General features: G+C 36.2%; 113 protein-coding genes (2 of these 113 cut by a window edge). 45 read left to right on the top strand and 68 right to left on the bottom strand.

From position 1 onward, the window contains the following. Positions 1-394, top strand: the end of a protein-coding gene (locus ACHZAX_RS16285) for a hypothetical protein (RefSeq protein WP_101308222.1). The gene continues 653 nt to the left of window position 1, outside the view; 394 of the gene's 1,047 nt are visible here — the last part of the coding sequence; its start codon lies beyond the left edge, outside the window; it ends in the stop codon at positions 392-394. Between the two features lie 165 nt (positions 395-559). On the opposite strand, the gene ACHZAX_RS16290 is transcribed toward ACHZAX_RS16285, so the two are convergent. Genes ACHZAX_RS16290 through ACHZAX_RS16300 form a run of 3 tightly spaced genes read right to left on the bottom strand, consistent with a single transcriptional unit; the run spans position 560 to position 3,843 of the window. Beyond that, positions 560-1,993: a nucleoside recognition domain-containing protein gene (locus tag ACHZAX_RS16290; RefSeq protein WP_320019864.1), complete on the bottom strand. Its 1,434-nt coding sequence runs from the start codon at positions 1,991-1,993 to the stop codon at positions 560-562. Between the two features lie 13 nt (positions 1,994-2,006). Further along, positions 2,007-2,798 carry a FeoB small GTPase domain-containing protein gene (locus tag ACHZAX_RS16295; protein WP_197092596.1) on the bottom strand — a complete coding sequence of 264 codons (792 nt, stop codon included), beginning with the start codon at positions 2,796-2,798 and terminating at the stop codon, positions 2,007-2,009. After that, complete coding sequence (locus tag ACHZAX_RS16300) at positions 2,791-3,843, bottom strand: iron dependent repressor, metal binding and dimerization domain protein (RefSeq protein ID WP_101308219.1); 1,053 nt, start codon at positions 3,841-3,843, stop codon at positions 2,791-2,793. Before ACHZAX_RS16300 ends, ACHZAX_RS16295 begins: the two co-directional genes overlap by 8 nt. A 664-nt stretch (positions 3,844-4,507) precedes the next feature. Here ACHZAX_RS16300 and ACHZAX_RS16305 point away from each other — a divergent pair. Next, entirely contained in the window at positions 4,508-7,303 is a 2,796-nt protein-coding gene (locus ACHZAX_RS16305; RefSeq protein WP_320019865.1) for a hybrid sensor histidine kinase/response regulator transcription factor, read from the top strand. A gap of 181 nt (positions 7,304-7,484) precedes the next feature. Here the strand turns inward: ACHZAX_RS16305 and tnpC are convergent, their stop codons facing one another. From tnpC to ACHZAX_RS16350, 9 genes are all read right to left on the bottom strand, one after another. Beyond that, complete coding sequence (gene tnpC, locus ACHZAX_RS16310) at positions 7,485-8,954, bottom strand: IS66 family transposase (RefSeq protein ID WP_320019866.1); 1,470 nt, start codon at positions 8,952-8,954, stop codon at positions 7,485-7,487. A gap of 74 nt (positions 8,955-9,028) precedes the next feature. Further along, on the bottom strand, positions 9,029-9,391 hold the full coding sequence (gene tnpB, locus ACHZAX_RS16315) for an IS66 family insertion sequence element accessory protein TnpB (protein WP_320019332.1): 363 nt from the start codon (positions 9,389-9,391) through the stop codon (positions 9,029-9,031). A gap of 168 nt (positions 9,392-9,559) precedes the next feature. Continuing rightward, entirely contained in the window at positions 9,560-11,122 is a 1,563-nt protein-coding gene (locus tag ACHZAX_RS16320; RefSeq protein ID WP_320019867.1) for a glycoside hydrolase family 32 protein, read from the bottom strand. A gap of 138 nt (positions 11,123-11,260) precedes the next feature. Next, positions 11,261-12,433 (bottom strand): DUF4960 domain-containing protein, encoded by a 1,173-nt coding sequence (locus tag ACHZAX_RS16325; RefSeq protein ID WP_320019868.1) that lies wholly within the window; start codon positions 12,431-12,433, stop codon positions 11,261-11,263. A gap of 15 nt (positions 12,434-12,448) precedes the next feature. Further along, on the bottom strand, positions 12,449-13,891 hold the full coding sequence (locus tag ACHZAX_RS16330; RefSeq protein ID WP_320019869.1) for a GH32 C-terminal domain-containing protein: 1,443 nt from the start codon (positions 13,889-13,891) through the stop codon (positions 12,449-12,451). A gap of 105 nt (positions 13,892-13,996) precedes the next feature. Next, on the bottom strand, positions 13,997-15,691 hold the full coding sequence (locus tag ACHZAX_RS16335) for a RagB/SusD family nutrient uptake outer membrane protein (protein WP_320019870.1): 1,695 nt from the start codon (positions 15,689-15,691) through the stop codon (positions 13,997-13,999). A 28-nt stretch (positions 15,692-15,719) separates the two neighbouring features. Beyond that, positions 15,720-18,854, bottom strand: coding sequence for a SusC/RagA family TonB-linked outer membrane protein (locus ACHZAX_RS16340; RefSeq protein ID WP_320019871.1), 3,135 nt, complete (start codon positions 18,852-18,854; stop codon positions 15,720-15,722). 11 nt (positions 18,855-18,865) lie between these two features. Continuing rightward, positions 18,866-19,762, bottom strand: coding sequence for a carbohydrate kinase family protein (locus tag ACHZAX_RS16345; protein WP_101308211.1), 897 nt, complete (start codon positions 19,760-19,762; stop codon positions 18,866-18,868). A 30-nt stretch (positions 19,763-19,792) separates the two neighbouring features. Continuing rightward, positions 19,793-21,133 carry a sugar porter family MFS transporter gene (locus ACHZAX_RS16350; RefSeq protein WP_320019872.1) on the bottom strand — a complete coding sequence of 447 codons (1,341 nt, stop codon included), beginning with the start codon at positions 21,131-21,133 and terminating at the stop codon, positions 19,793-19,795. A gap of 308 nt (positions 21,134-21,441) precedes the next feature. Here ACHZAX_RS16350 and ACHZAX_RS16355 point away from each other — a divergent pair, with 308 nt between their 5' ends. The 4 genes from ACHZAX_RS16355 (at position 21,442) to ACHZAX_RS16370 (ending at position 23,486) form a co-directional block, all read left to right on the top strand. Next, a complete protein-coding gene (locus tag ACHZAX_RS16355; protein ID WP_101308209.1) occupies positions 21,442-22,011 on the top strand; it encodes a hypothetical protein in 570 nt (189 codons plus the stop codon). 26 nt (positions 22,012-22,037) lie between these two features. After that, entirely contained in the window at positions 22,038-22,442 is a 405-nt protein-coding gene (locus ACHZAX_RS16360; protein WP_101308208.1) for a nucleoside 2-deoxyribosyltransferase, read from the top strand. Next, positions 22,443-23,003, top strand: a complete 561-nt coding sequence (locus ACHZAX_RS16365) for a DUF4269 domain-containing protein (protein ID WP_101308207.1) — start codon at positions 22,443-22,445, stop codon at positions 23,001-23,003. It begins immediately after the preceding gene. A gap of 183 nt (positions 23,004-23,186) precedes the next feature. Beyond that, positions 23,187-23,486, top strand: coding sequence for a two-CW domain-containing protein (locus ACHZAX_RS16370; protein ID WP_320019873.1), 300 nt, complete (start codon positions 23,187-23,189; stop codon positions 23,484-23,486). Positions 23,487-23,549: 63 nt separating this feature from the next. Here ACHZAX_RS16370 and ACHZAX_RS16375 read toward each other — a convergent pair whose 3' ends face one another. The 4 genes from ACHZAX_RS16375 to ACHZAX_RS16390 all read right to left on the bottom strand — a co-directional run bounded on the left by ACHZAX_RS16375 (position 23,550) and on the right by ACHZAX_RS16390 (position 30,039). Then, on the bottom strand, positions 23,550-24,797 hold the full coding sequence (locus ACHZAX_RS16375) for an MFS transporter (protein ID WP_101308205.1): 1,248 nt from the start codon (positions 24,795-24,797) through the stop codon (positions 23,550-23,552). Between the two features lie 34 nt (positions 24,798-24,831). Then, positions 24,832-26,544, bottom strand: coding sequence for an alpha-amylase family protein (locus ACHZAX_RS16380; protein ID WP_320019874.1), 1,713 nt, complete (start codon positions 26,542-26,544; stop codon positions 24,832-24,834). Positions 26,545-26,625: 81 nt separating this feature from the next. Further along, a complete protein-coding gene (locus ACHZAX_RS16385; RefSeq protein WP_101308204.1) occupies positions 26,626-27,276 on the bottom strand; it encodes a uridine kinase family protein in 651 nt (216 codons plus the stop codon). A gap of 102 nt (positions 27,277-27,378) precedes the next feature. Continuing rightward, the gene (locus tag ACHZAX_RS16390) at positions 27,379-30,039 is read right to left on the bottom strand and encodes a TonB-dependent receptor (protein ID WP_320019875.1); all 2,661 of its coding nucleotides are present in this window, start codon (positions 30,037-30,039) and stop codon (positions 27,379-27,381) included. A 303-nt stretch (positions 30,040-30,342) separates the two neighbouring features. Between ACHZAX_RS16390 and ACHZAX_RS16395 the strand changes: the two genes are divergently transcribed. Beyond that, positions 30,343-31,356, top strand: a complete 1,014-nt coding sequence (locus ACHZAX_RS16395) for a LacI family DNA-binding transcriptional regulator (protein ID WP_320019876.1) — start codon at positions 30,343-30,345, stop codon at positions 31,354-31,356. Between the two features lie 144 nt (positions 31,357-31,500). Then, positions 31,501-32,595, top strand: a complete 1,095-nt coding sequence (locus ACHZAX_RS16400) for a PAS domain-containing sensor histidine kinase (RefSeq protein WP_320019877.1) — start codon at positions 31,501-31,503, stop codon at positions 32,593-32,595. Between the two features lie 59 nt (positions 32,596-32,654). Here the strand turns inward: ACHZAX_RS16400 and ACHZAX_RS16405 are convergent, their stop codons facing one another. The 4 genes from ACHZAX_RS16405 to ACHZAX_RS16420 all read right to left on the bottom strand — a co-directional run bounded on the left by ACHZAX_RS16405 (position 32,655) and on the right by ACHZAX_RS16420 (position 38,459). Continuing rightward, a complete protein-coding gene (locus tag ACHZAX_RS16405; RefSeq protein ID WP_320019878.1) occupies positions 32,655-34,046 on the bottom strand; it encodes an NAD(P)/FAD-dependent oxidoreductase in 1,392 nt (463 codons plus the stop codon). Between the two features lie 214 nt (positions 34,047-34,260). Beyond that, a complete protein-coding gene (locus tag ACHZAX_RS16410) occupies positions 34,261-36,252 on the bottom strand; it encodes a protein-disulfide reductase DsbD family protein (protein WP_320019879.1) in 1,992 nt (663 codons plus the stop codon). Between the two features lie 120 nt (positions 36,253-36,372). Next, the gene (locus ACHZAX_RS16415; protein ID WP_101308198.1) at positions 36,373-37,929 is read right to left on the bottom strand and encodes an Rne/Rng family ribonuclease; all 1,557 of its coding nucleotides are present in this window, start codon (positions 37,927-37,929) and stop codon (positions 36,373-36,375) included. Positions 37,930-38,174: 245 nt separating this feature from the next. Further along, positions 38,175-38,459, bottom strand: coding sequence for an HU family DNA-binding protein (locus ACHZAX_RS16420; RefSeq protein WP_101259605.1), 285 nt, complete (start codon positions 38,457-38,459; stop codon positions 38,175-38,177). Positions 38,460-38,610: 151 nt separating this feature from the next. Here ACHZAX_RS16420 and mutY point away from each other — a divergent pair, with 151 nt between their 5' ends. The 5 genes from mutY (at position 38,611) to ACHZAX_RS16445 (ending at position 42,833) form a co-directional block, all read left to right on the top strand. Beyond that, on the top strand, positions 38,611-39,669 hold the full coding sequence (mutY, locus tag ACHZAX_RS16425) for an A/G-specific adenine glycosylase (protein ID WP_101308197.1): 1,059 nt from the start codon (positions 38,611-38,613) through the stop codon (positions 39,667-39,669). Positions 39,670-39,732: 63 nt separating this feature from the next. Continuing rightward, positions 39,733-40,167 carry a single-stranded DNA-binding protein gene (locus ACHZAX_RS16430; RefSeq protein WP_320019880.1) on the top strand — a complete coding sequence of 145 codons (435 nt, stop codon included), beginning with the start codon at positions 39,733-39,735 and terminating at the stop codon, positions 40,165-40,167. A gap of 124 nt (positions 40,168-40,291) precedes the next feature. Beyond that, a complete protein-coding gene (gene gldE / locus ACHZAX_RS16435) occupies positions 40,292-41,530 on the top strand; it encodes a gliding motility-associated protein GldE (protein WP_394698289.1) in 1,239 nt (412 codons plus the stop codon). A gap of 60 nt (positions 41,531-41,590) precedes the next feature. Then, a complete protein-coding gene (gene gldD / locus ACHZAX_RS16440) occupies positions 41,591-42,172 on the top strand; it encodes a gliding motility lipoprotein GldD (RefSeq protein ID WP_320019882.1) in 582 nt (193 codons plus the stop codon). A gap of 16 nt (positions 42,173-42,188) precedes the next feature. Next, positions 42,189-42,833: a 4'-phosphopantetheinyl transferase family protein gene (locus tag ACHZAX_RS16445; protein ID WP_101308194.1), complete on the top strand. Its 645-nt coding sequence runs from the start codon at positions 42,189-42,191 to the stop codon at positions 42,831-42,833. A gap of 41 nt (positions 42,834-42,874) precedes the next feature. Here the strand turns inward: ACHZAX_RS16445 and ACHZAX_RS16450 are convergent, their stop codons facing one another. The 4 genes from ACHZAX_RS16450 to ychF all read right to left on the bottom strand — a co-directional run bounded on the left by ACHZAX_RS16450 (position 42,875) and on the right by ychF (position 46,615). After that, positions 42,875-44,500, bottom strand: a complete 1,626-nt coding sequence (locus tag ACHZAX_RS16450) for an alkaline phosphatase family protein (protein WP_320019883.1) — start codon at positions 44,498-44,500, stop codon at positions 42,875-42,877. A gap of 122 nt (positions 44,501-44,622) precedes the next feature. After that, complete coding sequence (locus tag ACHZAX_RS16455; RefSeq protein ID WP_101308192.1) at positions 44,623-44,973, bottom strand: DUF190 domain-containing protein; 351 nt, start codon at positions 44,971-44,973, stop codon at positions 44,623-44,625. Between the two features lie 12 nt (positions 44,974-44,985). Further along, complete coding sequence (crcB, locus tag ACHZAX_RS16460; RefSeq protein ID WP_124992422.1) at positions 44,986-45,363, bottom strand: fluoride efflux transporter CrcB; 378 nt, start codon at positions 45,361-45,363, stop codon at positions 44,986-44,988. Positions 45,364-45,514: 151 nt separating this feature from the next. Beyond that, positions 45,515-46,615 (bottom strand): redox-regulated ATPase YchF, encoded by a 1,101-nt coding sequence (gene ychF / locus ACHZAX_RS16465; RefSeq protein ID WP_101308190.1) that lies wholly within the window; start codon positions 46,613-46,615, stop codon positions 45,515-45,517. 179 nt (positions 46,616-46,794) lie between these two features. On the opposite strand from ychF, the gene ACHZAX_RS16470 reads away from it, so the two are divergent. The 6 genes from ACHZAX_RS16470 (at position 46,795) to ACHZAX_RS16495 (ending at position 53,240) form a co-directional block, all read left to right on the top strand. After that, positions 46,795-47,838: a transglutaminase domain-containing protein gene (locus ACHZAX_RS16470; protein ID WP_320019884.1), complete on the top strand. Its 1,044-nt coding sequence runs from the start codon at positions 46,795-46,797 to the stop codon at positions 47,836-47,838. Positions 47,839-48,060: 222 nt separating this feature from the next. Continuing rightward, a complete protein-coding gene (locus ACHZAX_RS16475) occupies positions 48,061-49,392 on the top strand; it encodes a vWA domain-containing protein (protein ID WP_320020428.1) in 1,332 nt (443 codons plus the stop codon). A 155-nt stretch (positions 49,393-49,547) separates the two neighbouring features. Further along, positions 49,548-51,608, top strand: a complete 2,061-nt coding sequence (locus tag ACHZAX_RS16480; protein WP_320019885.1) for a transketolase family protein — start codon at positions 49,548-49,550, stop codon at positions 51,606-51,608. A 149-nt stretch (positions 51,609-51,757) separates the two neighbouring features. Then, positions 51,758-52,315: an RNA polymerase sigma factor gene (locus ACHZAX_RS16485; protein WP_101308187.1), complete on the top strand. Its 558-nt coding sequence runs from the start codon at positions 51,758-51,760 to the stop codon at positions 52,313-52,315. Between the two features lie 63 nt (positions 52,316-52,378). Beyond that, positions 52,379-52,753, top strand: a complete 375-nt coding sequence (locus ACHZAX_RS16490) for a hypothetical protein (protein WP_320019886.1) — start codon at positions 52,379-52,381, stop codon at positions 52,751-52,753. Positions 52,754-52,763: 10 nt separating this feature from the next. Next, positions 52,764-53,240, top strand: coding sequence for a hypothetical protein (locus ACHZAX_RS16495; protein WP_320019887.1), 477 nt, complete (start codon positions 52,764-52,766; stop codon positions 53,238-53,240). Positions 53,241-53,303: 63 nt separating this feature from the next. Here ACHZAX_RS16495 and hisS read toward each other — a convergent pair whose 3' ends face one another. The 5 genes from hisS to ACHZAX_RS16520 all read right to left on the bottom strand — a co-directional run bounded on the left by hisS (position 53,304) and on the right by ACHZAX_RS16520 (position 58,619). Next, positions 53,304-54,665 (bottom strand): histidine--tRNA ligase, encoded by a 1,362-nt coding sequence (gene hisS / locus ACHZAX_RS16500; protein WP_101308184.1) that lies wholly within the window; start codon positions 54,663-54,665, stop codon positions 53,304-53,306. A 119-nt stretch (positions 54,666-54,784) separates the two neighbouring features. Further along, positions 54,785-55,120 (bottom strand): hypothetical protein, encoded by a 336-nt coding sequence (locus ACHZAX_RS16505; RefSeq protein ID WP_320019888.1) that lies wholly within the window; start codon positions 55,118-55,120, stop codon positions 54,785-54,787. Between the two features lie 4 nt (positions 55,121-55,124). After that, positions 55,125-55,478: a DUF4870 domain-containing protein gene (locus ACHZAX_RS16510; RefSeq protein WP_101308282.1), complete on the bottom strand. Its 354-nt coding sequence runs from the start codon at positions 55,476-55,478 to the stop codon at positions 55,125-55,127. Between the two features lie 122 nt (positions 55,479-55,600). Beyond that, positions 55,601-57,235, bottom strand: coding sequence for a DUF3843 family protein (locus ACHZAX_RS16515; protein WP_320019889.1), 1,635 nt, complete (start codon positions 57,233-57,235; stop codon positions 55,601-55,603). A gap of 103 nt (positions 57,236-57,338) precedes the next feature. Continuing rightward, a complete protein-coding gene (locus tag ACHZAX_RS16520; protein WP_320019890.1) occupies positions 57,339-58,619 on the bottom strand; it encodes a hypothetical protein in 1,281 nt (426 codons plus the stop codon). 545 nt (positions 58,620-59,164) lie between these two features. Between ACHZAX_RS16520 and ACHZAX_RS16525 the strand changes: the two genes are divergently transcribed. After that, the gene (locus tag ACHZAX_RS16525) at positions 59,165-59,890 is read left to right on the top strand and encodes a DUF6261 family protein (RefSeq protein WP_320019891.1); all 726 of its coding nucleotides are present in this window, start codon (positions 59,165-59,167) and stop codon (positions 59,888-59,890) included. Between the two features lie 86 nt (positions 59,891-59,976). On the opposite strand, the gene ettA is transcribed toward ACHZAX_RS16525, so the two are convergent. Next, positions 59,977-61,665 carry an energy-dependent translational throttle protein EttA gene (gene ettA / locus ACHZAX_RS16530; RefSeq protein WP_320019892.1) on the bottom strand — a complete coding sequence of 563 codons (1,689 nt, stop codon included), beginning with the start codon at positions 61,663-61,665 and terminating at the stop codon, positions 59,977-59,979. Positions 61,666-61,870: 205 nt separating this feature from the next. On the opposite strand from ettA, the gene ACHZAX_RS16535 reads away from it, so the two are divergent. After that, positions 61,871-62,380 (top strand): response regulator, encoded by a 510-nt coding sequence (locus tag ACHZAX_RS16535; RefSeq protein WP_101308178.1) that lies wholly within the window; start codon positions 61,871-61,873, stop codon positions 62,378-62,380. Between the two features lie 83 nt (positions 62,381-62,463). Here ACHZAX_RS16535 and eno read toward each other — a convergent pair whose 3' ends face one another. From eno to rpsL, 34 genes are all read right to left on the bottom strand, one after another. Further along, complete coding sequence (gene eno, locus ACHZAX_RS16540) at positions 62,464-63,747, bottom strand: phosphopyruvate hydratase (RefSeq protein WP_124992434.1); 1,284 nt, start codon at positions 63,745-63,747, stop codon at positions 62,464-62,466. Between the two features lie 129 nt (positions 63,748-63,876). Then, positions 63,877-64,419, bottom strand: coding sequence for a 50S ribosomal protein L17 (gene rplQ, locus ACHZAX_RS16545; RefSeq protein ID WP_101308176.1), 543 nt, complete (start codon positions 64,417-64,419; stop codon positions 63,877-63,879). A 6-nt stretch (positions 64,420-64,425) separates the two neighbouring features. Further along, complete coding sequence (locus tag ACHZAX_RS16550; RefSeq protein ID WP_101308175.1) at positions 64,426-65,418, bottom strand: DNA-directed RNA polymerase subunit alpha; 993 nt, start codon at positions 65,416-65,418, stop codon at positions 64,426-64,428. Positions 65,419-65,439: 21 nt separating this feature from the next. Further along, positions 65,440-66,048, bottom strand: coding sequence for a 30S ribosomal protein S4 (gene rpsD / locus ACHZAX_RS16555; protein ID WP_101308174.1), 609 nt, complete (start codon positions 66,046-66,048; stop codon positions 65,440-65,442). Between the two features lie 124 nt (positions 66,049-66,172). Next, positions 66,173-66,562 (bottom strand): 30S ribosomal protein S11, encoded by a 390-nt coding sequence (gene rpsK / locus ACHZAX_RS16560; protein ID WP_096428425.1) that lies wholly within the window; start codon positions 66,560-66,562, stop codon positions 66,173-66,175. A 10-nt stretch (positions 66,563-66,572) separates the two neighbouring features. Then, positions 66,573-66,950 (bottom strand): 30S ribosomal protein S13, encoded by a 378-nt coding sequence (rpsM, locus tag ACHZAX_RS16565; protein WP_101308173.1) that lies wholly within the window; start codon positions 66,948-66,950, stop codon positions 66,573-66,575. A 36-nt stretch (positions 66,951-66,986) separates the two neighbouring features. Beyond that, positions 66,987-67,103: a type B 50S ribosomal protein L36 gene (ykgO, locus tag ACHZAX_RS16570; protein WP_101259629.1), complete on the bottom strand. Its 117-nt coding sequence runs from the start codon at positions 67,101-67,103 to the stop codon at positions 66,987-66,989. Positions 67,104-67,114: 11 nt separating this feature from the next. Then, a complete protein-coding gene (gene infA, locus ACHZAX_RS16575; RefSeq protein ID WP_054714084.1) occupies positions 67,115-67,336 on the bottom strand; it encodes a translation initiation factor IF-1 in 222 nt (73 codons plus the stop codon). 17 nt (positions 67,337-67,353) lie between these two features. Further along, positions 67,354-68,121: a type I methionyl aminopeptidase gene (gene map, locus ACHZAX_RS16580; RefSeq protein WP_320019893.1), complete on the bottom strand. Its 768-nt coding sequence runs from the start codon at positions 68,119-68,121 to the stop codon at positions 67,354-67,356. Positions 68,122-68,142: 21 nt separating this feature from the next. Continuing rightward, positions 68,143-69,486, bottom strand: a complete 1,344-nt coding sequence (gene secY / locus ACHZAX_RS16585; RefSeq protein WP_101308171.1) for a preprotein translocase subunit SecY — start codon at positions 69,484-69,486, stop codon at positions 68,143-68,145. An 8-nt stretch (positions 69,487-69,494) separates the two neighbouring features. After that, a complete protein-coding gene (gene rplO, locus ACHZAX_RS16590; RefSeq protein ID WP_101308170.1) occupies positions 69,495-69,941 on the bottom strand; it encodes a 50S ribosomal protein L15 in 447 nt (148 codons plus the stop codon). A gap of 29 nt (positions 69,942-69,970) precedes the next feature. Next, positions 69,971-70,147, bottom strand: coding sequence for a 50S ribosomal protein L30 (gene rpmD / locus ACHZAX_RS16595; protein WP_096428430.1), 177 nt, complete (start codon positions 70,145-70,147; stop codon positions 69,971-69,973). 11 nt (positions 70,148-70,158) lie between these two features. Then, on the bottom strand, positions 70,159-70,671 hold the full coding sequence (gene rpsE / locus ACHZAX_RS16600) for a 30S ribosomal protein S5 (RefSeq protein WP_101259634.1): 513 nt from the start codon (positions 70,669-70,671) through the stop codon (positions 70,159-70,161). Positions 70,672-70,676: 5 nt separating this feature from the next. Continuing rightward, positions 70,677-71,033 carry a 50S ribosomal protein L18 gene (gene rplR, locus ACHZAX_RS16605; RefSeq protein ID WP_101308169.1) on the bottom strand — a complete coding sequence of 119 codons (357 nt, stop codon included), beginning with the start codon at positions 71,031-71,033 and terminating at the stop codon, positions 70,677-70,679. Positions 71,034-71,052: 19 nt separating this feature from the next. Beyond that, positions 71,053-71,607: a 50S ribosomal protein L6 gene (gene rplF / locus ACHZAX_RS16610; protein WP_101308168.1), complete on the bottom strand. Its 555-nt coding sequence runs from the start codon at positions 71,605-71,607 to the stop codon at positions 71,053-71,055. A 15-nt stretch (positions 71,608-71,622) separates the two neighbouring features. Further along, positions 71,623-72,018 carry a 30S ribosomal protein S8 gene (gene rpsH, locus ACHZAX_RS16615; protein WP_101308167.1) on the bottom strand — a complete coding sequence of 132 codons (396 nt, stop codon included), beginning with the start codon at positions 72,016-72,018 and terminating at the stop codon, positions 71,623-71,625. A 72-nt stretch (positions 72,019-72,090) separates the two neighbouring features. Then, entirely contained in the window at positions 72,091-72,360 is a 270-nt protein-coding gene (gene rpsN / locus ACHZAX_RS16620; protein WP_101308166.1) for a 30S ribosomal protein S14, read from the bottom strand. A 4-nt stretch (positions 72,361-72,364) separates the two neighbouring features. Then, positions 72,365-72,919 carry a 50S ribosomal protein L5 gene (gene rplE / locus ACHZAX_RS16625; protein ID WP_101308165.1) on the bottom strand — a complete coding sequence of 185 codons (555 nt, stop codon included), beginning with the start codon at positions 72,917-72,919 and terminating at the stop codon, positions 72,365-72,367. Further along, positions 72,919-73,242: a 50S ribosomal protein L24 gene (gene rplX, locus ACHZAX_RS16630; protein WP_101308164.1), complete on the bottom strand. Its 324-nt coding sequence runs from the start codon at positions 73,240-73,242 to the stop codon at positions 72,919-72,921. Before rplX ends, rplE begins: the two co-directional genes overlap by 1 nt. Positions 73,243-73,261: 19 nt before the next feature. Then, positions 73,262-73,627, bottom strand: coding sequence for a 50S ribosomal protein L14 (gene rplN / locus ACHZAX_RS16635; protein ID WP_101308163.1), 366 nt, complete (start codon positions 73,625-73,627; stop codon positions 73,262-73,264). A gap of 2 nt (positions 73,628-73,629) precedes the next feature. After that, positions 73,630-73,884, bottom strand: a complete 255-nt coding sequence (gene rpsQ / locus ACHZAX_RS16640; protein WP_101259642.1) for a 30S ribosomal protein S17 — start codon at positions 73,882-73,884, stop codon at positions 73,630-73,632. Between the two features lie 6 nt (positions 73,885-73,890). After that, a complete protein-coding gene (gene rpmC / locus ACHZAX_RS16645) occupies positions 73,891-74,088 on the bottom strand; it encodes a 50S ribosomal protein L29 (protein ID WP_101308162.1) in 198 nt (65 codons plus the stop codon). A 2-nt stretch (positions 74,089-74,090) separates the two neighbouring features. Then, positions 74,091-74,522 carry a 50S ribosomal protein L16 gene (gene rplP, locus ACHZAX_RS16650; RefSeq protein WP_101308161.1) on the bottom strand — a complete coding sequence of 144 codons (432 nt, stop codon included), beginning with the start codon at positions 74,520-74,522 and terminating at the stop codon, positions 74,091-74,093. A gap of 26 nt (positions 74,523-74,548) precedes the next feature. Then, on the bottom strand, positions 74,549-75,259 hold the full coding sequence (gene rpsC, locus ACHZAX_RS16655) for a 30S ribosomal protein S3 (protein WP_101308160.1): 711 nt from the start codon (positions 75,257-75,259) through the stop codon (positions 74,549-74,551). Between the two features lie 5 nt (positions 75,260-75,264). Beyond that, positions 75,265-75,684 carry a 50S ribosomal protein L22 gene (gene rplV, locus ACHZAX_RS16660; RefSeq protein WP_101259646.1) on the bottom strand — a complete coding sequence of 140 codons (420 nt, stop codon included), beginning with the start codon at positions 75,682-75,684 and terminating at the stop codon, positions 75,265-75,267. Between the two features lie 40 nt (positions 75,685-75,724). Continuing rightward, the gene (gene rpsS / locus ACHZAX_RS16665; RefSeq protein WP_101308159.1) at positions 75,725-75,994 is read right to left on the bottom strand and encodes a 30S ribosomal protein S19; all 270 of its coding nucleotides are present in this window, start codon (positions 75,992-75,994) and stop codon (positions 75,725-75,727) included. Between the two features lie 18 nt (positions 75,995-76,012). Then, the gene (rplB, locus tag ACHZAX_RS16670) at positions 76,013-76,837 is read right to left on the bottom strand and encodes a 50S ribosomal protein L2 (protein ID WP_101308158.1); all 825 of its coding nucleotides are present in this window, start codon (positions 76,835-76,837) and stop codon (positions 76,013-76,015) included. Between the two features lie 7 nt (positions 76,838-76,844). Further along, positions 76,845-77,135 (bottom strand): 50S ribosomal protein L23, encoded by a 291-nt coding sequence (gene rplW, locus ACHZAX_RS16675; protein ID WP_101308157.1) that lies wholly within the window; start codon positions 77,133-77,135, stop codon positions 76,845-76,847. A 9-nt stretch (positions 77,136-77,144) separates the two neighbouring features. Next, positions 77,145-77,777: a 50S ribosomal protein L4 gene (rplD, locus tag ACHZAX_RS16680; RefSeq protein ID WP_101308156.1), complete on the bottom strand. Its 633-nt coding sequence runs from the start codon at positions 77,775-77,777 to the stop codon at positions 77,145-77,147. Continuing rightward, positions 77,777-78,394, bottom strand: a complete 618-nt coding sequence (gene rplC / locus ACHZAX_RS16685; RefSeq protein ID WP_320019894.1) for a 50S ribosomal protein L3 — start codon at positions 78,392-78,394, stop codon at positions 77,777-77,779. Before rplC ends, rplD begins: the two co-directional genes overlap by 1 nt. 37 nt (positions 78,395-78,431) lie before the next feature. After that, positions 78,432-78,737, bottom strand: coding sequence for a 30S ribosomal protein S10 (gene rpsJ / locus ACHZAX_RS16690; RefSeq protein WP_096428449.1), 306 nt, complete (start codon positions 78,735-78,737; stop codon positions 78,432-78,434). 24 nt (positions 78,738-78,761) lie between these two features. Then, positions 78,762-80,876, bottom strand: coding sequence for an elongation factor G (gene fusA / locus ACHZAX_RS16695; protein WP_320019895.1), 2,115 nt, complete (start codon positions 80,874-80,876; stop codon positions 78,762-78,764). A gap of 26 nt (positions 80,877-80,902) precedes the next feature. After that, positions 80,903-81,379, bottom strand: coding sequence for a 30S ribosomal protein S7 (gene rpsG / locus ACHZAX_RS16700; protein WP_101308153.1), 477 nt, complete (start codon positions 81,377-81,379; stop codon positions 80,903-80,905). 129 nt (positions 81,380-81,508) lie between these two features. Beyond that, entirely contained in the window at positions 81,509-81,889 is a 381-nt protein-coding gene (rpsL, locus tag ACHZAX_RS16705; RefSeq protein WP_101259654.1) for a 30S ribosomal protein S12, read from the bottom strand. Between the two features lie 410 nt (positions 81,890-82,299). On the opposite strand from rpsL, the gene ACHZAX_RS16710 reads away from it, so the two are divergent. Then, positions 82,300-84,456 carry an elongation factor G gene (locus ACHZAX_RS16710; RefSeq protein WP_101308152.1) on the top strand — a complete coding sequence of 719 codons (2,157 nt, stop codon included), beginning with the start codon at positions 82,300-82,302 and terminating at the stop codon, positions 84,454-84,456. 57 nt (positions 84,457-84,513) lie between these two features. Here the strand turns inward: ACHZAX_RS16710 and ACHZAX_RS16715 are convergent, their stop codons facing one another. Then, positions 84,514-85,842, bottom strand: coding sequence for a gliding motility-associated C-terminal domain-containing protein (locus ACHZAX_RS16715; protein ID WP_320019896.1), 1,329 nt, complete (start codon positions 85,840-85,842; stop codon positions 84,514-84,516). Positions 85,843-86,165: 323 nt separating this feature from the next. On the opposite strand from ACHZAX_RS16715, the gene ACHZAX_RS16720 reads away from it, so the two are divergent. From ACHZAX_RS16720 to ACHZAX_RS16735, 4 genes are all read left to right on the top strand, one after another. Continuing rightward, positions 86,166-88,484, top strand: coding sequence for an ATP-dependent helicase (locus ACHZAX_RS16720; RefSeq protein ID WP_320019897.1), 2,319 nt, complete (start codon positions 86,166-86,168; stop codon positions 88,482-88,484). Between the two features lie 267 nt (positions 88,485-88,751). Then, on the top strand, positions 88,752-89,396 hold the full coding sequence (locus tag ACHZAX_RS16725; protein ID WP_320019898.1) for a DUF4290 domain-containing protein: 645 nt from the start codon (positions 88,752-88,754) through the stop codon (positions 89,394-89,396). A 114-nt stretch (positions 89,397-89,510) separates the two neighbouring features. Further along, on the top strand, positions 89,511-90,821 hold the full coding sequence (murA, locus tag ACHZAX_RS16730) for a UDP-N-acetylglucosamine 1-carboxyvinyltransferase (protein ID WP_320019899.1): 1,311 nt from the start codon (positions 89,511-89,513) through the stop codon (positions 90,819-90,821). Between the two features lie 81 nt (positions 90,822-90,902). Beyond that, positions 90,903-91,451 (top strand): peroxiredoxin family protein, encoded by a 549-nt coding sequence (locus tag ACHZAX_RS16735; protein WP_320019900.1) that lies wholly within the window; start codon positions 90,903-90,905, stop codon positions 91,449-91,451. Positions 91,452-91,615: 164 nt separating this feature from the next. Here ACHZAX_RS16735 and ACHZAX_RS16740 read toward each other — a convergent pair whose 3' ends face one another. Beyond that, a complete protein-coding gene (locus tag ACHZAX_RS16740; protein WP_320019901.1) occupies positions 91,616-92,059 on the bottom strand; it encodes a hypothetical protein in 444 nt (147 codons plus the stop codon). Positions 92,060-92,378: 319 nt separating this feature from the next. Between ACHZAX_RS16740 and ACHZAX_RS16745 the strand changes: the two genes are divergently transcribed. The 13 genes from ACHZAX_RS16745 to ACHZAX_RS16805 all read left to right on the top strand — a co-directional run bounded on the left by ACHZAX_RS16745 (position 92,379) and on the right by ACHZAX_RS16805 (position 107,474). Beyond that, positions 92,379-92,993 carry a nucleotide exchange factor GrpE gene (locus tag ACHZAX_RS16745; RefSeq protein ID WP_101308145.1) on the top strand — a complete coding sequence of 205 codons (615 nt, stop codon included), beginning with the start codon at positions 92,379-92,381 and terminating at the stop codon, positions 92,991-92,993. A 29-nt stretch (positions 92,994-93,022) separates the two neighbouring features. After that, entirely contained in the window at positions 93,023-94,180 is a 1,158-nt protein-coding gene (dnaJ, locus tag ACHZAX_RS16750; protein WP_101308144.1) for a molecular chaperone DnaJ, read from the top strand. Between the two features lie 587 nt (positions 94,181-94,767). Then, positions 94,768-95,691, top strand: a complete 924-nt coding sequence (locus ACHZAX_RS16755; protein ID WP_320019902.1) for an ABC transporter ATP-binding protein — start codon at positions 94,768-94,770, stop codon at positions 95,689-95,691. 18 nt (positions 95,692-95,709) lie between these two features. Then, entirely contained in the window at positions 95,710-97,050 is a 1,341-nt protein-coding gene (locus tag ACHZAX_RS16760) for an ABC transporter permease (protein ID WP_101308142.1), read from the top strand. A 251-nt stretch (positions 97,051-97,301) separates the two neighbouring features. Next, positions 97,302-98,270: a Ppx/GppA phosphatase family protein gene (locus ACHZAX_RS16765; protein ID WP_101308141.1), complete on the top strand. Its 969-nt coding sequence runs from the start codon at positions 97,302-97,304 to the stop codon at positions 98,268-98,270. A gap of 2 nt (positions 98,271-98,272) precedes the next feature. Further along, entirely contained in the window at positions 98,273-99,436 is a 1,164-nt protein-coding gene (locus ACHZAX_RS16770; protein ID WP_101308140.1) for a sigma-54-dependent transcriptional regulator, read from the top strand. 2 nt (positions 99,437-99,438) lie between these two features. Continuing rightward, entirely contained in the window at positions 99,439-100,884 is a 1,446-nt protein-coding gene (locus ACHZAX_RS16775; RefSeq protein WP_320019903.1) for a lyase family protein, read from the top strand. A gap of 23 nt (positions 100,885-100,907) precedes the next feature. After that, positions 100,908-102,128 (top strand): [FeFe] hydrogenase H-cluster maturation GTPase HydF, encoded by a 1,221-nt coding sequence (hydF, locus tag ACHZAX_RS16780; RefSeq protein ID WP_320019904.1) that lies wholly within the window; start codon positions 100,908-100,910, stop codon positions 102,126-102,128. 26 nt (positions 102,129-102,154) lie between these two features. Continuing rightward, positions 102,155-103,291 (top strand): DUF4369 domain-containing protein, encoded by a 1,137-nt coding sequence (locus tag ACHZAX_RS16785; RefSeq protein ID WP_320019905.1) that lies wholly within the window; start codon positions 102,155-102,157, stop codon positions 103,289-103,291. Between the two features lie 272 nt (positions 103,292-103,563). Then, complete coding sequence (locus ACHZAX_RS16790) at positions 103,564-104,364, top strand: ABC transporter substrate-binding protein (protein ID WP_320019906.1); 801 nt, start codon at positions 103,564-103,566, stop codon at positions 104,362-104,364. Between the two features lie 61 nt (positions 104,365-104,425). Then, complete coding sequence (coaD, locus tag ACHZAX_RS16795) at positions 104,426-104,905, top strand: pantetheine-phosphate adenylyltransferase (RefSeq protein ID WP_101308136.1); 480 nt, start codon at positions 104,426-104,428, stop codon at positions 104,903-104,905. A gap of 4 nt (positions 104,906-104,909) precedes the next feature. Further along, on the top strand, positions 104,910-106,046 hold the full coding sequence (locus ACHZAX_RS16800) for a serine hydrolase domain-containing protein (protein ID WP_320019907.1): 1,137 nt from the start codon (positions 104,910-104,912) through the stop codon (positions 106,044-106,046). A 24-nt stretch (positions 106,047-106,070) separates the two neighbouring features. After that, positions 106,071-107,474 carry a TlpA family protein disulfide reductase gene (locus ACHZAX_RS16805; RefSeq protein WP_320019908.1) on the top strand — a complete coding sequence of 468 codons (1,404 nt, stop codon included), beginning with the start codon at positions 106,071-106,073 and terminating at the stop codon, positions 107,472-107,474. A gap of 14 nt (positions 107,475-107,488) precedes the next feature. Here the strand turns inward: ACHZAX_RS16805 and ACHZAX_RS16810 are convergent, their stop codons facing one another. Next, positions 107,489-108,088: an NUDIX domain-containing protein gene (locus tag ACHZAX_RS16810; RefSeq protein WP_320019909.1), complete on the bottom strand. Its 600-nt coding sequence runs from the start codon at positions 108,086-108,088 to the stop codon at positions 107,489-107,491. Positions 108,089-108,181: 93 nt separating this feature from the next. On the opposite strand from ACHZAX_RS16810, the gene pyrE reads away from it, so the two are divergent. From pyrE to ACHZAX_RS16830, 4 genes are all read left to right on the top strand, one after another. Then, positions 108,182-108,814, top strand: a complete 633-nt coding sequence (pyrE, locus tag ACHZAX_RS16815) for an orotate phosphoribosyltransferase (RefSeq protein WP_320019910.1) — start codon at positions 108,182-108,184, stop codon at positions 108,812-108,814. 89 nt (positions 108,815-108,903) lie between these two features. Then, complete coding sequence (locus tag ACHZAX_RS16820; RefSeq protein WP_101308131.1) at positions 108,904-109,401, top strand: hypothetical protein; 498 nt, start codon at positions 108,904-108,906, stop codon at positions 109,399-109,401. An 83-nt stretch (positions 109,402-109,484) separates the two neighbouring features. After that, the gene (locus ACHZAX_RS16825) at positions 109,485-109,808 is read left to right on the top strand and encodes a hypothetical protein (protein WP_101308130.1); all 324 of its coding nucleotides are present in this window, start codon (positions 109,485-109,487) and stop codon (positions 109,806-109,808) included. Between the two features lie 120 nt (positions 109,809-109,928). Further along, the gene (locus tag ACHZAX_RS16830) at positions 109,929-112,199 is read left to right on the top strand and encodes a TonB-dependent receptor (protein ID WP_320019911.1); all 2,271 of its coding nucleotides are present in this window, start codon (positions 109,929-109,931) and stop codon (positions 112,197-112,199) included. Positions 112,200-112,218: 19 nt separating this feature from the next. On the opposite strand, the gene ACHZAX_RS16835 is transcribed toward ACHZAX_RS16830, so the two are convergent. After that, the gene (locus ACHZAX_RS16835) at positions 112,219-112,968 is read right to left on the bottom strand and encodes a biotin--[acetyl-CoA-carboxylase] ligase (RefSeq protein WP_320019912.1); all 750 of its coding nucleotides are present in this window, start codon (positions 112,966-112,968) and stop codon (positions 112,219-112,221) included. 336 nt (positions 112,969-113,304) lie between these two features. Here ACHZAX_RS16835 and rsfS point away from each other — a divergent pair, with 336 nt between their 5' ends. Continuing rightward, positions 113,305-113,676 (top strand): ribosome silencing factor, encoded by a 372-nt coding sequence (gene rsfS, locus ACHZAX_RS16840; RefSeq protein ID WP_101308127.1) that lies wholly within the window; start codon positions 113,305-113,307, stop codon positions 113,674-113,676. Positions 113,677-113,704: 28 nt separating this feature from the next. Further along, a protein-coding gene (gene ftsH, locus ACHZAX_RS16845) for an ATP-dependent zinc metalloprotease FtsH (protein WP_320019913.1) crosses the window boundary here: on the top strand, positions 113,705-115,343 show its 5' portion. Its footprint extends 398 nt past the window's final position; the window shows 1,639 of its 2,037 coding nt (coding positions 1-1,639); it begins with the start codon at positions 113,705-113,707; its stop codon lies off the right edge, out of view.

Below are 115,343 nucleotides of genomic sequence, written 5' to 3' on the forward strand. Positions count from 1 at the left end.
GACTTCTGCCCGCGATAAATTCGACATTAAAGAATTGGAGTACCTGTACGGATCATCAAACTTCAGCAAAATTGAAATTAGCCAATTGGGAGGTGAAGTTGACTACGATCAGAAATTTGGACACATCAATATCTTCAACATCAACAACATGTTTTCGTTCATAAAAATAGACTCGAAATACGGAGATGTTGGCCTTAGTTTTATGGAAGGTGCTCAGATTGATTATGAAATCAATCACAAGTCAGTAAAATTCGATAATTCGAAAGACTTCATCTTAGCGAACAAAGAAACTGCTGATAAAAAGACTTTTGTGGCAAAAGGCCGTGTTGGAGACAAAAAAGCATTCTCGAAACTGAATATCAGAGCAAATAACTGCAAGATTAGATTGCAGTAAATATCTCCTGAAAAGGAAAATCAGAAAACAAAAAAGAAAGACCAATTCATATGAATTGGTCTTTTGTATTTAGTTACTCTTGTTTTTAAAACTTTCATTTTCAGAAGCTTTTAAAAAAAAACCTAATTTCCTGCATACACTAAATAACAGGAATACAGTTTCGTTTTACACAAAAAATAAATACCAGATTTGTGTGGTGAAAAAACAAACCATAAAGCCTAACACAATAGGCAGAAAGGTTGAAACCACTGTCCATTTCACACTTCTTGTTTCCTTAAAAATGGTATAAATTGTTGTTGAACATGGGTTATGCAACAAACTAAAAAGCATCAAGTTCAATCCGGTAAGTAAAGTCCATCCTCCTGCATGAAGAATGTTTGCAGTATCGCCTACAGAGTTGAGTTCAAATATTACACCTGTTCCTGCTCCCACACCGCTGGCTCCGGTAATAAGAACTGTTAACATCAGTATTGTAGGAATTACAATTTCATTAGCAGGTATAGCAATGATATAAGCGAGCAAAATAACGCCGTTAAGGCCAAAAACAAATGCAAATGGATTGGACCACTGAATAAAATATTCTGCCAGACTTAGTTCTCCAATATGTACATTAGCCACCAACCAAATTACAATTCCGGCAGGAACAGCAAAAATAACAGCACGCCAAAGAACAATAATGGTACGATCAATCAACGAGGTGTAGAGTGTTTGCCAAATTCTTGGCGGGCGGTATGGTGGTAATTCAAGGCTAAAAGCCGACGCTTCCCCCCTCAAAACTGATTTGCTTAATCCCCACGAAACAACCAAACTGAAAAAGATTCCCAAAACAGCGATACCAACCACTGCACCAGCAGAAACAACACTTGCCAGTTGGGCTGGCACAAGTCCACCAATAAAAATAGAAGCTATTAGTATTTGGGTAGGCCATCGTCCGTTGCATAAGGAAAAATTATTCGTAATAATGGCAATTAATCGTTCCCGGGGACTATCTATTACCCTTGCAGCAATTACCCCGGCAGCATTACAACCAAATCCCATACTCATGGTTAATGCCTGTTTGCCATGTGCACCAGCCTTGCGAAAAAGACTATCCATGTTAAATGCCACCCTTGGCAAATAACCAAGGTCTTCAAGCAAAGTAAAAAGTGGAAAAAATATCGCCATAGGAGGCAGCATCACAGCAATCACCCAAGCCATTGCAAGGTAAGCTCCGTCGATTAAAACACCATCGAGCCACCAAGGCATATGAATGGAAACTGCTGCGCCTTTTAAGATCGGGTGCATATAATCAATTAAGAATGAGGCTAACAAGCCGGAAGGGTAATTGGCTCCTGTTACAGTTAGCCAAAAAACCAAAGCCAACAACAAAAACATGATCGGAAAACCAAGCCATCTGCTTGTTACAATTTTATCAATTCTCAAATCCAGAGCATATGCTGCTTTTTCTCCTTTCTGCTTCACCGTTTTTCTGGCAATTCGGGAAGCATCTTCATAAATGGATTCAATAACGGTATCATGAAGATCAATCCCAAGATCCCATCGGGCTTTATTGGCCTCTGATAATATATTTTCTCTTTCTTTTAAATGAGTATCATTCATCGTTTTACTAAATTTAAAGTTGAACAGTTGAATCTCCGGCATTTATACTTCCCAGTTCGCCCGATTGAACTGCTTCAATAATACTATTATCACCTTCGAGTAATCGCAAAGCAACCCAATTCAAATTAGGAAGATTAGGAAACTGTTCTGCAAGTTTTGATGCTAAGCTTGAAATAGCATTATTAAGCTTAATTGAACGGCTTTTAATTTTATGCGGTTTGCAAACATACTTTCCTGCAGCCACTTCTTCGATAGCAGCAAGAAGTTCTTTCATACCCTCTTTTCTACGTGCAGACGCTGGAATAACAGGTATCCCCAATTCCTTTGATAAAGCTCTTTCATCTATTTCGATGTTATTGCGTTTGGCTTCGTCCATTAAGTTAAGGCAAAGCACTGCCCGATCTGTAATTTCGAGTATTTGCAATGCCAGATTCAAGTTACGTTCCAGCCGCGTTGCATCAACAACAATTACGGTTACATCAGGTTGCCCAAACAAAATAAAATTACGCGCCACCTCTTCATCTGTACTTGTTGAGAGCAGTGAATAGGTACCTGGCAAATCGACTACTTTGTAACGTTTCTCGTTGTATATAAAACCGCCCTCAGCCCGGCTTACCGTTTTTCCCGGCCAGTTGCCGGTATGCTGATGCAATCCTGTAAGGTTATTAAAAACAGTACTTTTCCCTGTATTTGGATTGCCTGCCATCGTTATTACATAATCAACCTGTTCCATATTTAACCCAAGTTTAATCAGGTTTTCTTTGTTGTGAACAGGGCAATTGTCACAATTATTTGAGTTACTCATTTGTGTCATTTTTTTTGTGGACAAAAATTAAATCAGCTTGTGTTTTTCTGATTCCAATTGTTGCTCCCATTACCCGGTATCCAATCGGATCACCGGAAGCGCTTTTCATTTCTGCTGATACCAAACTACCTGCAACCACTCCTAAATCCATCAGTCTTCTTCGCTGTTGTCCTCTGCAATTGGGCGAAATTCCGGCAATTTCAGCTTTTTCTCCTATGGCCAGAGATGACAACAATTCGTATTTTGGAGCTAAGGGCACAGTTCCGGACAGCAATTCAACAGTTATCTGGGAAGCAAAAAGTGGAGTTAAAGTGCATTCATCTCCATTGGCAATAAAAGTGGTTTTTCCTTTATCTACATCTGTTACATACACTTGCATGCCAGGATATAATCCTTCTACCACCAATTGCTCATAAATACTTCGTGGTTCATCTTCGATATGAATAATCCGGCCAGTCACACCTTTTTTTAGGTTACTTAGTAGTTTCCCTTTAGGTTCAGGCAACTCCCCGTCAATTGAAGGTATCGGATCTCCATGCGGATCAAATACAGGATTGCCCATTTGGGCAGCTAATTTTTCCGTATCTTCCTGTGTAACAAAATGCTCTATCCGATCAGCCTCGTTATGCCAATCAGCTTGAGCTACACTTGTTTCATCGGCAAGATACCTTTCCCATATACGATGTACCCGAATTACCCGAAGTGAATAAGATCTTCCGGTATCTGTTAAAGATATGGTGTTATCATCCATAGTTACCAAACCCAAAACAAGCAGACGTTCAATCAGTTGACTTGCGCTATCATCTGAAATATTCAGATTGCCCGCAATACTATTCATATTGCATAAATTCTTGTTGTACTCACAATCAAACAAGTACTTAAGGGCATCCTCCAATTGAACCCTTTGATTGTTCATTTTTATCTTTGAAAAAAGGGCTATCAATCCTTTTTTGGGCCAGAAAATCCAAAAAATGATTAATACAACCACAACTCCAAAGAAAAACAATATACCTGATTGTATACCTACTGTTAATAATGTAATCATCTATTCTTTCTTTAACTTTTTTACACTTAATGGTTGCTGGATATTCTTTATTCCAGCTTTGAAAAAAAACTCTCTCATTTTTAATAAAATGGTGGCTTTAAAATAAGCCCAAGATCTTTGTTTCCTCATCTAAAGTAATTCTCTTATGTGATTAGTCCAAGTTAAACTTTGAATTTATTAGCAGACAATTATGCCACTTTCAAAGAATCTTTAAACAATATATAAATATCACATTGAAATTAGTATCCAAAATTCAAGAAGATAATATCCTGCTAAAAAAGAACTCCTCTACTTGAATGGAAGTTAATTTCTTAAATTAAAAAACACCATACACTTGAGTAATAGTCTGTTTTTCAGAAATAAAATCATCTACACAATTGAAAATCAATTACATGTCAAAAAATAACGACTGATTTGCTTACAGAAATATCTCCGAATATAAGAAGTGTAAGGCTTCAATTTTTATTCCGTTGATTGTCAATAATTCCACCGCGCCTACTTACCATACAGAGATGATGAAAACAAGTTGAAATAAACTGCCGGTATCAACCAAAAGGATACCTAAAAAGCTTTTCTAATTTCTTTGGCTTGAAACAGTAAATATTCTTTTATTTTTCATGTTTCGTGCTACTACACAAAACCTTTTTTGAGTAAATTTGAAACTATGACTATTACAAGAAAAAAATACTCCCTATTACTCATTATTTTCATTTTAGTATTCTCCGAAAAGGGATTTGCAGAGGATCAATTCAAAATCGGTTTTTCGCAATGTACATCGGTAGACAGCTGGCGAAAAGCGATGCAAAGTGAAATGCAAAATGAATTGATTCTATTTCAAAATATGGAATTAGTAATAACTGATGCACATGACAATAATGAAAACCAAATTAGGGATATTAGGGAACTAGTTAAAAGCGGTATTGATTTACTAATCGTTTCTCCCAACGAGTCGGCCCCAATAACTCATATTGTTGAGGAAGTTTTTCGCAAGGGAATTCCAGTAATTGTTCTCGATCGAAAAATTGAAAGTGAAAACTATACAGCTCAAATTAGTGCCGACAATTATTTGATTGGGAGGGAGGCTGGAAAATATGCTGCCAGATTATTAAATGGCAAAGGTAACATTGCTGAAATTTGGGGACTAAAAGGTTCCAGTCCTGCCATTGAACGACACAAAGGATTCACTGAAGTCATCAGCAAATATCCTGGTATCAAAATTATTTTCTCAGAAACAGGAGAATGGTTCAAACAGGGTGGTGCCAAAATGATGAAGCTAGCCATTGAACAACATGATAATATCGATTTGGTTTTTGCTCATAATGACTACATGGCTATTGGTGCATATGAAGTACTGCAATCGAAATTTGGCGAACACAAACCCTTTTTACTTGGGATTGATGGTTTGCCAGGACCAAATGACGGCGTTAATGCTGTAATTCAGAAGAAAATTAATGCTACTTTTTTATACCCAACCGGTGGTGCGGAAGCGATACAGTTAGCCTTTAAAATTTTAAATAAAAAACCATTTAAGAAAAATATCATTCTAAAAACAGTTGTTATTGATTCTGACAACGCAGAAATCCAGAAACTACAAACCGATCAGATTCTTTCCCTTCAGGGAAAAATATCCACGGCAAAAACTATTCTTGACTCTCAAATTATTAAATACAAAAGTCAGAGAATGTGGCTGATTATTTCGCTTAGTTTTCTTCTTATTGTCATTCTTTTGGCCGTACTCTTGTTTCAAGCATTCAAAAATAAGATTAAAGCCAATCGAAAATTAGAGGAACAAAAAGAACAAATCGAAGATCAACATGAAAGGCTCATTTTGATTTCAGCTCAATTGGAAGAAGCAACTCAAACAAAACTAAGATTTTTTACCAATGTTTCGCATGAATTCAGAACTCCTTTAACTCTAATTCTTGGATCTATTGAGAATCTTTTAGATCAAAAAATTAAAGACAAAGAATCGTATCAACAGTTAAATGTAATGCACAGAAATGCCAATCGACTGCTTCGCTTAATCAATCAGCTGATGGATTTTCGAAAAATAGAGAATGAAAAAATGCAGATGAAGATTTCCAGGAATGATATCAATCAGTTCGTTAAGGAGATATCTGATTCGTTTCAAGAATTGGCAAATAAAAAGCATATTAACTATTCATATTTGTCGACCATTCAAAAAGAAGACTTGTATTTTGATACAGATAAACTTGATAAAATTCTATTCAATCTTTTATCGAATGCCTTTAAATTTACGCCCGAACAAGGTGAAATTGCTGTTCATTTGGAGAATTCAAGCCATGAATTTAATAAAGAGATGAAGGATTGTGTAAAGATTAGCGTTGTTGATTCTGGTTGTGGAATTTCAGAACCGGATCTTAAAAACGTCTTTCAACGATTCTATCAAGCCAAAACCAATGCTTCGTTTCCTGGAACCGGAGTTGGCTTGTCCTTAACCAAAGCTTTGGTTGAATTGCACTCAGGAATTATAAATGTTGAGAGTAGTTTGGGGAAAGGGACAGTATTAACAGTCTACTTGCAGAAGGGTAAATCACATTTTAATGATGCTGATTTAATTTTTGCCGACTCTAAAGAAAAAGATACTTCGAGGCAGATTCCATCAGAATTAGATGAAATGGACTTTATTCCCCAGCTTACTGAGTCAAACGAAGAAGAAAATCCTTCCTTCTTAACCAACAGAGAAATTCGGATTCTTATTGTTGAGGACAACCCGGACGTTTCGGAGCATATCGCAGAATCGCTAAAAGGAAACTATAAAATTTTGAGAGCCGAGAATGGAAAACAAGCTTTAAAAGTGATTGAAGCAGAGAATCCGGAATTGATCATTACCGACCTAATGATGCCTGTGATGGATGGATTGGAATTGACAAACATTGTAAAATCGGATTTAAAAACCTGTCACATTCCAATCATCATGCTCACCGCAAAAGCTTCACAAGAACATAAAATTGAAGGGCTGGAAGTTGGTGCTGATTCCTACATTCCAAAACCTTTTAACAGGAAACATTTGCAGGTTAGGGTGCGGAAATTAATCGAAAGCAAAAAAAGAGTTCGAATTCATTATCGCGAAAGCATCGATTTCACGGAACAAAACGATGGCATTAACAGATTGGATCAGCAGTTTTTGAAGAGAGCTTGCGAAGCCATTGAAACCAATTATCAGAATTACGATTACGGTGTTGAAGAATTGAGCAAGGATATTAATTTATCGAGAGTTCATCTGTACCGTAAAATAAAGAACTTAACCGATTTGTCGGCCAGTGAGTTTATCCGAAATGTAAAGTTGAAAAAAGCCTCATCGCTACTTTTGGAAGGAGACTTAAGTATTTCTCAAATTGCTTATCAAACAGGGTTTGCGAGTCCATCTTATTTTAGCAAATGTTTTAAAGAGAAATTTAAAATGTCTCCCAAAGAATACATTCAACAAAAAAAGTAAGGCAGAAGCTTACATAAAAAATCAAAATAAATTGATACCTGATAAAAATAACAGCACATCCCATTTTGGAGTAGTTGGCTTCGTTTTTTTCATTGTAAGCGTCTCCGCGTCGCCACTCCGTCAAAAAAAAACACCCCGTCAAATTTTGGTTCAAATTGACGGGGTATTAAAATATCAGATATTACTCAGCCCACTTATCAGGAAGCAAGTTTCTCATTTGTTCGTTGGTCATGGTTTGGTGTTCTGCCAGGTGCTGTATCACATCTTTGAAATAAGAAAAGGTATTCACATTGTTCAGTCTGCATGAAATAGCCAGAGAATATAGTTTCGCAGTTCTGGCAGCTCCAGCATTAGAGCCACAGAAAAGCGAATTGCGACGACTAATGCTAATGTAACGCATCGGTCGTTCAATCCTATTATTATCCAAATCGTAATCTGTAGATATTATAATATTGTAAATCGATTCCAGTTCGTTGAGACAGTATGCAGTGGCTTTATTTAAAATATGGTTGGGTAGTATTTCAGGGTCTCGATCAATAGTCCTGAGTTTTTTTTCTAAATCGGTGTAAACTTTCAAGGATTCTTCTTTCCATTTTTCTTTTGGTTTCTTTTTTCTGATCATGTAAAACTGGTTGTACAGGTCAATAATATTTTGTGCTTTTGGTTGTTCTTGAATCTCTATAAATTTTCGTTTGCAATGTTGAATACAACCTAATCGCATTGCTTTTGGATAATTCCACCCTTCAAGTACTTTGTACGAGCTGTAACCATCAGTCTGAACGGCTCCTTTATAATCTTCGGACAGGTAGTTTGTAAATACCTTTTTGGCTCTTGATCCATTTTCATAAATGAACTGAATCAAATTATTTTGATGGGACAAAGCACTCCAAAAGTAACCTTTGCGACTTCCTTTATCGCCGTCTAATACGGTATGATAGGTTTCATCGAAATGGATATAAGGATCTGCAAGAATAGCATCCTTAAGGTGTGGCATCAATCTATCGAGCAGGTCCGCTGATTTTTCGATTAAGCCATGAACAGTTGCTTTGGGGATATCAATGCCCATCTCGTTCAAGTATTTCATAATGCGTTCTACGGGCATGCCGTACACATATCTTTGTTGAATTAGGTGTGCCAGTATCGAGCTATCGAAGTTGGAGTTCTGAAATGGCGCCACTGGAGCTTTTCCTTCAAAAAAGTTATCACCCATCCGATATTTCCTGCAGCGATAAATATGTTTGATCAGTCGGGGTGGTATATATGTATACCTTATCACGTCACGGTGAAACAAGTAAACAGCAACTTTTTCATCAAAGCCGGCATCGCAAGGCAGTACATCTTCTACAAGCTCTTCAATATTATCGTAAACCTTTCGTTTAGCACCATTATTACCTCTTTCTTTTGGGGAAGGAGCTGGTTTTTTATCGTCTGCAACAGGAGCTGTATATTTACGTTTTTCGGTCTTTTTAGGAAGGTTCATATTCGCAAATCGCTTCAACTTCTGGGCATCTTTATCCTTCTCTAAAAGTACTGCCTTTAAAGCAGCTAACTCTTTAGCTTGTTCTTCTATGGTTTTAGTCAAAGATGCCAGTACAGCTGTTAATTCTGAAATTTGTTCCTGATAAAAAGCGCTTAACTCTCTGTTTGTCATGATATAAAGATACAAAAATAGTAGGGTTTCACCATGCAAAACACACACTATTTTTGCACCTTTTACGCTCTGTATCAAGCCGTTATCATGGCTTTTAAGCGAAGTTCGTTCGAATTGCTTTTGTGTTTTATTGAGTTGACGATTTGATCAAGAATAGTACTTTCTACCTCAAAGAAAGGTGCATCGCCAACTTGTTGTGGCAGAGTATAGCAGCCCAATTCAAGCTTCTTGTTGTAAAGAACAAATCCTTCTTTTTGCCATCGTAAAACCTTAATTGATTTACGCGTGCTACCAACAAAAACATAACCATCGCCATTTAGTGCATCCTTTTTACCTAAAGTCTTTACCAGATGATAAAGCGAATGGATTCCCTTACGCATATCAACTGGTTCGCGAAAAAAATAAAAACGTGTCGTTGCCGTGAAATTGAAAATCATAGTACATCCTTTTTATGTGAATTTTAAGAATGTAAAAATCTAAAATCTTATCGAAAATCCATATGCGCTATTGTGGAGACGGATACTTTTCATTAGTCTGATTGGGTAATCAAAAAAAATCCGGGTCATACAGACTCCGGATTTTTCCTTATTAATAACATCCTTTTTCTACCAAACTGATTTCAATTTGTAGAATTTGGTTTCTTTAAACGAAATGTTATCACCACTACTAACTACATCTATTTTATCAAACTTTTCAGCAGAAAAAAATTGATCTGTCATAACCAACTCTCCATCATTTACAAAAACCTCGATGGAAGATTCATCAATAAGTATCTGTAATTTTATTCCTGTTTTACAACTTATCTTTGCTTTATCAATGCTTGCGAAAACCTCTGAAAAGGAAATATTCTTAAGCTTCGTTCTATCAATAGCAAAGCTTTCATTTACTCCGGAATAAAAGGCTTCCAATTCTTCACCCGCCGAGTTGCTAAGCTTAACACCAAACTTTTGTGGTTGTTCATCCCATGCTATTTCCAAATCTATTTCCAATGGGATTGCCTTAAAAGGAATTGTATTGGTCACATCAAAATTTCCTTTTATATCCTGATTCGGAATGATATAACATTCCTCCCGAATTAATTCCAGCTCTTTAACCGGAACAGAATTTAAATGATAATTGTTATCCTCTTTTTTAAGTACCAATTCTCTTGGAAAGGTATTCGCACTTCTCCACTTGTAAGTAGGAACTACAGTGGCATATTGCCAGTTACTCATCCAACCTATAAACAGCACCCTTCCATCCTCTTCCGGCACATTCGACCAGGTTACTCCTGCATAATTATCTCTTCCATAATCGAGCCATTTGGTATCGTTTCCAATACTGACAAATTCTTTTCCATTAAAATCGCCGACAAAATACTGAGTAGTGCTGCCACCATTAGGTCCTCCGGCACCAATGCTGACAATTAAAATCCATTTCTCCTCATCGGTTCCTTCAACTTTTATTGGAAATAAATCAGGACATTCCCAAACACCGCCATGTGAACCAAGTTCTTTTCCAAAATCACTTTCAAAGGTCCAATCAATAAGGTTTGTGGAAGAGTAAAAACTTGTATGATCCTGTACTGCAAGAGTCATGATCCATTTCTTAGATTCTTTATGCCAAATTACTTTAGGATCTCTGAAATCTCTAATTCCAGGGTTTTTTAATACAGGGTTCTTTTCATACTTGGTCCATGTTCTCCCTTTGTCTAAGCTATAAGCAATTCCCTGCGATTGAAAATCATTCCGTCCGGCCTTTTCCCCCTCCATATTGTGGTAAGTATAAATAGCAACCATTGCCGGCTTATCTTTTGATCCAAATCCTGAAGTATTTTGATAATCCATCACTGCTGAACCAGAAAATATGTATCCCAAAGAATCAGGATACAATGCTATTGGCAAATGTTCCCAATGCACTAAATCCTTACTTACAGCATGCCCCCAATGCATTGGGCCCCACACCGAACTTTCGGGGTGATACTGATAAAACAAGTGATATTCGCCCTCATAATAAACCATTCCGTTTGGATCGTTCATCCAATGGGTTTCAGGTGTGAAATGAAACTGTGGACGGTATTTTTCGGAATATTCTTTGACTTGCGCAGAATCGCTTCCTTTGTCTCCTGATTTCCCACATGCAAATGCAATTGGAAGTATTAAGAATAGATAAATAATATATTTTTTCATATCGAGTTTTATTAAATTTCTCTTTGTTCGGAATATGAAATTAAGCGATAGCAGACTTTTGAATCCTGTCACCATCCTCTCTATAATTCATTCTGAATATATGAGCAGAGATAAAATTATCTCTGCTCAATTCTTCTTTTAGTTTTTAAGAGACAAGTAGTTTAATGCATTTTTAGAGAATAGCTCTATATATGATTGTTTGGTATTAAGGCCATCAGGATTTATATCTCCAGCTGCATTTTGGTTGAATTCAAAACCTCCAATTCCTTGATAAATTGCTTTTCCCTTATAGGTATCGTTTGGTAGAAATTCCAATACTCCAACCATCCAGTAATCTCTAATTCCAGACCAAGTTCCAAGCCATTCTACCTGATGCAATGATTTAAATGTTTCGTAAACTGCTTCGTCGGTATTCGATGTGATTCCAAGACTTGCAGGGATATCCAACATTACATGATTGTGGTCTTCTTTCCAACCGGGAGCAATAACCGGGAAGGTTTTGTATCCATCAGCTTCAACATTGAAACCAATTCCTTTGTAAACCGGATGATTACTCATATCATGAGTTCCAACTGTCACTCCAATTCCCCAAACATCAGGATTATCACCTCCTGCACCATTACCAATAGCCATCGGATAATCCACAGTCATTCGACCCAAAGTCCACAAATAAGCTGTGGCATGTGAATTCAGCAACAAATTACCACCCGCTTTGTAAAAATCATTTACTGAGTTCAACACCGTTGCGTCTTGAGCAATCGCAGGAATTTCACTGCTTTCGTCGTAGTACCACCATAAAACACGGAAGTCATTCAAATCAATCGAACCTTCTTTAATTTGATCGAAACTGATGTAAACTCCATTGTCGTAATTTGCAAAAAACCATTCTGCGGCAGCTTTTTCATCGTCATCTTCAATGGTCGACACCGAAGAATAGGTTCCTAAAAATCCGATATAAAATTGTTCTGAAACTGTAATTGTATAGTTGTTGTATACATTGCCATTTACCAAAACAACATCTATTGGAGTTGAAAAATCCATATTTGCAGTAATTGCCGGCGTAATTGAAGCTCCTTCCGAAAGAGTAATTGATGGGCTTAAATCTGTAACATCAGTTCCATCGGGCACTTTAAGTGTAATGCTGTTTTTGGTTTCGTCGATAATTGCCTGCAAGCCATCTACACTAAACTCAGTAATGTAAACATCACCTTCAATATCAAGAGATGGTGATTCTGTGTCATCACAAGCACTAGATGCCAACATGCATAAAACACACATTGCTGCGAATAATTTTTGATATATTTTTTTCATGAAATTAATTTTAGCTTAGTTTTGAAAATAAAAATACGATGCTTCAAGAATTTCTATATTTCCTTTCTCAGTGAAAAGAAATATCTGATCAAATTCACTCGAATCTGACACAAGACTTGACAAAACACGTTTTCCCGTTTCCGTATAAAATTCAATAATCCCAGAATCAATAAGAACATTTATTTCTAAAGTAGAATCTCGATGAATGCAAGGCATTTCAACTGCTCTTTTCTTTTCCTCATTTACTGTTGATAATAGAAAGTAATTTTTCCAGAAGTTTTCATATCCAAATACCACATGTTCTCCATCCTTATTCATAAACTCTATCCCCAATTTGCCTGGAAAGGAAATTCGAGTCATGTGTTCGGTTTTAAATTTCAATTTTAGATATAAAGGTTCTTTATTTTTAGGTAAATAACCGGATAAATTCATCCTTCCTGAGAGTTTAACTGAATCCAAAATCACCTTTTTATTCTGAGACTGATTATAGTCCAATTTGGGATACAACTCAATCATTAACTCGTTGTAGATTTCAGTAATACGAACGGTTCGAGGTACTGTATATTTGCTTTTAGACTTATTTTCTCCCTCAACAAATCCAATAAGAATTGGGGACTTATTTTCTTGAGAAAAAGCTACTGCTCCACAAACATTCTTTCCAAAATCAACAAAATGATGCTGAGTTGTTTCTTCTATAAAATTATTCTCCTCGAAACTTCCGATATAATATTGCATTTCTGGTTCCAATGTCACTTGTTTTCCTGACGAAAAAGTAATCAGGCAATAACTTGATCCATCACCCAAAGGAAATATCACATTATTATTCAGAACCGAATTTTTAGGAAAATGATCTGACCAAAATTCACTTGCATATTCCCAGGAAACAAAATCTTTTGATGAATAAAATTCAACATGATCTCTAACAGAAATACTCATCATCCATTTCTTTTCTGAATCAGACCAAAAAACAGAAGGGTCCTGAGGATTTTCCAACAATGAATTTGGAACCTCTGGTTTTCCCTTAAAAATTGTCCAATTCAGGCCATTATCAAGGCTATATTTCAGAATGGCATCCATTTGGTTGTTTTCATTGTTTTCAATCAACAAGGCAAGCAATGGAACTCCAGTCTTTGTTCCGATAGGAAGACAATGCTGTTTGTCCTGCACAATGGCGGCACCCAAAATATTCTCTCTTTTTGGAAATATAGAAGTTTCCTTTTTTTTCCAGATTAACAGATCCTTACTGAATGCATGTGCAATATTTACAGAAGCACCACTTGTCTCTTTGTTTTTGTAATAAAGGTGGTAGATTCCAGCTTCATAATATAACAATACCGGTGCATGCAAGATCCCAGATTCCAATCCAAAATGTATTGAATGCATGTTATTTTTCTTTTGTGAAGAAGAACACCCAACAAATAGAATAACAATCCAAATACTTAATATGATGTTTCTCATGATCATCTTGTGTTTCATGCAATAATTAATCTTTACCGAAAATGGTGAATTGATATTGTTGTTTAACCGAAAATTTCGGTTAAACAACAAGTAAATATATCCTGCTTAGTACCCAACATTTTGCTGATACAATCCCTTACTGAAATTGATCTGTTTTTGAGGAATTGGTAAGTATTCATCCCGGCCTTTTGTAACACTGCTGCCTTGGTAATAGCTGATTCGTTCTTTTTCCTCCATAAAATACTTATCCATGGTTTCTTTAGCAATACCCCAGCGTACAAGGTCGAAATAACGGCTTCCTTCCATCGCAAATTCCAAACGACGTTCCCATCGAAGAGCCTTTCTTGCAAAATCCTGAGTCCAGTTACAATTCACACCATCTACATAAATTTCAACTAGATAATTCCCCATATATGATCCATTAGCAAACTTCAACAGTTCAGTACTGGCCTGAGCACGTTCTCTAATTCTGTTAATCAATTCCAAGGCTTCAGCCTGTCTTCCCAATTCTATTAATGCCTCAGCTTTCCACAACATCACATCTGCATATCTAACCAGAATTCTGTTTTTTGAATTGCCATAAAACGGATCGATATTTACAAAACAAGGACAATCAGGAGAAACATTTTCCTTTAAGGATGCATGCACACCATACACATCAGGGGAACGATTCCAACTTTCTTCATAAAGAAGATTTTGATCATATTTCCACATGTGCCCGGGAGTTGCAATGGTATGGTCAATTCGAGGATCAACATTATTGGCTGCAAAATCGAGATTGCTTTGATTGTACGTATCAAACTCTGGCAAACCATCAGCAGAGGTTTTGTAAGCATTCACCAAATTCTGACTCGGCTTGTGAAAATCACAACATCCCAATCCCATTGGAACTGCCAACACATCACCAAAATTTAATCGTCCGTGCATAGTTCCATCATCTGTTGAGTACTGAACTGCAAAAATCGATTCCTTTCCATTTTCATAATCTCCAGGCAAAAAATTGTATGCAAAATCCGCTTCCAAATCATATGGTGAATTATTAAGCACCTCGTTTGCAAGAGAAATAACCTCCTCTAGTTTGCCAGTGTTGATATTGGTCACATTATTATCATCATCCTGCTCGTAAGCCTGATATAATCTTGTTTTGGCCAACAATGCTTGCGCGGCAAACTTGTCAGCTCGTCCAATATCTGTTTTCGATACAGGAAGGTTGTCAATTGCAAATTGAAAATCAGCAGCAATCTTTTCCCATAACTCATCGTTTGATAATGCAACATTTGAAATATTCTCATATTCTGAATCAGGAACTGTTTCGTCGATATAAGGAATATACTTAAACATTATTTTTAATTGAAAATATTGATAACCTCTTAGAAATCTCATTTCCCCTTCTCTGACTTTCTTCTCTGGATATTCTTCTTCGGAAAGCAGAGCCAATTGATTTAAAGCCTCGTTTGCACGTGAAATGGCAATGTAATAATTGTACCAAAGCGCATCAAGTTCACCAAAGTTTGCAGTAACATTGGAAAAAGTTTCTATGAAGTGAAAATCTTGAATATCAGCAGGACCTGAACCACCTTTGTAAGCATCATCAGACCTGACATTTCCAAAAGGCCAAAGACTAAAAGGGTGATCGTAATGGTCATTCCCCAGACTTGAATAAGCTGCAGTAACAAACCCATCAACATTGTCTGCTCCTCCAACCTGATCATCGCCTAACAATGCTTTAGGACCCAAGTCAAGTTCATTAGAACAAGAAAGCATTGTCATACAGATTAAAATATAAATTATTCTTTTCATCTTTTCTTATTTTTTGTGTTCACTTGACTTAAAATGCAACATTTACACCTGTAGTAATCATTACCGGGTTAGGGTAACCAAAAGAAGGACTTTCAGGATCCAGACCGGTAAATTTCTTACTTTTAATCGTCCATAAATTCTGACCGCTAACATACAATCTCAGTTTACTCAATTTCAATCTGTCAATAACTGATTTTGGAAATGAATACCCCAATTGAGCTGTGCGCAACTTCATGTAACCACCATTTTCTACATAGTAGGTTGAAAAACGACCTTCCCAATTTGCATCTGTATTTGTAAGTGCAGGTATCGAAGAGTTTGAATTTTCAGGAGTCCATGCATTTAACAACCGTGTTCCTTTGTTTGAACCAGCATCATCAACACTCCAAAAATCACCTTGCCTCTTCATATCATTAATAACATCAATTCCAGCAATTCCCTGAAAGAACATGGTTAAATCAAATCCTTTAAATTCTGCTGATATATTAAGACCGTAAGTAAAATCAGGATGTGGATTTCCAATCCAGGTTCTGTCGGCATCGTCAACTACTCCATTGTCATCCAAATCGGCAAAACGAATTCGACCTAAACCTTTTCCTGGTTGTTCTGCAGAAGCATCAAGCTCTTCCTGTGTTCTAAATAAACCATCAGCAACATAACCATACATTGAATTGATTGGTCGGTTTAAAATATTATCATCAGAACCGTTTCCTCCATAGTCATTCACAACTGCAAGCGGAAGTTTGGTGATTTTATTGCTGTAGGTTGCAAAATTGGCTGCGATCTCAAATTTAAATTCTTCTTTCAGGCTGCCACGGTACCCTACAAGTACTTCCAAACCTTCATTTTCCATTGAAGCTCCATTCACCCAACGACTACCACCTTCGCCAATTGCACCAATATATCCTGGCAGAATCAAGATATCCTTGGTTGATTTAAAGAAATAATCAACTCCACCAAACAGCTTTTGATCAAACAATCCGAAATCGATCCCCAAGTTGGTTTGGATGGTTGTTTCCCATTTTAAATCATCATTCCCTGTTTGAACTACACTGTAACCGGAAGGTAATGTTCCTGTTCCCTGACCATACATATCATATGCAGTTCCATTAGGCGATCTCCAGGTAGGATCTCCACCTCCGTAATTGGTCTGATACAATGAATAAGTTGCATTGTTATCAATTTCCTGATTACCAGTCTTTCCCCAACCAAACCGCAATTTAAGATTCGAGACTGACTTTAAATTATCTTTAATGAAATCTTCCTGATTAATTCTCCACCCAACAGAAAAAGCAGGAAAAAGACCGTATTGATTGTTGTTACCAAAGCGAGAAGAACCATCATAACGAAGGGTAGCCGAAGCAAGATATTTATCGTTATACACGTAGTTCATTTTTCCAAAGTAGGACATTAACGCATACTCTGCTGCAGAACCGCCATTATCTTTTTTCCCGGTAGCCGCATCCAAATACATATAATCTTCGTCTTCTACAGCAAAATCCTGAGCAGAAGCCCAAAAAGATTCATCTTTTTGTTTGTAGAATTCACTACCAGCCATTATATCAAAACGATGATTGTCAACCTCATACTCGTAAGAAAGAGTATTACTCCAAACTATTTTTTTATTGGAGGAATGGTTATTTGTTACCATGTTGGTTTCATTCTTCAAATAACCGGAAGAATAACTTAATTGACTGTTAAGAGCATCGTAAATGCCATAATCGATCCCCAGGCTTGAACGAAATTTTAAATTTTTCACAGGCTCAACGTCCACAAAGAAATTCCCAAACAATCTGATGTAGTCGTAATCATTTTGTTTGTTGTTTTGTAGGACACGAACAGGATTTTGTCGGTCATTCATTCCTCCAACCGGTCCCCCCCATCCAATACCATCAACAGTATGAACCGGAATTAGAGGAACTGCTCTAACCGCTCCGTCCATAACTCCATCAGGTATTCTAACCTCATTGGTTTGATTGAATGAGAAATTCTCTCCAATCACCACCTTACCATCGGCCAATTCATAATTAGAATTCATTCGAGCCGAAACTCTTGTGAACTCAGTAGTTTTTATAATCCCCTGATTATCAAGATAACCCAAAGAAAATAAGTAATTTCCTTTATCAGTTCCATTTGAAACAGACACATCATACGATTGCGAAACAGAGGTTTGAGAAACCTCATCAAACCAATCTGTATCCGAAGCTTTCATTGTTTGATTGGCATCTAAAAACTTGGGAACCATAATTTTATTCAGGCTAGGATTCGCCAAATCTCCATTCCAATCAAATTGATAAGAAAGATTATTTGAATTGGGGTCAGTTCCTGTATTCACAAGTGATCTCCATAATGCTGATCCATACTGTTCTGCATTCAGCACATCAATTTTGTTATCGTACCAGGAAATATTGGAGTAAGCATTTAAGTTCACCTGAATCTTTCCCTTTTTTCCTTTTTTTGTGGTCACAATAATAACTCCATTGGCAGCCCTCGATCCATAAATACTCGCTGAAGATGCATCTTTCAAAACCTGAATGGATTCAATATCATTAGGGTTTAATTCATGCATTCCCGCTTTTGTAGGAACCCCGTCAATCACATACAAAGGGTCGTTATTATTTAACGTACCAATTCCTCTTATGCGGATTGTAGTTCCTGAACCACTTGGCGATCCATCTGAGGTAACAAACATGCCAGGAACGTGCCCCTGCAATGATTTTATGGGATTAGCACTTGGAGTGCTAACAATTTCATCTACATCAATAACAGAAACCGCTCCGGTTAAATCTGCTTTCCTTTGCGATTGATACCCTGTAACAACAACCTGATCCAACTGCTGGAAATCTTCTTCCATGACAACGTTTACGGAACTAAGTCCGTTAACAGGAATTTCCTGCGTTTTGAATCCCACAAAAGAAAATTGAATTGTTCCAGTTGCTGATACTTCAAATGTGTACTGACCATTGATATCGGTTACAGTACCATTTGCAGAGCCCTTTTCGACCACTGAAACTCCTGGAATTCCCTCATCGGAATTGACCATCGTAACTTTTCCGCTAACATTGATTGTCTGAGCCAATGCACGTAACGGAACTGAAACCGCAAGAAAAATCAATAGAGCTGCCATTGATCTTTTTGTGATTTGTAAGAGTTGATTTTTCATAGAAATTTAAATTAGGATTGATTCATAATTCGTAAAACTTCACTCATATCGTACTTGGGTGTTGCTCCCTCTTTAGAGGCAACAAACGCCCCGGTTGCCGAGCCAAAATTCAATGCTTCTTCCGGTGATTTATTTTGTACCAAAGCTGATAAAAACCCAGCTAAAAATGCGTCACCAGCTCCCACAGCATCAACTGCAGCAACCTTATAACCTAAATGATTAAAAAATTGATTGTTTGTAAACAGAACAGCACCATTAGCTCCTTTGGTCACACAAACCATTGAACATTGGTACTGTTCTGAAAACCAACGAATCAAATCTTCTTCATTTTTAGAGGTCTTTCCGTACCATCCTGATATCTGGATCAATTCCTCATCATTCAGTTTTGCGACGTCGGCTTTACCAAGCAATATTTCGACATCTTCTTTCTGATCGAAAGGCGGACGGAGGTTTACATCAATTACTTTTAAACAATCAGAATCCAACACATTCAAGATTGTTTGTTTTGCTTTTTTGTTTCTGGAACCTAATGTCCCGAATACAACTATTCCTGATTCTTTTACTTTGTGAGACAATTGTTCGGTATATTCTAAATGATCCCATGCAACCGGCTCACAAATTTCATATTTCGCATTATTCTTATCATCCAAATGAACCAATACCTCACTGGTAGGTAATTCTAAGTCAAGCTGAATTAACTCTGTACTCATTCCTGATTCTTCTAAAAAACGTTTCAGTTTTAAACCTTGTTCATCATTCCCAATCCGACTTGCAAATTCAACATCAAGTCCAATATTGTTTAATTGCAAAGCCACATTCATAGGTGCTCCACCTGGCTTAGGACCATTGGGCATCATATCCCATAACATTTCACCAACACTTATTATTTTTTGATTTTTAATGTCCATCACAAATTATTTTCTCAATTTATATTTGACTTAAGCCTGTTTTAATTCCTTTTGGATTTGTTCCAACGATTTCCCTTTAGTTTCAGGGAAGAACTTGAATACAACAATCAACTGCACCAACATAGCCACAGAGAATATCATAAAAGCAACACCTCCGCCATTGGCACCACTTTCGACAATTGCAGGAAACATCCATGATACCATTGCTGCCATTATCCAATGCGTAAAACTTCCTAAAGCTTGTCCTTTTGCACGTATCTTATTAGGGAATATTTCTGAAATAAACACCCAGATTACAGCACCTTGAGAAAATGCAAAAAATGCTATAAACCCAACTAAATAAACTACAACCAAAATATTTCCCGTTGATCCCTCAAACAACGTTTTTGCCACCATTCCAAGAAATGCCATCATTCCTATTGAGCCAATTAAAAGCAATTTCTTACGGCCAAACTTATCGATTACTGTCATTGCCAACATGGTAAATATAAAATTGGTTGCTCCTATCGTTACAGATTGAAGCAGAGCGTCATCCTTACCAAAACCAGTCATTTCAAAAATTCGTGGTGCATAATACATAATTGCATTAATACCTGACATCTGATTAAAGACAGCAACCAATATGGCCAGAATCACCGGCAAACGATACTCTTTTGCAAATAGATTTGCACTGGATGATGCGTTATCCCCTTGTAATGATTCTTCGATCTCTTTTAATTCATTTTCAGGATCACGAGAAGCTAATTTTTTTAATAAGCCAAGAGCCTCTTTTGATCTTCCTTTCAAAACGAGTAACCGGGGAGTAGATGGAATATAAAATAACAGTGCGAAAAAAATAAAAGCAGGAAGTGCCTGTACTCCAAGCATCCATCTCCATGCATCAACCTCCACTACAGATGAAATTAAATAGTTGGAAAAGAAAGCCAATAGAATACCACTTACTACATTTAGCTGAAACATACCAACCAATCTTCCTCGAAGATGTGCCGGGGCTATTTCTGCAATATACATAGGACCAATAACCGATGATGCTCCAACGCCTATTCCTCCAACAAACCGAAAAGAAATAAAAACCAACCAATCATCTGCCACAGCTGTTGCCAATGCTGTCATTCCATAAATAACCGCAATAACAATCAATACACTTTTTCGTCCATATTTATCAGCAGGTTTACCTGCAGTCATTGCTCCGACAATTGTTCCTATCAACGCTATTGCAACTGTAAAACCATGCCAGAATCCATCCAATCCAAACATCTCCTGAATCGATTTTTCAGCACCCGATATTACTGCCGTATCGAAACCAAATAGTAATCCTCCCAAGGCTGCAATTAATGCACACGTAAATACATAGGTATTATTCTTCTTCATCACCGTTTTATTAAATCATTTAAATTTTATATGACGAATCTAGTATGTTCGCAATGAATCGTATCCTACATATGTTACCAACAATATCATTTATGTATCAAAGTGCGGAGATACAAACGTTTGTATGATATATGTTACCACTTTAGCATAAATGTTACATTTCCAAATTTGAATTAGAACACCGTACAAAAACCAGACAGCCATTTATATTAAGACTTAACGATCAAACACATTTGTATTTTAACATCTTTTTAATCATTGATATCATCCTTTTTCTTATCTTCCTAAGAATTTAAAAAAAAGAAGACATGAAGAGGATAGCCATACTGCTTGTACTAAGCTTTGCAATAACGACAGGATTTGCTCAAACACAACTGAAACAACATTTCGAAAAAGATCTGCGGAATTACACAACAGCTTTTAATAACAAACAATGGAATACGGTTACCGATATGATGTATCCTCCCATGTTTGAAATGATGAGCAAGGATAACATGCTGATGGTTTTGGAACAGATGGATAATTTGGGCGTTAAAATGACAACGGACTTTCATTCTATCGACAAAATATCGAAGGTAGTGGATTATGGGAAAGAGAAATATTGCAAAATTCAATATTACGGAATTATTAAAGTTAAACTTACTGGATTAATGTCGCAAGGCAGTTCGTTAATGCAGCCCCAGTTTGAACAGGAATTTGGCAAAGAAAATGTAAAATATCACGAGGCATCGAATTCATTTACCATTCAGGCACACCGATCGATGGTGGCAATTGCTGATCAAAAATCGGATAACTGGAAATATGTAGATGTGAATTCACCTCAGGCAAAAGGATTAAAAAAGTTGATCCCCGAAAAAGTACAGGAGCAACTAAACTAACTTACATCCCTAAAAACAAAAACAGTATGAAGATATATTTTTCAGGATCGATACGCGGAGGACAGCAAGACACAGATTTGTATGCGGAACTGATTCAGGAATTGAAACAATATGGAACTGTTTTAACCGAGCACATTGGATCAAAAATGATCGATACCACAATAACCGATAAGGAAATACACGATCGGGATGTGAAATGGGTAAAAGAATCGGATATAGTGATAGCAGAAGTAACTGTTCCTTCGCTTGGGGTCGGCTACGAAATTGGCCGGGCTATCGACATGAATAAACCCATAATATGTTTGTACAGAGTATTAAACGGCAAAAAGACCTCTGCAATGATTCGCGGGTGTTCCGATTTGCAGTGCTTTGAATACTCAAACATAGCAGAAGCTGCGGAGATTTTAAAGAAACAACTTAAAACTACATAGATGAACTGGCAAGATATTTCATACCTGAATTCGGGTTCGGCAATTCAGAAAAGAGCATTTAAATGTATAAATAAACTTCAGGTCTTTAATCTTCTGGCAGAGTATTCTCCTATTTTAACCGGAACCATTCCTATTGGAATTTCAATCGATTCAAGTGATTTAGACATTACCTGCCGATTTATGGATGCTGATAAATTTGAAAGAAAAATGGAAAATCTGTTTAGAGAGCAAACAGATTTTAAAATACAGCAAAAAGAAAAAAACGGATACTGGGTTGTAGTGGCAAGCTTTACTTACCAAGATTTCCCTTTTGAAATATTTGGTTCTCTTTTTCCTCCTACAGATCAAAATTCCTATCGTCATATGCTGATTGAGCATCGTATTCTGCAATTACTTGGCAAAGAATTCAGACTTAAAGTAATCCAATTAAAAAAAGAAGGTCTGAAAACAGAACCTGCATTTGCTCAATTATTAAAATTAGAGGGAGATCCATATCAGCAATTGCTAAATATGGAAGGTGTAACCGATTCCGAAATACTTCAGCATTGGAATAAGAGCTAAAAACACTGATCGTAATTCATAGTAAATCAGACAACAGAACAAATTAACATCACATTTAAGGAGACGAAATTTCAATGTTTACCATTGATAACAATTCGTTTGCCAAACAGCAAAAGTTATTGCACTATAAATTTTGATTACCAGCAGTTTATAATCTATTTTTGATCAATATTTTATTTTGATATGGAAGGATTAAACTGTTGGGAATATTATTTGTGTGGCAGAGAGGTAGGTGGAATAAACTCTGAGGAGCTGGGTACTTGTCCCGCAAGTACACTTCATCATAACAGTGGCATTAATGGCGGAACATTTTCCGGCAGGTATTGCTGGACAGTTGAAGGTACTCTTTGTGATTCGGAAATTCAAGGTGGACTGGAAGATAAGCTGCTAAATTGCATCAACTGCAGTTTCTTTAAATCAGTAAACGTCGAACAAGGACGTGAATTTATTCTCATGCCTCAAAAAATCCATCAAAACAAATAGGTTGTCGAATCATCAACAACCTATTCTTTTATAAAGCTCATTCCCTAAACTACATTAATAGTTCTAAGCCTTTTCAATCATATATTCACTTAAATCCAAGTCTTGTAACCTCTTTTTTGTCGGATCAACAATCAAATTATAAACTGTTCCTGCAAAAAGCATCACCGCAAAAACTGTTGCAAGCATAAATCCATACTTTGCATCGCTGCCAAAGGCATCGCTTATTGCTCCCATGGCCAATGGTCCAAGTGCAGCGCCGGCGGCTGTAAAAAACAGAATCACTCCCGCAACTGCTCCATGGCTGGATTTTGGAAAACAACTAATCCCTTTCGAATTGATGGTTGGATAAATAACCGACATAAACAATCCGGACAGTGGCAGTAAGAATACCGTTGCTTCCACTCCTAATAACATACTGCCAACAAAACAAACCAAAATAGCAAAACTAAACAGACTTAATACCACAGCCCAATTGAAACGGGACATCATCCACGCACCTAAAAATCTTCCACCAGCTCTCAAAATAAAGAAAATAGGCAAAGCATAAGTGGCTATAAACAACAAGCTGCCATCATATCCTTTAATCAAAGTAGGCATCCAAACATAAATGGCAGCTTCAACCGAAACATAAAGAAAAGCTCCCATTGAAAAACCAAAAGCATAAGGATCTTTAATCATTGCAAAGGTTCTTCTTATATTAATGGCTTCACCTGACTTTTTTTGAGTTTCGGGATATTTAACCTTAACGGCAATTAAAATCAAAACAACGCATAAACTTGCAGCTACAACATAAAGCCATTTCCAATCTACTCCTCGAGTTAAAAAATAACTTACAATAAATGGTCCGATAATAGCACCAACACCAAAGAATCCTTCAACCGCATTCATGGTAGATGTATGCTCTTTTGTCGATTTCGTAATATCACCTATTAGAGCCAGGGCTCCTGTTTTAAATATTCCTATGGCTGCTCCCGAAATTACCATCAGGGTTAAGAAAAATGCAAATGCATTTCCAATAATAAACAGATAAGAATTAACAACAAAAAGAAGCAAGCCAAGTATAATTGTTTTCTTTCGTCCTAATTTATCCGCTAAAAACCCCAGAAAAATTCCAGCTAAAGCAATTGCTGTCATCGGACCATAGTGTAACAATCCTGCAGCTGTCATGTTTAAATCGAAAGTCTTCATTACTTCCGGAATAATTACTCCAACTGCATCGGTTGTCATGGCAAACATCAAAAACATCATGTATGTCAGCCATTTAATCAGTTTTATATTTGTAATACCTTGTATATTATTAGTATTTCCCATCTTTTTATTTTTATGTAAGAATAAAATAATCCTACTAGAAATTATATACTACCTCTCCTTTTTCGTCGGTTGCAACAATATTGAAGGTATGAGTTTTTAAATTTGCATCAAAAGCCGCAATGCATCCATTATTTTCCCATTGCAATTTTAGCGATTCCGGTTTGGATTCCAGAATTTTCAGTTCAGCATCAAAACCAAAGGCCGGGAAATTATTTCTAAATTTCAATAAGGAGAGTTGCTTAAGTACTACATCTTTCCCCAATTCATTACATGCTTCCTCTAATTGCAAATTGGTTCTGTTGATTTCTTTATGACCGCCTGCCCCTGCATTTTTAACTGCTTCATGATCATTCTTTCCTGCAAGAAGATCGAGGTACCAAACCTGAGGTTTACCGGGCATAAAAATTTGAATAGCTCTTGCCAACAGAAGTTTTGCATCATCTTCGCCCAATGCGCTGTAATACGTTGCATTTACCTGATAATACAAGTTCTTTTCCCCATGCAGATCTTTCACAAATCCTCCTCGTTCAACAACAGTGTCAATCAAAACCTGAATCTGTTCTTCAGTCAGCAAACCTTTTAAATCCAGCAATGGAATTCCATCATGACACCCCAGCATATTTACAACTTTGATATCTTTTTCCAACATTTCCTTACTCCATCTGATCAAGACCTCATTTGTATTTCTTTCAAAAGCATCTATAATTAATCCCGGCAAGAAAAAATCATAAGTCAAATAGCCTTGGTCTGCTAATTTTTCGTGCATTTTATCTTCATACTTCGAATGTATTTCAGGCAAGAGCGTTAAATTATATTTATCAGCCAAATCTTTAACCTTCCCAAGTAAATTCCATGTTCCAGGATCATTCAAAAAATTTGGTAAACCAGGTTCTTTAGGAGCATACGCAAATGCATCCAACCTAATAATCTCAGCACCATAACCGGATAGCTTTTTCAAAGTATCTTCGTAAAATTCCCACACCAACGGAGACTTGATATTAAGATCCATTTGTCCAAGATATTTTCTTCTGGATTCCAATAAGTCAATTGTATCTTTACGGTACTCGTCAAATTTTCCAAATTCAATATCTGCAGGCTTTTTTCCTTCATTCATAGATGTGTTTACAATTTTCGCCAGTCTATCTGCCGAAACATATTGAATATCTGAAACCTTCATCAAGTCCTGAGCATCAATTTTCTCATATTTCACTTCCTGATAAAAAGTGTTCCAGTAAGGAACCTCCTTTCCATCGGGCATGCGAACCATTAAAATCGGCAGACCTGGTTTTCTGAAAAACATATCTTTGATGTATTCTGCATCAGGCTGTATATAACCTTCTTCCGTTATCTCTCCACATCCATCCCAGAATTTATTCCATGGTATAAAAAACTCCTTATATCTGGAATTCTCACCATTTTTTAAAATATCCTGAAACTGACTGGAAAGAACAGACGAATGGTTTAACACAAAATCAAACTTTAGTGCAATGTTCATTTTTTTCAGTTCGATTAAATTTTCCTTCGAAGCATACATCTTGTTCAGGTTATAATCTATAACTGAAAAACCTCTGTCTAAATCGGTATTAAAAACACTAGGTAAAATATAAAATGACTGAAATACATCCTCCAGTTCATCTTTATCAAGGAATTTAATGATATCATCTAAAGTTCCTCCAATACTATCAGGATAAGCATTCAGCATTGGACCCGATTTTATGATCGATTTATTCTCATTCATGTCTTTCATCTCCTCCTATCTAATCAAGATATTAATCATTAAACTTGAAATTATAATGCACTAATTATTTCCTTTAAGGCAAACAGTTAATTATTTTATTTCCAATTCATAATCTTTTGTGATTACAAAATCAGCCAGTTGTTTATGACCGGCAATTATTTTATGCTCGGTAATTAAAACCTGCTCAATAAAAGGATCACCAACCTCTTTCCCTCTGTTTCTCTTCTGTCTGTGTTCCAGTGTATCAATTCTGTTGCGGGCAATAAAAACCTTTGTATCTACATTTTTCAACAAAGCAGTATAAGTTCCTTCTGCAATTACAACCTGAATTCCTTCCAGATTAATTACTTCATCTTCTACACTATTTTTATTATAATCAATCAAAGGTTTTACAATCTCATTTTTGCCATCAACTGCATCCTGTAAATTCTGATCCATTAAATCCATTTTTACCTCAACGTGAGGTCCTAACCATTCAGGATCTTCCCTTCTTTTTGCATCATTTGATTTTGGAGGAAGAACAAAATAATCATCCTGGCCAAGCAATACCGATTTTATTCCTTCCTTCTCCAACTCATCGGCAATAGCCTTTCCTGTTTCTGATTTTCCACTTCCCGATTCACCGGATACGGTAATTGTATATCGTTTGCCCTTATTTTTAATTTTCTCTACCAAACTGGGAGCAATCATTCCTGCAACCTTAACATGGTGTTCTTCCACTACAATAATATCACCCTTCATGATTTTATATTTTAATTGTTCATTGATTCTTTAAGACATACTTTGAGTGTTTCGGAGGAGATCTTTACCTCCCCCGATTCTCTGCTTTTCAATATTAATATGCTAAAAAGTATATGTAATACTTAAAGTTGAAGCCCGGCCTGTAATAGGTCTTGCTCTCATGTAGTTCGTAGTATTTTCAACAAAAGAATCTCCTTCCATTTCAGTAAACCCAATCGTATTAAACAAGTTGTTTATATTTGCACGAATAGATAAACCTTTGGTAATGTTCTGACTGGCATAAGCATTTACATAAGCATATCCTGGCAACACAATACCATTATCATCCTGAGCATATACCTTTGTTGTACCTATCAAACTAAAACCGACAGACGTTTTGCCTTTGTTGAAATCATATGAAGGTGTAATGTTGTACAATAAATCAGGTACTCTTCGAGGAGTATTTCCTTTTTCATCAGCGTTTAAACTCTTGTCAATTTCGGCATGTGTGTAAGTCGCTCCAAAAGCCACATTGAAATTTGATTTTTGATAAATCCCTTCGAATTCAGCACCATAGGTTGTGAATTCCTTGTTAATAATTTTACCAAACTCTTCATTCTGTTCCGAGATATCAGTATAAAAACCTGTAACAATTACAGCCAGTGATGGAGATTTGTATTTGTATCCCAATTCGAATTGCTTAATTTCATCAGCATCCAGTCCGTCAACAGTTCCTCCTTCAGGAGTGATAAACGGAGAATACAACAAGCGGTCGGCATTGGCTCTGCCGCCTTTACTGTAGCGTGTATAAACAGCCTGATCGTCATTGATCTTATAATTAGCTCCAACAGAATAAGAAACATAGTTGTAATCGTAGTCAACAGGCATTGGATTTGCATTATCCAAAACAGTTACACTTTCTTCAACCGGAGTTATGCTTCCGTTATTATCAACGTCAACAGGAGCTTGATAATTTGACAAATAATGACCTGTTACATCACCCATATCGTAACGAACACTACCTTCAATATTTAATTGATCAGTAACTTCAATTCCAACATTTGCATAAACAGCATCAATATCATAAGTCATATCGTAACCACGGGTACAACAATTTCCCCAGAATGGAACACCATGTGCTATCAAACCATTACTACTATAGTAAGAATTGTCAGCACTTGCAATATTCATTAATCTCGGTCCGTCAGAACTAATATCAGTAAGGAAAGTTTGCCACAACCAAGTCATTCCAATTTTTTGCTGTGCTTTATAATAACCAGCAGTAAAATCAACTTTATCAAATGATTTCGATAAATAAAAATCATTTGTGAAATTGCCAAGGTCGTTCATATCAACGTCGAAAAGAATCGTTCTCATCAATAATCCATTATTATTTAGATTACCGATTTGTGAATCATTTAAAGCAACACCGGCATTCGCACCATTTGCATAGCTTAAACTATATCCTGCACCGGCAATACTTTCAGCAATATCGTTTGCATTTCCAATTTGAGCAGGAAACGGAGCCACAAATGAACCGTGATTGTTCGCATAACGAAATTTCTCTTTCAACTGCCATCCTTCACCAATGTCGAAGGAAAATTCACCACCTACAACTTTCGAAACGGGATGCATTCCATCACCAATATTACTGGTTCTGCTGTTTCCATTCGCATCCACACTTAATACGTGCATGAAATTTGGACTTTGAAGAGAACTGCCGGTAATACTATAACCAGGAATCGACTCATATTTAGGATCACCTTTTGTTCCGGTCACTTTTACCGGCATAGGCATGTACGCAATTGATTTATCATCTAAAACTTTAAAATACAACCGAACATATCCTTTTTCAAATTCTTTGGTAATATTCGCTTTTATCTGACCTCCGCTATTCCCTGTATATCCAGGATTTCTTGGACCTTCTCCTTCGCGGAAAAATCCACCAACATGAAAGCGGAATCCATTTCCAATTGGAGCTCCATACTCAAAATCAGTTCTGTGTGATTTGTAATCAAGTCCCATGGTCATTCCAATACTTCCACCTTCAACCGCACCATTCTTACTAATAAAGTTAATGATACCAGCAGGCGAATTACTTGCAAAAGTTGATGCACTACCTCCTTTAATGGCTTCGATACGACCAATAGTTCTATCTGATCTTAGAAAAATATCAGCATTACCAAAAGAGATATCTCCAAACTGCATTACCGGCAAACCATCTTCATGAATTTGCAGAAACTTTGAACCTCCTGAAGCAATTGGAATACCACGAACAGCTATATTCGCATTTCCTTCACCTCCCGAAGATTCTGATCGGATACCAGGAATTGCTTTAAATAGTTCAGCCGTAGTTGCAGCTCCAAAAACCTCAACAAATTTTGGCTTTAGCGTTGTTAACGCAACACTCGATTCAATGTTCGATTTTTGATTCACAACACCGGTTACAGTAACCTGATCCAAACCAATTAAATCTGCAGACAAATCAAAATCAAGAGTAATTTCCTGATCTGCAAGCATAGTAACTTCTTTCTCTACTTTCGAGTACCCAATAAAAGATGCTACAATAGTGTAGGTACCTGCTTCAATATTTTCCAACTGATAAGTCCCATCAATATTTGAAATAGTACCATTTGTTGTTCCTTTAACAACTACAGATGCTCCAATTAAGGGTTCTTCATAAAGCTTATCTGTAACGTTCCCTTTTAAAATCCCTGTTTGCGCATTAATCAATCCAATAAAAAGGATCAGATTAGCAAACGTCAAAAGAATCTTTCGTTTCATAAATTCATTTTATTAATCTATTACGAGTGAAACATCTGGGATGTAAGGAATTTTTTGTTCAAATTTACACCCATAGGTATTTCAAAGAAATAGTAGTTAGTTGATTCGTTTTTTTTTCGCAATCGTTATCTTAGCTAAGATTATACCAGCAAATATATGTAATCCGGAAACAATATTCAACATACAAATACTTTAAACACAGAGTGTTAAAACCGCAACCGGTCGTGCAACCGGTTGCGGTTGATAACTTTTAATAAAATATTTCAAACGATTTCGGAAAATAACAATGAAAACATATTATTCATGACTAATAAAGCCATTACAATAATTGACATTGCAAAACTTTTAGGCGTTTCAAAATCTACAGTCAGCAGAGCTCTTAAAGATCACCCCGACATTAGTAATGCTACGAAAGAGGCCGTACACATGATGGCCAAACAGCTTAAATACAAACCTAATGCGGTTGCTATGTCCTTACGGCATAAAAAAAGCAAAGTGATTGGTTTAATTGTACCTACCCTTTCCCCATTTTTTTTCCCCTCTGTTATTCACGGGATTGAAAATGAAGTGAATAAGAGAGGTTATAATTTAATGATTCTGCAATCCAACGAATCATACGAAAGAGAAGTGCGTAACGTTGATATCCTGCAAAGCAATAATGTGGAAGGAATTTTAGTCTCCATTTCCAGAAAAACCGAAGATCTAAACCATTTCACTAGTCTAATTGAAGATAATACTCCGATTGTTTTCTTCGATCGAATTCCAAAATCCATCCAAGCAGACATGGTTTTAGTTGATGATATTTCAGGTGCATTCAATGCCGTTGAACATTTGATTTCGATAGGAAAAAGAAAAATTGCAATATGTCTGGGTAATCCAAATTTACTAATTAGCAGCAACCGACTTAGTGGATACAAGAAAGCATTAAAGAAACATAGCATAGAAATTAATGAGGAATTTATTATAACCGGAGAGTCATCGGAGGAAGCCGAAAAAGAAACAAAAAAGCTTTTAGAATTAACAAATCCCCCTGATGCAATCCTGGCAATTAGCGATCTTACAATGTCTGGAATCATGAAAGCGTTATATGCTGCTAAAATTAAAATTCCTGAAGACATTGCTGTTATTGGTTTTTGTGAAGATACATTCAGTCAAATGTATAACCCTCCTGTTTCGACAATTGACCCAATGGGAGTAGAAATTGGTAAAATTGCCACCGAAAGACTTTTTCAAAGAATTCACGAAAACAACATATTAGAACCCAAAACAATTAACCTGTCAAGTAGATTAATTATTAGAGATTCAACAAAAATATGACATCTAAACACACAAATAAATACTTAAAGGTTTGTTTATCCACAATAAATTGATATTTTAGAAGAAGGTTTTAACTTAACTTGTTTTTTCAAGCTCCCAGTTTCTTGCCCAACATTTTAAAAATATGGATTAACAGATACGAGGATGATGAATTTTACGGATATTTTAAAGAATAACATTTCTGTTCACTCTCTTATTGAGTCAATGTCCGAAGGCTTAATTTTCACAAATAAAGGAGGTGAAATATTATCTGTAAACGAAACAACAAATCGGTTATTTGGATACCAAAGAAATGAACTAATCGGTCAACCAATCGACAAGCTGATCCCAAACAGATTTAGAAACAAACACAAAACCTACCTGCTTAATTATTTTTCAGCTCCTAAAGTACGTCCTATGGGACATGCAAATTCGAAACTATCGGGGACTAAAAAAGATGGAACTATTTTTTCACTTGAAGTTAGTTTGAGTTTTATCAATACGGACAAAGAACTATTTGCTATTGCTTTTATTACTGATATTTCTTCACGGGTAAAGGCTGAGAATGAACTCAAAATACGGAACATTGAATTAGACGCATTTGCTCACACGATTGCGCATGAACTGCATTCCCAACTAAACAGCATCATCGGCTTTAGTCGATTGATACTTAACGATAATGATTTAAGTGAACAGAAACGCAGCTCCTTTTTGGATATGATAGTTACAAGCAGCCTTAAAATGGACAGCATTATTCGGGAAATGCTTCTTTTCTCAAGTCTTAAAAAAGATGAAATTGTAAAAACTCAGCTCTCAATGAAGAATATAGTTGATGAGGCAGTTAACAGAATTGCAGGCTCAGAAAAAAAATCAGCTAAAATTTCCATATCAGATAATTTTGAACCTTCTTTGGGTTATGGACCATGGATTGAAGAAGTTTGGTACAATTACATACGAAATGCCTTAAAGTATAGTGGAACCCCTCCCAGTATCGAAATTGGCAGTTCAAAAGCTAAGGATGGTTACAATAAATTCTGGATAAAGGATAATGGCAAAGGGCTTACTAAAAAGCAGTGCGATATTATTTTTGTTAATCCTCAGAAATTAGGAAATGGTTTTATTAAAGGACATGGATTAGGATTATCAATCGTAAAGCGAATTGTTCAAAAACTAGACGGCTGGGTAGCTGTTGAAAGCACTCCCAACAAGGGAAGTATATTTAGTTTTTACCTGCCACACCCAAAAAATAATTTCGATTAAAAATTTATTAAGCTGATTGCTGATAACAATAGAATCAGCAACCAACAAAATAACTGTAATTACACTTTCTTTAAAATCTCTCTTGCAATAACAACTCCATTAACAGAGGCCTGCATAAGACCACGGGTAATTCCAGCTCCATCGCCTCCTAAATAAAGATTTTCAACCGAAGTAGACTGAAAACCATTATCCACTTTAGTGATATTGCTGTAAAATTTTACTTCAACACCATACAATAATGTTTCATCTGAGGCTAAACCCGGAGTCACTTTATCCAGAGCCAAAATCATTTCCTCGATATCTTTCAATATCCTATGAGGCAAGACTAGGCTTAAATCTCCGGGTACTGCATCTTTTAGTGTTGGTATAATGTTATTTCGATACAAACGACTGGACGTTGTTCTCCGCCCCCTTATTAAATCTCCGAATCGTTGCACCATTATTTGATTATTCGTCAGCATATTAGCCAAACGGGCGATGTGCTTGCCATACTCAATAGGTGCTTTAAAAGGTTCTGTGAACTTTTGCGATACCAATAACGCGAAATTAGTATTGTCACTCTTCAAATCTTTAAAACTATGTCCGTTCACCACAGCCAGGTTATCATCGTAATATTCCGATGACACAAAACCACCTGGATTCGAACAAAATGTTCTCACCTTATCATCAAAAGTATGTGTGTAATGAATCAATTTTGCCTCGTAAAAATTGTCATTAATATCCTTCATCACCTCATTCCTGCACTCTAACCGAACCCCAATGTCAACAACGCCAACTTCAGTAGAAATACTTTCCTTACTGCACTCCTTCATTAACCAATCTGCCCCATCTCTGCCAACAGATACCATTACTATATCAGCAAAGTAACTTCCCTTTCCATTTTTAACCCCTTTGATTTTATCTTCCTCTAAAATCAGATTTTCAACAGCGCTGTTAAAATGTACCTCAACACCTCTCTCAATAAGGTAATCGTATAATTTCCGGTATAATTCCTGAGCTTTTTCAGTCCCCAAATGCCGAACAGGACAATGCACCAACTTCAAATTCGCCTCAATAGCCTTTTTTCTGATCTTCTGCATTTCAAGGCTTAGAGATTCCCCATGAATATCAGATGCGGCTCCAAAATCTAAGTACACCTCATCGGTATATTTAATTAATTTGATTGTTTCCTCTAAACCCAAATAATCAGGCAAAGTACCTCCAACCTCCGGCGACAATGAAAGTTTCCCATCAGAGAATGCACCAGCTCCTGCCCAACCTGTAGTAATACTGCAAGGCTTGCAATGCACGCACTTTCCTCCATTGGTGTGTTTGGGGCATTTCCGCTTGTCCATTCCTCTTCCCTTTTCAAGGATTAAAATGTTTAAATCAGTTCTGTTCTTTACTAATTCATAAGCACAAAAGATACCGGCAGGTCCGGCTCCGACAATAATCACATCGTATTTCTTCATACGTTTTATTTAAATTTCTTTAGATTAATGCGGCTTACCTTATTTTTGTTTTTTCAAAAGGCAAACTTTTAAAAATAGGCATTCTTTTCATTCAAATCACATCAAACTCTCTATAATGAATATAAATATTAAGCAACTATTAACGAACTACACCTAAACAAAAAAAGGCCGGAATGATTATTCATCCCGACCGTTTACAACTATGCTGTAATTTCTACTGTCTATTCTTAAATTCTTTTTTCCCGTTTTCAAGGAATTCAACAAATGCATCTGCATTTAAATCATAAGCTCTTGGTTCAACCAAAGTCTCCTCCGCTTTATCCAAAAGCACATAATAAGGTTGCGCATTTACACCAAATCGTGTAATTTGAAAATCGGCATATTTCTTACCTAAGGTCTTTTTCACTTTTCCATCGTAAGTGGAAGTAACCCAATCAGATTCCGGCAATGCCTGCTTGTCATCAACATACAAGGCAATAATCACATAATCTTCTCTTAATATTTTCTGCACCCGCGGATCCGACCAAACATTAGCTTCCATCTCACGACAATTTACACATCCGTGCCCCGTAAAATCAATAAAAATAGGTTTGTTCTGCTCTTTTGCACAGGCTAATCCTTGTTCAAAATCAAAATATCCTTTTAAACCATGCGGCAAATGCAGATACTCTGCATACTTAGGTGCTTCACAAATCTCCATAGCTGCAGATACACTGTTGGATCCGGATTGATCGCGAACAATTGCAGAAATATCGAAATCCTGAGTTGTTTGCGGTGGCAAATAACCGGAAATCGCTTTTAAAGGAGCTCCAAACATTCCGGGAATCATATAAACAACAAATGAAAACGAGGCTATTGCCAGCATTAAACGTGGAACAGATACAAATTTAATATCACTATCGTGGCTAAACTTCAATTTACCCAGCAAATAGAATCCCATCAATGTGAAAATTACGATCCAAATACCTAAATAAATTTCACGATCCAACAATCCCCAATGATAAGTCTGATCTGCAATACTTAAAAATTTTAATCCCAATGCAAGCTCTAAAAACCCTAAGATAACTTTTACTGAATTAAGCCAACCGCCCGACTTTGGCAGATTATTCAACCACGATGGGAATATTGCAAACAGCGTAAATGGTAACGCAAAAGCAAGAGAGAAACCGAACATTCCTACAATTGGTTCCAAAACCTCTCCTCCTGCCGATTGAACCAAAATTGATCCAACAATGGGCCCGGTACACGAAAATGAAACCAATACCAATGTAAATGCCATAAAAAATGAACCTGCTATACCACCTTTATCTTCATTTGCTACCGACTTATTTACAATCCAACTTGGCATCGTGATCTCAAACATTCCAAAAAATGAAAACGCAAAGAACAAGAATATTATGAAGAACAGGATGTTCGGAATCCAATGAGTACTTAGCCAGTTGGCAAAACTTGGTCCTAAAGTTACCGCTACAATGGTTCCTATAATAGTATAAATACCAATGATTGAAACACCATAAACAACAGCGTTAAAAATTGCTTTTCGTCTGTTTTCTGAACTGTGCATAAAGAAAGAAACCGTCATGGGTATCATTGGAAACACACATGGTGTAAGAAGAGCTATTAATCCAAAAGAAAATGAAATAAAGAACAAAGACCACAATGAAGTATACTCCTTTCGAGGATTCTTCATCGGATTTATTTTCTCTTTCACTTTAGGAGTTGATTCAACTGCTGAAGAAATTTTACCGGCATTCAGTTTAAATTCAAAATCGGGTGTGAACATCACGCACTCGCCTTCGCGGCAAGTTTGATATTCCATTTCCCCCTTTACTGAAAATGCTGATTCGGATAGTAGTTTTATTTTTTGCTTTAGAATTGCCTCACCAACAAAATACTGAATATCCATTTCAAAAATGTTATCGTACTCTGATTTTGGCTTGGTAATCTCTTCCAAATCTCCAATCAATTCATAATTATCCGATTCTGCAAAAGTTGCGCTGAATCGAATCGGACCACCATCCGGAAAATGTTGGGAATAAAGATGCCATTCATTGGCTATTTTGGCTGTAAAAACCAAGTTAACTTCGTTGTTGCTAACTTTTTCTGTTGAAAAATCCCAGGATACCGTTTCACGAATTTGTGCTTGAACGGAGATAAGGCTGTTAAGGAAAACTCCAAGGAATAAAATGAGAAGTTTTTGTTTCATGTGCTATAATTTAAGTGCTTTAACGCATAAAATTAATATTATAAAGCACCTTAACAAAGCCTTTAACAAAATGATAACAAAGTTTTGAAAACTCTCATATTAGGACCTTTCTCAACTTATTTATGACATCTCTATTTCCTGATTGTTTTTATCGAAAAATTTATAAACCAACATATCGTAGGAAGGAATTTCACGTACAGAAAGTTTTATGCCAAATTCAGACTGCCATTTTCTACGCAATGTATTCCAAATTCCCTTGTTGATGTATGCTGCAACAAAAGGATGTACTTTTAAAGTAAACTTCTTGTCATTTTGCTCATCAACCAGTCGCTTAAGACTCTGTTCTATCTGATCTGTAAGCAAAACTGCAGGAGTTATTTTCCCTGAGCCTAAACAAGTTGGACACACTTCTTGAATTTCAACATTCATTTCAGGACGAACACGCTGGCGGGTAATCTGCATCAAACCAAATTTACTCAATGGTAAAATGTTGTGTTTCGTATGGTCAAGTCCCATTATTTCTTTCATTTTCTCGAAAACTTTCTGTCGGTTTTCCGCAGAATGCATATCAATAAAATCAACGACAATAATTCCTCCCATATCGCGCAGGCGAAGTTGACGGGCAATTTCCTCAGCCGCAGCTAAATTTACTTCTACTGCGTTTGACTCCTGATCGTTTCCTGCTTTGGAACGATTTCCACTATTTACATCAACAACATGAAAAGCTTCTGTATGCTCAATAATTAAATAAGCACCATTTTTGAAGGAAACGGTTTTCCCAAAAGAAGATTTAATTTGTTTATCGATACCAAGTTGATCGAAAATTGGCACATCACCAGTAATATGCTTTACAATTTTAGATTTCTCGGGAGCAATACTTTCAATGTAGTTTTTAATATCTTTTGCTGCGTTGGCATCATTAATATAGATATTCTCGAATGAAGAATTCAAAATATCACGCAAAATAGCCGATGTTCTATCCATTTCCCCCAACACTAATTTAGGTGGATTCACATCTCTAATATGCTCAAAACCAGACTCCCATTTCTCTACAAGAGATCTTAATTCCTGATCAAGAGCAGCTACTCTTTTCCCCTCAGCAACCGTGCGAACAATTACACCATAATTCTTAGGCTTGATACTTTGAAGGAGTTTTTTCAGTCGGAGTTTCTCCTCGGCAGAGCTAATCTTTTGAGAAATCGAAACTTTATCTGAGAAAGGCATTAATACCAGATTTCTTCCGGCAATAGAAATTTCAGAACACAATCTAGGGCCTTTTGTCGAAATTGGTTCTTTTGCAACCTGAACAAGTATATGCTGACCCGACTTTAAAATCTCGGATATTTTTCCATTTTTGTCGATATCCGCCTCTAATTTCATTTTAGAGATGGAAAGGTTACGGCCATTTCGTGCTAAAGCCTGTTGCAGGAACTTACTTAGAGATCTAAATTGATGGCCTAAATCCAAATAGTGTAAAAAAGCATCCTTCTCATATCCTACATCAATAAATGCAGCATTAAGACCCGGCATTATCTTTTTCACTTTTCCCAGATAAATATCACCTACAGCAAACTGAAGATTACTTTTTTCCCTGGTTAACTCAATCAGTTGCTTATTGCTTAATAAAGCAATTACAATTTCATTAGGGGTTACATCAATTACAAGCTCGTTACTCACTACTTTTTTTCTTATTTTTATAAAGATAATCAGTTCTTACAAATAGATAAACCTAAAGTACTAAAAAGTTCTTTAGGTTTATTTATTTTGTTATTACAAACAATCAATTCAAAAGAATCTATTTCTTTTTCTTATGACGGTTTTTTCTTAATCTTTTCTTACGCTTGTGCGTAGCCATTTTATGTCTCTTTCTTTTTTTTCCGCTTGGCATATCTTCAATATTTTTAATTAATTACAATCTAAGACTACTTTACGTTAGTTTTAACTTTACTAACGAATGTTTTAGCTGGTTTAAAAGCTGGTATAAAGTGCTCAGCAATAATAATTGTTGTGTTTTTAGAAATGTTTCTTGCAGTTTTCTCTGCTCTTTTCTTAACGATAAAACTCCCGAAACCTCTTAAATACACATTTTTGCCTTTTACCAAAGAACCTTTGATAGTATCCATGAAAGCTTCAACAGTTTTTTGTACTGTAATTTTCTCAATTCCTGTGTTTTTAGAAATCTCGTTAACAATATCTGCTTTAGTCATCTCTTAAAAAATCTTTAATTATCAATTATTTACATCATCATTTTCTCAAATCAGAATGCAAATATATATGATTTCTAGCTATTAATGAAATCGAAAACAATTATTTTTACCCAAATTTGAAAAAAAATAAATCAGGACAAATATTTTCAAGATGCTTAGTAACCAAATCATAAGCTGGTATTTGCAAAACAAACGCGACTTACCATGGCGGGAAACAAAAGATCCGTATCAAATATGGATATCAGAAATCATGCTTCAACAGACCAGAGTAGCCTCAGCTATTGATTATTTTAATCGCTTTTTGGAACAATTCCCCACAATTTCCCATTTAGCTAAGGCAGAGGAGCAGGAAGTATTAAAACTATGGCAGGGGTTGGGATATTATTCCCGGGCCCGAAATTTACATACTGCTGCAAAAACTATTCAATTAGAATATAATGGTGTTTTTCCAGACTCTTACAAAGAGATTCTTAAATTAAAAGGTATTGGCACCTATACTGCGGCAGCGATTGCTTCATTTGCCTTCAATCTGCCACATGCCGCAGTTGATGGAAACGTTTATAGGGTTTTGTCAAGATTATATGGTATTAATAAAGCAATTGACAGTACCGAAGGGAAAAAATACTTTCAAACAATAGCAAGCGAAACAATGGGAAATGCCATACCAGAAATCTACAACCAGGCAATTATTGAATTTGGAGCTCTTCAATGCATTCCCCGCAATCCTAAATGTGATATTTGTCCACTCCTCGCAAATTGCTTTGCCCACAATAATGCACAAGTTGATCAATTCCCTGTTAAATCGAAACAAATTAAGACTAAAAATCGATATTTTTACTATTTGTTTCTATCTTGTAAAAGTCGGTTTTTAATCGAAAAAAGAAAGAAAAAAGACATTTGGGAGAACTTGTTCCAATATCCTTTGATTGAATACGATAAACCTATTTCAACAAATGAATTGTTACAAACTTCTGAATGGAAAGGGTTATTTGGAAACAATGAATTAGTGATTCATTCGGTATCCGAAAATGTGATTCATAAATTAAGCCATCAGAACCTGCACACAAAATTCATTCACATCGAAATGGATATCGATAAAATGAAAAATGAATATGGATATATAATTATTAACCATTCCGAGATATCGGAATATCCATTCCCAAAACTAATTGAGGATCATTTAAATATAATGGATAAAAATAACCCATAATAATATTATGATCTCATAATAAGTTTGTATCTTTAAACTATTGTTAAATTAAAAAATCAAAATATGTCAGTAAACAAAGTAATTCTTGTTGGAAATGTTGGTAAAGATCCGGAAGTGAAATATCTTGACAATGGTGTAGCCGTTTGTAACTTTTCACTTGCAACCAGCGAAACGTACAACAATAAAAGTGGCGAAAAAGTGACCCAAACAGAATGGCATAATATTGTATTGTGGCGTAAACTGGCCGAAATTGCAGAGACTTACGTTAAAAAAGGAATGCAAATTTACGTTGAAGGACAACTTAGAACGCGTAACTGGGAAGACAAAGACGGTGTAAAAAGATATACTACTGAAATTTTTGGAACCAGTATGCAAATGTTAGGCCGCAAAGCAGAAAACAGCTCTGAACCACAAGGAAGTCCTGAAGTTGCGCAACAAACTACTTCTGACTCATCTGACTCATCTGACGCAGAAGAAACGGATGATCTTCCATTTTAGGCATCCTATTTAAAACTAATTTCATACAAAATTGGAAACTGAAGAATTTACTAAACTTTTTTTAAGCAATACTGATATTGCTTTTTATTCTATAAATACAAGTACCATTATAAGTTTGCTTATAATGGTACTTCTTTTGTTTTGTTCTGCGGTGATTTCAGGATCAGAAGTGGCTTTGTTTTCGCTTTCTCCACAAAACATTAATGATTTGGAAGCCGACGATAATCCAAAAAACAAAAAGCTTTTAAAATTAGTAAGCCAACCTGAAAGATTACTGGCAACTATCTTAATTGGCAATAATTTTGTAAACATTGGAATTGTAATCTTGTCCAGCTTTATCACCAATTCGCTGGTCGATTTTTCAAATGCTCCAACACTGGGCTTTGTGGTTCAGGTAGTAGTCATTACATTCCTGCTTTTACTTTTTGGTGAAATAATCCCCAAAGTATATGCAGCGCAAACTTCTTTGAACTTTTCAAAATTTGTTGCTTATCCGTTATTTTTTTTAGAAAAAGTATTTCAACCTCTTTCTATCGCACTTATTAAATCAACATCTATCGTCAACAATCGTATTTCTAAAAAACAGAACATCTCGATGGTAGATCTTTCTCAGGCATTGGAGTTAACTGCCGATGAAATATCTGAAGAAATGGAAATTTTGGAAGGAATCGTAAACTTTGGCAATATTAATGTTGAAGAAATAATGATATCCAGAATGGATGCAGTAGCTGTAGACGTTAGAACCAGCTTTAGTAAATTAAAATCAGTAATTATTGAATCAGGCTTTTCACGAATTCCTGTTTTTGATAAGAGCTTTGACAATGTAAAAGGAATATTGTATGTGAAAGATTTACTTCCTCATCATCATAAACCAAGTACATTTCGTTGGCAATCTATTATCCGCCCCCCCTACTATGTGCCACAGACAAAAAAAATAAATGATTTACTGGAAGAATTTCAAACCCAGAAAAACCATATGGCGGTTGTTGTTGATGAGTATGGAGGAACTTCAGGAATCATTACCATGGAAGATATCATTGAAGAAATAGTTGGGGATATTACCGATGAATCGGATGGCAGTAAAGCTACTTTTACAAAAGAAGAGGATGGCTCCTACTTATTTGAGGGAAAAACTTCGTTGAACGATTTCTTTAAAATTGTAGATATTGCATCGGATATATTCGATAAGGTTAAAGGTGATGCTGAAACTTTAGCCGGTTTACTTCTTGAAATAAAAGGTGAAATTCCGCAGAAAAAAGAAGAATTCAAATACAAACACTATCGTTTTATTGTGGAAGCTGTAGATAACCGACGAATCAAAAAAATTCGTTTTATACTACCAAAACTCCCGGCGAAAAAGTAATTTCGTATCATTAAACAAGCAAATGCTCTTAACCAACATTTGCATCTACATCTGCAACTCATGAAATTGTATCGAATTCTTTTACCCTTTCTTTTTATTCTTCTCGTTTTGGTTCCTATTTCGTGTAAAAAGAAATATACTCCCAAACCGAAAGCATATTTCCGAATTGATTTTCCTTCAAAAGAGTATCAAAATTGGGATTCAAATTTTCCATACAGTTTCGATCGTTTATCGATGGCTAAAATTGAAAATGATGCTGAAAAAGGAGCTGAAAAATATTGGGTCAATATTCAATATCCCGAATACCATGCAACCATTCATCTTAGTTATAAAAATGTTAATAACAATTTGGAAGAATATCTTGAAGATTCTAGAAAAATGGCATACAAACACTCCATTATGGCAGATGCAATTGCCGAGCAGATCTATATTAATGATGAAGAAAAGGTATATGGTATGATCTATCGGATTAAGGGCAACGCTGCATCATCGGTTCAGTTTGTTGCAACCGATAGTACAAATCATTTTTTAAGAGGTGCTTTGTATTTTCGGGAACATCCTAATCAAGATTCTTTGGCACCGGTTATTCAATTCATCGACAAAGATATTGTTCGCCTGATGGAAAGTCTGAAGTGGAAATAAGCTAATATTGTAATTCATGCCAATTTGCAATCAAATACAAATTAATAATTTCTGCAGACTAATTGTTTGGAAAACCACTGAATCTTTAGAAGAACTGCTGCAGATTGTACACTTAACACCTAGCGAAACAGCAAAACTGAACTCGTTCGGGAGCCAATCCCGTAAAATTGAATTTGCAGCAACACGCTGCCTGCTGCAACTGAGTTTAGGGGAAAATATTCAGATTGAAAATGATGAGCACGGCAAGCCTCATCTTATCAACTCAGACTTGAATATTAGTATTTCTCATACGAAATCATACGTTGGAATTCTAATTGGAGACAAGCATTCTATTGCATTGGATATGGAATATTTATCGGATCGGGTGAATAGAATTGCCAGCCGGTTTCTTTCAAAAACCGAGCTGAATAATATTGATGATCGGAATAAGATCTTACATCTTTATCAGCACTGGTGTGCCAAGGAATGTCTAATTAAAATGTATGGCAAAAAAGATGTTCATTTAATTGATGAATTAAAGATTGACCCTTTTTCTTCCGGTGATTCTACTTTCTCAGGTCAGGTTTGCAGAGCCGATTTTTCAGAAACCTATACATTTCAATATCTGCGGTTCGATAATCATTTACTGGTTTATTCCATAAAAAAAAGCCATAGTAGTTGAATTATCAAATACTATGGCTTGGGACCTAAAAAAGAAAAAATTTAGTTCACCAGCTCTTCAATCGGATTTCCATCACAACCGGAAGGAATCGAAATATTTAAGAAACTAGAAACGGTAGGAACAATATCCTCAATATAAACTGATCGTGAAATTACCGACCGTTTAATTTTCCATCCGTACCAAAACAAAGGTACCTGATTGGTATATGAATATTGCGCTATTTCATCACGTTCATCTTTTATTTTATGCATCCATCCTTGCTCCAAAGTAAGCATTACATCTCCCGAACGTTTTTGATTGAAAGAGCGCTGCACTTTTTGTAATATTCCATGTGTATAATTCGATTTCACCAAACTATTCGCAGTAGTAGTAGTTGCCACTCCCGAAAACTGAATTAAAAATTCTGCAGCCTTTATTTGCAGGTCAATAATTGACAGTTTTGAATCTTCTATCAGCTGATGATTCAAATAAACCTGTTGCGAATCGTAGCCTAAAACCCATTCTCCATTACCATATAATATATTGAAATAGGATTTTAATAAAGCAATTGCATTGTAAGTACTAAAATAGCCGTTCGGGATATTTTGTTCGGAAAGATTCTCGGGCGTATAATTAGCAGATTGATCAGCAGTTACAAACACCAACACATTCTCCATTCCAATCTGCTCATCTAAAAACGAAAGGAAATGTTCCAACTCCTGATCTAATCTGATAAAATTATCGATCATTTCGGGAGCAAAAGGAGACAAGTCTCTATGTTTCTCATCCAAACAGGAAAAGGTAACAGATAAAAAATCAGCATCATCATCCTTACCCAAATTCTCGTTAATAATAGCAGATATCGCAAAATCCTTTACCAACATATTTCCAAAAGGTGTTGTTTTAATCGCTTTGTATCCGTGCTCTCTCTTCTCCTTATTCAAATCGTAGAAAAACTGATTATTCAAACCAACTTTCCCAAGTAATTTATCAGACACACTCGGTGCATTTCCATCATTAAAAGGTGTCCAAACACGATTTAGATAAAAATCAGTAAACTTTTTCTCATTAAATTCCTTCACCCAATTGTATAAGGTATCCTGATAATAAGATGATGTTATAAATTTCCCTGAAATATCATCCATCCAATAAGCTCCGTCGGCGGCATGACCGGCCGAAAACAAAGCTGATTCGCAGTTTAAAGCCACACCAACCACTCTCGAACGAGAGTTGAACAACTTAATTTCGTCTCCTAATGTTGAAGCCAGCATCTTTTTTGGAGAACTCCCCTTCTCTTCGGATTCTATTCCCACAAGTTTGGTTTCTGAATCCTCTTTCGCCAATTCAAGTTCTCCCGATAACCGGTTGTACCATCCGTTGGAAATAATACCATGAAAAGCTGGCGGTGTACCTGTAAATATGGAAGCATGATCGGGTCCTGCTTGAGAATACAAATAGCTGAATCTTGAATTTTTACAATAAGTTCCCTGATTCATTAATCGTTTGAATCCTCCGTCACCCAACAAATTGGAATATCGAAAATAATAATCTGCACGCAAATGATCAATCACAATACCTACAACAAGCTTTGGTTTTTCTGATGGAATTTTCCGCGTATTTTGTGCAATTGAAAATTGAATTGTAAATACTAGTAATGCAAACAATAGGGTGCCGAATCTCTTACTCATTATCATTCTCGTTGTGGTTATTAACTATTCGCCACAAATATAATGGATTCGAATTGATTAAACAGGAATAGATTTTGATATTACAGGATCTTTAACATTTGAAAATTCAAATATCAAAACAATTATTTTTTCTGAGGCTGATATCTGATTACGTCAACTTGCTCCATCGTAATCATTCCTCCTCCACCCGATTTTTCAATTAGTAATTCAAGAATGTGAAGGTAGCCATTCACCTTTTCTTCAGAATCGACCAATTCTATAATGATTGGTAAATCATCTGACAAAGTAAATATTTTTGAAGAATGAACTCGTGAATTTGCTCCATAAGACATGATTCCCCGGTGAACTGTTGCTCCTGCCAAACCATATCTTTTTGCTCCGTAAACAATTGCCTCATAAAGAGGTCTTTGATAAACCCGATCGGCTTCACCAACAAATACGCGAAGTAACTTGGCCTTGCCTTTCAGTTTCATATCAATTTACGTTTAAAATAATTTATGAATTTGTGTGCCAAAGTAAACTGCCAGTAATCCCAGAAATACACTTCCGGCCACATATACTGAAAGATACAAAAATCCACTGTCTTTTAAAAGATTAAGATTATCGAATGCAAAAGATGAAAAAGTCGTAAAACCACCGCAAAATCCTACAGCCAGAAACATCCTCATTTCCGGACTCACCAAATTATCCCGCTCTGCCATGGAATATATCACTCCTATTATAAAGCTGCCTACAATATTTACCGTCATGGTTCCTATTGGAAAAATAGTGTCAAAATAACGATGAAGACCTTGTCCTATCAAAAACCGGGAGACACTTCCTAAAAATCCTCCTATTCCTACCAATAAAACTGTACGAAACATGCGATATTAAAATTATATAATGAATAATTAGTAATGGGCTATTCAAAATCATTCCCGATGACAAAGATACTAATCTTGATGTAGATAAATAATGCAAAAAAAAATGACCGTTCAAACTGAACAGCCATTCATGTATCAATAGAAAATTCAATTATACGTTGAATCGGAAGTGCATAATATCACCATCCTGAACTACATATTCTTTTCCTTCCACGTTCATTTTACCAGCTTCCTTACAAGCTGCTTCTGAACCTAAAGTTGAAAAATCTTCGAATTTAATTACCTCAGCACGGATAAATCCTTTTTCAAAATCGGTATGAATAACACCAGCTGCCTGAGGTGCTTTCGCTCCTTTAGGATAGGTCCATGATCTTACCTCTTTTACACCTGCAGTGAAATAAGTTTCAAGATTAAGCAATCTAAATGCTGCTTTAATTAATTTATTAACGCCTGGTTCCTTTAGACCTAAGTCTTCCAAAAACATTTGTTTCTCTTCGTAAGTTTCCAGTTCTGCAATATCAGCTTCGATACCGGCACCAACTACAATTACCTCTGCATTTTCATCTTTAACCGCTTCCCGAACCGCATCAACATGAACATTGCCATTCACTACAGATGCTTCATCAACATTACAAACGTATAAAATAGGTTTTGTAGTTAGTAAATGAAGATCTCCTGCTACTTTCTCATCAGCCTCGCTCAATTCAACCACGCGCCCAGACTTTCCTTGTTCTAAAGCTTCCTTATATCTTCCCAATACCTCAGTTAAACGAACCGCATCAGGATTTTTTCCAATTTTCGCCAATTTTGCCGCCTTTTGCAATCTTGCTTCAACAGTTTCCAAATCCTTCAACTGCAATTCAATATCAATGGTTTCTTTATCCCGGATAGGATTTACAGAACCATCAACATGAACAATATTGTCATCTTCGAAACAACGTAAAACATGTATAATCGCATTCGTCTCACGTATGTTTGAAAGAAATTTATTTCCTAAACCTTCTCCTTTACTTGCTCCTTTTACCAAACCGGCAATATCAACAATTTCCATTACCGAAGGCTGAACTCTTTGCGGATTTACCAATTCAGTTAATCTGATTAAACGTTCATCAGGTATAGTAATTACACCAACATTAGGTTCAATGGTACAAAAAGGAAAATTTGCCGATTGTGCTTTTGCATTCGACAAACAATTAAATAAGGTGGATTTTCCTACATTTGGTAATCCTACAATTCCACACTGTAAAGCCATGGCTATTTATATATTATATGATTTGCTACTATTCAATTTTTAAAAATCTGTGCAAAAGTACATTTTAATTTTCGTTGTGCCAATTTTAAACTTTTATCTCCTAAATAAATGTTAAAGGATGAAAATCAGCAAATAGGCTATCTATATTTTCATTAGCTTTAAGCATAGCGCGTTTTACTATGTATAAAAAACTGGCAATCTTAATTTTTTTAACATTGGTTTCTCTTGAATTGGTGCAGGCTCAGGAACCAGCATTCGGTAGATATAGAAGTATTGACCGTCATGTAAAAAAAACACCCGACAGCTTATCCCGAAATATTGTTTTATTGCACAATTATTTAGCAGCTCCCGCAAAAAGTGATGAGGACAAAATACGGGCTTTTTACCTATGGATTATCTCTAATATAGAATATAAAGATCAGGTAGAATTACTATTCGACCCGAACCTGTTGTTTTATATGGGGTCAAACAATTGCTCTTCACCGGTTTGTGTTTTACAGAAAAGGAAAGCGGTTTGCGAAGGGTTTTCTAAGTTATTTGAATTTTTCTGTACTCATTCCGGATTTGAATCCTATAGCATTGGAGGATACATCACTAAAAATGGAGCCCTGCAAGATCGTGCTACTCATTCGTGGAATGTTGTTAAAATAAATAATGAATGGCGTTTTTTTGATTTAAGTTGGGCGAATGCAATACTCTATCATTCTGGAATTAAAAGCAAAACAAACGAGTATTTTATGGTTTCTCCTGAAGAATTTATCCTAAGCCATTTACCAATTATTCCAATGTGGCAATTTTTAGAAACTCCAATTAGCTTACAAATATTTAATTCGGGAGAAGAATCAATAAAGAATTATCTAAAGACTGCCCCAGCCAATTACAACTATACCGACACCTTATCAAATTTTAAACTGTTGCCTGACGCAAAGAAAAGATTGAAAACAGCTCAGGAAATATACAGAACAAATCCAAACAATAAATTCAATCTTGCTATCGAATATTATCGATACGCCCGAAATATGATAAGTTTCGATGGTGAAATAGATACTCTAAATTATTTTAGATTGATAAAAGCCAAAGAGAAAATGCAATTAGCAATTGATTTGTTTACATCCTCTTCTGACATCTCCTCACAAATTATGCTGTTGCAAATTAAAGATGAACTATCGAAAGTTGACAGGCTTATAAATACCGCAAACCCGCATATTAAACATCTCAAATAAGCAACTCTTAACCTTTGCATCGAATTTCAATATGCGCCAAAATTTGTATGCGGAAACAATTGATAATTAACCATAATACACCTGTCATTAATTAAATTTAAAATTACAGGAACTATCGATTTTAATTCTTTAACACATTCCCTATCTTTACTTACTAATCAAAATAACTCCCTGCTCTTGAAATCAAATCTTAAATACTTCTCAATCTTTTTACTACTGCTATTGTGTTCAAAATTAAATATAGCTCATGGGGCACTTGAAAAAACTGAAAAAACAAGAATATTATTCATTTTCGATGCTTCTCAAAGCATGAATGGATACTGGGAGGAATCAAAAAAAATAAATATAGCACGTAAATTTTTGATTCAGATGATTGACAGCCTTGAATATCAAGATAATGTTGAGATGGCTTTAAGAGTATACGGTCATCAAAGCGTTGTTCCTCCACAGGATTGTAATGATACCAAACTGGAAGTACCTTTTAAACCGGGTAATGCCGGAGAAATAAGACAAACTTTACGATATATTGATCCTAAAGGAACAACACCAATAGCCCATTCTTTAGAATTGGCCGCCAGCGATTTCCCGGAAGTAAATTCCGATATCAGAAATGTAATTATTCTTATTACAGACGGTGTTGAAGCCTGCGATGGTGATCCTTGTGCTGTTTCTCTGGAACTCCAAAAAAAAGGCATCTACTTAAAACCATTTATTATAGGAATTGGCTTGGATGTTGATTTAAAAAGCAGTTTTGAGTGCATTGGAAATTATCTTGAAGTAAAAAAAGAAGAACGCTTCGGAGGAACTCTCGAGTATGTTATCTCGCAGGTTTTGAATAAAACTTCGGCGCAAATAAATTTAATTGATGCCAATGGTTCCCCTACAGAAACTGATGTTCCAATGACATTTTACAATTCTGTTTCTGATAAAGTAAGATATCAGTTTATGCATACCATGAATGCAAAAGGAAATCCTGATACATTATTTTTAGATCCGCTGCTTACTTATAATATTACAATTCATACCATACCCGAATTGCATCGCGACAGCATTAGACTGATTGCCGGCAAGCACACAACCATTGGATTTGATGCTCCTCAGGGAATGCTGAAAATTGAATGCCCGAGAACAACCATGTACAAAGATTTACAAATTCTTATCCGAAAAAACACAGAAATTATTAACATCCAAACCCCCAATGAGGTAACTAAATACCTGACTGGCAAATACAATTTGGAAGTTTTAAGCCTTCCCCGGATTTTAATTCCTGATGTTGAAATTAATCAAAGCAAAACAACCTCAATTACGATTCCACAACCAGGATTGGTCACAATATTTAAACCAACTACCGGCCCGTGCAGCATGTTTGTTCAAAAAGGAAACAAATTAGAATGGATTTACAACATCCCCGAAAAATCATTACGGGAAACTTTGACTCTTCAACCGGGTATATATCATATCATATTCCGTAACAAAAACGCCTATCTGTCGCAAAGCTCAAAAAAAGCAAGTTTTGTTATAACATCCGGCAAATCAATACCTGTACGCTTGTAATCATATTGATTTACAATATTCTAAATATTGCAAAAACCTCAATTTAAAAGCTTTTATTAAGTATATACATGATGCTAAAAGGCATTTTTGTTTATCTTTGCATGCATTAATAAAACCTTACCAAGTTTTTATCATCTAAAATCTCATTTTCAAAAATGGATCTAAAAGAAATGAAAAACCAAGTGGATCTGACAGCAACTGATATGGCTGCGAATAATGTTCGTATCCTATCTGCTGCAATGGTAGAGAAAGCTAAATCCGGGCATCCGGGTGGCGCTATGGGCGGAGCCGATTTTATCAACGTTCTTTATTCTGAATTTTTAAATTTTGACCCAACAGATATGAACTGGATCAATCGCGATCGATTTTTCCTTGACCCAGGTCACATGTCTCCAATGTTGTATTCCATTCTTTCCTTAATCGGAAATTATACAATGGAAGAACTTGCAAATTTTAGACAATGGGGAAGTCCAACTCCTGGTCATCCTGAAGTTGAAGTTGCAAGAGGTGTTGAAAACACTTCCGGTCCTTTAGGACAAGGTCATACTATGGCTGTTGGTGCTGCAATTGCAGAGCGTTTTTTAGCAGCCCGTTTCGGTGACTGGATGTCGCATAAAATTTACACTTTCATTTCTGATGGTGGAATTCAGGAAGAAATTGCTCAGGGAGCTGGTCGAATTGCAGGTACTTTAGGATTAAGCAATTTAATCATGTTCTATGATTCCAATAACATCCAACTTTCAACTAAAGTTGAAGAAGTTACAGTTGAAGATACTGCTAAAAAATACGAAGCATGGAACTGGAATGTTATTACGATTAAAGGAAACGATGCAGCAGCAATTCGTGAAGCTTTATTAGCAGCTAACAACGAAAGCGAAAGACCAACTCTTATCATCGGAAAAACCCTAATGGGTAAAGGTGCTGTTGATATTGATGGCAGCAGCTTCGAAAATATGGTTTCTACTCACGGACAACCATTAGGTGCTGCTGGTGCCTCAATCGAAAAAACAATTGAAAACTTAGGTGGAAACCCAGAAAATCCATTCCAAATTTTCCCTGAAGTTCAAGAGTATTACGCCGAAGTTCTAAAGAAAAAACAGGCATATGCTTCTGCAAAAAAAGCGGAACAAGCTGAATGGGCAAAAGCAAATCCTGAATTGGCTGCCAAATTAGAGAAGTTCTTTAGCAACGAAGCTCCGGAACTTGATTACGAAGCAATTGTTCAGAAATCAGGTGATGCAACTCGTTCTGCTTCGTCTGTAGTTTTGGCCGAACTGGCTAAAAATGTTGAAAACATGATTGTGTCGTCGGCTGATTTAAGTAACTCTGATAAAACTGATGGTTTCTTGAAAAACACCAAAGCTCTTGCTAAAGGTGATTTCTCAGGTGCATTCCTTCAGGCTGGTGTTGCCGAATTAACCATGGCTTCTATCTGTAACGGTATTGCTCTTCACGGTGGTGTTATTGCTGCTTGTGGAACTTTCTTTGTATTCTCTGATTACATGAAACCTGCAGTTCGTTTAGCGGCTTTAATGCAGGTTCCGGTAAAATATATCTGGACTCACGATGCATTCCGCGTTGGAGAAGATGGCCCAACTCATCAGCCAATTGAGCAGGAAGCTCAGATTCGTTTACTGGAGCAATTGAAAAATCACTCCGGACAAATGAGTTTACTAGCTCTTCGTCCTGCTGATGCTGATGAAACCACCGTGGCTTGGAAAATGGCAATGGAGAACACAAAAACTCCTACTGCTTTGATTCTTTCCCGTCAGAACATTAAAGAACTTCCATCGAAAGATAATCGTTACCAGGAAGCTCTTCAGGCTCAAAAAGGTGCTTACATTGTTGAGAAATCTGAAACAACTCCTGATGTTGTTCTTTTAGCAAGTGGATCGGAAGTAGCAACTTTAGTTGAAGGTGCTAAGATCTTACGTGCCGAAAAAGGATTAAAGGTTCAAATTGTATCTGTTCCTTCAGAAGGATTATTCAGAACTCAATCTGCAGCATATCAAAACGAAGTAATTCCTGCCGGAATTCCCGTTCTTGGATTAACTGCAGGTTTACCTGTAACTCTTCTTGGATTGGTTGGCCCTCTTGGTAAATCAATTGGATTGGATCATTTTGGTTATTCAGCTCCGGCAAATATTTTAGATGAAAAATTTGGTTACACTGCAGAAAATGTTGTAAAAGAAGTATTAGCTCTGCTTCAAAAATAATATACAATGCAAATAAAAATTATCCGGGATCTTTTCGATTCCGGATTTTTTTATCCCAAATTAAACCTTTTGCAAAGAAAATAGTCTTACCTAAGGCATAACAAATGTGAAATAGCTATTTTTAAAATCCATTACTTGAATGCAAATTGATGAACCACAAATCTGACGAAGAAATACTGGAACTTTTTCGTGATAAGAATACACAAAGTCAGGCATTTTCCTTCTTGGTGAAGAAATACCAGGAAAGATTATATTGGCAAATCAGAAAAATTGTTCTTTTGCACGACGACTCTGATGACGTTTTGCAAAATACTTTTGTGAAAATATGGAAAGGTTTACAAAACTTCAGATCCGACTCTCAGTTATTTACCTGGATGTTTCGGATTGCTACAAATGAGGCCTTAACTTTTATAAAAGAAAAGCAAAAAAAATATTTGGGATACTCAAATAACGAAGTTGAAAATATACTTTTAGCAAACTTAGAGGCAGATCCTTATTTTGATGGAAACAAGGCTCAATTGGAATTGCAAAAAGCAATCCTGCAGTTGCCGGAAAAACAACGTTTGGTATTTAATATGAAATATTTCGATGATTTAAAATATAATGAAATGTCTGAAATTTTAGAAACTTCAGTCGGAGCCTTAAAAGCTTCTTATCATCATGCCGTTAAAAAAATCGAATCTCTTTTGAAACTAAACGAAGTGTAAATTAAACCAATTACTATTCAGACAGTCTAAATACTATAAAAAAACATGAATAATCTGTCGAACATGAAAAACGATCAACCATTTAGAGTTCCTGAGGATTACTTTGAAAACCTAAGCGATCGGGTTCAGGAAAGAATTATAACGGAAGAAAATCCAAATAAAAGATTGATACAAGTATTAAAACCATACTTCTGGATGGCAGCCAGTGTCGTTGGGATCCTTTTTATTGCCAAAATTGTGCTGATCAACTCTGTTCCATCCGATTACAAAATTCAACAGTTTTCGCAAACAGAAAATACAGCTGTTGATACTCAAAGTACAAGTCTGGATGAACTTAATTGGTTCTCAGATGAAAGCTCTGAAGCTACATCTGATGAAATAATTGAATACCTTTCGGATTTTGACATTGATTCTGAATCTTTATTAGCAAACTTATAACAGGCCAGACATGAAACAAATTTTAATCCTATTAACACTTGTTGTTAGCTTTAGTTACTTAGGCATTGCACAGGAAAGAGAACATAATATGCATGAGCAGATGAGTGAACGAATTGCAGCTGAAAAAATCTCCTTCATTACTCAGAAATTAGAATTAACACCTGATGAAGCTCAAGTGTTTTGGCCACTTTACAATGAATTGGAGAAAAAGAGAAAAGAAAACAGAGACCAAGGCAGAATTCTTTTCAGAAAACTACGCAACAAGTCTGCAGAATTATCTGATAAAGAGTTAGGCGATCTTAGTGACGAACTGATTGAGCTTAAATTGCAGGAAGCAAAGCTTCAAAAAGAATACCATCTAAAATATAAAAAGATACTCCCCGCAAAAAAAATCCTTACTCTTTATCATACCGAAAGGCAATTTCAAAACATGCTTTTAAAACAAATAAAAGAACGGGGTAAACATCCGCACGAAAAACAAGATTAAAAATAAAGGGCTGTAAACTTTACATTTACAGCCCTTTTATATTTGAGTTGAATAATTTTACTCTTAAGATAATCTTTCGATCAACTGATCCGGAGTTAATTTTTCCTGATCTCCGCTTTCCATATTCTTTAAACTAACAACACCTTCCTCTACTTCCGATTCTCCTACCAAAATTACAAAAGGAATGTTTTTATTGTTGGCATAAGTCATCTGTTTTTTCATTTTAGAAGAATCAGGATAAATCTCAGCATTAATTCCGTTTGCTCTTAACTTAGCCAGTATTGGCAAACAAAATGCTTCCTCTTTTTCACCAAAATTGATAAACAATACTTTTGTTGTTATACCCGTATTTGAAGGGAACTTATCCATTTGCTCCAATACATCGTAAATACGATCGGCACCAAAAGAAATACCAACTCCCGAAACATCCTTCAAGCCAAAAATTCCGGTTAAATCGTCGTAACGTCCGCCACCCGTGATACTTCCAAACTCCATGTCTTTCGATTTCACTTCGAAAATGGCTCCGGTGTAGTAATTCAATCCTCTGGCTAAAGTTAAATCCAATTCAACTTCAGTTTGTACATCAAGCTGCGATAAATAAGTAAAAACTGTTTCCAGTTCCTCAATCCCTTTCATTCCAATTTCTGAAGAAGAAAGAAGCTCCTTTAACTGAGCCAGTTTTTCCGAATTTGAACCCGACAACAATATAATTGGCTGCAAAGTATCAATAGCTTCCTGAGAAATTCCCTTGTCAGCCAATTCCTTATTCACATTCTCCAAACCGATTTTATCCAACTTGTCGATTGCAACAGTGATATCAACAATTTTTTCAGCCTCACCAATAATCTCAGCAATTCCTGCCAAAATTTTTCGGTTATTCAACTTTACAACTACATTCAACTGAAGTCTTTTGTAAACCTGATCAACAATCTGAATTAATTCAACTTCATTTAAAAGAGAATTGCTGCCAATCACATCAACATCGCACTGAAAAAATTCACGGTAGCGCCCTTTCTGAGGTCTGTCTGCTCTCCAAACCGGTTGAATCTGATAACGCTTAAAAGGGAAATCAATTTCGTTACGATGCTGTACAACGTAACGCGCAAAAGGCACTGTCAGATCATAACGAAGTCCTTTTTCACTTATTTTTGTGGTTAATTTTACCGAATTCTTCTCCCGGATTTGATCTTCATTTATTTTGGATAGAAAATCGCCTGAATTCAGCACTTTAAACAATAGTTTGTCTCCCTCTTCTCCATATTTTCCCATTAGAGTAGACAAATTTTCCATTGATGGTGTTTCTATCGGCATAAAACCATATAACTGAAACACCTCTTTTATGGTATCAAAAATATAGTTTCTCTTTACCATTTCAACAGGAGAGAAATCTCTCGTCCCTTTAGGAATAGACGGTTTTTGAGCCATTTTTAAGTCTTTATTTTGGTTATTTTATTAGAGCTGTAAAATTATCAAATTATTTGACAGATACCACAGCATTCCAATGCGATCTTGTATTTGAAATGCAAAACAGACAACAATTTTAACTATGTCCTTTTTATCCGGCGAAGTATATTAGCAAAAAAATCGACTAGAAGCCCTAAAACAAATGGATAATACCACAGTTTAAAATCAATCACAAAAAGAAGAAATATTGAAGTCAGAAATAAAAGATTTACCGATAATTTCAAATAATCAAAGGTCCACCAATCCGTAATGCTTTTATAAAACAAAAACCTAATCTGAATGCCTGAATACAGCAGTACTCCAATTGTAAATAAAATTTCGCCGTAGGACAAATGATTTAGTAAGCGGATACCTCCCAAAACAATAAAGACAATCCCAACATAGTAGATTGTCTTATAACCAGAAAAAGATTTCATTCTTTCAATTTAGAAATTTAATACTCAGAGGATATTGGTAATCTTCCCCATTTAAAGTTTTTACAATCGCAATAACAACAAAAATTAAATTTAGCAAAGCAAGCCCAATCAGCAATAAAATTCCAATTCCAATAAAAACCAATATTGCGGATACAAAGATGTATATACACATCGATATCTGAAAATTAATTGATTTTTTTCCCTCTTGATCAACCAGTTCGGAATAGTCCTTTTTCATCGACCATAAAATGAGTGGCCCTATTACATTACCAAAAGGAATTATAACTCCGGAAAATGATGCTAAATGACAGAACATAGCCCAATTTTTCTCATCGGTTGGTGTGGCAAATTGATTCATGGAAATAGAATTAAATGATAAATTATTTTGTCACATCAAGGTACAAAAACAAAGGGAAGAAAACCAATCCGGCTTCTTCCCCTCTGTTTTATTGGCAGGCAAAGCGCTTCTTTATTAATCAATTAACTAATACCTGTTTTATTGCCCTCGGTATAGGTAATTGTCGGTGTTGCAAAATAGTTGTTCTTTTTCCAGAAACGAAGTAAGAAATCGATATCAGCCAAATACATTTTTCCAGGTTCCTCTTTAAAGAAAGGCAATTCCGATTTAAAATTAGTAATACAATACATTGCTAATTCGGCAGAAATATTTTCTTCTTCCAGTAATCTCATAAAATGCTCTTCGCTGTCTTCTTTGATAAAAAAAGGATTATTTAATATCGGAAAAGCACTGTTTACATCGAAAGCAATCTCCACTCCACTCTTAGGGTTAAAGAAAATCAAAGCACTTTCTGATCTATCTGTAAAATCAATTGATTCATCTTCGCCGCCGAAGAAACCATCCGCTTTAGCGCGCTCTTTTGCCTTTTCTTTCTGTCTTTTAGAAAGCTTAAGTGAGTTATTAAAGTACTCAATATAGCTTTCTATAAAATCGTTTACTTTGTCAGAGTTCATAAACGCAATTGGATAGCCATTAGTAATGTCCTTAAATGCCGCATATTGTTCCTCCAGCAATTCGTCAACTTTCTCATTCTGATGATCTAAGAAATTTACCGCTCCACGACTTTGCACTGAATTCTTTTCAGCTAAAACCAAATCAGCATTAAAGTCAGATTGAAAAGATATGCCCGAAAACCACCATTCATTTCTCCATTTAGCAATGCCAAGAAACAAAATTGCATCAATTTTTTTTAACGATTCAAAATGCTCATAAGACTTTTTAGTTAGATTGAATTTTTTACCTGATGCAATGTGCTCAATAAAAATATTCTCTGAATCCTGACCTTTGTAAAAAAAATACCCACTTATTTTTTGAGATATCTCCAAAAAATCATTCTTTAACGGATGGTTAACTTCCAATATTCTTGATGCCCATTCTTTTCCCTTTAAACTTAACAATCTTGTATGTACATTATGCAGTGCGTAATCCCGATGTTCATTTAGGTAGTTCAGCAAGTTTTCTTCATCGCTATTTTCTTCTATAATATCTAGTTCCTGGTCTTTTAAATCAAATAAGCTATCGGGATAAAACAGATATGTTTTAAATAAGATGGTATCAATTAAATTACGGGCTATGTAAAAATTCGTTTCATTTTCAGTAAGAGTATAAGCTGTTTTTAGCAATTCGTTTTGGGGTGCATCGTCCCATGCAGAATCGAACACATTCATTACCTTATTGGCAGTTTCAACAATAAAATCGTTAAGCGGAGCTATAAATTTATCATTCTGGATGGTATTCATAAAATACCAAATTAAGAAACTGATATCCTGCGGATTAATTTCTTCTGTATAATATTCATCTACATTGTAAAAAGGCAGTGGCTTGTTGTATAATTCGGTGTGATAAGCTGCAAAGCTATTCCAAATATTAGTTCCGGATATTATATCTTCGAAATATGAAGTAAGAAAACATGCCAATAAATCAATATCAGTATCATTCAAAAAGCGTTGTAAAACAAAAGACTGTTTGTTTGTTATAACAGCCTGTTTTACCTCGTTAGAAATTTTAAGGTAGTAACTGTCTGTGATAGTTTGTTTTTCATATGGCTTTAACTCCAGCCATTGCTGGATATAAATGCGCTCTTTTTGTTTTTTCATTGCGTTTAATTTTTCCCGATAAATTAGGTGCAAATATACAATTCGCACCCAAAATAATCCAGCAGTCTTTTAAATCTTAACCTTGTTCAAACATTTCCGCTTTTCAACAGTATTCTTCCTCGTACTTTTCTTCCGGAATTTGCAGACGTTCCTCACGTCCATTTTCTATATACGCTTCAACTTCGGCCCAATCCACATCATTCGGGTTTGTATCCGATTCCATTAACTTACCTAAATCAAAAAGTTTATCTATTCCTGCTTCCTGCATAATTTTCTTAATCAAACTATCCTCTTCGGGAGGATTTGAAAGAAAAGAGCTTACTGAATCGAAACGCCAATAGCTGATATCCTTTTTTCCCAGACCCGAAACTTTTTCCAGAAGATGCCCCTCGGGAGTAGATTGATGTGTTATAAATAGAAACGTTTTAATGATTACCTTTTCATCAATAACAGCCGCAACGAAATAACCAATCTTAATATCTCCATAATACTGAGGGATGAGAATCTTACCTCTAAACACCTCTGCAATAGAGTAATTTCGAAGTAATTTTGCCATAAACAGCCTACAGAAAATTAAGGATAGAGGCCTTGTTCTTTCTTCGAACCTTCTAATGGCATGAGATTGAATATAAACTTCCAGCTCTTTCTTATCTCCTTTATAGATATCTTTTATTTTGTGATTTTTAATTTTAAAGTACCAAATACCACCATTTGCAATGGGCCAGCCAAATTGTATAATAGGTCTTCGTTTTCCTTCAATGGCAATACTTCTTTTAACCGGACGATAATGTTTTACTTTTACAATATGAAACACGCCGCTAACAGGGTATTCTTTCCTGACAAAAGCTGTTTTAATACTGAACATTTCGCGGCCAACTGCATTCAACATTGCCAGTATATTGTCATACATACCGTAGAGGAGATCTTCGGGTGATTCCAATTCATTGTATGCATCAATTAAAGGTTTAAAGGCTGAGTTGAATGCTTCCAGATCAAGCCCATTATCTTCTTTACGGATAAAATAAATAAAACAGTCAATAACGTAAACATCTCCAATTGAAATCAACTCTCTTCCCTTAATCAATTCAATATTGCGTCTCTCCCTCCAACTTCGGAATACCAAAGCCAAAATTTTTGCCAGTTCTTTACTGATTGGTTCCCCTTTATCCACACGCGGTTGGGTCAAATGAATCCTTAAAAGATACATCATCATTCGGTTGCTCTTATTTAAGAGCTTGCAGGCATCTTTGCATCCTGCTATTTCAGCTAGTTTCTCGAATCGATTAATAAATTCGGATTGGCCTCCCAAATTAATACCTTGACCTTTGAAATTAGATATTTCTCTGTTCTTTTTTTTTCGTTTTTTAGTCGTTTTTTTGGGCATAGCTTCATTTTTGGATATCATTACGAACCTATCATAATTTTATGAATAATCCAACAAATCGGATTAAAAACTTAACATTTTACAAGAAATTAGTACGATGAAATGGGAAGGCTTAAAGATTTACCCATGAGTCCAAAAAACAGTTAGTGAAACCTTGGAGGTTTACCCACGTGTCCGAAAAACAAAAAAAAAGACGTGGAGGTTTACCCATGAGTCCAAAAAGCAGTTAGTGAAGCCTTGGAGGTTTACCCATGTGTCCGAAAAACAAAAAAGACAGGCGTGGAGATTTACCCACGGGTACACAAAACAGTTGGTAAAAGCTTAGGGTTTTCCCCACAGCACACCTAAAAGAGTAAAGCAAGGTATGGAGGTGTGAATCCTATTTGCATTTGAAAAATTTAAATTACTTGTCATAAAAAGTTACAAATATTTTCTCCTTCTAAATAAATATCTGTAAGTTTATTATCAATAACATATTTATGACGAATATTATTTAATATTAAAACAATCAAAATCATTTATTAACAAACTAAAAATCCAAAAAGATGATCCCAAAACTTATTTCTCAAAGCAGAACAACCGAAGTAAATACAACTGCCGATAGTATGTTGCTGGCCTATCAAAAACAAAGCTGGGAAATTGATACTTATATGCTTACTATTTTTACTGATCTGCAAACAGAATCGAATGAATTAAAAACGGCCATTAACTGCAGTAAAACCGAGTCGAATCTCGATAAAAAGGATATTGTAAGAGATGAAAAAGTGAAAGCACTGCACTATTTGATACTGGGCTCAATTCATCATCCTGATCCGGAAGTGAAAGCGGCAGCTTTACATTTAAATGCTGTTTTTGCAAAATATGGGCTAAAGATGATCCACGAAAGCTATACCATTGAATCGTCGCTGATAGAATCCCTGCTCGAAGATTTTTCGGCTCCCGAACTGCAGGCAGCTATTGCTTTGGTATCGGGCTGCGCCGAACTTATTGCCGGTTTGCAAACAGATCAGAGTGATTTTAAAACAGCTCATTTTGCCTGGGAAGAAGAGAAAGCAAAAAATGGACTCACCCAATGTTCCACTGATATAAAAAAAGAAGTTATTTCGATTATCAACAATAAAATAGTGCTGCATTTAAAAGCCATGCAGCAAGCAAATAATGAGCTTTATGGGGAATTGTCCCAAACTGTTGCACAGATAATTAACGACACCAATCAGGCGGTGAAAAGAAGGAGAAAAAAGGAAGAAACTGCACCGGAAGCTGCAATTTAAAATTAGTGCTGAACTATTGAATTTTGTAAGTTGATAAAATTGAAAAAAGGTGAAAACTTCAAAACAGAGCTTTCACCTTTTATACTTTAATCAGCTATCAGCTTTTTATATCTGATTCGCTTAGGCCCTTCATCGCCCATCCGCTTTTTCCGGTTGATTTCGTAATCGGAATATCCGCCTTCAAAAAACTGAACATGGGAATTGCCTTCAAATGCTAAAATATGTGTTGCAATACGATCCAAAAACCATCGGTCATGCGAAATCACCACAGCACAGCCGGCAAAGTTTTCCAAACCTTCTTCCAAAGCCCGAAGTGTATTTACATCAATATCATTGGTTGGTTCATCCAAAAGTAAAACATTAGCCTCTTCTTTTAAAGTCAGAGCCAAATGCAGGCGGTTACGCTCTCCCCCAGATAATACACCACATTTCTTTTCCTGATCGGCACCATTAAAATTAAAACGGCCGACATAAGCCCGGGCATTTACTGTTCGTCCTCCAACATTAATCAAATCACCTCCACCGGAAATCACCTCATAAACCGATTTTTCCGGATCGATATCAGCATGCTGCTGATCAACATATCCTACTTTTACAGTCTCTCCTACCTCAAAAGTCCCCTTGTCCGGTTTCTCAAGATCCATAATCATCCTGAAAAGCGTTGTTTTACCGGCTCCATTGGGTCCAATAACCCCTACGATTCCTGCCGGCGGCAATTCAAATTCCAAATCATCAAATAACAACTTATTTCCGAATGCCTTTGAAACAGACTGAACCTGAATTACCTTACTTCCCAAACGCGGACCGTTAGGAATAAAGATTTCCAGTTTTTCTTCCTTCTCTTTCAAATCTTCATTCATCATACTGTCGTAGGCACTCAAACGAGCTTTGCTTTTTGCCTGACGTGCTTTAGGAGCCATACGCACCCACTCCAACTCTCTTTCAAGGGTTTTCCGCCGCTTACTGGCGGTTTTCTCTTCCATTGCCATACGTTTGGTCTTCTGATCCAGCCAGGCGCTGTAATTGCCCTTCCAGGGAATTCCTTCTCCTCTATCCAACTCCAGAATCCAACCTGCTACATTGTCAAGAAAATATCTATCATGAGTAATACTGATTACAGTTCCTTTGTATTGCGCCAAATGTTGTTCCAGCCACTCCACCGATTCTGCATCCAAATGGTTGGTAGGTTCATCCAAAAGCAAAATATCCGGTTCCTGCAGTAATAGTCTGCAAAGAGCAACACGTCTTCTTTCTCCTCCCGAACAATTTTTAATTAACGCATCTCCCTCCGGACAACGAAGTGCGTCCATCGCCCGTTCAAGCTTAGTATCTAAATTCCAGGCATCAAAATGATCAATCTTCTCCTGAAGATTTGCCTGTTCATCCATTACGGCCTGCATCTTATCGGCATCTTCAAGAACTTCCGGATCACCGAATTTTAGATTAACGGCTTCGTATGCATTTAAGGCATCAACAATTTCCTGAACACCTTCCTCTACAATTTCTCGTACAGTTTTGCTGTCATCCAATGTTGGTTCCTGTGCTAAGTAGCCAATATTATGCTCTTTCGACCAAACAACATGTCCTTCAAATGAACTTTCCAGGCCGGCAATAATTTTTAAAAGAGTAGATTTACCGGAACCATTAAGACCGATAATTCCAATCTTTGCACCATAGAAAAAAGAAAGATTTATGTTATTCAGTACTTTTTTTTGTGATGAAAAGGTCTTGCTGACCCTATCCATCGAAAAAATAATTTTTTTATCGTCAGCCATTATTTCGCTTTTATTTATTTCATTCAAATCTTAAACGCAAAAATAGGAAAATTGCTTTTAAAATTTATCAATTCCATTTTCTTTAGAATTCTTAATTTATAGATTGATACTCACACTATTCTCATTTTTTAAATCAAAACTGAACATTTGTTTTTTTATTATAGTTAAAAATCACTATTTTTAAGTGTAAAATACTTTGGTTATTATGGAGAAAACAGCAAATAAAAAGCTTTCTGAATTACTTGAACAGATAGGTATTGAAACCAAGAAGAAAATATATTGGGAGGAAACACTTGATTCTGCCATTGTTGTAAAAACACATCCCAACAAAAGGAACATTCCCATAAATGAAGCAAAAATTCTATTGGTTGAAGACCAACCCAGCAATAGAAAAACGATTGAGGTTTATCTAAAACAAAAAGTTGCTAAGGTTGATATCGCCGAAAATGGAAAGCAAGCAGTAGAACTTTTCGAAAAAGAACAATACGATATTGTTTTAATGGATTTGCAAATGCCAATAATGGGAGGCATAGAAGCCTCATTGCGCATGCGTAAAATTGAAGAAGAACGTGAATTTTCTATTCCGATTATTGCATTTACAGCAAATTTTTATTCCGATGATAAGGAAATATCAATTGAGGTAGGAATGGATGCTTATCTTTCTAAACCTTTCCAGTGCAAAACTCTATATGGTTTAATACTGGAGTATATTTAAAAAAACAAATTGTTTTGGAATAAAACCAAACATAAAAAAGGGATCTTTACAGATCCCTTTTTTAATATATATTCCAATTAAGCTTAGCAACCAAAAATTGCATTTTCGCCTAATTCTTCTTCAATACGAAGTAATTGATTGTACTTAGCCATACGGTCAGAACGGCTCAAAGAACCTGTTTTGATCTGTCCTGCATTAGTAGCTACAGCAATATCAGCAATAGTAGCATCTTCAGTTTCTCCGGAACGGTGAGAAGTTACCGAAGTGTAACCAGCACGATGTGCCATTTCAATCGCATTTAAAGTCTCAGTTAAAGTTCCAATTTGGTTTACTTTAATCAAGATTGAGTTAGCCGCTTTAAGCTCGATACCTTTAGCTAAGTACTCAACATTAGTTACGAATAAATCGTCACCTACAATCTGACACTTATCACCAATAAGAGCATTTAAAGCAACCCATCCATCCCAGTCTCCTTCGTCCATACCATCTTCGATAGAATCAATAGGGTACTTAGAAATCAATTCAGCCAGGTAAGCTGCTTGCTCGTTTGAATTTCTTTTAGCTCCGTTTGGCTCAAAAATACTATAGTCATACACACCATCTTTAAAGAACTCAGAAGCAGCACAGTCCATAGCAATTGAAACATCACCACCATCTTCTTTACGTCCGGCTTTGTAACCAGCGTTTTTAATCGCGGTAAGAATACACTCAATAGCTTCTTCAGTTCCACCTAACATTGGAGCGAAACCTCCTTCGTCACCAACAGCAGTAGAAAGACCTTTACCTTTAAGTACTTTTGCAAGAGCGTGAAATACTTCAGCACCCATTCTTAAAGCTTCGCGGAAAGATGGAGCACCAATAGGACGGATCATAAACTCCTGAAATGCGATTGTAGCATCAGAGTGAGAACCACCATTGATAATGTTCATCATAGGAACAGGAAGTACATTTGCATTAGTACCACCAATGTAGCGATACAATGGCATACCTGAATACAATGCAGCTGCTTTAGCAGTAGCTAAAGAAACACCTAACATAGCATTCGCACCTAATTTAGATTTAGTTTTGGTACCATCAAGAGCAATCATTGCTTTATCAACAGCAACCTGGTCAGTAGCGTCCATACCAACTAATGCTTTTGCAATAACGTTATTCACGTTATCAATTGCCTTTAAGACACCTTTACCTAAGTAACGAGACTTATCGCCATCACGTAGTTCTAAAGCTTCGTTTTCACCAGTTGAAGCTCCTGAAGGAACACCGGCACGACCCATAAAACCACTAGCAAGAGTTACTTCAACTTCGATAGTAGGATTTCCTCGTGAATCAAGAATTTCACGACCATGAATGTTTACAATTTCTGACATAACTTTCGGATATTAAAAGTTTTACTGATTTATTTATACGATCATATGCAATCGTATGCAATTTCTATAGGGTACTAAAAAAGGGATAAAGATTTAACTTTACCCCCTTTTTTATCTTAGAAAGGAAGCTTATTCTTCTTCCTTTTTAATTTCTTCTGTCGCAGTTTCCGGAGCTTCAGGTGCTGTTTCGGTCTTAACCGCTTCAGCTTTTACTTCTGATACTTCAGTTGCCACTTGTTCTGAAGCTTTAGAACCACCACGTTTTCTACGTGTCGATTTTTTAGCTGCAGCTTTCTTTTCAGTTAAGTAAGTTTCATTGAAATCAACCAATTCCACAATACACATCTCTGCATTATCACCTAAACGATTACCAGTTTTTAAAATTCTGGTATAACCACCGTTACGGTTAGTGATTTTTGGTGAAACTTCTCTAAACAACTCAGTAACTGCTTCTTTTTGTTTTAAATAACCAAAAACAATACGTCTTGAGTGTGTAGAATCAACTTTACTTTTTGAAATTAGAGGCTCAACATACATTTTTAAAGCTTTCGCCTTAGCAGTTGTAGTCGAGATTCTTTTATGCAAAATCAAAGAAGAAGCCATATTTGAAAGCATCGCTTTTCTATGTGCTGTTTTTCTTCCTAAATGATTAAATTTCTTTCTATGTCTCATTTTCCCTTATTCCTTATCTAATTTATACTTAGAAATATCCATACCGAAAGTAAGATTCAAGGATACCAATAGATCATCCAGCTCGGTTAAGGATTTCTTACCAAAGTTTCTAAATTTCAGAAGATCATTCCTGTTGAACTGCACTAAATCACCTAAAGTATCCACATCAGCAGCTTTCAAGCAATTCAAAGCACGCACTGAAAGATCCATATCTACCAGTTTTGTTTTCAATAGCTGACGCATATGCAAAACCTCTTCATCGAACTCCTCATTTGCAAACTTCTCGTCAGAATCAAGAGTAATCTTTTCATCCGAGAACAACATGAAGTGATAAATAAGAATTTTTGCTGCTTCTTTTAAAGCTTCTTTTGGGTGAATTGAACCATCAGTAGTAATATCAAAAACCAATTTTTCATAGTCAGTTTTTTGCTCTACACGATAGTTTTCAACAGCATATTTAACATTCTTGATTGGTGTAAAAATTGAATCGATCGGAATCACTCCAAACTCTACATCAACAGGTTTGTTTTCAACAGAAGGTACATATCCACGACCTTTGTTAATAGCTAAATCCATTTGCAATTTGGCAGAGCTGTCCATTTTGCAAATTACAAGCTCTGGATTCAACACTTCGAAACCTGTTAGAAACTTGTTAATATCGCCAGCTGTAAAAGTATCCTGATCCGAGATAGTTACAGTAACCAACTCGCTGTCAACTTCTTCAACTTTTTGTTTAAACCGAACTTGCTTCAGGTTCAGGATCATCTCAGTAACATCTTCGATTACTCCTGGTATTGTAGAAAATTCATGATCAACACCCTGTATTTTGATAGTCGTAATCGCAAATCCCTCTAATGAAGAAAGTAATATTCTTCTTAAGGCATTACCAATTGTTATACCATATCCAGGCTCTAATGGACGAAATTCGAATTTACCGAATTTATTGTCTGCGTCGAGCATGATAACTTTGTCCGGTTTCTGGAAAGCTAAAATTGCCATAAATTACTGATTAACTATTTATTACTTAGAATACAATTCAACGATTAACTGTTCCTTGATGTTTTCAGGAATTTCCGTTCTTTCTGGTGTATTAAGGAACTTACCACTAAGAGAGGTTTGATCCCATTCCAACCAAGATGATTGGTTATATCTAGCAGTAGATAAAGAATCGGTAATAACTTCTAAAGACTTCGATTTTTCACGAATTCCAATGATATCCCCAGCTTTTACTGAAAATGAAGGAATGTTACAAACTTGTCCGTTAACAGTTACGTGTTTATGGCTAACCAACTGACGAGCAGCTGATCTTGTTGGAGCTACACCTAATCTGAAAACTACATTGTCTAAACGACATTCTAAAAGTTGCAATAAAACTTCACCAGTAATACCTTTACTACGCGCGGCCTTTTCAAATAAGTTTGAGAATTGTTTCTCCAATACACCGTAAGTGTATTTTGCTTTTTGTTTTTCTTTTAGCTGAACACCATATTCAGACATTTTCTTTCTTCTACGGCTGTTACCGTGCTGCCCCGGAGGGTAGTTTTTGTTTTCAAATGCCTTATCAGGTCCAAAAATTGCTTCACCAAATTTACGAGCAATTCTACTCTTTGGTCCAATATATCTAGCCATTACTTCTTAAATTTAAATTTTTCTAACAATAGAAACTTTGCCATAAGTTTTGAATTATAAAAGTGCCGCGTTTTTAGAGAGGATATCAATAAAACTAATTCAAAATCTTAAACAGCATTTTTTATTAAACTCTACGTCTCTTAGGAGGACGACATCCGTTGTGTGGTAATGGAGTAACATCTACGATTTCCGCAATGTCGATTCCACATGAATTGATCGCACGAATAGCCGATTCACGACCATTTCCAGGACCTTTTACATATACTTTCACTTTTCTTAATCCAAGATCGTGAGCAACTTTTCCACAGTCTGTTGCAGCTTGCTGGGCAGCATAAGGAGTGTTCTTTTTAGAACCTCTAAAACCCATTTTACCAGCTGAAGACCAAGAAATAACCTGTCCTGTGCTATTGGTTAAGGAAATGATAATATTGTTAAAAGATGAATGGATATGCGCCTGTCCTACAGGTTCAATTTTTACTACCCTCTTTTTAACTGATACTGACTTTTTTGCCATAACTTAACAATTATTTAGTCGCTTTCTTTTTGTTTGCAACTGTTTTTCTCTTACCTTTTCTAGTACGTGAGTTGTTTTTGGTTCTCTGACCACGCACTGGTAATCCAATACGGTGACGAATACCACGATAACAACCAATATCCATCAAACGCTTAATATTCAGTTGATTTAAAGAACGTAATTCACCCTCAACTTTTAAATTAGCATTAATCGCTTGACGAATACGATTAGACTCATCATCAGTCCAATCTTTTACTTGCTTATCGTAAGAAACTTCTGCTTCGTCCAAAATCTGACGAGCAGCACTTCTACCGATACCGTAGATATAAGTCAAGCTAATTATCCCTCTTTTATTTTGAGGCAAATCAACTCCAACAATTCTAGCCATAAATTAAAATATTTATCTATTACAAAGTTTACTAAATTATCCTTGACGTTGCTTGAACTTAGGATTCTTTTTATTAATCACATACAAACGTCCTTTTCTTCTAACAATCTTACAATCATCAGAACGTTTCTTTACAGATGCTCTTACCTTCATTATTATTGTATTTAATTTTTATATCTAAAAGTAATGCGCCCTTTAGTAAGATCATAAGGTGACATTTCTACCTTTACCTTATCACCAGGCAAGATCTTAATGTAGTGCATTCTCATCTTACCGGAAATGTGAGCTGTTATCACATGTCCGTTTTCAAGTTCTACACGAAACATTGCATTAGATAATGCTTCGGTAATTGTACCATCTTGTTCTATTGAAGGCTGTTTAGCCATAAGCTCATTAAATTTTATTAGTTTATATCTTCAATAAATTCAAAACTGGATAAGATCTGAGCTTTTCCCTTTCGAACTACCACAGTATGTTCAAAATGTGCTGAAGGTTTTCCATCAGCAGTAACAATTGCCCATCCATCACTATCCTGGTAAATATCTCTTTTTCCAAGATTAAACATCGGTTCAATTGCCACGACCAGTCCTTCTCTCAATTTCAATCCACGTCCTTTTTTTCCATAATTCGGAACTTGTGGATCTTCATGAAGATTTTTCCCAATTCCGTGTCCTACCATTTCTCGAACTACAGAAACTGAATTCTGTTCTGCATGCTTTTGAATAGCAAAACCTATGTCGCCTAAATGATTACCTTCAATGGCCTGCTCTACTCCTTTGTAAAGAGCCTCTTTGGTAACCTTCAACAGTTGCTGAACATTAGGAGTTACTGCCCCTACAGTAAATGTATATGCCGAATCGCCGTAAAAACCATTCAACAAAACACCACAATCACAGGAAACAACATCTCCTTCTTTCAGCTCATAGCTAGATGGAATTCCATGAACAACCTGACTGTTTATAGAAACACATAAGGTATTCGGGAATCCATCGTAACCAAGAAACCCTGGTTTACCGCCATTGTCTCTTATGTACTCCTCTGCGATTTTATCCAATCTCAAAGTTGATATTCCAGGGGTTATTTCTTTCGATATTACACCTAAAGTTTTCGCCACCAGTAAGTTGCTCATTTCGAGCCACTCTATCTCTTCTTCTGTTTTGTAAAAAATCATTGCAAAGAAAGCAAAAATATTTTAATAAGCAGCAGCTCCTCCCGGAGATTTACCTTTTATTCTACCAGACTTCATTAATCCATCATAGTGACGCATCAAAAGATGACTCTCTATTTGCTGTAAAGTATCCAATACAACTCCAACTAAAATCAATAAAGAAGTTCCGCCATAAAAATGTGCAAATTGATTATTTACTCCGGCAATCATTGCGAATGCAGGCAAAATTGCAACCAAACCTAAAAATATAGATCCTGGCAAAGTTATTCTAGACATTACAGTATCTAAAAAATCAATTGTTTTCTTACCAGGCTTAATTCCCGGAATAAATCCACCGTTCTTTTTCATATCCTCGGCCATTTGCGTTGGATTTACTGTAATTGCAGTATAGAAATAAGTAAATAATACAATCATTACAAAGAATAAAGCATTGTAGTAAAATCCAGTAAAATTGGATAAAGCTGCAGCTACTCCAGTTAACGCATCAGAACTGGCATAGTTAACAAACGCCATTGGTAAAAACATAATTGCCTGAGCAAAAATGATTGGCATTACACCAGCAGCATTCACTTTTAAAGGAATGTACTGGCGAACACCACCATATTGTTTGTTTCCTACGATTCGTTTTGCATACTGTACAGGTATCTTTCTTGTTCCCTGAACTAACAAAATTGTTGCTGCAAAAACAAGGAATAAAACTACGATCTCTAAAACCAATAGAATTAAACCTCCTCCTTGACCTTCAATTTTTGAAAGCAATTCTGCAAAGAATGAGAATGGTAATCTTGCAATAATACCGATCATAATAATGATGGAAATACCGTTACCTATTCCTTTATCGGTAATCTTTTCTCCCAACCACATAATGAACATCGATCCTGCTGCAAGAATCATCACAGAAGACACCGTAAATAATGTACCTTTAAGAATAAAGGCTGTTTCAGGCAATTGTGAATGTAAGTTTAATAGATATCCTGGTGCTTGAAGTACAAGAATTATAACTGTTAGATACCTTGTAATCTGGTTGATTTTACGAGTACCGCTTTCTCCCTCTTTCTGTAACTTCTGAAAATAAGGAACCGCAATTCCCATTAACTGAATTACAATAGAAGCCGAGATATAAGGCATGATTCCTAAAGCGAAGATTGATGCATTCGAAAATGCTCCTCCTGAAAACATATCTAATAATCCCAAAACTCCGTCTTGAGTTTGCGTTTTTAACGCGCCTAACTGTGCAGGGTCTACCCCTGGCAAAACTACCATGGTACCTAAACGATACACTAACACAAGACCGAGAGTAGTTAAGATTCTAGATCTTAAATCCTCAATCTTCCAGATGTTCTTCAATGTTTCTATTAAACCTTTCATATCTAAACTTACAATTTAACAACTGTTCCTTCGACTGCTTCAATCGCGGCAATAGCCGATTTTGAGAATGCGTGAGCTTTTACTTCCAGCTTCGCAGTAATAGTTCCATGTCCTAAAATCTTAACATTGTCGTTCTTTGACACCATACCTGCTGCCATCAAAACTTCCTGGTCGATTGTAGTAATGTTATTTTTTTCTGCTAAGGCCTGTAAAACTTCAACATTAATAGCTTTGTATTCTTTTCTATTAACGTTTTTAAATCCAAACTTAGGAACTCTTCGTTGTAAAGGCATTTGACCACCTTCGAAACCAACTTTTTTAGAGTATCCAGATCTTGACTTCGCACCCTTATGTCCTCTGGTTGAAGTTCCTCCTCTTCCAGATCCTTGTCCGCGACCAATTCTTTTTGAAGTCTTGGTTGATCCTTCTGCGGGTTTTAAGTTACTTAAGTCCATATCTATTTAATACTAAATATTAACAATAATTATTCTACAACGGAAACAAGGTGTTGTACTTTAGCCACCATACCTTTAATCTGAGGTGTAGCTTCATGTTCAACAGTTGCATTGATCTTGTTTAATCCCAATGCTTCCAAGGTTTTCTTTTGGCGATCAGTGCTTCCAATTTTGCTCTTTACCTGAGTAATTTTAATCTTAGCCATTTCCTTATTTGTTAACCGTTAAACACTTTATCTAATGATACACCTCTGTGTTCAGCAACGGTATGAGCATCTCTTAATTCAGCCAATGCACCAATTGTCGCTTTTACAAGGTTATGTGGGTTTGATGAGCCTTTTGATTTAGCAAGTACATCGGTTACACCAACACTCTCCAATACAGCACGCATAGCACCACCAGCTTTTACTCCGGTACCATGAGAAGCAGGCTTAATGAAAACCTCTGCTCCGCCAAATCGTGAAAGTTGCTCGTGAGGAATAGTTCCTTTATAAACCGGCACTTTGATTAAATTTTTCTTAGCTGCATCAACACCTTTTGAAATAGCAGTGGTTACTTCGTTTGCTTTACCAAGTCCCCAACCTACTAATCCATTTTCATTTCCTACAACAACAATTGCAGAAAAGCTGAAGGTTCTACCCCCCTTTGTTACTTTTGTAACACGATTAATAGCTACAAGCCTATCTTTAAGATCTGCATCGCTAGTTTTAATGTTTTTATTATCTGCCATAATTATTAAAATTTAAGGCCACTATTACGAGCAGCGTCCGCTAAAGATTTAATTCTACCATGGTATAGATAACCATTTCTATCGAATACAACACTAGTAATACCGGCTGCAACTGCTTTTTCAGCAATTGCTTTACCTACTAGCTCAGCTTGTTCAAGCTTAGTTGTAGTTTTCTCAGCGATTTCCTTAATCAAAGAGGAAGTTGCAACTATAGTTTGTCCTGATAAATCATCAATAATTTGTACTGAAATCTGCTTGTTAGAGCGAAAAACTGACATTCTAGGTCTTTCAGCAGTTCCAGCAATTGACTTACGAATTCTTCTTTTAATTCTAAGTCTTCTATCTTGCTTAGTTAAAGCCATAATTTACTGTTTTAAGAAATTATTTACCCGCAGATTTACCAGCTTTTCTTCTTAGCTGTTCACCAACAAATTTAACACCTTTACCTTTATATGGTTCAGGTTTTCTGAATGATCTGATTTTAGCCGCTACCTGACCAATAAGTTGCTTATCACAACTCTCTAATGTGATGATCGGGTTTGCACGCTTTTCAGTTACAGCGGTAACATTTACCTCTGGAGCAATTTCCATGTGGATAAGGTGAGAATAACCTAAAGCTAATTCCAAAATCTGACCATTTGAAGTAGCACGGAATCCCACACCTACAAGTTCTTGCTGCAATTTATAACCTTCAGCAACACCAAATACCATGTTGTTCATCAACGAGCGATACAAGCCATGCATGGCTTTGTGTCTTTTTTGCTCTGATGGACGTTCCAATACTACAGTATTTTCTTCAACAGATACCTTGATGTCAACATCAATTTGTTGTGTTAATTCACCTTTAGGCCCTTTAACTGTTACTGAATTATCTTTATTCACCGTTACGCTTACTCCTGCAGGCAAATTGATAGGTAATTTTCCAATTCGTGACATTTCTATCCTCCTTTATTAATAAACGTAACACAATATTTCGCCACCAACGTTTTTCTGACGAGCTTCCTTATCAGTCATTACTCCTTGCGAAGTAGAGAGAATTGCAATTCCCAAACCGTTTAGTACACGTGGTAATTCAGCCGCTCCACAATATTTTCTCAAACCAGGCTTACTCACCCTTTTAAGATTTTTGATCGCGGAAATTTTTGTCTCAGGATTATATTTCAAAGCAATTTTAATTGTGCCTTGAACTCCGTCATCAACAAACTTGTAATTAAGGATATAACCTTTATCCTTAAGAATTTTTGTCATTTCTTTTTTCACGTTAGACGCAGGTACGTCAACCACTTTGTGATTGGCCATAATCCCGTTTCTTAGACGTGTAAGAAAATCTGCTATTGGATCTGTCATTTTAAAAAAATTAAATTGATCCCGATTGCTCGGGACAATATTTAACAAAATTGTTTTTACAAACTAATCTGCTTACCAACTTGCCTTCTTAATACCTGGAATTAATCCTGAAGAAGCCATTTCACGAAAAGTAATACGACTAATACCGAATTGTCTCATGTATCCTTTAGGACGACCAGTAAGTTTACATCTGTTATGCAATCTTACAGGAGAAGAATTTTTTGGCAAACGACTAAGTCCGATGTAATCGCCTTCCTCCTTAAGTTGAGCTCTTTTTGCTGCGTATTTTTCAACAAGCTTTTGACGCTTAACTTCGCGAGCTTTCATTGATTCTTTAGCCATCGTCTTATTTTTTTAGGTTTTTAAATGGTAAGCCAAACTCCTTTAATAAAGCAAAAGCTTCCTCATCAGTTTTAGCAGTTGTAACGAAGGTAATATTCATACCCATTATTTTGTTTACTTCATCCAAAACAATTTCTGGGAAAATAATTTGTTCTTCGATACCTAAGGTATAGTTTCCTCTACCATCAAGTTTACCGTTAATACCTTTAAAGTCACGGATACGAGGCAAAGCAACACGCACTAATTTCTCAAGAAATTCGTACATACGCTCACGACGTAAAGTTACAGTTGTACCAACCGGCATCCCTTTACGAAGTTTAAAGTTCGAAATATCTTTCGAAGAAAGAGTTTGAACTGCCTTCTGACCAGTGATAGAAGTCATTTCGTTTACCGAAAATTCCAAAATCTTCTTATCAGCAATAGCCGAACCAACACCCTGATTAATAACTATTTTCGTTAATTTAGGTGCTTGCATTACAGATTTGTAGCTAAATTCCTTCATTAAAGAAGGAATCACTTCTTCTGTATATTGTTTTTTAAGAGTAGGTATATAGCTCATTACTTAATCTCCTCCCCTGACTTTTTAGAATATCTAACTAATTTATTGTCATCACCCAAACGTCTACCAACACGGGTAGCCTTTCCGGTTGAAGCATCTTTCACATTCAAATTAGAAATGTGAATTCCTGCCTCCTTTTTAACAATACCGCCCTGAGGATTTTCAGCATTAGGCTTAGTATGTTTAGAAATCATATTAGCTCCTTCAACAATTGCTCGTTGCTTATCTACTAATACCTCTAATACTTTACCTTCTATACCTTTAGATTCCCCTGAGTTTACAATAACGGTATCACCTTTTTTAATATGTAACTTTTTTCGCATTGTTCTAGGTTTTCAAAGATTATAAAACTTCTGGTGCCAGAGAAACGATCTTCATATCAGTATCGCGTAATTCTCTTGCAACAGGTCCAAAAATACGGGTTCCTCTCATTTCACCAGTTGTATTCAATAATACACATGCGTTATCATCGAAGCGAATATAGGATCCGTCTGGTCTTCTAATCTCTTTTTTGGTGCGAACAACGACCGCTTTTGTAACTGTTCCTTTTTTCATATCGGAACCGGCTATAGCATTCTTTACGGTAACAACAATTTTGTCCCCAATCGAAGCATAACGCTTTTTAGTACCGCCCAACACACGGATACAAAGAACTTCTTTGGCTCCGCTGTTATCAGCAACTATTAGTCTACTTTCTGTTTGTATCATGTTTACTTAGCTCTTTCAATAATTTCAACTAATCTCCAACTCTTGTTTTTACTAATAGGTCGGGTTTCCATGATTTTTACGGTATCACCTTCATTACAGGTGTTTTCTTCGTCATGAGCAGTGAATTTCTTCGACTTGTTCACAAACTTTCCGTAAATTGGGTGCTTCTCTTTGGTATGCACAACAATAGTTATGGATTTCTCCATTTTATTGCTTACCACAACCCCGATACGTTCTTTTCTAAGATTTCTTTCCATCACTTTTTACTTATCAGTTAATTGCCTGTGACGCAACTCAGTTACAAGTCTAGCAATGTTACGTCGGGTTACCTTTATTTGCAAAGGATTTTCCAAAGGTGAAATAGCGTGATTTAGCTTGAATCGAGTTAATGTAGATCTTTCAAGATCTACCTTTTCTACTATTTCCGGTGTTGTTAACTCTTTAATTTCTGAATTCTTCATGATTAATCATTTGAATTTTCAACATAATCACGTCTTACGACAAATTTGGTAGTTACAGGTAATTTTTGAGCTGCTAAACGTAGTGCTTCTTTAGCAACTTCGAAAGGTACCCCTTCGCATTCGAATAACATTCTTCCTGGCGATACAGGAGCAACGAATCCTTCTGGTGAACCTTTACCTTTACCCATACGAACCTCAGCAGGTTTCTTAGTGATTGGTTTATCTGGAAAAATTCTAATCCAGATTTGACCTTGTCTTTGCATATATCGGGTTACTGCCACACGAGCAGCTTCAATTTGACGACCAGTGATCCACTTAGTTTCAAGTGATTTGATCCCAAAAGATCCGAATGCTAATTCAGTACCGCGACCGGCATTGCCTTTGATTCGTCCCTTTTGTTGTCTCCTAAATTTTGTCCTTTTTGGTTGTAACATCGTACTAATTCTTTAAAATTTAAAGACTACTTCTTTTTTCTTCTATTAAAACCACCTTTTCCTTTTGGAGCTCTTCCATCACGCATTCCTGCGTTAGGGGTTAAGTCACGCTTACCGTAAACTTCACCTTTACAGATCCAAACTTTGATACCTAGCAAACCGTAAGTTGTTAAAGCTTCGGCTAAACAATAATCGATATCAGCTCTTAAGGTGTGCAACGGTGTACGTCCTTCTTTGTACATTTCTGAACGAGCCATTTCAGCACCGTTCAAACGACCAGAAATCTGTATTTTTATTCCCTCTGCACCCATTCTCATAGTAGAAGCAATAGCCATCTTAATTGCACGACGATAGGCGATACGACCTTCAATTTGACGAGCAATGTTATTAGCAACGATTACGGCATCCATTTCCGGACGCTTAATTTCAAAGATGTTAATTTGTACCTCTTTGTCAGTAATCTTCTTCAACTCTTCTTTCAGCTTATCAACTTCCTGACCACCTTTTCCGATAATAATACCCGGACGTGCAGTGTTAACAGTAATAGTGATCAACTTTAGAGTTCTTTCGATGATGATTTTAGAAATACTTGCTTTTGCTAAACGAGCATTTAGGTATTTTCTAATTTTGGTATCTTCAACAAGCTTATCGCCGTAGTTTTTTCCGCCAAACCAGTTAGAATCCCATCCTCTGATGATTCCTAGTCTATTTCCGATTGGATTTACTTTTTGTCCCATTCTAACTATTGTTTAGTACTATCGGCTTCAGCTGTTTTGCTGCCCAACAATATAGTTACATGATTTGATCTCTTCTTTATTCTATGTGCTCTTCCCTGAGGGGCAGGTCTTAAACGTTTAAGGATTCTCGCTGAATCTACGCTAATTTCTTTAACGTATAATGCGCTTTCCTCAATTCTTTGCCCTTCATTCTTAGCCTGCCAATTGGCAATAGCTGAAAGCAATAGTTTTTCTACGCGATTTGATGCCTCCTTCGGACTGAAACGAAGTACATCTAAAGCTCGGTTCACCTCCATACCTCTTACCATATCGGTAACCAGTCTCATTTTGCGAGGTGAAGTAGGAACATTTCTCAAGCTAGCAAATGCTTTGCTCTTGTTTTCCTCCTTTATTTGGTTTGCTTTTATTCTTTTTCTTGCACCCATTTTTACAAATTCAAAATGTTAATTAAAACCAATGACATGCTTATCTTTTTTTCTTGTCAGCATGTCCTCTAAAAGTACGAGTTGGTGCAAATTCACCTAATTTATGTCCTACCATGTTTTCAGTAACATAAACAGGAATGAATTTGTTTCCGTTGTGCACGGCGATCGTATGACCTACGAAATCCGGAGAGATCATTGAACGTCTTGACCAGGTTTTAACAACTGTTTTTTTCCCTGATTCGTTTTGTCCCAACACTCGTCTTTCCAGCTTGAAATCGATAAAAGGTCCTTTTTTTAATGAACGACTCATAACAATCTAATTATCAAATTATTTTTTCCTTCTTTCAACAATATACTTATTAGAAGCATTCTTTTTAGCTCTGGTTTTGAAACCTTTTGCTAAAACACCTGTTCTAGAACGTGGATGTCCACCTGAAGATTTACCTTCACCACCACCCATTGGGTGATCTACTGGATTCATTACCACACCACGAACTCTAGGTCTTCTTCCCAACCAACGAGTACGTCCGGCTTTACCACTTCTTTCTAACGCATGGTCAGTATTAGAAACAGTTCCGATAGTAGCCTTACAGGTTACAAGAATCATTCTAACTTCACTAGAAGGCAATTTGATAGATGCATACTTACCATCTCGTGCTACGAGTTGGGCATATGCACCAGCGCTACGAGCCATCACTGCACCTTGAGAGGGTCTTAATTCAATATTATGAATTATTGTACCTAATGGGATATCAGATAATGGCATTGAATTTCCGATTTCAGGAGCTATTTTATTTCCAGAAAGCAAAGACTGACCAACTTCCAATCCATTTGGTGCGACGATGTAACGTTTCTCACCATCTGCATACACAAGCAAAGCTATGCGCGCAGTACGGTTTGGATCGTACTCAATCGAAACCACTTTGGCAGGAACGCCATCTTTGTCTCTTTTGAAATCAATAACTCGATATCTTCTTTTGTGACCACCACCTATATATCTCATTGTCATCTTACCGGAGTTATTTCTACCACCGGTTTTTTTCATTGGTCTTAACAATGATTTTTCAGGTTTGTCTGTAGTAACCTGCTCAAAGGTGTTAAGAATCTTATGCCTTTGACCAGGAGTTACAGGTCTTAATTTACGTACAGCCATTTTCTAATTAAATATTGCTATAAAAATCTATTTTATCCCCATCAACTAAAGTAACGATCGCTTTCTTAAAAGAAGCAGTTCTTCCTTCAATTGCACCAGCTTTAGTAAAACGGCTCTTCTTCTTACCTTGATAATTCATGGTATTGACTGCCGCTACCTTAACGTTGTACATTGATTCAATTGCCTTTTTAATTTCGATCTTCTTCGCTCTGCGATCCACGACAAATCCAAAGCAATTTAATTTTTCGCTTTGGGCTGTCATCTTCTCGGTAACGATCGGTTTGATTAAAATTTCCATCTTTTAAACTTAATTTAGTTTAAACATTTCATCGAGCCCTTTTACGGAGCTCTCTACAAATAACAAAGCTGAAGCTTTCATAATATCGTAAGTTGCAAGATCAGAAACACGTACAACTTCAACATTCTTCAAATTACGAGAAGACAAATATATGTTTTTATTGTCTTCGGCTAACACCAAAAGTACTTTTTTATCAGATACTTTCAGGTTTTTTTGAAGTTCAACAAAACTTTTTGTCTTAACAGCTTCAAAATTGAAATCTTCGATAATTAACAAACCATCATTTTGAGCTTTTAAACTTAAAGCTGAACGACGAGCTAATTGCTTTAATTTCTTATTCAATTTGAAACTATAGTTTCTTGGACGTGGACCGAATACTCGTCCTCCCCCTCTGAACACAGGCGATTTAATGCTACCCGCACGAGCTGTACCAGTACCTTTTTGTTTCTTTATTTTCTTAGTACTACCTGAGATCTCAGCTCTTTCTTTCGATTTGTGAGTTCCCTGACGTTGGTTAGCTAAATATTGCTTAACATCTAGGTAAATAGCGTGTTCGTTTGGTTCAATTGCAAAAACCGAGTCGTTCAACTCAATTTTTCTGCCTGTATCTTCTCCAGATTTATTTAAAATAGTTAATTCCATTACTTTTCAATAATTACGTATGAACCTTTAGACCCTGGAAGAGATCCTTTAACTAATAATAAGTTGTTCTCAGGAATAACCTTAAGAACCTGAAGGTTTTCCACCTTCACAGTGTCCCCACCCATACGTCCGGCCATTCTCATGCCTTTAAATACGCGAGCTGGGTAAGATGCAGCACCAATAGAACCTGGAGCACGCAAACGGTTATGCTGACCGTGTGTCTGTCCTCCTACTCCGCCAAAACCATGACGTTTCACTACCCCTTGAAAACCTTTACCTTTTGATATACCTGTGATATCTACAAAAGTAGACTCCTCGATAATATCAATTGTAATAACATCTCCTAACTTGTACTCAGCTCCGAAATCGCCGAATTCAACAAGTTTTTTCTTAGGGGTTGTATTTGCCTTTTTAAAGTGCCCATCTAGCGCCTTCGTTGTTCGCTTTTCTTTCTTTTCGTCGAAAGCCAACTGAAGTGCTTCGTAACCATCAGTTTCAATAGTTTTGATCTGGGTTACAACACATGGACCTGCCTCAATGACAGTGCATGGAATATTTTTTCCCTCGGCACTGTAAACGGAAGTCATTCCGATTTTTTTTCCAATTAATCCTGGCATTTTTCTTTATTTTTTAAAAAATAAATCTAACAGTTTATCAAACTTTAATCTCTACTTCAACTCCACTAGGCAACTCTAGTTTCATTAGAGCATCAATTGTACTTGCAGTAGAACTGTAAATATCAATCAGACGTTTGAATGAAGAAAGTTGAAACTGCTCTCTTGATTTCTTGTTCACGAAAGTTGAACGAAGAACGGTAAAAATTCTTTTGTGAGTTGGAAGTGGAATAGGACCACTTACTACTGCACCTGTAGCCTTAACTGTCTTAACGATTTTCTCAGCTGAGTTATCAACCAAGTTGTGATCGTAAGATTTCAGTTTAATTCTAATTTTTTGGCTCATATTATTTAATATTATACGATAAAACTATAGTAATTCAACTTTACCCTTGGCTTTCTCAACCACTTCTTTTGCAATACCTTTTGGCACCTCAGCAAAATGATCAAATTCCATAGAAGAATTTGCTCGACCAGAGGATAAGGTTCTCAATACAGTAACGTATCCAAATTGCTCTGACAATGGTACTGTAGCATTAACAACACGTGCTCCATGCTTAGACTCCATTCCTTCAATCTGACCTCTACGCTTATTCAAGTCACCAATGATATCACCCATATATTCTTCTGGTGTGATAACTTCAATTTTCATGATTGGCTCAAGAAGTACCGGTTTCGCTTTACTACAAGCTTCTCTGTATCCTTGCTTAGCGGCCAATTCGAACGAAAGCTGATCAGAATCCACTGGATGGAAAGATCCGTCAAGCAATTCAACCTTTAATGAATCAACAGTATAACCTGCCAACACACCATTCTTCATTGCTTCTTTGAAACCTTTTTGTACAGATGGGATAAATTCCTTAGGGATATTACCACCTTTAACTTTGTCTACAAACTGTAATCCTTCTCCTTCAAAATCAGCATCCACTGGAGACAAGTTGAAAATAATATCAGCAAATTTACCACGACCACCAGACTGTTTCTTAAATACCTGACGGTGATTAACAGTTCCGGTAATTGCTTCTTTGTATGCAACCTGAGGCGCACCTTGATTACACTCAACTTTGAATTCACGCTTCAAACGGTCAACGATGATATCCAAGTGAAGTTCACCCATACCAGAAATAACAGTTTGTCCTGATTCTTCGTCAGTTTTCACATGGAAAGTTGGATCTTCTTCAGCTAATTTAGCCAATGCCATACCCATTTTATCAAGATCTTTCTGAGTTAAAGGCTCAATAGCAATACCGATTACCGGCTCTGGAAAATCCATCGATTCAAGCTCGATTGAAGTTTCTTTTTGACACAATGTATCACCAGTTCTAATATCTTTAAACCCAACACATGCACAAATATCACCAGCTTCTACACGATCAATCGCATTTTGCTTGTTTGAGTGCATTTGATATAAACGCGAAATACGTTCTTTGTTACCTGTTCTAACATTATAAACGTAAGAACCAGCATCAATAGATCCAGAATACAAACGAGTAAAAGCCAAACGACCTACAAATGGGTCGGTAGCAATTTTAAATGCCAAAGCAGCCAAAGGCTCGTCAACAGAAGGTTGTCTTGAAACTACTTCATCTGTTCCCGGAACTTTACCAACAATAGCATCAACATCTAAAGGAGATGGCAAGAATGTAATAACAGCATCCAACAAACGCTGAACACCTTTATTTTTAAATGCCGAACCACACAACATTGGAACAATGTCCATAGCGATAGTAGCTTTGCGAATCACATTTAAAAGCTCCTGCTCAGTAATAGAATCAGGATCTTCAAAGAAACGCTCCATCATATCTTCATCATGCACTGCAACAGCCTCTACAAGTGTTTCTCTCCACTCATTAGCTTCTTCAACTAAGTAGTCAGGAATATCCTCTAATGTATAATTAGTTCCGTTCTCGTCATCATACCAAATAACAGCTTTCATTGCGATCAAATCAACCACACCTTTAAAACTTTCTTCAGTTCCGATAGGAATTTGAACAGGAATTGGATTTGCTCCCAATTTCTCTCTTACCTCACGAACAGCCTTGTAAAAATCAGCACCTGAACGGTCCATTTTATTTACAAAACCCATACGTGGTACTTTATATTTATCAGCTTGTCTCCAAACTGTTTCTGATTGTGCCTCAACACCACCAACTGCACAAAAACATGCAACAGCTCCATCCAATACACGCAATGATCGCTCTACCTCAACGGTAAAATCAACGTGACCTGGAGTATCAATAATATTAACCTGATACTTTTCGCTGTCGTAATTCCAAAAACAGGTAGTTGCAGCAGAAGTAATTGTAATACCTCTTTCTTGCTCTTGCTCCATCCAGTCCATTGTAGCTGCACCATCATGCACCTCACCAATTTTGTGAGAAACTCCGGTATAATACAAAATACGCTCAGTAGTCGTTGTTTTACCGGCGTCGATGTGCGCCATGATACCAATATTTCTGGTGAATTTTAAATCTCTCTTTGCCATATTCTTTAAGAATCGCTTAACAGTTATTAAAATCTAAAGTGAGCAAAAGCACGGTTAGCTTCAGCCATTCTATGTGTATCTTCTTTCTTCTTGTAAGCTCCACCTTCTTCATTGTATCCACCAAGAATTTCTGCAGACAATTTTTCAGCCATAGATTTACCAGATCTTTTGCGTGCAAAAAGAATCATACTTTTAATAGCGATTGAAACTTTTCTTTCAGGACGAATCTCTGTAGGAACTTGAAAAGTTGCTCCACCTACGCGTCGGCTCTTAACCTCTACTGCTGGAGTAATGTTTTCCAAAGCTTTTTTCCAAATCTCAAGTGGAGATTTTTCCAGCTTTTCTGTTTTCGTTTTAACGATTTCTAAAGCATCATAAAACACTTTAAAGGAAAGGTTTTTCTTTCCATCAATCATTAAGTCATTCACAAATCTTGTTACCAAAACATCATTAAACTTTGGATCCGGTAATAAGATTCTCTTTTTTGGTCTTGACTTTCTCATTTTCTCTTAGTTTACGAGTTATCCGTTGTAGCTGCCTGGTTCAGTCTTCAAAAATCTCACGATCATTTACTCAACTTAATAGAGAACAACACATAAACATTAACTCACAGTTTTAAAAACTAGAATTAATTACTTTTTAGCTTTAGGTCTCTTAGTACCATACTTAGAACGACGTTGTTTACGACCTTCTACCCCTGAAGCATCAAGAGCACCACGAACAAGGTGATATCTTACCCCTGGAAGATCTTTCACACGACCACCTCTAATCAAAACGATAGAGTGTTCCTGTAAGTTGTGTCCTTCTCCTGGAATGTAAGCATTCACTTCTTTTCCGTTAGTCAATCTAACACGGGCAACTTTACGCATAGCCGAGTTAGGCTTCTTAGGTGTAGTCGTATACACACGGACACAAACCCCTCTCCTCTGTGGACAAGAATCCAATGCCGGAGCCTTGCTTTTATCGATAAGCTTGGTTCTTCCTTTTCTAACTAACTGTTGAATTGTAGGCATATTAACAATTACTTTTTTAATTAAATATTTTTAACAATTTGGTTTGCAAAGGTATTATTTATTTTATAAAATCAGCAATTCAGCCATGTAATTTTATAAAACCCCTTTAAATCAGCGCACAAAGGTAAGAAAAGCCTTTAGAAAAGACAAGTTATTCTCTATCAAAAAAATAAGCTGTTTGAGTTTATTAAAAAAAGAGTCGTGTCTTCCAGTAAAATCAAGGAGTAAAAGTTAAAAATACGATCAAAATTTATGGATGTCAATTTTTTATGCCGCAGATCCCTTAATGTATATTGTATCTAACTAAAAAGTTAATTAATTTAGAAAACCTTATAAGTAAAAATGAAGTTTTATCAACTTCAAACCCAAAATAAATACATTTTTTTTCAAACCCAAAAAAAAATACCATTATGAAAGTGTATCAATCAAATGAAATTAAAAACATCGCCCTCATTGGCAATGCCGGCTCGGGTAAAACTACCCTTGCTGAAGCAATGTTATTTGAAGGCGGTGTTATTACAAGACGCGGAAACGTGGAAGATAATAACACCGTTTCTGATTACAACCCTGTAGAACACGAATATGAGAACTCTGTTTTTTCAACAGTTCTTTACACTGAGTGGTTAGGAAAGAAGATTAATTTTATAGATACTCCCGGCGCAGATGATTTTTCCGGAGGAGTAATTTCAGCCCTCAACGTTGTTGATACAGGTTTAATGCTTATCAATGCTTTAAATGGTGTTGAAGTTGGCACAGAGATAATAGGCCGCAGAGCCGCAGCTTTAAATAAGCCATTGATATTTGTTGTTAATCAACTCGATCATGACAAAGCTAATTTTGAACTATGCATTGAATCAGCCAAAACTAATTTTGGCAGTAAAGTTTCAATCGTACAATATCCCGTAAACGTTGGCGTAAATTTTAATGCTCTTATTGATGTACTAAAAATGAAAATGTACCAATGGGGTCCTGACGGCGGGGAACCGGAAATACTTCCGATACCGGACTCTGAAATTGATAAAGCCAATGAACTGCATAACGAGCTTGTTGAATCAGCCGCAGAAAACGATGAAGACTTGATGGAACTTTTTTTTGAAAAAGGAACTTTGACAGAAGATGAAATGCGAACCGGAATGAAGAAAGGAATGATCGCGTGTGATTTCTTTCCTGTTTTCTGTGTTTCTGCCAAAAAAGATATGGGCGTAAGACGATTAATGGAATTTATTGGAAATATTGTTCCATTTGTAACAGAAATGCCTGCCATACCAACAGTAAGCGGAAGAGAAGCAAAATGCGACCCTAATGCACCAACTTCAGTTTTCGTATTTAAAACATCCATTGAGCCCCACATTGGAGAAGTAAGTTACTTTAAAGTTATATCAGGAAGAATTAAAGAAGGTGACGACTTAATCAATATAAACAACAATATAAAAGAGAGAGTCTCTCAATTGTACATTATCGCAGGTAGAAACAGAGAGAGAGTTAGTGAGCTTGTTGCAGGCGACATAGGCGCAACTGTAAAATTGAAAAACACGAAAAACAATCATACATTAAATTGTAAAGATTGTGATTTTGTATATAAGGACATCCAATTTCCTGAACCAAAGTACAGAACCGCTGTAAAAGCTAAAGATGAAGCTGATGATGAGAAACTGGGAGAACTTCTTCATAGAATGCACGAAGAAGACCCTACTATAACAATAGAATATTCAAAAGAACTAAAGCAAATCATATTACACGGACAGGGCGAATTCCATATGAACACACTTAAATGGAGATTAAGTCACAACGATCATCTGGAAATTGAGTTCCTAACTCCTAAGATTCCTTATAGAGAGACAATCACCAAACTTGCCCAGGCAGATTACCGCCATAAAAAGCAATCCGGAGGTTCTGGTCAATTTGGAGAAGTACACATGCTTATTGAGCCATATACTGAAGGGATGCCTGATCCTGTAATGTATAAGATCGATGGGAAAGAAATGAAAGTAAACCTACGTGGTACCGAAGTTACCAAACTGAATTGGGGTGGAAAATTAGTGTTCTGCAACTGTATTGTTGGTGGTGCTATAGACACACGGTTCCTTCCGGCCATTCAGAAAGGAATAATGGAAAAAATGGATGAAGGCCCGCTTACAGGATCTTATGCCAGGGATATCCGTGTGGTTGTTTATGATGGAAAGATGCACGCGGTTGATTCAAATGAAATTTCGTTTAGATTAGCAGGCCGACATGCTTTTAGCGCCGCCTTTAAAAATGCAGGGCCAAAAATACTTGAACCTATATATAATATTGAAGTATTGGTGCCTGAAGATCGAATGGGCGATGTGATGAGTGATTTACAATCTCGTCGGGCAATGATTATGGGAATGGAAGCTGAAAAAGGATTCCAAAAAATCCTGGCTAAGGTACCTTTAAAGGAAATGAACAAATACTCTACTACGTTGAGTTCTTTAACCAGAGGTCGAGCTCAATTCACCATGAAATTTGACACCTACGAAAAAGTTCCAAACGAAGTTCAGGTTGAACTTTTAGCAGCCTACCAAGAAGAAACTGCTGAAGCATAACAAAGAAAAGGCCTCGAATGAGGCCTTTTTTCTATTTATAATTTATATTTCAACATCCTATTTTCTGATCAGCATAAAAGATCCTTTTTTAGTATATTTCTTTTTTTGTTCTTCTCTGCCCGTTGCTGTTATCACATAAAAGTAGGTTCCCGGAGTTGCCCATTTACCATTGATTTTTCCATTCCAGCCTTCATCAGGGTTTTTCCACGAGAACACAACCCTTCCCCATCTGTTGATAATTGTTCCACTAAAACTTTTTAAGGATTGCGATTTCACTCTAAAAATATCATTCCTACCATCTCCATTAGGTGTAAACACATTAGGCACCTGCACCAAAGAAGTATCCACTACAATTGGTGTTCCTTCTGCTTTAAAATTAAATTCGTCGATACATGTTCCATCCACATTTTCTGACGAAGCTATTAATTTTACGAAATAATTTCCCGGATGCAAATAAGTGTAAGCAATAGGCCCCTCATCTGTAATTATTCCATCAACAAGAAGACTATCCTCTACATTGGCAGCATCTGCAATACGATCAAAATCCTGATAAATGAACCATTCAAAATCATCAGCATTCACAGACTCGTTTGTGAACTCTACTTCCAAAGGAGCTTCCCCAGCCTTTGGCTTAACAGTAAATTCCGCTTTTACAACATATGTTGATGTCGATATTGGATCTGATACATATTCACAATTGTATTGATCTTGCACAAGAACAACATATGACCGCTCGCCTTCAAAGACTTCCAAATCAATAAAACTTTTGTCTGTTTGCAAATAGGGCAACGCACCTAAATTTTCAGCAGCACTTAAAATCACCTCCGAATTTCTCAGCATAGAAAATTTCACAACCCGATCAGTAGTTTCATCCAAAACACTTTTCCAATCACTTGGCTTACCTGATCGAATATCATTATACCTTAAATCGACCGGAAGAAATGATGTTGCAAAATGCAGTCCCACACAATCCATTAAAGTAAGTGTTAAACTTGGGTTCGTATTAGCATTATTCAATACCCAAGCCTGATATTCGAATGTTTCCAATCCTTTTTCAACAACTACCCTATATAATCCATCAGCAAGATTTGTAAGAATAGACTCCCTCTGATTATTCTCAATGATTACCGGAATAGTAAAATCCGATGTGTTAGAATCCCATTTCGTCCATGTAAAAGTCCAACCTGAGGTTCCATCATTAGAGACTGCTTTTAATTCACCAACACCGGCACCTATATTGTCACAAAAGACAAAAATATCATCCTGTGGTGAACTCGCATACTGAGTTACTGAGCTGTAAGTTGCTGTTGGTGCAGTAATCTGCGAGAAAATCGGATTGGACAAAATTGCAAATATCACAAGAAGTGAACAGCGAAAAATTGTCATCGAATCTATTAAGTTGGACTTAATTCTCATAGTGATGTATGAATAGTTTTATGATATATCTGGAATTACAATATTAAAAAAATTAAGCCGTTTTTTCTATTATTAAACAATTATCTTTATCTGCAAAATACATACTAAGAGATAAACAGAACCAAGAAAAGGCTTTAGTAAGACCCTTGACAATACCTTTTTAGAATCCTGGTTTACTTCACACTAAATGCTTTTTATGGATTTAATTATGGAGTAATATTCAAAAAAAAGACGAAAGTTACGGTTCAAATATTATTTTTGAGCTTCGAAATAATTGGAAAGATAGAAATAGAATGGAATATTTAAATGAATTAAATCCGGTACAACGAGAAGCCGTTGAGAATATTAATGGAGCATCACTGGTTATTGCCGGAGCCGGGTCGGGCAAAACAAGGGTGTTAACTTATCGGATTGCCCATCTTCTAAATCAGAAAATTCCTGCCTACTCTATTTTAGCTTTAACTTTTACCAATAAAGCTGCACGGGAAATGAAAGAAAGGATCGGGAATCTTGTCGATCAACAGCAGTCTCAATCGCTTTGGATGGGAACTTTTCACTCTATATTTTCGAAAATATTACGATACGAAGCCGAGCATTTGGGTTTTGATTCTAATTTTACGATTTACGATACTCAGGATTCGCGCAATCTGCTTCGAGCTATTATAAGAGAAATGCAGCTTGATGATAAGGTATACAAGGCAAATGAAGTTTTGAACCGAATATCATCAGCTAAAAATAATTTGGTTACTGCAAATGCTTATGCTCAAAACGCAGGCATTCAAAAAATTGACTCGAGCAATCGCCGGCCGCTAATTTTTGAAATTTACAAAAAATACAGTCAGCGGTGCCGGCAAGCCAATGCAATGGATTTTGATGATCTTTTATTGCAGACCAATATTCTTTTTAAATCCAAACCAGAAATCTTAGCCAAGTATCAAAACAAATTTAAATACGTTTTGGTTGATGAATATCAGGATACCAATTACTCTCAATATTTAATTGTAAAAAAGCTTGCCGAAAATCATAAAAATGTATGTGTTGTTGGTGATGATGCCCAGAGTATCTATTCTTTTCGAGGTGCGAAAATTGAAAACATACTCAATTTCAAAAACGACTATCCTAATTACAAGCTTTATAAATTAGAGCAGAATTACAGATCGACACAAAATATTGTAAATGCCGCCAATAGTGTTATTCACAAAAACCGCGATCAGATAAAAAAAATATCTTTTTCGGAAAACGAAGAAGGAGAAAAAATAAAAGTTGTTAAAGCACTTACCGATCACGAAGAAGGGTATATTGTTGCCAATGCAATTTACGAAGAAAGAATGCGCGAGCATCTTCAATATCAGGATTTTGCTATTCTATACAGAACAAATGCTCAATCGCGGATTTTTGAAGAATCACTACGCAAACTAAATTTGCCCTATAAAATATATGGCGGACTTTCCTTTTATCAGAGAAAAGAAATTAAGGATCTGCTTTCCTATTTCCGCATGACGGTAAATCCGAATGATGAAGAAGCAATCAAAAGGGTGATTAACTATCCTAAAAGAGGAATTGGAGATACTACCGTTAGCAAACTGCAGGATGCTGCCACCCAAAACGAGTGCAGTATTTGGGATGTGATTTGTGGTCTGAACCAAAGACCCTACGGAATCAACTCCGGGACCATCTCGAAACTGATGAAATTTGCAGCTTTAATTACTGATTTTCAGAAAAGACAAGATACAGACACGGCTATTGATCTGGCAAACTACATTGCAAAAACAACCGGTATTATTCAGGATCTTTATAATGACCGATCGCCTGAAGGAGTCTCCCGACATGAAAATATTCAGGAGCTGTTAAACGGGATTCAGGAATTTACGCAAAACTCTTTGGAAGAAGGCAACGAATTGCAATTGGCCAATTATCTGGAAGATGTTGCACTGTTAACCGATCAGGACAAGGATAAAGATGAAGATCGGAATAAAGTGACTTTAATGACCATTCACTCGGCAAAAGGTCTGGAGTTTTCGCATTTACATATTGTAGGGTTGGAAGAAGATTTGTTTCCTTCGCAGATGGCTACCAGCACGCAGCAGGAATTAGAAGAGGAGCGCAGGCTGTTTTATGTTGCTTTAACCAGAGCCGAAACAAAAGTCACCTTATCGTTTGCCAAATCGAGATACAAATGGGGAAACATGAGTTATCCGCGACCAAGTCGTTTCATCAATGAAATTGATGAGAAATTTATGGATCTTCAATATGAATCGGAGCCCGATTTTTCCGGAGCCGGAAATGAAAACTTCCAAAGCAGAACCGATTCTGAAATCGTAAGTCAACCAAAAAGATTCGAAGCAAAACAAAGTTTCTCTGCCAAACCAAAACTAAATCAACCCATTATCCGTAATAATACAAGTAGTAGTCAGGCTAATGATCCTAATTTCATCCCTTCCAATCCGGAACAAATACAATCAGGTATGATTGTAGAGCATCAGCGCTTTGGCAAAGGGAAAGTTTTGCAAATGGAAGGAAGCAAACCAAACATCAAAGCAACCGTATTTTTTCAAAATGTGGGTCAAAAACAGTTACTGCTAAAATTCGCAAAACTTAAAATTGTAGGATAAATGCGCTAACTATTTGTATTGAAAGAAGAAATCTGTTACATTTGCCTTGAGTTCTAAGATTTTCTGTAATTGTTTAGTTCATAAAAAACAATTCATTAAAGCTTCTTTTCTACTTCGTTTAGTAAAACCAGTGAAATCTTAGATTCTTCAGTAGTACTTATAACTATCTTCATTCTTTTTGTGCTATTGCGTTGCATTCTATCAAGTTTGCCAAATTACCTATCGTATAAAAAAAGTTATTACCAGATTAAAACAACAACAAAATAAATGGATTATAATTCAAGCAGGAAACATCTAATTCTTCCTGAATATGGACGAAATGTTCACAAAATGGTAGATTACGCCCTAACTGTTGAAGACAGGGCTCAGAGAAACCATGTGGTAAAAAGTATTATTGCCATTATGGGAAATATGTATCCTCACCTTAGAGATGTTAGTGATTTTAGGCACAAACTGTGGGATCATATAGCCATCATGTCTGATTTTAATTTAGACATCGACTCGCCTTACGAAGCTCCTACAAGGGAAAAGTTAGCTGAAAAACCTGATCGATTGCCTTACAGCACTAAAAGAATAAAATACCGCCATTATGGCCGTACGGTAGAAGTTTTAATTGCAAAAGCCATCGAACTTGAAGATCCGAAGGAAAAAGATGCTCTCATAATAATGATTGCCAATCACATGAAAAAATCATTCCTTAACTGGAATAAAGACAGTGTTCCTGACGAGAAAATATTTAAAGATCTGGTTGCATTATCAAAAGGGAAACTTGAAATTCCTGAGCGATTAAAATTAGCCGAAGTCAAAGAAAGGGAATTCGTTCAGAAAATTAAAAAGAAAAAAAATCCAAGAACTGATAATCGAAACGACAATAAAAACGATCATCGAAAGTTCAATAAACCAAGAGCATAAAACAAAAACCGGTTCCATACCGGTTTTTTTTATGTCAAGACCAGTCTGCTTTCACTTTCCCAAACGTTTTTTATAATTATCTTTAGCCTTTATACACACCAAAAATAGCAGCCAATGAGCACTTTCGAAATTATTGGAGGTAAATCGTTAAAGGGAGAATTAACCCCGCAAGGGGCAAAAAATGAAGCCCTTCAGATTTTATGCGCCACTCTTTTAACTGAAGAAAAGGTAACCATCCATAATATACCAAACATACTAGATGTTAATAAGTTAATTGAATTGCTGTCGGAACTTGGAGTTAAGATTAATCAGGAATCTAAAAACACTTATTCTTTCGAAGCAAAAAACATTAATCTTGACTATTTAAATTCTCCTGAATTCGCAAGCAAGGGATCATCATTAAGGGGTTCAATAATGATTATCGGTCCTTTATTGGCAAGATTTGGCAAAGGATATATTCCTCGCCCGGGCGGAGATAAAATAGGAAGAAGACGTCTGGATACACACTTTTTAGGTTTTGAAAAATTAGGTGCCAAATTCAATTTTAATCAGGATGAAAATTTCTATCGTGTTGAAGCCAAAGAATTAAAAGGTTGCTATTTACTCCTCGACGAAGCTTCGGTTACAGGAACTGCAAACATTGTTATGGCCGCAGTAATGGCCAAAGGTACAACAACAATATACAACGCAGCCTGTGAACCTTACATACAGCAATTGTGTAAAATGCTGATATCGATGGGTGCAAAAATAAGTGGTGTTGGTTCAAATCTTTTATCGATTGAAGGAGTTACTTCTTTATGCGGATGTGAGCATAGAGTACTTCCGGATATGATTGAAATAGGCAGTTTTATTGGACTTGCGGTAATGACTAAATCCGAAATTACAATAAAAGATGTTGCCTATCACGAACTGGGGATGATTCCTGGTGCATTTAAACGTTTAGGTGTAAAAATGGAATTAAGAGGCGACGATATTTACATTCCAAAGCAGGAAAATTATCAAATCGAAACCTTTATTGACGGTTCAATTCTCACGATTGCAGATGCTCCCTGGCCAGGACTTACTCCGGATTTACTAAGTGTATTTCTTGTGGTAGCAACTCAAGCTAAAGGAAGCGTATTAATTCACCAAAAAATGTTCGAAAGTCGTTTGTTCTTTACGGATAAACTAATTGACATGGGAGCTCAAATCATTCTTTGCGATCCGCACAGAGCTACTGTTATTGGTTTAAATCAAAGACAGGGTTTACGACCAACAACAATGGTTTCTCCGGATATTAGAGCAGGTGTTGCCCTTCTTATTGCCGCACTTTCTGCCGATGGAAAAAGTACAATTCATAATATAGATCAGATAGACAGAGGTTACGAAAACATTGACCTGCGACTGAATGCAATTGGTGCCAGCATTAAAAGAATCAGTAATTAACTATTTATTAACATTTTAAATAAGGATATCTAATTAATTTAGAGAAATAGAAATTGTTAGTTACAGTTAAAATTTTGAGTTATGAAAAAAATTAAATTAGGCTTGATATTATTCTCCTTTCTTTTTTCTTTATCCGCTTTTGCCGGAACCTTAAAAACTACTGAAGGAAGAGATGTAAAAGAAGGCTATAAAATTGGGGATAAATTACCGGATATTACAGCAAAATCAATAGCCGGAAAAGACATAAAATTAAGCTCACTGGAAGGCAAATTGGTTTTAGTCGATTTTTGGGCTTCATGGTGCCCTCCTTGCCGTGCAGAAAACCCCAGAATTGTAAACGCATACAACAAATTTAAAGACGCAAGTTTTAAAAATGGGAAAGGCTTTACAATTTATAGTTTTTCTCTTGATACCAAACAAGCAAACTGGAAAGCTGCAGTAGCAAAAGATAAACTTGACTGGGATTATCACGTTAGTGAACTAAAGGGATGGCACTCTCCAACATCAAATAAATTTGGTATTAACTCTATCCCCTCCAACTTCTTAATCGATGGAAATGGAATTATTTTAGCGAAAAACCTAAGAGGTGAGAAATTAGAATTAATTCTTCAGTATTACCAAAAAAAGTAATAATCTTTAAAGATATAAAAGAGGGTGTCCAAAAAGTAAAGTTTTATTTGAAAATGTCCTGTTGAGCGAAGTCGAAACATCTGTTATTCAAAGATAAAGATTCTTCGTCCCGATTCATCGGGATCAGAATGACAATAAGATTGACCTTTTTGGACACCCTCTTTTCATTCCTGATATTTCATTAAAAACATCTTAATCTCTTCAGCACAGAAACCTTTACTTTCAATCCATTTAATCGCTTTATCCTCCCGACTAAACACATGAGTATTTAAATTTGTATCCCTCAAATAAAAAGAAAAGACATACGCCCTTACAATTTGTCCAAACTTAGGACTAACAATCACAGCATTATATTCAAACTTTAATTGATAGGTGAGCTTACGAATTGCATCATTTATTATCCGGGCTATTTCAGGTGATGATATAATTAAATCTCTCAAATCACAAACAGACGCCAGATCTTTGTAAGAATACTCTTCCAACATTTGATCAATTGCACTGGAAAAAAAATAAGCAGCCTCCTCATCCTGCATTCCCATAACTTTTAGATACGCTACATTTGAGTATACTCGAATACAAAAATCATCATTATCGATCACAATTTTCATTCCTGTAAATTTTCGGTTATTATCGCACTCTTATTTAACAGCCCAAAACCTAAATATAAGATTTCCAAAAGAATATCGAACAATTTATTTGAACAATGCCTTATTTTTAAATCCCGAACCCAAAACTCAAGATAAAGGCTTGCCGGTTAATAATTACAGCATACAACAAGACTCTCTCATCCGGCAAAAAAGATAAAATTGAACAACTTATAATTACAAATTCTATCTTTGTGCCAATTTGTCGGAAGACAGCACATTGGCAGACTATTTGTATTTACTGCCGGGTAATAAAAACTAAAACGATAAAAATCATTGAAAAATGACAAAAGATAAAAGCAAATCAAACAAAGAAGAATTGAAAGATAAAGATATAGAAACTACTGAAAACCAAATAGTAGAAGAGACCTGTGAAAAGGAAGAATCAAAGATTGAAGAAAATAAGGATACGAAGAAAACCAAGAAATCTTCGAAAGAAAAAAAAGCAGACGAGCTTGCCGAATTAACAATCCAACTTCAGGAAATTAGTGACAAGTATGTACGTTTGTCAGCTGAATTTGACAACTACCGTAAAAGAACTTTAAAAGAGAAGATGGAACTGACCAAATCGGGCGGAGAAAAGATTCTTATCAATATTCTTCCTGTTATGGATAACTTCGAACGCGCCTTACAATCTATTGATGCAGCAAAAGACATTGATGCGATAAAAGATGGTGTTCATTTGATTTATGGCAATTTCAAAGAATTTGTTACTCAAAATGGAGTAAAAGAAATTGAAGCTGTAAATCAGGCTTTTGATACCGACATCCACGAGGCAATTACTAAAATCCCTGCTCCAACCAAGGAGTTGAAAGGAAAAGTTGTTGACTGTGTTGAAAAAGGATATTTCCTTCACGACAAGGTAATTCGTTTTGCCAAAGTTGTTGTAGGAGAATAAGGAAATTCAAAATCTAAGCTGAGAAAAAGATGTCGAAAAGAGATTATTATGAAGTGTTGGGAGTTTCCAAGTCAGCCTCGGAAGCCGAATTAAAAAAAGCATACCGTAAAAAAGCCATTCAGTTTCACCCCGATAAAAATCCGGATGACAAGCAAGCTGAAGAAAACTTTAAAGAGGCTGCAGAAGCTTATGAAGTTTTAAGTAATCCTGAAAAACGTCAGCGATACGATCAATTTGGCCATTCGGGAATGAGCGGTTCAGCCGGAGGTGGTTTCGGTGGTGGTGGAATGAACATGGAAGATATTTTCTCTCACTTTGGCGACATATTTGGCGGCGGTGGCGGATCTTTCTTTGGTGGTGGATTTGGCGGTGGAGGCCGGAGCTCAAGAAGAGTAAACCGTGGCAGCAACCTAAGAGTTAAGGTTAAGCTGACATTGAAAGAAATTGCAGAAGGTGTTGAAAAGAAGATAAAGGTTAAAAAACAGGTTGAATGTAAATCCTGTAATGGATCAGGAGCAAAAGACGGATCATCATTTTCTACTTGTTCTACCTGTCACGGTTCTGGTCAGGTAACACGTATCCAGAATACAATACTTGGACAAATGCAAACATCTTCCACTTGTCCGACTTGCAGTGGTGAAGGAAAAATTATCACAAATAAATGTACCAGTTGTGCCGGAGAAGGAATTGTTCAGGACGAAGAGGTAATCACAATTAATATTCCTGCCGGAGTTGCAGAAGGAATGCAGCTGTCGGTTAGCGGAAGAGGAAATGCTGCACGCCGGGGTGGAGTAAATGGTGATTTATTAATTCTTGTTCATGAAGAAGAGCATCCGGAATTAATTCGGGATGAAAACGATCTTTTATACAATCTGTTTATTAGCATTCCTGATTCAATTTTAGGCACTGCTGTTGAGATTCCTACGATTGAAAACAAGGTGAAAGTGAAAATTGATGCAGGTACTCAACCTGGGAAAATTCTTCGCTTAAGAGGCAAAGGTCTGCCTGATATTAATGGTTACGGACGAGGAGATTTACTGGTTAAAATTAATGTTTGGATACCGAACTCCATTTCCAAAGACGAAAAGAAAACTTTAGAGAAACTGCAAACCTCTGAAAGCTTTACTCCTAAGCCTACTGCTCATGAAAAAAGCTTTTTCAAAAAAGTAAAGAACTTTTTCGATTAAGAATTAAGATATAGAATCCATAAAGAAAGAGATCGTCCAATACTGGGTGATCTCTTTTTTCATCTGTCCAAATTGCAAACCCGAAGAGCAAATTCATGAACAAAACAACAAACTTCCTGCTTCAGGTTGCAGGTATCCTGCTTCGAGAGTTCAGCACCACTCTTTCCTCAGCAATCATTCTATATGATAAGGCATGCTTTCTGTCTGGAGAGGCAAGCTTCCCTCCCAAACAGGCAAGTTTCTCCGAATCAGCAGCATGATTCCCTCTCAGTGTGGGAATATTCCTTTCGCCATAGGCAAGTTGCTGTGTTAAAGGGGAAATTTCACTCTACAAGTGAGAAACATCCATAATCAACAGGAAAATTTCTTATCCGAAGAGAGGAAATTATGAGTTAAACACAACCAGCCCAGATTAATCCGAATATTTATCTTATTTTGATCAAAGCAATCCGCCGCAAATTACATCGTACAAAACCAAATTAAAAACCTGTCCAATCTTCTTTACATCGATTTTATATGTTGGATTTCTCTAAATTGATTACTTTAGTTTTCAATTGAAATTTTAGTGTCACCAAACCCAAATATACATGGCATTTTTCGAAGCAAAAGACATTGTTAAACAGTACGCAGGGCACAAAGCTTTAAACAAAGTAAGTATCTCCGTTCCAAAAGGAAGTATTTTCGGTCTGTTGGGACCAAATGGTGCAGGAAAAACAACCTTAATCCGAATTATAAACCAAATAACCGGCCCTGACTCAGGAGTGGTTTTATTTAATGGCAACCCTCTAGTCCCCAATGATATCACGCGAATTGGGTATCTTCCTGAAGAAAGAGGTTTGTATAAAAAAATGAAGGTTGGAGAACAGGCTGTTTACCTGGCTCAGTTGAAAGGAATGAACCAAAAGGAAGCAACAAAAAAGCTGAAAGTCTGGTTCGACAAGTTTGATATTCTTCAATGGTGGGACAAAAAAGTAGAAGAACTTTCGAAAGGAATGCAGCAAAAAATACAATTTATTGTTACCATTCTGCATGAACCCGAATTACTGATCTTCGACGAACCATTTAGTGGTTTCGATCCGATCAACGCCAATCTGCTTAAAAAAGAAATTCTGGAGCTTCGCGACAAAGGGGCAACCATCATTTTCTCGACACACAATATGGGATCTGTTGAAGAAATTTGTGATCACATTGCACTGATCAACAAATCAGAAAAAATACTGGACGGACCGGTTGATCAGATCAAAAAGAAGTATAGAACCAATACCTATGAACTAACTTACACCGGTGAATTTGACAAACTGGAGCAAGTTCTGAATCCGGATTTTGAAATTGTTGAGCAACAAAAAGGAATTGAGCACAACACTCTTACCGTAAAATTAAATAATGGTTCTACATCCAATGAGTTATTGGCGCAACTACTCCCCTATTTAAACATCGTTTCCTTTAGCGAAATCATTCCCAGTATGAATGACATCTTCATTCGAGTTGTGAATGAAAACAAAAAAATCTAACACGAAACACCTTTAAAAATGAATAAAATTTTCATCATTATAAAAAGAGAATATCTTTCCAGAGTAAAAAAAAGATCATTCCTCATTTTAACCTTTTTAACTCCTGTTTTAATTGCCGGTATCTATGCATTCATGATTTGGATGATGCTTAAAGACGATACTGAGAGCAGAACTATTGCTGTGATTAATGAGTCGCAATTAGTTGAGCCGGTACAATCCAAGGACTTCACCACCTTCAAATACTTAAACGATACTAGTTTTGAAGATGCTAAAGCTCAAATGGAAGAGAAAGACTATTATGCCATTCTGTTAATTCCCAAAAATATTTTGGAGAGCAAAACGGCAGAATTGTTCTCTTACAAACAGGTAACAATGGAAGTAAAATCGGAAGCAGGTTCACAACTTCGAGATCATATTGAGCAACTTAAACGATCAAAAATTATTGCGCAGGCCAATATGCCTGATTTAGAAGAAAAACTGGCCGCAACCAGAACTCCTATTTCCATGAAAACCATCAAATTTGGCGAAGGCGGAGAAGTAAAACAAAGCTCTACCGAAATAGCAATGGCCATTGGATTTATATCCAGCTTCATCATTTACATGTTCATCTTTCTGTATGGTGTGCAGGTAATGCGGGGGGTGATCGAAGAAAAAAGCAATCGAATTGTTGAGGTGATTATTTCATCAGTAAAACCATTTCAACTGATGATGGGAAAAATAGTTGGTGTTGCCATGGTTGGATTGACTCAATTCATTATGTGGGTAATTCTTACCGGTATCATTATCACTATCGGCACCGCAGTAGTGCTGCCAGGTGTTGATATGGATTCTTTGCAGCAGGCAAAAACACTTTCAGAATTGCCTCAGGGCGCAGCTTCGTTAAATGCTGACCAGTTAAAAATGGCTCAGGATTTATTGGGTACTTTTGACTTTGGATACGTTGCCGGAATTCTTGGTGCATTTGTCTTCTTTTTCCTTGGCGGCTATTTATTGTACTCGGCGCTTTTTGCCGCCGTTGGCAGCGCTGTTGATAATGAAACCGAGACTCAGCAATTTATGCTTCCAATAACCATTCCCCTAATATTAGCCATGTATATCGGTTTTGCTGTTGCGAAAAATCCCGAGGGAAGTCTTGCTTTTTGGGGATCAATTATCCCATTAACCTCTCCAATAGTGATGCTTGTTAGAATTCCATATGGAGTTCCGGTATGGGAATTATTACTCTCTATGGTAACACTAATCGGAACTTTCCTCTTTGTTACCTGGATTGCAGCAAAAATATACAGAACCGGAATTTTAATGTATGGAAAGAAAGTTTCCTACAAAGAAATTTGGAAATGGCTTCGCTATCATAATTAGAAAGAAACAGATAATGACCTTTGTAAATGCCTCATTTTATGAGGCATTTTTTACAAATAGATAACAGGCATGATTTTTGGAGAATCCTTAAACGTTAAAAAAACTTATTCATCGCAATAAGCCCGTCAAAAATTACAAGCCGAGAACAAAGTTTTTACTATCTTCGGTTTCAAATTGAATCTTGAAAAGTTAAATAGTTTTTTCAGGAAACACTAATAAATCAGACAATTAACTCAACCAAATAGTAATTCATGCGAATTTCTGTAATAGATTTAGGAACGAATACATTTAATTTGCTTGTTGCAGAATGGGATGAAACCGGAATCCCAAAAATTCTGAACCGTTCAAAATACGCAACAAAAATAGGGAAAGGCGGCATCAACAATAATATAATTACTGATGAAGCAATTGAAAGAGCTAAAAATGCCTTTGATACGATAACAGAGATATCTAATCAATTTGAAGTATCAAAAACCCTTGCATTTGCCACCTCTGCAATCAGATCTGCCGAGAATGGTAACGAATTTGTAAAATTAATTGAAGAAAAATACCATGTCAATATCGAAATAATTTCGGGAGACAGAGAAGCCGATTTGATTTTTTCAGGGACAAAAAAAGCGATTGAATTAAATCATGAAGTTGTAGCAATTCTTGATATTGGTGGTGGCAGTAACGAGATAATAATTGCCAATAATGAAAAGATATTTTGGAAAAACAGTTACCCTTTAGGAATGACTCGTTTATTGGAGAAATTCAATCCTGCAGATCCTATTAATAAAAATATGATAAAGGATATTGAAGAGTATCTTAAATCTCAGATGACCGATTTATTTGAAGCTTTGGACATTCACTCTGTAAAAACATTAATCGGTTCCTCCGGATCATTCGACACATTTAAACAAGTATTAGTGGCAAACAGCCCTGAACTGAATGGCTTTCCAACAACACATTTTGAGATTAAGCTAAAAGATTTTTTCAAATTGCACCAATTATTTTTGGCTTCGAGTCTTGAAGAAAGAGAACAAATGCCGGGAATGGATCCTGTTCGTGTTGAGCTGATCGTTATAGCCAGTATCTTCATTAATTATCTGGTTAAAGAATCCGGAATCAGTAAATTGTTCCAATCTTCTTTTGCACTAAAAGAGGGTGCTCTTTTTGAGTACATTGAGAAAAATACCAATCCTGCTGACAGAGATAAAACTATAGAAACAAAAAAATAAGCATGTCAAAAATTCTGATTATCGACGACGAGAAAAGTATTCGAAACACTCTAAAAGAAATTTTGAGTTACGAAGATTATGAAATAAGTCTTGCCGAAAATGGCCTTGAAGGAATTGAATTGGCCAAATCAGATGAATTTGATGTTGTTTTGTGCGATATTAAAATGCCGCAAATGGATGGAATTGAAGTTCTTGATAAGATTCAAGAACTTGGATTAGATACTCCTGTTATCATGATTTCGGGACATGGAAATATTGATACTGCAGTAGAATCCATTAAAAAAGGAGCTTTTGATTTTCTTGAGAAACCATTGGATTTGAATCGCATTTTGATCACGATTCGAAATGCCATGGACAAATCAAAATTGATTACAGAAACTAAAGTTCTGAAACGAAAAGTCGGCAAGAAATATGAAATGATTGGGGCTTCAGGAGTTCTGGAATCAGTTAATAGTATGATTGACAAAGTTGCTCCAACAGATGCAAGAGTTCTGATTACCGGTCCAAACGGAACGGGTAAAGAATTGGTCGCTCATCGTATTCACGAACAAAGTAACCGTTCAAAATGTCCGTTTGTTGAAGTAAACTGTGCTGCTATACCTTCAGAATTAATAGAAAGTGAACTTTTCGGTCACGAAAAAGGATCATTTACTTCGGCAATTAAGCAACGCAAAGGGAAATTCGAATTGGCCGACGGCGGTACTCTTTTTTTAGATGAAATTGGTGATATGAGCTTATCTGCGCAGGCAAAAGTTTTACGCGCATTACAGGAAAACAGAATTACCCGCGTTGGTGGGGATAAAGAAATAAATGTAAACGTTAGGGTTATTGCTGCGACAAATAAAAATTTAGCCGAAGAAATTGAAAATAATAATTTCCGGGAAGATTTATACCATCGACTGAGCGTTATCTTGATATCTGTTCCTCCTTTAAACGACAGAACCGAAGATATTCCACTGTTGGCAAATCATTTTATTGAGACAATTTGCGGAGAAATGGGAGTACCGCAAAAAAGTATTGATGAAGAAGCAATCAAAGAATTGCAAAAAATCAACTACACAGGGAACATACGTGAATTCAGAAATATAATTGAGCGATTGATCATTCTGGGCCAGGAAAGAATTTCAGCAGAGGATGTAAAATCCTATACCAAATCTTCAAGCTGATCATGAGAACCGAATCTGATTTTATAGGACAAAGGGAAATTCCAAAAGATGCTCTTTGGGGAATTCATTCTCTTCGGGCCAAAGAAAATTTCCCAGACCAAACAACTTTTCATAAAGAGTGGTTTATGGCCATTGGTATTGTGAAACAAGCCTGTTACCAAACTTATTCAAGCTTTTTAAAAGCGATTCAAGACAAATTTCCGAATGAAGAATTTCCTTTTCAATTGATCGAATCCAATTTAATTGAAGAATTGGAAAAAGTCTCGATAGAAATTAATGCAGGAAAACACTTTGAGCATTTTATAATCCCTGCAATTCAAGGCGGTGCCGGCACAAGCATCAACATGAATGTAAACGAAATAATTTCCAACCAGGCTCTTCTAAATGTTGGAAAACCTACCGGTTCATACCATGATATCGATCCTTTCGAACACGCCAACGTATTTCAATCCACAAATGATGTTATTCCCACTTCTCTAAAAGTAGCATGCATTCGTCTCTTACAGGAATTGGAAGAGTCGATCAATACTCTTCGTATGGAAGTGGAAAAAACAGAAAGTAAATACAGGAATGTATTGCGCCAGGCTTATACTCAAATGCAGACTGCAGTTCCTTCCTCTTACGATAAATTATTTAGTACGTACAACAATGCTCTTTCGAGAGATTGGTGGAGAGTTTCGAAATGTTTCGAGCGAATAAAAGAAGTGAATTTAGGTGGCGGAGCCATTGGAACAGGGCTGTCGATTCCACGGTTTTTTATTATGGAAGTGGTTCCTAATCTTCAAAAATTAACCGGTTTGCCTATAACCCGATCAGAGAATTTATCGGATGCAACTGCAAACCAGGATTCTTTTGTCGAAGTTCATGCGACTCTAAAAGCTCATGCTGTGAATTTGGAGAAAATGGTTTCCGATCTCCGTTTGCTGGGATCCGATTTATTTGTGAACCGGGAAGTATATTTGCCACAAAAACAGGTCGGCAGCTCCATAATGCCCGGGAAAATAAATCCGGTAATTCCTGAATTTGTAATCAGTGTTGCTCATAAAGTTTACGCTAACGATCTGATGATTAGCAATCTTTCAGGACAGGGCTGTCTGGAGTTAAATGCTTATTTACCTTCAATCGGTCACGCTTTACTTGACAGCATAAAACTACTGATTGCAGCCAACAACAGTTTGGTCAGGAATTTATTTCTGGAATTGGAAATAAAAACCAATCCTCTCGAAGAAAGCATCCTGAAAAACCCATCTGTTGCAACAGCATTATCGCCTTACATTGGCTATCATCAGGCAGCCAAGCTTGCCAAAGAAATGAAAACCAACCAAATATCAATTCGGGAAGCAAATGCCAAACTAAATTTAGTTACGGCTGAATTACTGAACAAACTAATTCAGCCGGAAGAATTGCTAAAAATGGGATTTCGAATTGGTGAAACTCTGAACAGATAACCGATTACTGTAAACTGAAGAAAATGGGAAGAGAAAGACGTCCTCATATTGGAATTTTTGGAAGAAGAAACAATGGGAAAAGTACTCTCATCAATTTTTTGGCCGGACAAGATATTGCAATTGTTTCGGATGTTGCAGGCACAACAACTGATCCGGTAAAAAAGTCTTTTGAAATTACCGGATTTGGCCCGGTTATTCTCATTGATACGGCGGGAATTGATGATACCGGTGAGTTGGGGGACAAGCGGATCACAAAAACCAATCAGATCATAAAAATCATAGATCTTGCTGTTCTTGTAATCACTCAAAATACTTTTGGTGATTTTGAATTGGGTCTTATTGATAATTTCAACAAGCAAAATATTCCTTTCATTACAATACACAACAAAGAAGACATTGAGATTTTGAATCAGCAAACAACTGATTTACTGAAACAGTACGAATCTAAAGACATTCTTCACTTTTCCAATTGCAAAGCCAATATCGAACCTATTGTTAAAAGTATTAAAATAACAATTCCCGAATCGGCCTATACTACTCCTTCCCTCTTGGGGGATTTGATCTCATACGGCGATATCATTCTTTTAATAACTCCAATTGATATTGAAGCTCCTGAAGGCAGATTGATTTTGCCGCAAGTTCAGGCAATAAGAGATATTTTGGATAATGATGCTGTGTGTATTGTTTTAAAAGAAAGAGAAGTTGATGCATTTTTACGTAAAACCGGAATTAAACCAAAGCTGGTTGTCACCGATAGTCAGGTATTTTTAAAAGCCGGCGCTTCCATTCCTTCTGATATTCCATTAACAAGTTTCAGCATCATGCTGGCACATTTCAAAGGAAATTTTAATGCTTACTTAAAAGGAACACCAAAAATATCGGAACTAGTTGATGGTAATAAGATTATACTATTGGAAAGCTGTACTCATCACAGCTCTTGTGACGATATTGGAAGAGTGAAAATTCCTCGCTGGATTTCCAACTTTACAGGTAAAAAACTGGAATTTGTGGTAATTGCCGGTTTGGATGAAATCCCGGGAGAAATAACGGATTACGCTCTTTTGATTCAATGTGGCGGCTGTATGATTACCCCAAAACAATTGGGCAATCGTCTGCAACCCGCCATAGATGCAGGAATACCTGTCACAAATTACGGAATGGCAATCGCCTACGTTCAAGGAATTTACAATCGTGCAGTTGCTCCATTTGCTAAAATTGAAGATTCGAACTTAGACTACTTATAGCGAGTTTTAGATAAAGTGATTATACTATGAAAAAATTATTTATTGCATTTCTATTTCTATCAATCAACATCTTGAACACTTACTCTCAAGAAAAAGAATTTGTACTAACAGGAATGATAGGAGGAATTCAGAACGAAACTCTGTTTCTTTATCAGGAAACCGGGGAAAATGTAATTCTTCTTGACTCTGTAATTACAAAAAACGGTGAATTTCAGTTTACAGGAAAAACAGATCATGCATTCGTTGCACAACTTGGATTATCTAAAAACAGACGGGCAAAAATTTTCATATCGCCATCCAAAATGAATCTATTGGTTCATAAAGATGAGTTTAAACACAATTTCCTGATCAAGAAACTCACGGGATCCGAAGCTCAATCCCGATACGAAGATTTTCAAGATAAACTACAGAAAAATAATCAGCAAAAATTAAAAATAGCCAATGATCTTGAATTACCGGAAGTAAATTCCGATTCAATTAAAAAGAAAATGCTGCTTGCAGAGTACAAAAGACTGAATAAATTTAAGAAAGAATATTTTCACAATTATGCATCTTCTCCGGTTGTGTCTTATTTAATTTTTCAGGAATATTTTGGCGCCAAATGCAGTTTAAACGATGTGAAAATCTACTTAAAAACTCTTAACACAGCCAACCCAAACGGAATTTATGTGCAGAATTTAAACAAACGTGTTGAAACAATTGAACAAATTTTCACCAGAAACGAATTCCCTGACTTAAGCTCCACTACACTTAAAGGGCAAGAATACAATTTTGCAGACCGGAAAGCCCAGTATTACTTATTTTATATCTGGAGAGCCTGGACTCCGGATAAAAACGAACCTAATTATCTGGCTTTGGATCAATTACAGACCAGCTGCAAAGAAAATAGGATTGAACTGGTAAGCCTTATTCGAAATTCATCCTACAACCTGCTTCCTGTTCCAGAAACAAAAAAATGGAAGCAGTGGAGACCAACAATTGATCCCTCTCATAAATACATCGAAATAGAGAGTATAGACAACAGTGTTGACCTTATTAAGTATCTGGATCGACAATTTCACGCATTTTTAGTCAATCGAGAAGGTAAAATTATTTATCATCAGGATATTTTTGATACTGACTTACTGATATCGGAACTGACTAAGTTTGTTTCAAAGCCTTAAAGAGTTTATTTTAATTCTGATTAACTATATTTATCTGCTTGCTAACAAAAATAAACATGGATACGATACCCGTTAATTTACTGAAATTGCAAGAAGGATAAACAGTTCCATGAATATATCCTACTGAATTAGAACAGACAGTCCGAAAGAAAACTGTTCAGATTAATTCAGTCATGAAGATGTGAAGAGGAAGGATTTTAATTATTTACGGGCTTCAAAAACATGGGAAATATTCTCTTTGTATGTTTGTACAAAGAAATAAATAGTAAAGAATGGAAAATTTCATTAAAGTTACTGATGATTTGGGAAGAGAAGTAAACATCCCTTTTCCTCCCAAAAGAATTATTTCTACGGTTCCATCCACAACCGAATTTCTATTTGATTTAGGATTGGGAGACCGTGTTATTTCCAAAACAAAATTTTGCAAATATCCCAAAGACAAGATCGCTAAACTCCCAAATATAGGAGGCACAAAAGATTTATACTTTGATAAGATTAACTTACTAGATCCGGATATAATATTTGCCAACGAAGAGGAAAACAGTAAGAATCAGATTGAAGCCTTAATGGACAAATTCACAGTTTATGTATGCAAAGTCCGCAATTACGACGAAGCTCTCCAAAACATTCTGAATACCGGTAAAATTGTTGGAGCTGAAACCAAGGCTTTCGAAATTGCCAATCATATTCATACCGGTTTTTCGCAGTTGCCAATCATGCAAAATTCGCTAAGCGTGCTTTATCTGATTTGGAAAAATCCATATATGGCAGCAGGAAAAGATACATTTATTAATTCTATGATTGATAAATGTGGTTTTAAAAATGCAATTGAAGATAACAATTCAAGGTATCCACAACTAACTGAGGAAGAAATTCAGGCACTTAATCCTGATCTAATCTTTTTATCATCGGAGCCATTTCCTTTTACGCAAAAACATATACCGGAAATCCAGAACTTATTGCCAAATACAAAAATTGAACTGGTTGATGGTGAAATGTTTTCCTGGTTTGAATCGCATCTGCTTAAAGCAGGAAAGTATTTTAATGATTTAATTCAAAAAATAAACTCTTGACCAAAGCAAAAATCATTACAATAATTCTTACTATTTTTGTTTAGCACTTAAAATTTTTTTAATGAAACACATTGCCATATTCCCAGGTTCATTTGACCCTTTTACCGTTGGTCACGAATCAATTGTGACCAGAGCATTGCCTTTATTTGATAAAATCATCATATGTATAGGATACAATTCAGAAAAAAAACAATTTTTCCCTATTGAAAAGCGAATACAGTGGATAAAAGAGGCATTTGCGAACAATCCAAAGATTGAGGTAGAAACATTCAGCGGATTAACAGTCGAATATTGTCAGTCTAAAAATGCAAAATTTATCCTGCGAGGGCTTAGAACTGCCGCCGATTTTGAGTACGAAAGAGCCATTGCTCAGATCAATAAAAAAATGGTTTACGAATTGGAATCCATATTTCTGTTAACCACTCCTGAGCATACTCCTATTACTTCCACCATTGTAAGGGATATTATCCGCCACGGTGGAAATGCCTTGCAGTTTTTACCCAAAGTGAAAGATCCTGAAGCCTATAAATACAAACAATAACCTTATGTCTAAGCTCGTAAAGATACTTGTCATTATTTTGATTCTAGCTGGTGCATGGATGCTTATTGCTCCAAATTACCTTAGAACAAGTCTTATTTATTGGTATGCAAATATTGATGACTATACCATTTTTGAAAATAAAGAAGTATCGGTAGAAAATGGTGAAGACTGGCAGGAAGATTCAGAATATAACGAATACATCCTTGATTCGGCTGATCGGAATTATCTTGAAGACAACGAAACGGTTGCTTTTTTGGTCATTCAAAACGGCACCGTTATATATGAAGAATATTGGGACGATTACGGAACAGAATCACTTTCCAATTTATTTTCTGCAACAAAAAGTATCGTTAGTTTACTAATCGGTATTGCTATTGATCAAGGGAAAATTAATTCTATAAATGATCCTATTGGTAAATATCTTAAAGAGTTTTCGAAAGATGAACGCGGCAACATAACCATTAAGAATCTACTTACCATGAGCTCTGGATTGGATTGGGACGAAGCATACAGCAGTCCAACATCAATTACCACAAAAGCTTACTATGGCAAAAAACTTCGAGAAGTTTCCACCAATCAGCATCTGGTTGAAAAACCCGGGGTTCGTTTCAGATATCAAAGTGGAAACACCCAACTTTTATCGTTCATTATAGAGGAAGCTACAGGCGAAACAATTGCAAAATATGCCGAACGCATGCTTTGGAAACCAATGCAGGCAACACAACCTGCTTTATGGAGTTTGGATAAAAAAGAAGGAGATGAAAAAGCATTTTGCTGCTTCAATACAAACGCCAGAGATGCTGCCCGTTTCGGACAACTGGTTTTGAATAAAGGAAAATGGAATGGAGTACAACTGGTATCGGAAGAATATATTACGGAAGCAACTAAAGCGGCTTCATATCTTTTAAATGAAGAAAAAACAGAGCCGTTAAATTTCTACGGATTTCAGTATTGGATTCTTCCTTATTCAAGGATGAATATTCCCTATATGAGAGGACATCTCGGTCAGTACATTTACAGCATTGCTGAAAAAAATACAGTTGTTGTTCGTTTAGGAAAGCAAAAGGACAAGATTAAGCAAGGTCAGATCACTTTAGATATTCCAAAGTATGTTGACATTGCCCTGAAAATAATCAAGTAAAATCATCACAAAGCATTTGCCCCAATGAGAATTCTTTTATTATTGTTTTTGTCGCTTGTCTCAATTTCTGTCTCTTTGGCAGATACTGTGCGTATTCATGGTACAAATACAAGTTATGCAGGATCAAAAATTGAGATCAAGTATCATACTGATGTATTTACCTACTCAGAAAAAACAATAACAGAATTCACTGTTCCGGCTAATGGTTCCTTTTCGGTCAATTTAGACCTCGATGAAGTTACTTTAGTATTTCTGCCTCTTGGTATTTACAAAGGATTCCTCTATTTAGAACCTGGTAAAGAATACGAAATCAAATTACCTCCTAAAAAAGATTTATCGCCCGTTCAAAAATTAAATCCGTTTTTTGAACAGGAAGAACTTCTCATAGGCGTTGCGAATACTGATGAAAATGATATTAATATACTAGTTCGCAAATTGGACGACAGAATTGATCCTTTTGTTAATCAGAACTTTAATAAAATTTACCGAAAAAAAGAGAATTCACCGGGAATTAAATTCTCGGAAGAACTAAAACTGGAATATAAAGATATTAACAATCCCTTTTTTCAAGATTATTTGACCTATCGTTTGGGATTTATTGAATACTTGGCCTTCCCGGCTTCGTTTGCAAAAATTGAGGAAAAGTATTTCGAAAGTAAGGAAATCAAGCTAAACAATTCTGCTTACACAAGTCTTTACAAAAAACAGTATGGCAATTTCCTGACCGGATATTTTAGTCAGTTAGAAAGTTCGGAACTTTCCAATGCTCTAAAATCAGAAAACACTTACCGTGATATTTATGAATTAATGCGGAATTATCCAACCTATAAAAATATCCAATTTAGAGAATTGATTATTGCAACATCGGTATTTGATGCCTATTCCCGAAAATTCTACAGCAGAAACAAAACCGTTGAAATACTATCACAATTAAAAGATCACAGCACGAACCAATACAATCAGGATTTGTGTGAAAATTTCATCAGAAAAATTACCCATTTACACACCAATTACCCTGCTCCTGATTTCTTTATTGGAAAATACCAATTGGCAAATTACAAGGGGAAATACTTATATCTGAATTTCTGCAACACTGAAAGTTATCCTTGTTTGCAGGATTTTAAAGAAATGACAAAACTGAAAAAACAATTTGGTGAACACATCGAATTTTTAAGTATTGACTGCGATTCGGATCTAAGCAAATATCATGATTTTACATCAAAAAAGACTATTGACTGGCCAATGATCCATATTGGAGATCAACACCATTTGCTTGGTGAATACAATGTGAAAGCCTTTCCAACTTACATTCTTATTAATCCCGAAGGTAAAATCGTTAAAGCTCCTGCTCAGGGACCTAAAGAAAATATTCAATTGGAATTTATTAAGATTGCCCGGGATGCAGCAAGAAAGGCTTATAAAAAATAGGTACTAAAACACTATTAAGCCTCATTCATCACCTCTAAAATAGAAGCATAAGTATTTGCTTTAAATTCATCCAGTTGATCCGGCGAAAGCCACTTAGCTTCCTGTATGTCTTCTTCGGTTTGAGGAACCAAATTTTCTGAACCTAAGTAACTCATTTTATACCAGTAGGTTCGTTTCAATATGTGTTTGCCTTTCATCCAATAGGTGTGGTAAGTTGAATTCAATTCCTTTTCAATTTTCAAATCAGTAATACCACATTCCTCCTCTACTTCACGAACTGCAGCCTCACGAACCAACTCACCTTTTTCAACCTTCCCCTTGGGTAAATCCCATTTTTCGAGTCGGTAAATGGCCAAAATCTGCTGTTTGAAATTGAACACTTTTCCACCCGCCGCTTCGATATATTTAAAACAGGATACAAAGTGTTCAAAAAGAAGATCCAAATCGTCAGCAACAATAAAAATCGCTTCCTTACTCTCATCTTCATCAAACTGAAGAATAAGACCTTCTAAAGTCTCGCCTTCGACCCAGGCATAAACCATTCCTTCGAAATTAACACTCTCACTTTTATCTCCTAAAAAAATGATTCGATCTTTAAAAAATACTTTATACATTTGCGGTAGAATTTTAAAATGCTTCGGAAAAATACAAACAACTGAATTTCCGCTTTTTGAATTCATTTAACAATCCATAAATCCATTGAAAGAATGCAAGATACTGCTAAACAAGTCGCTGAATATTTGTTGCAAATAAAAGCAATTAAACTAGAACCAACAAACCCGTTTACTTGGGCTTCGGGATGGAAATCGCCAATTTATTGTGATAATCGTAAAACACTTTCGTATCCGGAAGTTAGAACTTACATTAAAAAAGCTTTTGCTGAGGCAGTATTGGCAAAATATCCTGATGTGGAAGTAATTGCCGGCGTAGCGACAGGAGCAATTGCACTAGGTGCTTTAGTGGCCGAAGAGATGAATTTACCAATGGTTTATATCCGTTCATCGGCGAAAGCCCATGGGATGACAAACCTAATTGAAGGTGAAATTAAAGCAGGACAAAAAGTTGTAGTTATTGAGGATTTAATTTCGACTGGCGGCAGCAGTTTAAAAGCTGTTGAAGCACTGCGTGAAGCAAATTGCGAAGTACTGGGAATGCTGGCAATATTCACTTACGGTTTTCAAACTGCGGCTGACAATTTCGCAAATGCAAACTGTAAATTAGACACATTAAGCAATTACAACGTAATGATTGATCGTGCTCAGGAAATTGGATACGTGAAAGCTGAAGATGTTGATCAGTTAAAAGAATGGAGAAAAGATCCGGCTAACTGGAGAAAATAAGCGCCGCATTTTTTATAAAAAATAATAGTCGAAAGAGAGTATTCCAATGCGAATGCCCTCTTTTGCATTCTATAAGGAGGAACAGACAAATGTCGACAACAAAAATTATTAGTGAAGTAAAAAAGATTCCCCATACAGTAGGTGATGTATATGGTTTCTTTTCTGATTTCAGAAAAATTGCCAAGGTATTCGAATTGGCTGCCAACAATCCTCAGATTCAGGAACAAATTGAAGCTCAAGCCAAGAAAAAAGTAAATTTTAAAGAATACATTGAGCATTGGGAAGCTACCGAAAACAACTGCACTTTCGTGATTAAAGGTTTTGGCGAGGCTGGTTTGGAATTTGTTGAAAAAGAAGAAAACAAAGTATTGAAAATGACCGGATATGGCAGAAGTCCTTTCGAATTCTACATTTGGATTCAACTGGTTGAAAAAGATGCTTATGACACCAGAATACGACTGACAGTGCATGCAGAATTGAATGCCATGATGAAAATGATGCTGAAAAAGAAATTGGAAAAAGGAATTGATCAATTGGCCGAAGGTCTGACCCAAATTCCTTACAATATGCTTCAAAGTATTGAATAAAGATTAATCAATCTTATGAAAGCTGTTGAAAATCTCAACAGCTTTTTTTGTACATTTCGTTTTTTTAGATAGCTTTGTTTTAAATGATTCTAAATAGAAGATATCGAATTCTTGCTTGGTTTTTATCATTGGCATTTGCATTGCCAATACTGATAAAAACACAACACGTACTGTTCCCAAATCATGAGCATCACTGTCATTCCTGCACCGATAAGACTGCTTCTGTTGAGGATATTTGCGAGATATTAGCATTCGATTATTTCTACTTTACACCGGCAGGCATTACCAATATTCCTGTCTCGGCAATTTTCAAATTCGAAAATCAAAGAGTAGAATCAACCAAAAAATCGTATACCGAATCAAAGCTTTCCTATAGTTTAAGAGCTCCACCAATTATCGTAGGTTAAATTTATTAATCTGATTGAAAGAGATCAGAAGATATACTGTGATGAGTTTTTGAAAAACTTATCGATTATATCTATGTATTTCAAATTTTACCACATAAATTAATATAACTCAGAGTTATCATGATACGATATATCCTGGCAATACTATTACTATTGCCACAATACACCTATGCCTTAGGTGAAATAAAAAACAATAAAATTTCTGGAAAAATCACCGATTTTGATAATGGAACAGCTCTTCCCGGTGTAAGTATTTTCATTCCCGAACTTCAAAAAGGAACTGTTAGTGATTCTAATGGAAACTATGCCTTAGAAAACTTGCCCAATGGCAAAATTAAAGTGCAATTTTCATTTGTCGGTTACGAAAGTTCAATCAACACCATATCAATAACAAAAGAAAATACAGAACTAAACATTAGCATGCAGTTCACTTCGGTCACTACTCAGGACATTGTTGTTTCGGGGGGGTTTCCTTCTGCGCAACACGAAAATGCAATTAAAATTTCGGTGCTTGCAAAAGAAGATATTAAAAGACTGTCGACACCTTCCTTGGGAGAAAAATTAGCAAGTATTCCCGGAGTTGATGTAATCTCCCGGAGTCCAGGAGTCAGCACTCCCGTAATTCGTGGTCTTTCCCTAAATAATATTCTTTTTCTAAACAATGGAGTTCGTTTGGAAAACTTTCAATTCTCAACTGATCATCCATTTTTAATTAACGAAGAAGGAGCTGATCATATCGAAGTAATTAAAGGTCCTGCATCTTTACTTTACGGATCGGATGCCATGGGAGGTGTAATCAATATCGTACGGGAGAAACCTGCACCTGCCAATAGTTTAAAGGCAGATATCTCAAGTGAATACCACAGCGTAACTCAGGGATTGGCAACAACTGTTGGAGTAAAAGCTTCTCAAAAAGATTGGTTCTGGATGCTGCGCGCCAACAAACAATCTCACAAAGATTACAAAGATGGCAATGGTGAATACGTTCCCAACACCCGCTTCAACTCAGATGGATTGCAGTTAGGCATGGGAATGGTTAAAGATTTTGGAAGTTTTAAAATTTACTACGATTACCTGCAGCCCAAACTTGGCATGACCAATGAGGAGTCAATAGATTTAGTGAATGCAGGGAACCGAAAAAATAATCGTTGGTACCAAAACCTGACTCAACATTTAATTTCATCGAGGAACAAATTGTTTTTGGGAAACTATAAATTAGAATTGAATGCAGCTTATCAATTCAACCAACGAAGATTGAACGGAAACCCTGAATCAACTGTTTTCCGATTGGTGGATATGGATTTAAATACCTTTACATATGATAGTAAATTATATTTCCCAAGCTCTGAAACAACCGAATTCCTTATCGGAATTCAGGGAATGCATCAATCCAATACCAATCACGAAGCACCAAATCATATCATTCCAAACGCTCAAATTGATGATTTCTCGACATTTGCTCTTTTAAAGAAGGAGATTAATACTGTAGGAATTCAATTAGGACTAAGATATGATCACCGGTCATTATATGTTCCGGAACAAAAAGCCGGCGGACATTCGCATGCTGAACCGGGAGTACATGATGACCATGAAGAAGAAACAGTTCACATCAACCGACAATTTGACAATCTAAATGCATCAGTGGGAGCAACATTTCATCTGTCAGAAAAATTACTTATGCGAACAAACTTTGCGACCGGTTATCGGGTACCAAATTTAGCAGAACTAACTCAACATGGCCTACACGGAAACCGATTTGAGGAAGGAAATGCAAATCTTGATCCACAAAAAAGTCTGGAATCCGATTTGGGAATTCATTACCATACTCGTAATCACAATATCGATTTTTCTGTTTTTTACAACAAGATTTATGATTATATGTATTTGGCACCGACCGATGAACCTGCTCCCGAAGGAACAGGCTTTGTATATTCTTATTCACAACAGGATGCCAAATTATATGGCGGAGAACTTGCAATAAATGCAGCTCCAGCTTCCTTTATGAAATTTCATACCGACTATGCCATGGTAATTGCAAAACAAGATAATGGAGAACGCTTACCATTTATTCCTCAGCACAAGCTAAATACTTCTGTTCGATTATTTGCTAAAGGAAATGAAGTTTTCGATGCTCCTTTTATCAGCTTAAGCTGGAAACATTCTTTCGGGCAAAAACATCCAGCTAAATTCGAAAGCAAAACATCTGCTTATGATTTAATCGCCATTCAAACCGGTACAGATATTAAATTAGGCAAATACCAAACAAGTTTACTATTTAGCGTAAATAATATTTTCAACGAGGTTTACATAGATCATTTATCAAGCTTAAAAGCATTAAATTTCTATAATCCAGGAAGAAATGCCAGTGTAAAATTTACTGTTCATTTTTAGAATAAAAATAAGAGGTGAGCTAATGAATAAAGCTCACCTCTTTAAAATTATAAATCCGCTCTGTACCATTAGCCTTAATTCGCAGCTGCCCATACTCTGTGATGCCAACAATTTGTCCCTCAAACGCACCATTTTCATCCGAAAACCGGTGCATTTCACTCATCCAATACATAGATTGCAGATAATCCTTTTCCAGCAGGTCTGACTTTTGATCCACCAACTGAAAATAACGATTTTCAATGCAGGCTAACAATTTTGTCAGTTCTTCGTCCAAATTGTATTCTTTATTGGTACAAATTGCCAGTGAAGTTGGATTTGGCGCATCGGATACAAATTCTAACTGATTAATATTTAAACCTAAACCACAAATACTGTGACTTAAGGCTGATCCCATAATGGAATGTTCTATTAATATGCCGGCAATCTTCTCATTTCCAACATAAATATCATTAGGCCATTTTATAGAAACATTCTTTAAATATCCACTCAAATAATCGTAAACACCCAAAGAAATAACCATAGAAATTTGGAATTGATGTGGTATTGGTAGAAATTCCGGTGTAAGAATGATACTTATGGTAAGGTTTTTGCCTTCTTTACTTTCCCAAATATTTGCACGCTGTCCTCGGCCTTTTGTCTGACTTAATGTCAAAACGACAGTTCCAGCTGACGGTTTTTGAGTTTTTATCAACTCCAAAGCAAAATCATTTGTTGAATGCATTTCGTTTTTGCGAATTAATAAATGGGGAGAAAATAAACATCTGTTCATGAATGAAAATTATTAGTTTCAACGAGACAATACTGTTCTGTTAACAATTGATATTTTGGTAATCTTTGGTGAAATTAATCATTACCTTGCATAATGAAAGACAAATGTAAAACTTTGAATTCGCTTAATCACTCTTGAAAACTAGGGATACAAGAATCATTTAACAGGCATTACAATCGATTAAAACGAAATAAAAAGCAAGATCAATAAAAACAAATGACTGGTTTCTATTGAATTAGATACGAATTAAAGATTTTAAAAGCTTATTTCAATCAAATTGAAAAACAAATTTTATTCATTTGAAAAAAAATTATCTTTGTAATTAAAATAGTAATAATGGCAGAAAAACAAGGAAATACAACAGAAGAACTCGTTGAGTCCTTAATTGAGGGATTGCAAAAAAATAAAGCAGTAGAAATTGTTAAGATTGACTTAAGAAATATTGATAGTTCCGTTTGCAAGTATTTCCTTATTTGCCATGGAACATCATCCACTCACGTAAACGGAATCGCCGCATCGGCAGAAGAATATGTGAGAGAAAAAATCAATGAAAAATTATGGCGAATAGAAGGATATCAAAATTCTCAATGGATTTTATTGGATTATGCTGATGTAGTAGTTCATATTTTTCAAAAAGAATACAGAGATTTTTATCGACTTGAAAGTTTATGGGCAGATGCTGCTGTAACTAAAATTCAGAATGCTTAGCCAATACAATAACCTTTAACTAAAAAGAATGGCAGAAAATAATGATCAAAATAAATCTCCTTACCAAAAAGGAAAGAATGGCAACAGTATGCTTAAACCACCAAAATTTAACGCATACTGGGTTTACGGATTAATTGCCGTAGCATTTATTGCTCTTAATCTTCTAAACATTGGCCAAAAACCACAGGAAACCAGCTGGCAAAAGGTGAAAAATGATATGATTCGCAACTCTGATGTTGAACGAATTGTTGTGATCCGGAATCTTCTTGCTGTGAATGTTTATCTTAAACAGGAAAGTCTGGACAAATATCCAGCTCTTTTCGAAAGTAGTTTTGATTCTCCTTCAAAAGCAGGTCCGCATTATACTTTCCCAATTGGTTCTATTGAGCAATTTGCTGATCAATTAGAAAGTGCTCAGGAAGGGGTTTCTGATTTAAACCGGATTGAACCTGAGTATACAACTCAAGAAAATTATTTCGGTGATTTTATTGGATGGATACTTCCATTTGCCTTAATTATTGGTATTTGGTTTTATGTGTTCCGCCGGATGAGTAAAGGTGCCGGCGGAGGTGGCGGAGGTGGTAACATCTTTAATGTTGGTAAATCGAAAGCCAAAGTATTCGATAAGGAATCTAACATTAGCATCAATTTTAAAGATGTTGCAGGCTTAGCGGAAGCAAAACAGGAAGTGGAAGAAATTGTTGAATTTCTTAAACATCCGCAAAGATACACCAAATTGGGAGGTAAAATCCCTAAAGGAGCTCTACTTGTAGGACCTCCTGGAACTGGTAAAACCTTATTGGCAAAAGCCGTTGCAGGTGAAGCAAATGTTCCTTTCTTTAGCATGTCGGGTTCCGATTTTGTGGAGATGTTTGTTGGTGTTGGAGCGAGTCGTGTTCGTGATTTGTTTAAGCAGGCAAAAGAAAAATCGCCTTGTATTGTATTTATCGATGAGATAGATGCAATTGGTAGAGCACGTGGTAAAAATCCTAACATGGGTTCGAACGACGAACGTGAAAATACATTGAATCAGCTGCTAACTGAAATGGATGGTTTTGACACCAATTCAGGTGTAATTATTTTAGCCGCAACCAACCGCGCTGATATTTTGGACCGTGCCTTGATGCGTGCAGGTCGTTTCGATCGTCAGATTCATGTTGAACTGCCTGATTTAAATGAACGCAGAGAAATTTTTGGTGTTCACTTACGTCCTCTAAAATTAGATCCAAATCTTGATAAGGAATTTTTGGCCAAGCAAACTCCGGGGTTCTCGGGTGCTGATATTGCAAATGTGTGTAATGAATCAGCTTTGATTGCTGCAAGGAAAAAGAAAGAAATTATTGAGAAACAAGATTTCTTAGATGCAATTGACCGTATTATTGGTGGATTGGAAAAGAAAAATAAAATCATATCACTTCAGGAAAAGAAGACCATTGCTTATCACGAAGCTGGTCATGCCACTATTTCCTGGATACTGGAACATGCTCATCCTTTAGTGAAAGTAACAATTGTGCCACGTGGAAAAGCCTTGGGTGCAGCTTGGTATTTACCTGAAGAAAGAAGCATTACAACCAAAGAACAAATGCTGGACGAAATGTGTTCTACATTGGGTGGACGTGCTGCGGAAGAAATAACTTTTGCTAAAATTTCAACTGGTGCTCAAAACG

Source organism: Labilibaculum manganireducens (genome assembly GCF_963665805.2).
Taxonomy (GTDB): Bacteria; Bacteroidota; Bacteroidia; order Bacteroidales; family Marinifilaceae; genus Labilibaculum; species Labilibaculum manganireducens.

Bases quoted from the DNA above. Each gene is read 5' to 3' on its own strand.
- ACHZAX_RS16290 (WP_320019864.1), bottom strand. From the start codon at position 1,993: ATGAATGATACTCATTTAAAAGAAAGAGAAAATATATTATCAGAGGCC.
- ACHZAX_RS16295 (WP_197092596.1), bottom strand. From the start codon at position 2,798: ATGAGTAACTCAAATAATTGTGACAATTGCCCTGTTCACAACAAAGAA.
- ACHZAX_RS16300 (WP_101308219.1), bottom strand. From the start codon at position 3,843: ATGATTACATTATTAACAGTAGGTATACAATCAGGTATATTGTTTTTC.
- ACHZAX_RS16305 (WP_320019865.1), top strand. From the start codon at position 4,508: ATGACTATTACAAGAAAAAAATACTCCCTATTACTCATTATTTTCATT.
- tnpC (WP_320019866.1), bottom strand. From the start codon at position 8,954: ATGACAAACAGAGAGTTAAGCGCTTTTTATCAGGAACAAATTTCAGAA.
- tnpB (WP_320019332.1), bottom strand. From the start codon at position 9,391: ATGATTTTCAATTTCACGGCAACGACACGTTTTTATTTTTTTCGCGAA.
- ACHZAX_RS16320 (WP_320019867.1), bottom strand. From the start codon at position 11,122: ATGAAAAAATATATTATTTATCTATTCTTAATACTTCCAATTGCATTT.
- ACHZAX_RS16325 (WP_320019868.1), bottom strand. From the start codon at position 12,433: ATGAAAAAAATATATCAAAAATTATTCGCAGCAATGTGTGTTTTATGC.
- ACHZAX_RS16330 (WP_320019869.1), bottom strand. From the start codon at position 13,891: ATGAGAAACATCATATTAAGTATTTGGATTGTTATTCTATTTGTTGGG.
- ACHZAX_RS16335 (WP_320019870.1), bottom strand. From the start codon at position 15,691: ATGAAAAGAATAATTTATATTTTAATCTGTATGACAATGCTTTCTTGT.
- ACHZAX_RS16340 (WP_320019871.1), bottom strand. From the start codon at position 18,854: ATGAAAAATCAACTCTTACAAATCACAAAAAGATCAATGGCAGCTCTA.
- ACHZAX_RS16345 (WP_101308211.1), bottom strand. From the start codon at position 19,762: ATGGACATTAAAAATCAAAAAATAATAAGTGTTGGTGAAATGTTATGG.
- ACHZAX_RS16350 (WP_320019872.1), bottom strand. From the start codon at position 21,133: ATGAAGAAGAATAATACCTATGTATTTACGTGTGCATTAATTGCAGCC.
- ACHZAX_RS16355 (WP_101308209.1), top strand. From the start codon at position 21,442: ATGAAGAGGATAGCCATACTGCTTGTACTAAGCTTTGCAATAACGACA.
- ACHZAX_RS16360 (WP_101308208.1), top strand. From the start codon at position 22,038: ATGAAGATATATTTTTCAGGATCGATACGCGGAGGACAGCAAGACACA.
- ACHZAX_RS16365 (WP_101308207.1), top strand. From the start codon at position 22,443: ATGAACTGGCAAGATATTTCATACCTGAATTCGGGTTCGGCAATTCAG.
- ACHZAX_RS16370 (WP_320019873.1), top strand. From the start codon at position 23,187: ATGGAAGGATTAAACTGTTGGGAATATTATTTGTGTGGCAGAGAGGTA.
- ACHZAX_RS16375 (WP_101308205.1), bottom strand. From the start codon at position 24,797: ATGGGAAATACTAATAATATACAAGGTATTACAAATATAAAACTGATT.
- ACHZAX_RS16380 (WP_320019874.1), bottom strand. From the start codon at position 26,544: ATGAAAGACATGAATGAGAATAAATCGATCATAAAATCGGGTCCAATG.
- ACHZAX_RS16385 (WP_101308204.1), bottom strand. From the start codon at position 27,276: ATGAAGGGTGATATTATTGTAGTGGAAGAACACCATGTTAAGGTTGCA.
- ACHZAX_RS16390 (WP_320019875.1), bottom strand. From the start codon at position 30,039: ATGAAACGAAAGATTCTTTTGACGTTTGCTAATCTGATCCTTTTTATT.
- ACHZAX_RS16395 (WP_320019876.1), top strand. From the start codon at position 30,343: ATGACTAATAAAGCCATTACAATAATTGACATTGCAAAACTTTTAGGC.
- ACHZAX_RS16400 (WP_320019877.1), top strand. From the start codon at position 31,501: ATGATGAATTTTACGGATATTTTAAAGAATAACATTTCTGTTCACTCT.
- ACHZAX_RS16405 (WP_320019878.1), bottom strand. From the start codon at position 34,046: ATGAAGAAATACGATGTGATTATTGTCGGAGCCGGACCTGCCGGTATC.
- ACHZAX_RS16410 (WP_320019879.1), bottom strand. From the start codon at position 36,252: ATGAAACAAAAACTTCTCATTTTATTCCTTGGAGTTTTCCTTAACAGC.
- ACHZAX_RS16420 (WP_101259605.1), bottom strand. From the start codon at position 38,459: ATGACTAAAGCAGATATTGTTAACGAGATTTCTAAAAACACAGGAATT.
- mutY (WP_101308197.1), top strand. From the start codon at position 38,611: ATGCTTAGTAACCAAATCATAAGCTGGTATTTGCAAAACAAACGCGAC.
- ACHZAX_RS16430 (WP_320019880.1), top strand. From the start codon at position 39,733: ATGTCAGTAAACAAAGTAATTCTTGTTGGAAATGTTGGTAAAGATCCG.
- gldE (WP_394698289.1), top strand. From the start codon at position 40,292: ATGGTACTTCTTTTGTTTTGTTCTGCGGTGATTTCAGGATCAGAAGTG.
- gldD (WP_320019882.1), top strand. From the start codon at position 41,591: ATGAAATTGTATCGAATTCTTTTACCCTTTCTTTTTATTCTTCTCGTT.
- ACHZAX_RS16445 (WP_101308194.1), top strand. From the start codon at position 42,189: ATGCCAATTTGCAATCAAATACAAATTAATAATTTCTGCAGACTAATT.
- ACHZAX_RS16450 (WP_320019883.1), bottom strand. From the start codon at position 44,500: ATGAGTAAGAGATTCGGCACCCTATTGTTTGCATTACTAGTATTTACA.
- ACHZAX_RS16455 (WP_101308192.1), bottom strand. From the start codon at position 44,973: ATGAAACTGAAAGGCAAGGCCAAGTTACTTCGCGTATTTGTTGGTGAA.
- crcB (WP_124992422.1), bottom strand. From the start codon at position 45,363: ATGTTTCGTACAGTTTTATTGGTAGGAATAGGAGGATTTTTAGGAAGT.
- ychF (WP_101308190.1), bottom strand. From the start codon at position 46,615: ATGGCTTTACAGTGTGGAATTGTAGGATTACCAAATGTAGGAAAATCC.
- ACHZAX_RS16470 (WP_320019884.1), top strand. From the start codon at position 46,795: ATGTATAAAAAACTGGCAATCTTAATTTTTTTAACATTGGTTTCTCTT.
- ACHZAX_RS16480 (WP_320019885.1), top strand. From the start codon at position 49,548: ATGGATCTAAAAGAAATGAAAAACCAAGTGGATCTGACAGCAACTGAT.
- ACHZAX_RS16485 (WP_101308187.1), top strand. From the start codon at position 51,758: ATGAACCACAAATCTGACGAAGAAATACTGGAACTTTTTCGTGATAAG.
- ACHZAX_RS16490 (WP_320019886.1), top strand. From the start codon at position 52,379: ATGAAAAACGATCAACCATTTAGAGTTCCTGAGGATTACTTTGAAAAC.
- ACHZAX_RS16495 (WP_320019887.1), top strand. From the start codon at position 52,764: ATGAAACAAATTTTAATCCTATTAACACTTGTTGTTAGCTTTAGTTAC.
- hisS (WP_101308184.1), bottom strand. From the start codon at position 54,665: ATGGCTCAAAAACCGTCTATTCCTAAAGGGACGAGAGATTTCTCTCCT.
- ACHZAX_RS16505 (WP_320019888.1), bottom strand. From the start codon at position 55,120: ATGAAATCTTTTTCTGGTTATAAGACAATCTACTATGTTGGGATTGTC.
- ACHZAX_RS16510 (WP_101308282.1), bottom strand. From the start codon at position 55,478: ATGAATCAATTTGCCACACCAACCGATGAGAAAAATTGGGCTATGTTC.
- ACHZAX_RS16515 (WP_320019889.1), bottom strand. From the start codon at position 57,235: ATGAAAAAACAAAAAGAGCGCATTTATATCCAGCAATGGCTGGAGTTA.
- ACHZAX_RS16520 (WP_320019890.1), bottom strand. From the start codon at position 58,619: ATGCCCAAAAAAACGACTAAAAAACGAAAAAAAAAGAACAGAGAAATA.
- ACHZAX_RS16525 (WP_320019891.1), top strand. From the start codon at position 59,165: ATGATCCCAAAACTTATTTCTCAAAGCAGAACAACCGAAGTAAATACA.
- ettA (WP_320019892.1), bottom strand. From the start codon at position 61,665: ATGGCTGACGATAAAAAAATTATTTTTTCGATGGATAGGGTCAGCAAG.
- ACHZAX_RS16535 (WP_101308178.1), top strand. From the start codon at position 61,871: ATGGAGAAAACAGCAAATAAAAAGCTTTCTGAATTACTTGAACAGATA.
- eno (WP_124992434.1), bottom strand. From the start codon at position 63,747: ATGTCAGAAATTGTAAACATTCATGGTCGTGAAATTCTTGATTCACGA.
- rplQ (WP_101308176.1), bottom strand. From the start codon at position 64,419: ATGAGACATAGAAAGAAATTTAATCATTTAGGAAGAAAAACAGCACAT.
- ACHZAX_RS16550 (WP_101308175.1), bottom strand. From the start codon at position 65,418: ATGGCAATTTTAGCTTTCCAGAAACCGGACAAAGTTATCATGCTCGAC.
- rpsD (WP_101308174.1), bottom strand. From the start codon at position 66,048: ATGGCTAGATATATTGGACCAAAGAGTAGAATTGCTCGTAAATTTGGT.
- rpsK (WP_096428425.1), bottom strand. From the start codon at position 66,562: ATGGCAAAAAAGTCAGTATCAGTTAAAAAGAGGGTAGTAAAAATTGAA.
- rpsM (WP_101308173.1), bottom strand. From the start codon at position 66,950: ATGGCTAGAATTGTTGGAGTTGATTTGCCTCAAAATAAAAGAGGGATA.
- ykgO (WP_101259629.1), bottom strand. From the start codon at position 67,103: ATGAAGGTAAGAGCATCTGTAAAGAAACGTTCTGATGATTGTAAGATT.
- infA (WP_054714084.1), bottom strand. From the start codon at position 67,336: ATGGCTAAACAGCCTTCAATAGAACAAGATGGTACAATTACCGAAGCA.
- map (WP_320019893.1), bottom strand. From the start codon at position 68,121: ATGATTTTTTACAAAACAGAAGAAGAGATAGAGTGGCTCGAAATGAGC.
- secY (WP_101308171.1), bottom strand. From the start codon at position 69,486: ATGAAAGGTTTAATAGAAACATTGAAGAACATCTGGAAGATTGAGGAT.
- rplO (WP_101308170.1), bottom strand. From the start codon at position 69,941: ATGGACTTAAGTAACTTAAAACCCGCAGAAGGATCAACCAAGACTTCA.
- rpmD (WP_096428430.1), bottom strand. From the start codon at position 70,147: ATGGCTAAGATTAAAATTACTCAGGTAAAGAGCAAAATTGGAAGCACT.
- rpsE (WP_101259634.1), bottom strand. From the start codon at position 70,671: ATGGCAGATAATAAAAACATTAAAACTAGCGATGCAGATCTTAAAGAT.
- rplR (WP_101308169.1), bottom strand. From the start codon at position 71,033: ATGGCTTTAACTAAGCAAGATAGAAGACTTAGAATTAAAAGAAGAATT.
- rplF (WP_101308168.1), bottom strand. From the start codon at position 71,607: ATGTCACGAATTGGAAAATTACCTATCAATTTGCCTGCAGGAGTAAGC.
- rpsH (WP_101308167.1), bottom strand. From the start codon at position 72,018: ATGACAGATCCAATAGCAGATTTTCTTACACGTCTAAGAAACGGGATT.
- rpsN (WP_101308166.1), bottom strand. From the start codon at position 72,360: ATGGCTAAAGAATCAATGAAAGCTCGCGAAGTTAAGCGTCAAAAGCTT.
- rplE (WP_101308165.1), bottom strand. From the start codon at position 72,919: ATGAGCTATATACCTACTCTTAAAAAACAATATACAGAAGAAGTGATT.
- rplX (WP_101308164.1), bottom strand. From the start codon at position 73,242: ATGCGAAAAAAGTTACATATTAAAAAAGGTGATACCGTTATTGTAAAC.
- rplN (WP_101308163.1), bottom strand. From the start codon at position 73,627: ATGATACAAACAGAAAGTAGACTAATAGTTGCTGATAACAGCGGAGCC.
- rpsQ (WP_101259642.1), bottom strand. From the start codon at position 73,884: ATGGAAAGAAATCTTAGAAAAGAACGTATCGGGGTTGTGGTAAGCAAT.
- rpmC (WP_101308162.1), bottom strand. From the start codon at position 74,088: ATGAAGAATTCAGAAATTAAAGAGTTAACAACACCGGAAATAGTAGAA.
- rplP (WP_101308161.1), bottom strand. From the start codon at position 74,522: ATGTTACAACCAAAAAGGACAAAATTTAGGAGACAACAAAAGGGACGA.
- rpsC (WP_101308160.1), bottom strand. From the start codon at position 75,259: ATGGGACAAAAAGTAAATCCAATCGGAAATAGACTAGGAATCATCAGA.
- rplV (WP_101259646.1), bottom strand. From the start codon at position 75,684: ATGGGTGCAAGAAAAAGAATAAAAGCAAACCAAATAAAGGAGGAAAAC.
- rpsS (WP_101308159.1), bottom strand. From the start codon at position 75,994: ATGAGTCGTTCATTAAAAAAAGGACCTTTTATCGATTTCAAGCTGGAA.
- rplB (WP_101308158.1), bottom strand. From the start codon at position 76,837: ATGGCTGTACGTAAATTAAGACCTGTAACTCCTGGTCAAAGGCATAAG.
- rplW (WP_101308157.1), bottom strand. From the start codon at position 77,135: ATGGAAATTTTAATCAAACCGATCGTTACCGAGAAGATGACAGCCCAA.
- rplD (WP_101308156.1), bottom strand. From the start codon at position 77,777: ATGGAATTAACTATTTTAAATAAATCTGGAGAAGATACAGGCAGAAAA.
- rplC (WP_320019894.1), bottom strand. From the start codon at position 78,394: ATGCCAGGATTAATTGGAAAAAAAATCGGAATGACTTCCGTTTACAGT.
- rpsJ (WP_096428449.1), bottom strand. From the start codon at position 78,737: ATGAGCCAAAAAATTAGAATTAAACTGAAATCTTACGATCACAACTTG.
- fusA (WP_320019895.1), bottom strand. From the start codon at position 80,876: ATGGCAAAGAGAGATTTAAAATTCACCAGAAATATTGGTATCATGGCG.
- rpsG (WP_101308153.1), bottom strand. From the start codon at position 81,379: ATGAGAAAGTCAAGACCAAAAAAGAGAATCTTATTACCGGATCCAAAG.
- rpsL (WP_101259654.1), bottom strand. From the start codon at position 81,889: ATGCCTACAATTCAACAGTTAGTTAGAAAAGGAAGAACCAAGCTTATC.
- ACHZAX_RS16710 (WP_101308152.1), top strand. From the start codon at position 82,300: ATGAAAGTGTATCAATCAAATGAAATTAAAAACATCGCCCTCATTGGC.
- ACHZAX_RS16715 (WP_320019896.1), bottom strand. From the start codon at position 85,842: ATGACAATTTTTCGCTGTTCACTTCTTGTGATATTTGCAATTTTGTCC.
- ACHZAX_RS16720 (WP_320019897.1), top strand. From the start codon at position 86,166: ATGGAATATTTAAATGAATTAAATCCGGTACAACGAGAAGCCGTTGAG.
- ACHZAX_RS16725 (WP_320019898.1), top strand. From the start codon at position 88,752: ATGGATTATAATTCAAGCAGGAAACATCTAATTCTTCCTGAATATGGA.
- murA (WP_320019899.1), top strand. From the start codon at position 89,511: ATGAGCACTTTCGAAATTATTGGAGGTAAATCGTTAAAGGGAGAATTA.
- ACHZAX_RS16735 (WP_320019900.1), top strand. From the start codon at position 90,903: ATGAAAAAAATTAAATTAGGCTTGATATTATTCTCCTTTCTTTTTTCT.
- ACHZAX_RS16740 (WP_320019901.1), bottom strand. From the start codon at position 92,059: ATGAAAATTGTGATCGATAATGATGATTTTTGTATTCGAGTATACTCA.
- ACHZAX_RS16745 (WP_101308145.1), top strand. From the start codon at position 92,379: ATGACAAAAGATAAAAGCAAATCAAACAAAGAAGAATTGAAAGATAAA.
- dnaJ (WP_101308144.1), top strand. From the start codon at position 93,023: ATGTCGAAAAGAGATTATTATGAAGTGTTGGGAGTTTCCAAGTCAGCC.
- ACHZAX_RS16755 (WP_320019902.1), top strand. From the start codon at position 94,768: ATGGCATTTTTCGAAGCAAAAGACATTGTTAAACAGTACGCAGGGCAC.
- ACHZAX_RS16760 (WP_101308142.1), top strand. From the start codon at position 95,710: ATGAATAAAATTTTCATCATTATAAAAAGAGAATATCTTTCCAGAGTA.
- ACHZAX_RS16765 (WP_101308141.1), top strand. From the start codon at position 97,302: ATGCGAATTTCTGTAATAGATTTAGGAACGAATACATTTAATTTGCTT.
- ACHZAX_RS16770 (WP_101308140.1), top strand. From the start codon at position 98,273: ATGTCAAAAATTCTGATTATCGACGACGAGAAAAGTATTCGAAACACT.
- ACHZAX_RS16775 (WP_320019903.1), top strand. From the start codon at position 99,439: ATGAGAACCGAATCTGATTTTATAGGACAAAGGGAAATTCCAAAAGAT.
- hydF (WP_320019904.1), top strand. From the start codon at position 100,908: ATGGGAAGAGAAAGACGTCCTCATATTGGAATTTTTGGAAGAAGAAAC.
- ACHZAX_RS16785 (WP_320019905.1), top strand. From the start codon at position 102,155: ATGAAAAAATTATTTATTGCATTTCTATTTCTATCAATCAACATCTTG.
- ACHZAX_RS16790 (WP_320019906.1), top strand. From the start codon at position 103,564: ATGGAAAATTTCATTAAAGTTACTGATGATTTGGGAAGAGAAGTAAAC.
- coaD (WP_101308136.1), top strand. From the start codon at position 104,426: ATGAAACACATTGCCATATTCCCAGGTTCATTTGACCCTTTTACCGTT.
- ACHZAX_RS16800 (WP_320019907.1), top strand. From the start codon at position 104,910: ATGTCTAAGCTCGTAAAGATACTTGTCATTATTTTGATTCTAGCTGGT.
- ACHZAX_RS16805 (WP_320019908.1), top strand. From the start codon at position 106,071: ATGAGAATTCTTTTATTATTGTTTTTGTCGCTTGTCTCAATTTCTGTC.
- ACHZAX_RS16810 (WP_320019909.1), bottom strand. From the start codon at position 108,088: ATGTATAAAGTATTTTTTAAAGATCGAATCATTTTTTTAGGAGATAAA.
- pyrE (WP_320019910.1), top strand. From the start codon at position 108,182: ATGCAAGATACTGCTAAACAAGTCGCTGAATATTTGTTGCAAATAAAA.
- ACHZAX_RS16820 (WP_101308131.1), top strand. From the start codon at position 108,904: ATGTCGACAACAAAAATTATTAGTGAAGTAAAAAAGATTCCCCATACA.
- ACHZAX_RS16825 (WP_101308130.1), top strand. From the start codon at position 109,485: ATGATTCTAAATAGAAGATATCGAATTCTTGCTTGGTTTTTATCATTG.
- ACHZAX_RS16830 (WP_320019911.1), top strand. From the start codon at position 109,929: ATGATACGATATATCCTGGCAATACTATTACTATTGCCACAATACACC.
- ACHZAX_RS16835 (WP_320019912.1), bottom strand. From the start codon at position 112,968: ATGAACAGATGTTTATTTTCTCCCCATTTATTAATTCGCAAAAACGAA.
- rsfS (WP_101308127.1), top strand. From the start codon at position 113,305: ATGGCAGAAAAACAAGGAAATACAACAGAAGAACTCGTTGAGTCCTTA.